A 93233-nucleotide genomic window follows, 5' to 3' on the forward strand; every position below is an offset into this window, starting at 1 on the left:
CCTGTGCTTGTAGTCGTCCGGGACCTCGTGCAGCAGGAAGAAGCAGCACACGCCGTCGTGCTGGCGGCCGAAAGGACGTGAGGCATCGGCGTGGACGACGGTGGCGTTGGCGTGGCCGGCGAGCTTGGTTCGGGCGCGAGCGACCTGGATAGGCGTGACGTCGCGGACCTCCAGGTGCCCTTCCGGTCCGACCCGTTCGGCGAGCTGGGCGCAGAGACGCCCGTAGACATGGGCCGGCTGCAGCAGGTTCTGTCCGGGCGAAAATTCCTCGACGGCGGTGTTCACCAGCCTGTTGGCATTGCCCCAGAGAATCGTCTGGACGACGATCTGGCGGTCGAGCAGGGGCACGAGGCGGGGATTGATGTAGGCCCAGTCGTAGATTTCCCGCATGTATTCGGGCACTGGCGGCGAGGAAATCGATGGCCCGGCGGCAGTTTCCTGGCCAATCGGGCAGGAGGCATCTTCGAGTATGTCAGACATTCGGAACAATCCTCTGGCAGGGCGTCCGGCGCGGTGAGGGGGCATGAGGTGCCACGGCATTGCGGCAGTGCCACGACAATGCGACCGGCTTGGTTCCTCCCAGAACCTCACACCCACCGCAGCAACCTTCAGGTGCAGCGAAGCGGATGCGGTTTGCAATCCGTGCATGCGCGGACGATGATTTTCCCCGACCGGGCCGGAGCGGACCAGAGATATATTGTCTCGTGCGCCAACACGTCCGGGTCTCGGGCCGGGAATGGCGGAACAAGCCGGCCGAGATCCCGACCGGGAGGTGGGCTATGCCGGGGAAAAGAGATCAGATCGCCGCGACGCGGTCCGGATCTGTCTCCTTGGCCGTGCCGGAAGCGATTTGCCGGAAGACATGCTTCAGGATTTCGTCGACGTCCCGCGCGGGGAGCGGGCGGCTGAAGAGATAGCCCTGCACCTGGGTGCAGCCCTCGCTGCGCAGGTGTTCCAGCTGCTCTTCGGTCTCCACCCCTTCCGCCGTGGTGTCGATCGACAGGCTGCGACCGAGGCCGGTCAGGGCCCGCACGATCGCGCCAGCCTCGGGGCGCTCGGACAGCGTGCGGACGAAGGACTGGTCGATCTTGATCTTGTCGAAGGGGAATTTCTGCAGGTAGCTGAGGGATGAGTAGCCCGTGCCGAAATCATCCATCGCGATCTGGATGCCCAGGGCCTTCAGGTCTCTGAGGGCCTCCATATTGGCCTCGCTGTCCTGCAGCAGCACCGATTCGGTGATCTCCAGTTCCACCCGTTGCGGAGCGATGCCGGAGACCTGCAGCGCATGCGCGACGGCGCCGACCACTCGGTTGTTTCGGAACTGGACGGGCGAGAGGTTGATCGCGATCTTGACCTCCTCGGGCCAGTGGACCGCCTCGCGGCAGGCCTCCTCCAGAACCCACGCGCCGATGTCGACGATGAGGCCGATCTCCTCCGACAGCGGGATGAACTCCGCGGGCGAAACCAGCCCGCGCGTGGGGTGATGCCAGCGCAGCAGGGCTTCGAAAGCGCAGACCTTGCCGCTTTCGAGGTTCACGAGCGGCTGATAGTGGAGCTCGAATTCCCGTGCCTTCAGTGCGTGGCGCAGGTCCAGTTCCATCGTCCGGCGCGCCTGCAGGCGGGCATCCATGTCCGGCTCGAAGAAGCGGAAGATGCTGCGGCCGTCGTTCTTGGAGCGGTAGAGCGCCATGTCGGCGTTCTTGAGAAGATGGTCAGGCTCCACGCCGTCGGCCGGCGCAAGCGCGATGCCGATGCTGGTACCGATGACGACGTGATGGCCGTCGATCTGATAGGGCTGGCCGATATGGTCGATCAGCCTCGCCGCCAGGGCGCTCGCCTCGATCGGACTGCCCATGTCGGTCTGGATGATCGCGAACTCGTCGCCGCCAAGACGCGCCACGAAATCCGTCTCGCGCAAGGTGCTCTTGAAACGGGAGGCGACCGCCTGCAAGAGCTTGTCGCCGACGGGATGGCCGAGCGTGTCGTTGACCTCCTTGAAATGGTCGAGGTCGAGGCAGAGCACGGCCACGAGACGGTCGTTTCGCTGGGCCCGCCGCAGCGCTTCCTGCAACCGCTCGCGGAAAAGCACGCGGTTGGGCAGGTCCGTCAGCGCGTCGTGATGGGCCATGTGCGCGACGCGGGCTTCCGCCTTGCGCCGCTCCGTCACGTCGACGACGGAGATCACGAAATTCTGGCGTCCGTCCATGTCCATCCGGCGAACGTAAGGGTAGACCTCCATCTCGCTGCCGTCGGCGCGCACATGGTGCCAGACGTCCTGTCCCTGATAGGGATGGTCCAACTCATGCAGGAAGTTGGCGAAATCCAGCCGGTTCGTCGCACTGAGGATTTCCAGAACCGTCATCCGCAGGAAAGCCTCACGGCTGTGTCCATAGTGACGCACGGCGGCATCGTTGACGTGCAGGATCCTGAGCGTGTCGCTCGCCACGAGCCAGGTCGGGATGGGGTTGCCCTCGAAAAGCAGACGGAAGGACCGCTCGCGCTCCTTGATCTCGGCAATGTCGGTGAGGGTGACCGAGATAAGCTCACCCATCGGCGAGGCGGATACCTTGAAGTGCCGAAGACCGTGCTTGCCGGGGTAAGAGACCTCGAAACTGACGCGTCGCTTCTGTTCCACCCCACGCGCCAGGTTTTCCACGATCTCTGCCTCTTCCAGACGCAGGCCGAGTTCGGAAAGGCGGGACCATTGCAGACGCTCGGCCGGCATGTCGAGCAGCCGCGATGCGCCCGCATTGAAGGCGACGAACTGGAAATCCACCACCTTGTCGCTGGCATTCTTGATCGCCGTCAGTGCGATCATCCCCTCGTCTGTGGCGCCGAACATGGTGTCGAGCACGTCGTACTGCGTGTCGCGCCGGTCAAGCACGATGATGAACACCGGCGGACCCCAGAGGCTGGAGAGCGGCAGGGCCCACAGGTCGTAGGTCTCGAACTTGCCGTCCTCGACCTGATGCGTTGTCACGCGGGCCGGTTCGCAGGTCTGCCGGCTGAATTCGATCGCATCGCGCAGGCTATGAGCGCGGTCGGTCCTCAGGCTCGAGAAGGCGGCTCCGTCGCGCGAAACACCGCCCCACGCGCAAAATGTCGCACCGACCCGGGCGAGGTTGAGTTCGCCCGACTTGTCCTGGACGACGAGCGCCATGCTGTCGGCGAAATGGCCGAGATTGCCGAGGGCGACATTCTCGTAAGGCGGAAGTTCCGGAGGCTCCGTGCGTTCGGAGCGCCAGCGCAAAAGCACGAAATCAATGGCGCGGCGCGGGTTGGAGGAGCCCGGGGCGCAGGGAGACGGGAGCGGCTGAGAACTCACGATTTCTGCCTCTGACCGACAAAATACAAGGAACGGCGGCGCTGTGGCCGACGGCCCGTATTTATACGCACAACAGACCTTACGATAATATAAATTACAATGTTAAATAGCTTAAGTTATCCGAGGCTGAAGGGAGCGGTTTTCCTCTCTCGGATGCCCGTTTTGTTAGCCGGCCAATTACTCGCAATAGTTGTTGTTCTGAGAATGCGCGCGAAAAGGTCGATGTGCGGTGCGCGCTGTTTTTTGCCCAATGGAGGCAGGCGACGGGCCGCGTGGAGCGGCCCGTGCGCAAGTCTTGCTCAGAACCAGAAGGGGTTCGTCCAGGCGCGCCGGCCTGTCTCGTCCACCACGATAACGCGAATCCAGGGGCTGCCTTCCAGTTTCTCGAGCGGCAGGGTGGCGTGGCTGATTCCGGTGCCGCCGATGAAGCTGTTCTGGTAGCCGCGTCCGTTAACGAGGATGCGCACGGCCGGGCTGCATTCAACGCGCAGGCCGTCGTCGGCGATCTCGACGGCGTGAATCTCCGGGCCTTGCGAGGAATAGTAGGTGCCGGCCTTCAATGAGGCGAGCAGCGCTTCGGGCGTGTTGGCCTCGGCTTTGACCATGACCCAGCCTCCGCCGAAATCGGGCGCCTTGAAGTGGGCGTCGTCGCAGGCATAGGTGTTGATGCGGTGGCCGCGATCGGCGAGCCCGTCGAGCAGATAGGCGCCGTCGCCACGGTCGTGCATGACCTGGCAGCCGTGGTTGTAGACCTCCACCGCGTGGGTGTGCTCGACCAGCGTTTCCGCATCGTCCAGCGACAACTGATACCAGGCCGGATGGGCGATGCCGACGAAGGCGCCGGCCTCGTGGGCGCGGCGGGCGAGTTCGGGGCCGGTTTCCTCCGGTGACGGTGGTGTGAAGTCGAGCGGCAGGCCGGCCGCCACCAGATGCCAGAGTTCGCTCATCTGGGTGCGCGGGGCATGGATCTCCGCGCCGATGATGGTGGTGAAGCCGTCGCTCCTGAGATCGCGCGTGTCGGTGATGGGAAAGCCGAAACGCTCCATGAAATGATCGGTCAGCGACAGGAAGTCGTAGCCGGCGGAGCGGTAGCGGCGGATGACTTCCTCCGGCGGCAGGGCACCATCGGAGCGGGTGGAATGGGTATGGATGTTGCCTTTGTAGAAGCGGCCGCCCTCGGCGAAGGCGGGGAGCACAGTGGTCATTTGCGGTGTCCTGAATTGGGCGCGAAGCCGTTGGACGGCAAGGGAAGGTCGCGGCGCGTTGGCGGTGCCGCGACCTCGATCGTTTGCGGCCTTACTTGCCGATCAGGTCGTTTGTCTCTTCGACCATCTGCTTCAGACCTTCATCGACGGAGATGTCGCCGGCCATGACCTCGGAGATGATCGAACGCTGGGTGCGCCAGATCTCCACGGCGTTGGTGCCGGGATAGCTTTCCCAGGGGGCCGCGCGATCGATCTGGTCGAGCGAGGTACGCCAGTTCGGGTGCTCCTTGTAGAAGTCGCCGAGAAGACCCGGCGCCATGGCGCGCTTGTTGGTCGGCATGTAACCGGAGCCAAGCACCGCGATTTTCTGCGCTTCGGGCGAGGAGGCGAACTTGATGTACTCCCAGGCGGCCTTCTGCTTTGCCGCGCCTTGAGCGGTGATCACCGCGCCGTTGCCGCCAGTCGGCACCTTGCCTGCTTCGGTGTTGGAGACCGGGAAGACCGTGGAGCCGAGGCGGAACTTGCCCTCAGCGAGCTCGCCGAAGGAGCGGGCGGAGTTGACCGACTGGATCGTGATGCCGGTCAGGCCCGCCGTGAACTGCTGCTTGACCTGGGCGAATTCCATCTGGTGCATGCCGCCTTCGGTGACAAAGCGGCGGGCGAGTTCGAGCGCGTTGCGGCCGACCTCGTTGTCCCAGGCGACCGTCTTGCCGTCGGCATTCATGAAGGGCTTGCCCTGCTGGGAGATCAGCGCGCGCCACAGCCAGTCGTCCGGCCAGGCATCGACCGCGTAGGAGATGCCGGTGATGTTGTCACCAAGCGCATCGATCTTGTGGCCGAGCGCGATCCAGCCGTCCCAGTCGGTCGGCAGATGGTTGAGGTCGCCGCCCGCCTTCTCGATCAGGTCGGCGTTGTAGAAGATGATCGGCGTGGAGGCGTTGAAGGGCAGGCCGTAGACCTTGCCGTCGACCGTCGTCAGGTTGATGATCGAGGGTTCGAAGTTTTCGTCGATCCAGGCCTGGCCACCGGCTTCATCGATGAATTTCGTCAGGTCGACGATCTTGCCCTGTCGCGACAGCTTGTGCACCAGCTCCGGCAGCAGGTGGAAGCCGGAGTGATAGACATCGGGCAGGTTGCCGGTCAGCGCATCGCGCACGACCTGCTGGTGGGCGAAGTCGTAGCTCTCGCCGGAGGCGAGGAACTCGATCTTGATGTCGGGGTGCTGTTCCATGAAGGCGTCGGCGACCGCCTCGTGGAAATGGTTGTGGCCGGCCCATGCGTGGTAGACCTTGAGCGTCATCTGTTCGGCGTGAGCCGACAGCGACGTCGCGGCCAGCATCGCACCGAGGGCGATGGATTTCAGAAACTTATTCATCGTCCGTTCCTCTTGGTTCCCCGCCGTCGGTGTTGGAGGAGCGGGGATGCGAGAGACCGCGGGATGCGGTCGGTGTCGGGGCGGGCGCGGGCCCGCTCCAGAAATTGCCGGCGCGGTTACTTGACCGCCGTCATTGTGATGCCGCGGATGAACTGGCGCTGGGCGATGAGGAAGGCGACCATCAGCGGCAGGGTGAGGATGGTGGCCACCGCCATAAGCGCGCCGTAGTTTTCGCCGGTCTCCGAATCCGCGAAGTAGGAAAGGCCCAGCGGCGGGGTCATCAGCTCGTTGGAGCGGATGACGACCAGCGGCCAGTAGAGGTCGTTCCAGTGGGTTGTCAGCGAGAAGATCGCGAAGGCGGAGATCGCCGGGATCGCGCCGGGCACGACGATGCGCCACAGGATCGACCATTCCGACAAGCCGTCGAGGCGGGCGGCGTGGATAATCTCGTCCGGATAGGACTTGAACGTCTGGCGCAGCAGGAAGATCGCGAAGACCGACAGGAACGACGGCAGCATGGCCGCGAAGTAGGTGTCGAGCAGGCCGAAGGCGTTGAGCCCGAGAAAGAGCGGCAGCGCGGGGGCCTGAATCGGGATCGTCAGCGCGAATATGACCACGGCGAAGATCAGGTCGCGGCCGCGAAACTCCATCTTGGCGAGCGCATAGGCGCAGGGGATCGCGGTCAGGAGCTGCACGGCGAGGATGCCGAGCGAGATGATCGCGCCGTTCTTCATGAAGGTGAGAACCGGCGAGGTGGTGAGCGCCTCCACGTAGTAGTCGAGCCCGGTGAACTGCTGGGGGAGCCAGTGGAACACTGGCGTGAACAGCTCCTGTGGCGCCCGGAAGGAGGTCACCAGCATCACGTAGAAGGGAAAGAGGAACAGGAAGGCCAGGAACAGCAACACCGTGTGGGCGGCGAGCTGGCGCAGGAACGGGCGGAGCCGAGTGGGGCGGGTTGGAGCGCGCATCAGTAGTGCACCTTCCTGTCGAGGACGCGCGCCTGGATCAGCGAGAAGATCAGGATCACCGCGAGGAAGACCACGGTCATTGCCGCGGCCGAGCCCATGCGGAAGTAGGAGAAGCCTTCCAGATAGGTTGTGTAGAGCAGCACGTCGGAGGAGCCGCGCGGGCCCCCGCGGGTCAGCACGGCGACGGTGTCGAAGACCTTGAAGGCGGTGATGGTGGAGGTGACGATGACGAACATTGTCGTCGGCCCCAGCAGCGGCAGGGTGACGTGAAAGAAGCGGTCAAGCGGGTGGTCGAGCCCGTCGACGGAAGCCGCGTCGTGCAGTTCCTGCGGTACGGAGGTGAGGCCGGCGGAAAACAGCACCATGTTGAAGCCTGCGAGGCTCCAGATGTTGATGATGGCAAGGCCCGCGAGAACGAGGTCGGGGTTGGAGAAGAAATCGATCGTCGGCAGGCCGAGGGCGCGCAGCAGCAGGTTGAACGGCCCGATATTGGGGTGCAGCAGGTACTTCCACACGAGCGCCATGGCGACGACGGTCGCCGTGACCGGAAGGAAGAAGACGAGCCGGTAAAAAGCCTTGCCGTGGTCGAGGCCGTCGATGATGACGGCAAGGAGAAGACCGAGGAGAACGGCCCCCGGCACCACCATCGCTACGTAGACGAGCGTGTTCGTCAGGGCCCGCCAGAAGGTGCGGTCGCCTGCGAGCTTCGTATAATTCTCCACGCCGGCGAAAGTCACGCCGAGGTCGCCGAGCCGGTAATCGGTGAAGCTCATGGCGATAACGGCTGCGATCGGCAGCAGCATCACCACCGCGAGAAGAATGAGCGAGGGCGCTGCAAAGGCATAGGCGAGGCGGGCGGAGAGCGTGGCGCCGAGTTTGCGCGGGCGGAGGTGCGGCGTCCCGGATGCCGCGCCGATGACGACGTCAGCCGACATGGGCCATCTCCCTGACGGAACGTTCTGCGGGAGCGGCATGCAATGCGGTGCGGCGGCCGGACCGATCGAAGGCGAGCAGGGCGTTCGGCGACAGGTGCATCGCGATGCGGCCCTCGCAGGGGACGAGGCGGCCGAATTCTTCTGCCGTCATGCGAGCCGTCAGCCGACCGTTCCAGCCTGCGATGCGCAGGAACAGAAGGACGTCGTAGCCTAGACGTTCGGTCTGTTCCAGCCGGCAGTCAAACAGCGGTGCCTCTCCGGCCGGGCGAAGCGCTTCGGGGCGGAAGGCAATGTCGAGATCGGCCGCCTGCGGGCCGATATGACGGGCCATTTCCGTGCAGGCGCGGAAGAGTTCGTCGGCCGGAACGACGTTGATCTCGGGCGAGCCGATGAACCGGGCGACGCGGATGTCGGCGGGGGCGTCATAGAGCTCCTGCGGGCTCGCGCATTGCACGATCTCGCCTTCCATCATTACCGCGACCCGGTCGGACATCGTCATCGCCTCGACCTGGTCGTGGGTGACATAGAGAAAGGTCGCGCCAAGCCGCTTGTGGAGCGCGGTGATCTCGGTGCGCATGGTGACGCGCAGGCGGGCATCGAGATTGGAGAGGGGCTCGTCCATCAGGAAAACCTTGGGCTGACGGACGATGGCACGGGCGAGCGCGACGCGCTGACGCTGGCCGCCGGAAAGCGCGGCCGGCTTGCGCTGAAGCAGGCTCTCGATCTCAACGAGCCTGGCAACGGTCTCCACATCTTCGCGAATCCGGGCGCGCGCGACGTTCTGGAAGGGGGCGAGGCGGCCGATCAGCGGCAGCCGCGCGAAGCGGGAAAGCCGCCGCGCGTTCAGCGGTGTGGCGATATTTTCCGCAACCGTCATATGCGGGTAGAGCGCGTATGATTGAAACACCATCGCCACGTCGCGCGCCTTGGGCGGCAGGTGGTCGATCGGGGCGCCCGAAATCCGGATCTCGCCGCCAGATTGCGGCATGAGGCCGGCGATGATGCGCAGGAGGGTCGACTTTCCGCAGCCCGACGGGCCGACCAGCGTCATGAACTCGCCGGCGCGGATATCGAGCGACACGCCTTTCAGCGAGCGGGTCGGTCCGTAGGACTTGCGAATGTCATCGATTTCGACTGATGCGGCCATCTTGCCAGATCCTTTCCGGTTCCGGCATTGACCTAATGGAGTTTTATTTCACTATTTTAACAATCGACGAAAATAAGCTTCACCTGACGTCGTTTCGCTGCTATCTCCCTCCCGTGGCACCTCTCCGGCCCGCTTTTTGGCGCGAATGGCAGGGGCGCGGACCTTCCACCCTCTCCCTCCGGATTTCGGTTTCTGACAGAAGGCAGCCAACTTCATGCTCAACGCCCCGCTTAGGTCCGTCGATCTCGTCATTTTCGACTGCGACGGCGTGCTGATCGACAGCGAGCCTGTCTCCGCGCGCACGCTGGCGCAGACGCTGACCGAGGCCGGGCTGGCGATGGATCCGCTAAACGTGCAGCGCGAGTTCACCGGCATGACGGAAAAGGAGATGCTGGCCGATCTCAAGCGGCGCGGGATCGAGGATGAAGCCGCCTTCATGGCGAACTGGCGCGAGGCGCTCTACGAGGGGTTCCGGCAGGAGCTTCGAGAGATCGAGGGGATTGGCCGTTTGGTGCGCGGGCTCGATGCACACAAGTGCGTCGCCTCCAACTCAACGCTCGACCGGCTGGAGAACAGTCTCGGCATTCTCGATCTGTGGGACGCATTCGCGCCGCATGTTTTCAGCGCGGAGATGGTCGCGCGCCCGAAGCCGGCGCCGGATCTGGCCGAACATTGCCTGAAGACGTTCTCGGTCGCGCCGGATCGCGCCGTCTTCATCGACGACAGTACGCAAGGGGTGAATTCGGCCAAGGCGGCCGGGATTTTCGCGATCGGCTTCATCGGTGAAAGCGAGGCGCGGGTCGATCAGCGCGGCGCGTTGTTGGCCGCCGGTGCGGATGCGGTCGTCACAGGGGTGGCGGAGCTGGAACGCCTGCTTGCGGCCAGCATGGCGACAGTCGGATAGAGCGACTGTTGCATCCAGAGAGTTGGATGGTTTGGCCGAAGCGGAAAGCCCGGCGGAGTGTCTCCATCCCGCCGGGTGTATTTCTTATCGCATCTGGGTGACGAAACGCGTGTCGAGATAGGCGTCGAGCGCCTCGGAACCGCCCTCGGTGCCGTAGCCGGAATCCTTGATGCCGCCGAAGGGGACTTCCGGCAGGGCAAGGCCGAGGTGGTTGATGGTCAGCATGCCGGCTTCCACCTTCGCGCCTAGCATCTGCGCCGTCTCGGTCGAGCCCGTGTAGGCGTAGGCCGCAAGGCCGAACGGCAGGCGGTTGGCCTCCGCGATCGCCTCCTCGGCGTCGGAGAAGCGGTTGATGACCGCCACTGGGCCAAACGGCTCCTCGTTCATGATGCGCGCCGAGGTCGGCACGTTGGTCAGCACCGTCGGCTCGAAGAAGTAGCCCTGATTGCCGATGCGCTTGCCGCCGGTCGCCAGCGTGCCGCCGGCGTCCACCGCGTCGTTGATCAGGCCTTCCAGCGCCGGGATGCGACGCTCGTTGGCGAGCGGGCCCATATCCACGCCGTCTTCCAGGCCATTGCCGACCTTCGTCGCCTTGGAAGCCGCGATGAAGCCTTCCATGAACTGGTCGGCGATCTTGTCCTGGACGAGGAAACGGGTCGGGGAGACGCAGACCTGGCCGGCGTTACGGTACTTGTGCACAGAGATCTGCTTGACCGCGGTCTCAACATCGGCGTCGTCGAAGACGAGGACCGGTGCATGGCCGCCGAGTTCCATCGTGGCGCGCTTCATGTGCTGGCCGGCGAGCGCTGCGAGCTGCTTGCCGACGGGCGTGGAGCCGGTGAAGGAGATCTTGCGGATCACCGGATGCGGGATCAGGTATTCGGAGATCTCGGCCGGCACGCCGTAGACGAGGTTGACCACGCCCTGCGGAATACCCGCATCGACGAAGCAGCGGATGAGCTCGGCCGGCGAGGCCGGGGTTTCTTCCGGCGCCTTGACGATGATCGAGCAGCCGGTGGCGATCGCCGCCGACAGCTTGCGCACGATCTGGTTGATCGGGAAGTTCCAAGGCGTGAAGGCGGCGACCGGGCCCACGGGCACCTTGATCGTCATCTGCACGACGCCGGGCGCACGCGCCGGGATGACCTGGCCATAGGTGCGGCGGCCTTCCTCGGCGAACCAGTCGATCGTGTCGGCACCGGCCAGAACCTCGCCCTTGGACTGGGCAAGCGGCTTGCCCTGCTCCTTCGTCATCATCCAGGCGATGTCGCTGGCGCGTTGGCGCAGCAGGTCGGCGGCCTTGCGCATCAGTTTGTAACGGGTGAAGGCAGGCGTCTCGCTCCACACCTTGAACCCACGCTCCACGGCGGCGAGCGCGCGATCCAGATCCGCCTTGCCGGCATGAGCGAGGCGGCCGATTTCCTGGCCGGTCGCCGGGTCGACGATTTCAAGCGTGCGTCCGTCGGCGGCGTCGCACCAGTCTCCGTCGATGAAGAGCTGGACGTCTGGATAGGTCGTCATTGTTATCTCCGATTGGTGATTACTCCGCCGCCCCGGATGGTGTTCCGGGCGGCGGTTTGGCGTCGGTGCTGGAAATAGGGAGTTTGGCCAAAGGCTCAAGCTCCCCGGGTGTGGTTCCAGCGGTTCCTCCGGAATGGTAGGGCGGCGAAGGACGGGGCGGACGAGGTCCGCGCGACCGGACATTGCCGCGAGCGGGATTGCGGCCCGGGGGCGCCGGTCTCTCGCAACAATGGCGGGGCCGGCGCGCAGGGCGCGATCTTCGTAGCATGCCTTGTGAAAAGTTCGAAGCCGATCCTCTCGGCTTCGCTCTTTTCTTCTCGTGCGCGCGGTTCGATGAACCGACGGGTTGTTTGGCGCCGCCCTATACGCGCAGAAACGGCCGACCGGCACATCTCAGAGATACCGATATGCCGTAGCGTTCTTGTGAGCAGATTGTTGATGCGCGGAATGTACGATCGCGTTAGCGTTGGCAATCGGGCAACGTCCTGTGTTTGAGAGCAGGTTTCGCGGATGCCGGGTTGGAGGAAAGTCTGGACGGGTGTGTCGGTGCTTCCCGATGTTCGGGAGACGGGCAAAGCGCGCACGGTTTCCAATGCCCCGGGCGAAGCCAGCAGGGCGGTGGCGGACGCGCCTTGACCGCAAATGCGGAAACGCGACCGGAGGGGGGCTGCCCGACCGGCCGCGATCCGCTTCAGGGGACGACCTTGGAACCATCTGCGGATAAGCCGGAAACGATCGGTTTCCTTCTCATACCCCGGTTTTCGATGATCGCCTTCGCGTCGGCGATCGAGCCTTTGCGTCTGGCGAACCTCCTGAGCGGAAAACAGCTCTACGACTGGGCATTGCTGTCGCGCGACGGCGGCAGCGAGCGGGCGAGCAACGGCATCCCGATCGGTGTTTCCCATGCAATCGCCGACGCGCCTGCCGTCTCCTCGCTCATCGTGTGCGCCGGGATCGATGGTCACTGGTACGACGACCGTCAGGTGCTTGCCTGGCTGAGGCGCATGGCGAGCCGGGGCGTGGCGCTGGGAGCTGTCTGCACGGCGAGCCATATCCTTGCACGCGCGGGTCTTCTCGACGGCTACCGCTGTACCGTCCACTGGGACAGCCTCGCGAGCTTTGCAGAGAACTTCCCCGGCATCGTGGTGACCGGCGAGATCTTTGCCGTCGATCGCAACCGGTTCACCTGCGCCGGGGGCACCGCCGCCGCCGACATGATGCTGCACCGGATCGCCGCTCGCCACGGAGAGGATCTGGCAGCGCGCATTTCCGAACAGATGCTGCACGACAAGATCCGTCCCGCCGCTATGCAGCAGAACGCAGTGATCCAGCAGCCTCTAGGCATCGAGCGGCAGGACCTGCAGGCCGCGATCCAACTGATGCTGACGACGATCGAGCAGCCGCTGGACCTGCTGACGCTGGCCAAGCGGCTCGGCCAGTCGCGGCGCAATGTGGAGCGGCTTTTCCGTACCTACATGAACTGTTCGCCGGGCAAGTATTATCTGGGCCTCAGGCTCATCCGGGCGCGTCAACTTCTGCACCAGACATCGAAATCCGTGCAGCAGGTGGCGGTGTGCTGCGGGTTCTCGTCTGCCGCGCATTTCAGCCGTTGCTACCGCGACCACTACGGCGTGCCGCCGCGCTCCGACCAGATTTCCAGCCGCTACCGCATGAGCGCGTTCGCCGAGAGCATGACGGGGGAGGCGATGCCGTCGGCCGCGGTGGTCGCGCAGGTGGCCGAGGACGAGAACGAGGGGCGCGAGGGATGGTAGCCCGCGCAAACGGAAGCGACGAAAAACCCGCGCTGACGGTCGGTTTCCTGCTCACCAACAATTTCACGCTGACCGCGCTTTCAAGCTTCATCGACGCCCTGCGTCTCGCCGCCGACGAGGGCGACGGCAGCCGGCCGATCCGCTGCCGCTGGCACATCCTGGGTCGCAAGGATGAGCCGGGTGTGTCCAGCTGCGGCATCGCGGTCGCGCCGGACAGGGATTACGACCTCGCCGGTCTCGACTATCTCGTGGTTGTCGGTGGGCTTCTCCATCGCGGGCCGCAACTGGGCGCACAAGCCATCGCCTGCGTGCACCGGGCCGCGCGGGCCGGAATTCCGCTCATAGGCGTGTGCACGGGCAGTTTCGTGCTGGCGCGCTCAGGGCTTATGCAGGACCGCGCATGCTGCGTGAGCTGGTATCATTTCCGCGATTTCGTCGAGGAGTTTCCCGATCTCGTGCCGGTGGCGGAGCAGCTTTTCATCGAGGACCGCGACCGCATCACCTGTTCCGGTGGGGCGGGCGTGGTCGATCTTGCCGCCTTCCTCATCGAGAGACATCTGGGGCGCGCCGCCGCGCAGAAGGCGATGCACATTCTGCAGGTCGATCCCGGTCGGGCATCCGGTCAGTCGCAGCCGCCGCCGCCCGTCGGCGGGCCGGTGCTGGATGCGCGGGTGCGCCGGGCGATGCTGATGATGGAGCAGCATCTGAGCGATCCGCTCGCCATGGAGGAAATCGCGGGCAAGCTGGCGATCAGCACGCGCCAGTTCGAGCGCCTGTTCCAGGCAACCACCGGCATGAGCCCCAACCGGTTCTACCGGCTCATGCGGCTGCGCTACGGGCTCTGGATGCTCAAGACCTCGCGCCGCTCCGTGACCGATGTGGCGCTGGAGGCCGGCTTTGCCGATTGCGCCCATTTCTCGCGCCATTTCCGCGACTTCTTCGGCATTAATCCGTCGCAAGTGCGCAAGGAGAGCGAGGCGACGGAGCCGAGTCTGATGATCCCGACGCAGCGGCCGAACGGGCGGGATAGGCCGCAGGAGCGCCGGTTCTACGAGTAGGTCGGCCTCCTGTTCAGCGCGTATCCGCGGGTGCCGCACTTCCTGTCGGCCTTTTCCTTTTCATGTCGGTTTTATTCAAGCGCGGTGGCCCTGCCGTTCTAGCGTCGCCTTCGCCTTCCGGATCATGCTTTCTCCTGACGCCAAATGAGGCCTTTGGGGGAGAATGTCGGGCATGGGCTCCTATTCGGTTTTCGCGCTCGTGAAGAATGCGTTTTCCCACCATGCCGGCTGGGAGCGGGCCTGGCGCGATGCGGCGCCCAAGGCGGAATACGATGTCGTCATCATCGGTGCCGGCGGGCATGGGCTGGCGACCGCCTACTATCTGGCCAAGGAACACGGCATCACCAATGTCGCGGTGATCGAGAAGGGCTGGCTCGGCGGCGGCAACACGGGCCGCAACACCACCATCATCCGCTCCAACTACCTGTGGGACGAGAGCGCGGCGCTTTATGAAAAGTCGTTGCAGCTCTACGAGGGGCTGAGCCAGGATCTCAACTACAACATCATGTTCTCGCAGCGGGGCGTGCTCAACCTCGCGCACAATCTCGCCGACGTGCGCGAAGCGCAGCGGCGCACCAATGCGCTCCGGCTCAACGGTATCGACAGCGAGTGGCTCGATGCCGAGGGCGTGAAGGAATTCTGCCCGATCCTCGATATCTCCAGGTCCGCGCGATATCCGGTCCTTGGCGGCACGTTGCAGCGCCGGGGCGGAACGGCGCGGCATGACGCGGTCGCCTGGGGCTTGGCGCGTGCGGCGAGTTCGCGCGGCGTCGATATCATCCAGAATTGCGAGGTGACCGGCATCCGCCGCGAGGGCGGGAGGGTCACGGGCGTTGAGACGGCGAAGGGCTTCATCGGGGCGAGGAAGGTCGGCATCGTCACGGCCGGGCATTCCTCGGTGCTGGCGCAGATGGCGGGCTTCCGGCTGCCGATCGAGAGCCATCCGTTGCAGGCGCTCGTTTCGGAACCGGTCAAGCCGGTTATCGACTGTGTCGTGATGTCGAACGCGGTGCACGTCTATGTCAGCCAGTCCGACAAGGGCGAACTGGTGATCGGCGCCGGCATCGACGCGTTCACCGGCTACGGCCAGCGTGGCAGCTTCCACATGATCGAGCACCAGATGGGCGCTCTGCTGGAGCTGTTCCCGATCTTCTCCAGGCTGCGCATGCTGCGGCAATGGGGCGGCATCGTCGATGTGTGTCCCGACGCGAGCCCGATCATCTCCAAGACGCCGGTCGACAACCTTTTCATCAATTGCGGCTGGGGCACGGGCGGCTTCAAGGCGACGCCGGGTTCGGGCTTCGTCTTCGCGCACACGATCGCGACCGGCGAGCCGCACCCGCTCAACGCGCCCTTTGCGCTCGATCGGTTCACGACCGGTCACCTGATCGACGAACACGGCGCGGCGGCTGTCGCGCACTGAGGGGGATGGGATGGTTCGTTCTTTGTCCTCCTTTCCGCTCTCTCTATCGTCATCCCCCGGCGAAGTCCGGGGGATCCATCGCGCCCTCCGGATGCGCGGATGCCGGCAATGGATTGCCCGGACTGCGCCGGGCAATGACGGCGGAGGGAGCAGAGCGTGTTCTTCCGCCGATCAAAACGCTCTGAAAGGGGCTCGGCCATGCTGCTGATCGAATGCCCCTGGTGCGGGCCGCGTGACGAGATCGAGTTCGCCTATGGCGGCGAGGCGCATATCGCGCGGCCTGAGGATCCGTCGAAACTCACCGATGCCGAATGGGCGGAGTTCCTGTTCATGCGCTCCAATCCGAAGGGGGCGCACAGGGAGCGCTGGGTGCATGCCGCCGGCTGCCGGCGCTGGTTCAACGTGGAGCGCGATACGGTGAGCTACCGGATCGCCCGCGTCTACACGGGCGCGTGCGAGCCTGTTGGGGAGGGGCAGTGATGGCTGAGTTTCGCAAGTCCTCCGGCGGGCGCATCGACCGGGCGCGGCCGATGACCTTCCGCTTCAACGGCAAGCGTTATCAGGGATTTTCCGGCGATACGCTCGCCTCGGCACTGCTGGCGAACGGGGTGCATCTCGTCGGGCGCAGCTTCAAGTATCACCGCCCGCGCGGCATCGTCACGGCAGGCGCCGAAGAGCCGAGCGCACTCGTGCAGCTTGAGACAGGAGGCTACTTCGAGCCGAACCTCAGGGCGACGCAGGTGGAGCTTTACGACGGGCTGATCGCGTCGAGCCAGAACGCCTGGCCGAGCGTCGATTTCGATATCGGCGCGATCAACGGGTTCTTTTCCAAGCTCTTTGTCGCGGGCTTCTACTACAAGACCTTCATGCATCCGAAGAGCTTCTGGATGCGGGTCTACGAGCCGATCATCCGCCGGGCGGCGGCCGGCGCGCGGGCGCCGACACAAGCCGATCCCGACACCTACGACAAGATGCATGCCCATTGCGACTTGCTGATCGCCGGTGCCGGACCTGCCGGGCTGATGGCGGCGCTTGAGGCGGCAAAAGCCGGCGCGCGGGTGATCCTCGCCGACGAGCAGGCCGAATTCGGCGGTTCGCTGCTGGGTGATGCGCCGGAGATCGATGGCGCACCGGCTTCGGCGTGGGTGGAGAAGATACGGGCAGAGCTGACCGCCTTTCCCGAGGTGCGCCTGCTGCCGCGCACGACCGTGACCGGCTATTACGACCACAATTACCTGATTATGGCCGAACGTCGGACCGACCATCTGGGACGCGGCACGGGCGGCGTGCGCCAGCGGCTGTGGAAGGTCAGGGCGAAGCGCGTGGTGCTGGCGACCGGTGCGCACGAGCGCCCGCTTGTCTTTGCCGACAACGACCGGCCGGGCATCATGATGGCGGGCGCGGTGCGCGCCTATGTGAACCGTTACGGCGTCAAGCCGGGACACACGGGCGTCGTCTTCACCAACAACGACAGCGCCTATGAGACGGCAATCGATCTGGCGAAGGCCGGGTGCCGGATCGAGGCCATCGTCGATGTGCGGCCACAAGGCGCGGGCGCTGTGGCGGAGAAGGCGCGGGCGGCAGGCCTGCGCATCATCTGCGGCTCGGCGATTGCGGGTGTTGAGGGTGGAAAGCGCGTGAGAGCGGTCGAGATCGCGCCGCTTTCATCCGATGGCGACACGGTCGGCGAGCCCGTCAAGCGGATCGCCTGCGACTTCGTCGCCGTTTCCGGCGGCTGGACGCCGGCGGTACACCTTCTCTCGCAGTCGGGCGGCAAGCTCAGGTACGACGAGGCGAAGGCCTGCTTCGTGCCAAATGTCTCGGTTCAGGCGGAAGCGTCCGCCGGTGCGTGTAACGGCACGTTTTCGCTGGCGGGTGCGTTGGAGGAAGGTGCGAAGGCGGGGCGCGCGGCGGTCGAAGCCGTGGGGCTGACGCCTGCGAAGGAAAGCGCCCTGCCGAAGGTCGAGACGCTGGAGGCCGCGCCGATCCACGCGCTGTGGATCGTGCCGGGCAAGAACCCGGTCGGATACGGCAAGGCCAAGCACTTCGTCGATGCGCAGAACGACGTTACGGCGGCCGACATAATGCTCGCCTCGCGCGAGGGCTATCGCTCGGTGGAGCACCTGAAGCGCTATACCACCACCGGCATGGGCACCGATCAAGGCAAGACATCGAACGTCAACGCGCTGGCGATCCTGTCGCGCACGCTGTCGAGCCCTATCCCGTCCGTCGGCACGACGACGTTCCGCCCGCCCTATACGCCGGTGACCTACGGCACGCTGGCCGGGCGCGACGTGGGCGAATTGTCGGACGTCGCCCGTGTCACGCCGATGCACGGCTGGCACGTGGCAAACGGCGCGGTGTTCGAGGATGTCGGGCAGTGGAAGCGGCCCTGGTTCTATCCGAAGGCGGGCGAGACGATGCGCGAGGCGGTCGACCGCGAGTGCCTGGCGGTGAGGAACGGCGTCGGCATTCTCGATGCCTCGACGCTCGGCAAGATCGATATCCAGGGGTCGGATGCGGCGGAATTCCTGAACCGAGTCTACACCAACGCCTGGTCGAAGCTCGGCATCGGGCGGTGCCGGTACGGGATCATGTGCAAGGAAGACGGCATGGTCTTCGATGACGGCGTGACCACGCGGATTGGCGAAAACCACTTCCTGATGACGACGACGACGGGCAATGCCGCCGCCGTGCTCGACCGGCTGGAGGACTATCTCCAGACCGAATGGCCGGACCTGAAGGTGTATCTCACCTCGGTGACCGAACACTGGGCGACCGCCTCGATCGCTGGGCCGAAGGCGCGGGAACTGGTGGGCAAACTCGCACCCGATCTCGATCTCTCCAACGAGGCCTTCCCGTTCATGTCGATGAAGGAGGCTGTCGTCGCCGGGCTCGCGGCGCGCATTTACCGGATCAGCTTCACGGGTGAGCTTTCCTACGAGATCAACGTGCCTGCCTATCAGGGCATGGCCCTGTGGGAGGCGATTTTTGCTGCGGGCGAAAAGCACGGTCTGACGCCCTACGGCACGGAAACCATGCATGTTCTGCGCGCTGAAAAGGGCTTCATCATCGTCGGTCAGGAGACCGACGGCACGGTGACGCCGTTCGATCTCGGCATGGACTGGATCGTCTCGAAGAAGAAGCCTGACTTTATCGGCAAGCGCTCGTTCTCGCGGCCCGACACGGCGCGTACCGACCGCAAGCAGCTCGTCGGGCTTCTGACCGAGGACCCGGAAGAGGTGTTGCCCGAAGGCGCGCAGATCACGGTGGAAGCGGACGGCACGCCGCCGGTGCCGATGCTGGGCCACGTGACGTCGAGCTACTGGAGCGCGACGCTCGGCCGCTCCATCGCGATGGCACTGATCGCAGACGGCGCGAGCCGGCAGGACACGACGGTTCACGCGCCGCTCGGCGACAAGACGCTGGCCTGCAAGGTGGTGAAGCCGGTGTTTTTCGACAGCGAGGGAGCGCGTCTCAATGGCTGATGCGATGATGACGGCGGATGCGGGCGTGCGGGCCGGCGCGCTCTCGCGGCTCTTTCAGGGACGGGAAGCCGAGGCGAAGGCTGGACCGCTCAGCCTCCGCGAAATGCCCGTGCCCGGGCAGATCAACTTGCGCGGAAAGGCTTCCGATCCGGCCTTTGCCGGCGCGGCCGCCAAGGTCCTCGGCTGCGGGTTGCCGGTGGCCGCGAACACGGTTGCGACGGGTGGGGATATCTCCGTCCTCTGGCTTGGGCCCGACGAATGGCTGGTGCTGAGCGCGCCGGGCGCGGAGGGGGGACTTTCCGTCAGCCTCATCGAGGCACTTGCCGGCCAGCATTGCGCGGTGACGGACGTGACCGGCAACCGGGCGCTGTTCCGGCTTTCCGGGGCGCCGGCGCGGGACGTTCTCGCCAAGGGCTGCTCGCTCGATCTTCATCCCTCGAAATTCGCGCCCGGGCAATGCGCGCAGACCTTGCTGGCGCGTTCGGGCATCATCCTTTCCCAGATCGACGATGCGCCAAGCTTCGACATTCTGCCCCGGCGCTCCTTTGCCGAATACACGTGGCTCTGGCTTGAGGACGCGATGGCCGAGTGGGGCTGAAAATGCGACGTCCTGTCGCAATTCGCGTGAGACTTGTCGCAAAGGGATGTGAAGCCGCCCGGCCGCGATTTCAAACTCGGATCGTGAAAGGAAGCCGCCGATGTCCGCTCCCCACGATGCCCTGCTGCGCCCGTTGACGATCAAGGGGCTCACGATCCGCAACCGGATCATGAGTACCAGCCACGCGCCCTCTTACGGCAAGGACGGGAAGCCGCAGGAGCGCTACCAGCTCTATCACGAGGAAAAGGCGAAGGGCGGCATCGGGCTGACCATGTTCGGCGGCTCGTCGTCGGTCTCGCCCGACAGCCCGGCGACGCCGTGGAATCAGGTGTCGGTCGCCGACGACGGGGTTGTGCCGTTCTTCCAGGAATTCTCCGACCGCATCCATTCCTACGGCGCGGCGCTGATGGTGCAGCTCACCCACATGGGGCGGCGAACGCGCTGGGACACGGAGAACTGGCTCGCGACCGTCTCGCCCTCGCGCGAACGGGAACCGGCAAGCCGGTCCATTCCGAAGGAGATGGAGGACACCGACATCGCCCGGGTGATCGCCGATTTCGCCGCCGCCGTTCGCCGTTGCCAGGAGGGCGGGCTCGACGGTTGCGAGCTGTCGGCCGCCCACGGCCACCTGATCGACCAGTTCTGGAGCCCGGCCACCAACAAGCGGACGGACAAGTACGGCGGAAGCCTGGAAAACCGCATGCGCTTTTCCATTGAGGTGCTGGAGGCGGCACGGACCGCGGTGGGCGACGACTACATCATCGGCATCCGCATGTCGGGCGACGAGTTGATCGACGACGGGCTCTCCCATGAGGATTGCCTGACGATCGCGCGCACCCTCACCGAGCGGGGGTTGGTCGACTTCGTCAATCTCATCGGCGGGCAGGCGCGCGACCACATCGCCCATGCGATCTCGCTGCCTAACATGTCGTTTCCGGTCGCGCCCTTCCTTGCGCTTGCCAGTGCCATCAAGCGCGAAGTGGGCGTGCCCGTCTTCCATGCCCAGCGTATCACCGATCTCGCGACCGCCGCCCGCGCGATCGAGGAAGGCCATATCGACATGGTGGCGATGACGCGGGCCCATATCGCCGATCCCCACCTCGTGAAGAAGCTGATGGAGGGGCGGGCCGACGATATCCGGCAATGCGTCGGCGCGGGTTACTGCATCGACCGGATCTATGCCGGCAATGACGCGCTGTGCATCCAGAACGCGGCGACGGGGCGGGAAGCCTTCATGCCGCATGTGATCGCGAAAGCGGAGAAGGTGCGCCGTGTGGTGGTTGTGGGCGGCGGACCGGCGGGGCTCGAAGCCGCGCGAGTGTCGGCGGAGCGCGGGCATCATGTGGTGCTTTTCGAGAAAAACGCTGCGCCGGGCGGGCAGGTGTCGATTGCGGCGAAGGCGACGTGGCGCGAGGCGCTGACGGGCATCACGCGCTGGCTCGCCCAACAGGCGGAGAAGAAGGGCGTCGATATCCGTCTTGGCTTTGAGGCGACGGCAGATGCCATATCCGCCGAGACGCCGGACGTGGTGCTGATCGCGGCCGGCGGGACGGCGAACCGAGGCTCGATCCCGGGTGCGGAGCTTGCCCACACCACCTGGGAAATGCTGACAGGCGCGGTGGAGCCGGCGGAGAGCATCCTCGTCTATGACGGCACGGGCCAGCATCATGCGCCTTCGTGTGCGGAGGTGCTCGCGAAAAAGGGTGCGCTCGTGGAGATCGCGACGCTGGACCGGATGGTGGGAGAGGAGATTGGCGGCACGAACCAGCCGATCCACCTGCGCGAGCTTTACAGGCTGGGCGTGATCCTGTCGCCGAACCTCCAGCTCATCGAAATCTATCCTGAAGGCAACAAGCGCGTTGCGGTGCTGCGCAATGAATACACGCTGGAGGAGGAGGAGCGGCTGGTCGATCAGGTGGTGGTGGAATACGGCACGCTGCCGGTCGACGGGCTCTACTACGACCTGAAGGAGACGTCCGTCAATCGCGGAGAGGTGGATCTGGATGCGTTGCTCGCCGGCAGGCCGCAGCCCTCGGTCGCGAGCCTGAACGGGGCGGGCGGTTTCGCGCTGTTCCGGCTCGGCGATGCGGTCGCGGGTCGCAACATTCACGCCGCGATCTATGACGCGGCCCGGCTCTGCAAGGATCTTTGAGGCCATGGCCGGGGTTCTTGCCGGGTGGTTGACGGTGGCGCTGCTGGTGGCGGCCTTGGCGGTCGCGGTACGCCATTCGCGCCGGTGGCTTGCCGGCGCAGGGGCGGAGGTTGATCTCTTCGCCGGGCTCAAGGCGCTGCCGAGGCGCTATCTGGTTGATGTGCATGACGTGGTCGGGCGCCGGCCATTCAATGCGCGGTTCCACGCGCTGACGGCAGGCGGCTTCCTTGCCTCGCTGGCGCTGCTCGTCCTCGCCATTGTGCCATGGTTTCGCGGGCCGGTCCTGTGGGGCATTGCGGCGGTCGCGCTCGGCCTCATGCTGGCCGGTGCGCTGATGGTCGGCTGGCGGCGGCTTGTCGTGAGGCCGCGGGAGCTGTCTGGGGGCAATTTCGCGCGGCTGCCGATTTCGCTCATCGCCTATGCGGCAGGGCTTCTGGTCGTGGCGCTTGATCGCGTGGCGGGCGGTGCGCTGCCGCATGGCGTGACGGTGGTGCTAGCTGGTGTCGGACTGCTTGGCGGCGCGGATCTGCTGCTCGGTGTCGGGAGAGGGCCTTTGAAGCACGCGCTTCACGGCGCTTTGCATCTTGTCGCCCATCCCCGGCCTGGACGGTTTTCCGATGGGTTTCGCAAGCGCGACAGCGCGCTCGCTCCGCTCAATCTCAACGAACCGAAACTCGGCGTAGAGGTGCCGCTCGACTTCGCCTGGAACCGGCTTCTCGGTTTCGAGGCCTGCGTGCAATGTGGGCGTTGCGAAAGCCTGTGCCCGGCCTATGCCGCCGGATTGCCGCTCAATCCCAAGGCGCTGATACAGGATCTCGTCGGGGCGCTGGAAGCGGGGGCGGCGGATTATGCTGGGCATGGCCATCCGGGGCGCGGGGCCGGGGGAGTGAGCGGCCCGCATCTGCCCGTGGTTGGCGAGGACGCCGCGATCCATCCCGACACGCTTTGGGCCTGCACCACCTGCCGGGCCTGTGTCGAGGCCTGTCCAATGATGATCGAGCATGTGGATGCGATTGTCGATCTGCGGCGGTTCGAAATCCTGGAAAAGGGCGCCGCCCCTGGCAAGGCACCAGCCGTTCTGGAGGAACTGCGCATCGCGGACAATCCCGGCGGTCTTCCTGCTGTGCGCCGCATCGACTGGGCGTCGGACCTCGCCCTGCCGCTGGCGCGCGAGCGCGACAACTTCGACGTTCTGCTCTGGCTCGGCGATGCGGCCTTTGACCTGCGCGGGCAGCGCTCGCTCAGGGCGCTCATCCGGCTCCTGCGGAAGGCTGGCATCGATTTCGCCGTGCTGGGCGCGGACGAACTCGATTGCGGCGATCTCGCCCGGCGGCTCGGCGACGAAGCGACGTTCCAGGATCTTGCCCGCCGCAACATCGCTATGCTTGGGGCGGTCCGCTTCCGTCGTATCGCGACGATGGATCCGCATGCGCTGCATGTGTTCAGAAACGAATACTCGGCCTTCGGCGGTGCGTTTGAGGTTGTCCATCACACGGCGTTGCTGCTGGAATTGGTGGAAAGCGGGGCGTTCGATCTGAAGCCGCTTTCTGAAACGCTCACCTATCACGATCCCTGCTATCTCGGGCGCTACAACGGCGAGATCCACGCTCCGCGACGGCTGCTCGATGCGCTTGGCGTGGAGCTGCGGGAAATGGAGCATTCGGGGCTCTTTTCGCGCTGCTGCGGGGGCGGAGGCGGCGCGCCCGTTGCCGATGTGGTGGGCGAGCGCCGGATCCCGGATGTGCGGATGGACGAGGCGCGGCAGACCGGGGCAGCCTGTGTCGCTGTCGCCTGTCCCAACTGCACCGTGATGCTGGAAGGTGTCGTCGGGGCGCGCCCGCAGGTGAAGGAAATATCGGAACTGGTGCTGGAGGCGGTGCGATGAGAGTGCGCCGCGATCCGAGGGGGGAGCGCGAGGCATGCAGGCTGGCGGGGCACGGGCGACTTCGTTTTGTGCTCTCCATCGCCAAGTCAAAGGGCGCGCGTCCGCGTCGCGCGCCAAGGGCGTTGCGGCTTGCCGCAACCGTCACGACCGCGCCGCGCCTCAGGATCGCGTGGAAGGGCGGTATCACGCCTCACGCGGGCCGGACGGATATGGCCGCGTGTGCGCCCGCTGAGACGGTCAGCATTGTCGCCGAACCCGCCTTTTATGTGCTTGTCGTTCCGGAAGCGGGAAGCGATGGCGAATTGGGAGAGACCGGGCGGCAACTGCTCGCGGCGGCGCGGCTGCTTGCCGATAGGGGCAACGGCGCTGTCTGCGTGCTGGGCGACGGCGACGGCGATTACGGGCCGGCAGGGGCCGACAGGGTGCTCACGCTCGCGACAAGCGATCCGGGCGGTTATGATCCTGAACACCGGGTCGCAGGGATAATCGACGCGATTTCCGTGATTTCACCACGCCACGTGCTGTTTTCCGAGACGCCGGAGGGCGGCGATATCGCGCGTCGGGTGGGAGCTCGGCTCGGCGAGCGGCTTTTCCCGGGCGTCGAGGCGCTGGAGCCCTGCGCCGAGGGGGGGATGCGGGTGCTGCGGCGGATGGCGGGAAACGGGCCGGCGCAATTGGCAAGCCCGCCGCGCCTCATCTCGATCATGCCCGACGCCTTTGCCCCCCATGTCGGGCCGCCGCACGAGGGGCGGCCGCTCGATGCTCTTGCTCCTGTCGTTCCGGAACGCCGGATTGTCTCCGCCCTGCCTTTGCCCGTCGATCCGGATGCGATCCCATTGGCGGAAGCTGATTTCCTGCTGAGCGGCGGCAACGGGGTCACCGACTGGCAGGCGTTTGCGGAGCTTGCCGCCGCGCTCGGGGCAACGCGGGCGGGCAGCCGGGTCGTCTGCGATCAGGGCCATCTGCCGCGCGAACGCCAGGTTGGCGCTTCGGGAACGCTGGTGACAGCGGGCTGCTATTTCGCACTCGGTATCTCCGGTGCGGCGCAACATCTTCAGGGGATTGCGCGCGTTGCCCATGTGGTCGCGGTCAACACAGACCTTCATGCGGAAATGATCAAGCGGGCCGATCTCGCCATCATCGCGGATGCGCAGAAGGTAATGCCGGCGCTCGTTCGCCTCCTGGCGGAGCGGAGAGGACGGGTGCGATGACCAGGGTCGCGGTGCTTCTCTCGCTCGGAAAGCATCCTGCGAGCGGGCGCTCGCGGAGGGCAGGCCTCGACGCGCGGGCTCTCGAACTGGCGCTGGATCTGGCGCGGGGGATGCCGGACGCTGAGGTCAGAGCCGTCCATGCCGGTGACCCGGCAAACGAAGCCTTGCGCGACTATCTCGGCATGGGAATCGAAACGCTGGATGTTCTCGATGTGGCGCCGGGGCACGATCCTGTATCGGCGCTGGCCGGGTTCCTGCGCGCTGGGCGGTTCGATCTCGTGTTGTGCGGCATGCGGGCCGAAGCGGGTGAGGGCAGCGGCATGGTGCCCTATCTGATCGCGGAGACACTGGAATATGCGGTCGTCTGCGATGCCGCCGCAATTGCGTGCGCGGAAGTCGGGGCGAGGGTGGTGCAGGCCCTGCCGCGCGGGCGCCGACGAGAGGTTACGGTCGTCCTGCCAGCGGTTGTCGCCGTCAACGCCGCAGCATACCCAGCGCGGGCGCCGGCCTTTGCCAGATCCCGGCGCGGCCGGATCGCCGTGCACCCGGCGAAGGTTTGCGAAGATGCGTATCTCGCGGCCTGCGAGACGCGGCCATGGCGGGCGCTGCCGAAGCGGATGGCGTTGGCTTCAGGCGTCTCGGCGGCGGAACGGATGAAGGCGTTGACGGAGGTGAAAGCGGGTGAGGGACACCTGCTCGTGCACCCTTCGCCCGAGGATGCGGCCAAGGCCATCTACGACTATCTGATCGAAAAGCGCATCTTGCAGGCTCGCGGCAGCAAGGAGGAAGGCGGCTGAGCGTTGCGCCGCCGGGCTTTGCGTCGTGATCTCCGCGCCGCAAATGGGCACAGGGCGCGCCAGCGCCATTGCCGCGTGCGAACGGTGATCGCCACGGGTATCGGCATCGAAACTTGTCGGTTCCAGAAAATTCTCTGTCGCAAATGAATAACCGGTGCCGATCGACGAGGATGACAATCGGTCGCAGTTCGGATTCCCGGGCGTCAGGGAGCGTTCAACATGGCGATCCATCCAATGGTCGAGGAATTGCTGCAAAGGCGCAGGCCGGGCTACAGCCTGGAAGCGCCGCTTTACACGCGGACCGATGTCTTCGATCTGGACGTGGATCTGATCTTCCATCGCCATTGGATCTTTGTCGGGGTGGAGCCGGACGTGCCGGAACCGGGCGACTGCATGACTGTGGACGTGGGCGCCAGCTCCGTGCTCATCCTGCGCGGTGAAGACATGGAAATCCGGGCCTTTCACAATGTCTGTCGCCATCGCGGGGCGCGGCTCGTCACCAGTGACAAGGCGACCATCGGCAATATCGTCTGCCGGTACCATGGATGGACCTATTCGGAGACCGGCGCGCTGCTTTTCGCCGAGCACATGGGCGGCGATTTCGACGCCTCGTGCCATGGGTTGAAGTCCATCCCCCTGCGCAGCCTCGCGGGGCTCATCTTCATCTGTCTTGCGGACGATGTGCCCGGCGACTTCGACCACATGGCCGAGGTGATGACGCCCTATCTCGCCCCGCACGACATCGCCAATTCCAAGGTCGCCTATACCTACGAGCTCATCGAGGAGGGCAACTGGAAGCTGACGATGGAGAACAACCGCGAATGCTATCACTGCGCGGGCAACCATCCCGAACTGACCATCCCGCTGCAGGCATACGGCTTCGGCTTCGCGCCCGATGAACTCGACGCGTTCCACCGGGCCGACGCGAAGGCCTATGAGGGCGTGCAGACGGCGGCCTGCGCGCGCTGGACGGGAATGGGGCTGCCTTCCGTCGAGCGTGAGGAACTGCTGAACGCGACGGGCTTTCGAGCAGAGCGGCTGGCGCTGACGGGGGCGGGCGAGTCCCACACCCTCGATACCCGCCGGGCATGCGGCAAGCTGATGGCCGACTTCACGCAGGCCGACCTCGGCGCGCTGTCCTTCTGGACGCAGCCCAACTCCTGGCATCACTTCATGGCCGATCACGCGGTGACCTTCATGGTGATGCCGCTTGCGCCCGACCGCACGCTGGTGCGCACGAAATGGCTGGTTCACAAGGACGCAGCCGAAGGGCGCGATTATGATCTGGAAAATCTCATCCGGGTCTGGACCGCGACCAACCAGCAGGATGCCGATCTGGTGGCGCTGACGCACAAGGGCGTCACGGAACCGGCCTACGAACCCGGCCCCTACTCGCCCTTTACCGAGGGGTTGGTGGAGAAATTCTGCAAATGGTACGTCGACAGGATGTCGGTGCACCTCGAGGCAACTCAGCAGCCGCTGGCCGGAGCCGCTGCGGCAGAGTGATGATGAGCGCATTGGCTTCGCAACAGAAGCCGGAAAAGCGCCCCAGGTCGCAGACAGAAGGATCGGGCAACCATGCTTTTGCAGTCTCCGCCGTTGCAGACAATGGAATTCGACACCGTCCTGCCGGAATGGAACCCGGATTTCGACGACGTCCTCATCTGCCGGCACGTCCGAGAGGAGACGCACGACGTCAAGACCTTGGTCTTTTCCGCTCGCTATCCATGCCAATTCCGGTTCCGGCCCGGCCAGTTTCTGACGTTCGACCTGCCGCTGGAGGGCGGAACGATCCAGCGCTGCTACACGATTTCGGCCTCCGCCGCGCGGCCCTTCCGCGTGGCGATAACGGTGAAGCGGGTGCCGGGCGGGCCGGGGTCGAACTGGTTGCACGACAATCTCAAACCCGGCACGGAAATCCGCGCGACCGGGCCGATGGGCGAATTCGTGCCGGACCTTTCGCCTCACCGGAAATGGCTGCTGCTCTCAGCCGGCAGCGGTATCACGCCGCTGATGTCGATGGCGCGCACGACGGCGGATCTCGGCGACGATCGGGACGTTATTTTCGTGCATGCGGCCAGAAGTCCGCGCGACATCATCTTCCGGCAGGAGCTCGACATGATGGCGCGCCAGCAGGAGGGACTGCGGCTCGCACTCATCTGCGAGAGCCTGTCTGAGGAAAAGAGCTGGCCCGGGCTGACCGGCAGATTGTCGAGCGTCATGCTGCAGCTCATTGCCCCCGATCTCGATGAGCGCGAAGTCTATTGCTGCGGGCCGGAACCGTTCATGGAAGCGGTCAGGACCATGCTCGTCGAGCTCGGCTACGACATGGAGCGCTATCATCAGGAGAGCTTCGACTTCGCTGTCCTGGAGGAGGACGAGCCGTTCGCGATTCCGGTGATGGACGCCGCCGCCGCGCCCGCTGTCTTTCGGGTGGAACTCGCCCGGAGCGGGCATGTGTTGGAATGCAGCCCCGACATGACGATCCTGAATGCGGCGCGGGCGGCCGGCCTCAGACTGCCGTCGTCATGTGCCCGCGGGCTTTGCGGAAGCTGCAAGAGCCACATGGTCTCCGGTTCCGTCGACATGACGCACGGCGGCGGCATCCGCCAGCGGGAGATCGATCAAGGCCAGATCCTGTTGTGTTGCTCCAAGCCGACCTCCGATGTTGTGATCGACCGGTAGATGACGGCTTGATGTCGCGCAGCGGCCACCTTCATCAACCCGCGAAACAAAAAGACCGGGCGCCTGTTGGCGCCCGGTCCTGACTTTTCCAGAATGGGTCTCGGTCCGTGACTTACTTCGCCGCCGCGCGGGCGTCCTTGAGCCAGCCGTCGACCTCGTCCTTGTGCTTCTCGATCCAGGCAGCGGCCTGGGCCTTGACGTCGTCGTCGCCCTTGTTCATGGCCGAATTCTGCGCATAGATGTCCGGCAGCGGGATGGAGACTTCCTCAAGCAGCTTGCGCACGGCCGGGTTCTTGTCGAGGAACGCGGTGTTGGCGACCGGCACGATGTCGTTGGCCTGGAAGCCCATCGTGCAGGGGTCGGCGACGCAGGTCTTCAGGCCCGTGGCCGGCTTCGGCATCTTGATGTCCTTGTTCGTGGTCGCTTCGATCCACATGACATCCTTGCCCGGCTTCAGCTCGTTCACCGTCCAGTTCGGCGTCCAGGTGTAGAACAGGACGTGCTCGCCGCTCTGGTAGGCCGCGATGGCATCGGCCATGGACGCCGAGTAGCCGGCCTTGATCGGGTTGATGGAGTCGCCAAGCTTCAACTCCTTCATGATATCCGCAATGCGGACCTCGCAGCCCCAGCCCGGGGGGCAGGCGACCAGATCGGCCTTGCCGTCGCCGTTGCGGTCGAACGCCTTCTTCACCTCGTCGCGCTTGAAGTCTTCCAGCGACTTGATGCCGAACTCGTCGATCGCCGCCTTGTCGACCAGGAAGCCCTGCAAGGCGCCGCCCTTGGCCACGGCGCCGACGATCTCGGCACCTTGGTCGATGGTGGACTTGTAGGTGTTATGCAGCGGGAACCAGCCGTTGACCCAGAGGTCCATGTCGCCCTGGGCGACGGACTGGTAGAAGGCAGGCGCGTCGAGTGTCGTCGGGCCCTGAACCTTGTAGCCGAGCTTCTGGAGGAGCTGGCTGTAGATCTCGGAATGGAACCAGCCGGTATCCCAGGTGGCCTGTGCCATTTTCACGGTGACACCTTCGCCGGGCTGCTCCTGGGCCGAACCGGCCATCGGCGAGAGCGCGACGGCGAATACGGCTGCGGCTGTCAGGGAACGCAATAGATGAGGCATATGTCTCTCCGTCTTTGGAACGATGTGAGAGGCCGGTTACCCTGGCAGGCCGGCCTCCTTTGCGAAGCCGGGCCGCGTGCGGCCCGGCACGACAGACGGCCGGTCAGGCCGCCTTGTTCGTGGCGGCCGTTTCGGCTTTCGCCGTGTCCTGGCCGCGGAAGAAGGTCAGCAGAGCCTCGCGCAGGGACATGCCCGTGCGCGGTTCCGCCAGCCCTTGCGTGAGCCGATCGAGGACGATCGCCAGAATGACGATGCCGACGCCGCCGGCCGTCGCGCCGCCGACGTCCAGCCGTCCAAGGCCGGTATTGACGACAAGGCCAAGCCCGCCCGCGCCGATGAGCGCAGCGATGACGACCATGGAAAGCGCCAGCATCAGGGTCTGGTTCAGACCCGCCATGATGGTGCGCATGGCCAGCGGGATCTGCACTTCCCACAGCATCTGCCATGGCGTGGAGCCGAAGGCTTCGGCCGCCTCGATCAGGTCGCCGCGCACATTGCGGATGCCGAGGTTGGTCATGCGGATGATCGGCGGCAGAGCGAAGATGATCGTTGCGATGATGCCCGGCGCCATGCCGACACCGAACAGCATTACGATCGGCACCAGGTAAACGAAGCTCGGCACCGTCTGCATGATGTCGAGGATCGGCCGGATGACCTTCCATGCAATGTCGTTGCGGGCGACGAGAATGCCCGTCGGCACGCCGATGATCGTGCAGAACAGCACCGACGTAATGATCATCGACAGCGTGGTCATGGTTTCCGGCCACAGTTCGATGAAGTCGATGAAGACGAAGCCGACGATGGTCAGGATCGCCATGCCGCGACCGACAATGCGCCACGACATGAGTGCGAAGACCAGGGTCGTCACCAGCATGGGCACCCAGGCGAAGAACGCGTCGAGGGCATTCAGCACCTCGTTGACCGGCACCTGAAGCGCGCGGAAGAACGGGCGGAAGTTGGGGACGAGAAAACCGCGGACGAAGGTGTTCACCCAGTCGTCGAACGGAATGACAAGCAGGTCATGCGGAGCGATCATTGCGGCCTCCCTTCTTCTTGTTGTTCTTCGTCGTTCGCCGCGTTTTCGGAGGCTTCGGGATCCTCGTCGCCGACAAGATGCTCGAAGATGCTCTCCTGTGTGACGACGCCGACGAGCTTGCCCTCCTCGTCGGTGACGGCAACCGGCACGCCGCTCTGGGCGGGGCCATAGAGCTCGTTGAGGTAGGCATCGCCGCTGACCGATGGCGGCTCCGGTTTCATCAGCTTGGAGACAAGCGTGCCCGGAGGCGCATCGTTGGCATCCTGACGGGTGATGTAGCCCGCCGCGGCGCCGTCCTTGACCACGTGGATGGTGTCGACGTCGTTGATGAGCATCACCTTCAGAGCGTCGGCGACGGTGGCCTTCGGCGAGATCTTGTGCGCCTCCAGGGCAATGTCGGAGGCGGTATAGACCCGGCTCCTGTCGATGTCGGCGACGAAGGCGCGCACGTAGTCGTCCGCCGGCTGCGAGACGATGTCCTGAGCAGTGCCGACCTGCACGAAGGAGCCGTCCTTCATGATGGCAATACGGTCGCCGAGCAGCAGCGCCTCGTTGAGATCGTGAGTGATGAAGATGATGGTCTTCTTCAGTTCCTTCTGAAGAACGATCAGCTCTTCCTGCATCTCGCGCCGGATCAACGGGTCGAGAGCTCCGAACGGTTCGTCCATGAGAAGGATCTGCGGGTCGGTCGCAAGGCCGCGGGCAAGTCCCACGCGCTGCTGCATGCCACCGGAAAGTTCGCTGGGCAGGCTGTCGGCATGATCCTGCAGACCCACCTTCGACAAGGCTTCGATCGCCGCCTCGCGGCGTTCCTGCTTGCCGGCACCCTTCATCTTAAGGCCGTAGGCAACGTTCTCGCCGACGGTCTTGTGCGGGAAGAGGGCGAAATGCTGGAAGACCATCGTGATCTTTTTGCGCCGGACTTCGCGTAGGCGGGCCATGCCGCAGGACGCGACATCGTCCTTGTCGATCCAGATCTCACCTGATGTCGGCGGAATCAGGCCGTTGAGCATGCGCACCAAGGTGGACTTGCCCGAACCTGACAGGCCCATGATGACGAAGATCTCGCCTTCCTGAACCTCGAAGCTGACATCGTTTACGCCTACGACAACGCCCGTTTCCCGAAAGATTTGCTCTTTCGTTTCACCGCGTTTGAGACGTTGCAACCCCTCGCCCTTCTCATCATTGAAGAGCTTGGAGAGTTTCTTGACGATCAGTTTTGCTGTCATATCCTCTCAGTAGCGTGCTTGGACTGAAAATGGAACCGCCAATGCTCATGCATCAGCGGCGGTTGAGTTCTTATTTGGATGTGGCTTCATGCCTAGATTCACGTCATCGATCAACGGAATTTCCGCCGCATCTCTGAATACTGGAGCGAAAGATATCCATTTTTCGCTCCCCACATTGCCGCGCGTACGGATGGGTCTTATCGATTCCGTCCGGCATGGTAGACATGGCATGTAGGCGGAGGGGACTGACGGAAATCAATCTAACGTAGCGAAATAATTACGATCGAATTTCAGCTATATTGTCGATCGAAGTCATTTCGTCCCGATAATCTCTCTCGCAAGGCTGCACGATCCATCTGCCCCGGGCGGTCGCGAAAACCGCCCCAAGGTTCGGACGGATGTACAATCGGTCGGCACCCCCAACCTCAGTCACACACGCATACAACGCATATCCATCGCTGGATGGAACGCGCTACCACACGGTTTGGTTCCGTATTTTTTGAAAAGGCGCGTGCGAAGGACGGGGACTGGTCGCGCGGGAGGTTCAGGCGGCGTTTTCGGGGAAATGGATGTCTTTTGCCGCTTCGACGACAAGAGGTTTCAGACCGCTATCCTCCTGCCGGAGGATTTCCGCGAGCTGGCGCCGCATCCGGGGATCCCAGAACTTGTTGATGTGCGTGGCGACGCCGGAAGCGGCCTCGTCGGGAGACTGTGACTGGAAAAAAGTCGCGATCTGGTTTGCCTTGTAGACGAGCTTTGCAGCCGACATGGACGGATTCCCTCAATGATGACCGATGGACCGTTTGGCCCCGACGACGGTTCGTGTCTCACCGCAAAACCTGTCCGGGCGCGCGGTCGCGGAGGCAGCTTTTCCGGCCGGACGGAGCCGCCCGGCCGGAAAGATCGATAGCGAAGTGCTATTCGGCAGCGTCGACGCTCGTCACAATCCTGCGCGCCTGGCGTGCCTGGTCTTCGTATTCGAGCTGCCATTCGGTCGGGCCGTTCGACGGTGAGATCTGCACTGCGGTGACCTTGTATTCCGGGCAACTCGTCGCCCAGTCGGAATAGTCGGTGGTGACGACGTTCGCCTGCGTAGCGGGGTGGTGGAACGTGGTGTAGACGACGCCCGGCGCCACCCGGTCGGTGATCAGCGCGCGCAGGCTGGTTTCGCCGGCGCGGCTGGCGATGCGGACCCAGTCGCCATCCTTCACGCCGCGCACCTCCGCGTCGATCGGATTGATTTCCAGCCGGTCTTCCTCGTGCCAGACGGAATTGGCGGTGCGCCGCGTCTGGGCGCCGACATTGTATTGCGAGAGGATGCGGCCGGTCGTCAGCAGCAGCGGGAAACGCGGGCCGGTGCGCTCGTCGGTTGCCACATATTCGGTGCGGATGAACTTGCCCTTGCCGCGCACGAACCCGCCCACATGCATGATCGGCGTGCCTTCCGGCGCCTTGTGGTTGCATGGCCACTGGATGGAACCTTTTTCATCCAGAAGCTCATAGGTCACGTTCGCAAAGCTCGGCGTGGTCTGGGCGATCTCCGCCATGATCTGGCTTGGGTCGGTGTAGGACCAGCCGGCCCCCATGGCATTCGCGATTGCCTGCGTCACCTCCCAGTCGGCATAGCCGGCCTTCGGCGCCATGACCTTGCGCACGCGGTTGATGCGGCGCTCGGCGTTGGTGAATGTACCGTCCTTTTCGAGGAAGGTGGAGCCGGGCAGGAAGACGTGGGCGTAGTTGGCGGTCTCGTTCAGGAACAGGTCATGCACGACGACGCATTCCATCGCCGCGAGCCCGGCCGCGACATGATGCGTGTCGGGATCGGACTGGAGAATGTCCTCGCCCTGGATGTAGATCCCCTTGAAGGAGCCGTCGACGGCCGCATCCAGCATGTTGTTGATGCGCAGGCCCGGCTCGTCGCTAAGAGGGACGCCCCAGATCTTCTCGAAACTGTCGCGCACGTTGTCGGTGGAAACGTGACGATAGCCCGGGAACTCGTGCGGGAAAGAGCCCATGTCGCAGGACCCTTGCACGTTGTTCTGGCCGCGCAGCGGGTTCACGCCGACGCCGGGACGGCCGAGATTCCCGGTCGCCATGGCGAGGTTCGCAATCGCCATGACGGTGGTGGAGCCCTGGCTGTGCTCCGTGACGCCGAGGCCGTAGTAGATCGCAGCATTGCCGCCGGTGGCATAAAGCCGGGCGGCGCCCCGGATCTCGTCCGGATCGACACCCGAAAGCGCTCCGACTTGTTCGGGGCTGTTCTGAGGCTGCGAAACGAATTCGGCCCAGTCCTGAAACTCGTCCCAGTCGCAGCGCTCGCGGATGAAGGCTTCGTCGTAGAGCTTTTCGGTCACGATCACATGGGCAAGCGACGTCAGCACGGCGACGTTGGTGCCGGGCCTCAGCGGCAGGTGGTGGGCCGCCTCCACGTGGGGCGTGCGCACCAGATCGATGCGGCGCGGGTCGATGACGATGAGCTTCGCACCCTGCCGGATGCGCTTCTTGAGCCGGGAGCCGAACACCGGGTGTCCATCGGTCGGGTTGGCGCCGATCACCAGGATCACGTCGGATTGCTCGACGCTATCGAAGTCCTGTGTGCCGGCCGAGGTTCCGAAGGTCTGGCCAAGGCCGTAGCCGGTGGGCGAATGGCAGACGCGGGCGCAGGTGTCGGTGTTGTTGTTGCCGAAGACGGCGCGGGCGAGTTTCTGGACGAGGAAGGTCTCCTCGTTGGTGCAGCGCGAGGACGTGATCACTCCGATGCTCTCGCGGCCGTGCTGATGCTGCAGGCGGCGGAACTCGCTCGCCACATGGGCAAGTGCCTCTTCCCAAGTGACCTCGCGCCAGGGATCGGAGGTCTTCTCGCGGATCATCGGGTTGAGGATGCGGTCGCCGTGGTTGGCGTAGCCGTAGGCGAAGCGCCCCTTGACGCAGGAATGGCCGTGATTGGCCTTGCCGTCCTTGAAAGGAACCATGCGGACCAACTCATCGCCGCGCATCTCCGCCTTGAAGGAGCAGCCGACGCCGCAATAGGCGCAGGTGGTGACGACGGAATGTTCCGGCTGGCCGATCTCGATGATCGACTTTTCCTGAAGCGTTCCCGTCGGGCAGGCCTGGACGCAGGCGCCGCACGACACGCATTCGGACCCGAGGAAGCTCTCATGCGCGCCTGGCGAAACGCGGGAGTCAAAGCCCCGGCCTTCGATGGTCAGCGCGAAGGTGCCCTGCACCTCCTCGCAGGCGCGCACGCAACGCGAGCAGACGATGCACTTCGACGGGTCGTAGGTGAAGTACGGGTTGGTCTCGTCCTTCGCCATCCAGCGGAAATTGTCGGTGCCGTCGGAAGCTTTGGGTTTGACGTGGTTCTCCCCGTCATAGCCGTAGCGCACGTCGCGCAGGCCCACGGCGCCCGCCATGTCCTGCAACTCGCAATCGCCGTTGGCCGCACAGGTCAGGCAATCGAGCGGGTGGTCGGAGATATAGAGCTCCATCACGCCGCGGCGCAGTTTCTTCAGTCTGTCCGTTTGGGTGTGAACGACCAGACCGTCGGCCGCCGGCGTGGTGCAGGAGGACGGCGTGCCGCGCCGGCCGTCGATCTCGACAAGGCAAAGCCGGCAGGAGCCGAAGGATTTCACCAGATCAGTGGCGCAAAGCTTCGGGATCGCGATGCCGGCCTCCGCCGCCGCACGCATGATGGACGTGCCCTCGGGCACGGTGACCGCGAAGCCGTCGATCGTCAGCGTGACGGTTTTTTCGGCTTTGACGGCCGGGGTTCCGAAATCGGGTTCCTGAATGAGTTTCATGGGCTGTTACTCCGCCGCCTGCTTGAGGGTGCGGGGACGGAAGTCCTCCGGGAAATGGGTCAGCGCGCTCACCACCGGAAACGGGGTGAAACCTCCCAGTGCGCAGAGCGATCCGAATTTCATGGTCTCGCAAAGGTCGGTGACCAGTTCGATCTGGGCATCGACATTCTCGCCATCGACCTTGCCGGCGGCGATGCGGTCGATCACCTCCACGCCGCGCACCGCGCCGATGCGGCAGGGGGTGCACTTGCCGCAGGATTCCAGCGCGCAGAACTCGAAGGCGAAGCGGGCCTGCTTCAGCATGTCGACCGTGTCATCGAAGACGACGATACCTGCATGGCCGATCAGGCCGTCCGCGTCGGTGAAGGACTCGTAGTCGAAGATGGTGTCGAATTTCGAGGGCGGGAAGTAGGCGCCGAGCGGACCTCCCACCTGGACGGCGCGGATGGGACGACCGGTCAGCGTACCGCCGCCGATCTCCTCCACGATCTCGCCGAGCGGCAAGCCAAAGGCCGTCTCGAACAGGCCGCCGTGACGGACGTTGCCAGCGATCTGGATGGGGATGGTGCCGTGCGACTTGCCGACGCCGTAATCGCGGTAGAATTCCGCGCCCCTGTCGAGAATGATCGGGACGCTCGCCAGCGACATGACGTTGTTCACAACGGTCGGGCGGCCGAGGAAGCCCTCCAGCGCGGGCAGGGGCGGCTTGGCGCGCACCACGCCGCGTTTGCCTTCAAGCGAGTTCAGCAGCGAGGTTTCCTCCCCGCAGACATAGGCGCCGGCCCCCATGCGCACTTCCATGTCGAAGGCGCGGCCCGAACCCAGCACGTCCGGCCCGAGAACGCCGGCCTTGCGGGCGATGACGATTGCCTGTTCGACCGCCGCGATGGCGTCCGGGTATTCGGAACGCGTGTAGAGGTAACCCTTCGTGGCACCGGTCGCGATGCCGGCGATCGCCATGCCCTCGATGAGGACGAAGGGATCGCCCTCCATGATCATGCGGTCGGCGAAGGTACCGCTGTCGCCTTCGTCGGCGTTGCAGACGATGTATTTCTGATCGGCCGCGGCCTGAAGCACCGTGTTCCACTTGATGCCGGTGGGAAAGCCTGCGCCGCCGCGGCCGCGCAGACCGGACCGGGTGACCGTCTCCACGATCTCCTCCGGCGTCATTTTCACCGCGTTGCGCAGGCCGCGCAGTCCGCCGAATTCCTCGTAGCTTTGAAGCGAGTGCGGATCGGTGAGGCCGCAGCGGGCAAATGTCAGCCGCGTCTGCTTCTTGAGGAAGGGGATTTCCTCTGTCAGACCTTGCGAAAGCGCATGGTCGGCCCCGCTCTGAAATCCCGCATCGAACAGACCCGGCACGTCGGAGGGAGCAACGGGGCCATAGGCGATACGGCCCTTGAGCGTTTCGACCTCGACCATCGGCTCCAGCCAGTAGAGGCCGCGCGAACCGTTGCGCACGATCTCGACAGCCACGCCGCGCTGCGCCGCCTCGGCCGTGATCGCGGCGGCGATCTCATCGGCGCCAAGCGCCACGGATGCGGAATCGAGGGGGACAAATATCCGGGTCGTCATGCGCTCACCTCCTGGATCGCGGCATCCAGGCGGTCTTCGTCGAGGCGCGCGACGAGCTTGCCGTCCACGGTTGCCGCGGGTGCGGAGGCGCAAAGCCCGAGGCAGAAGACGGGTTCGAGCGTGACCGCACCGTTGGCTGACGTCTCGTGCCAGTCGAGGCCCAGGCATTGGCGGGCATGGTCGGCGAGCTTCTCTGCGCCAAGCGACTGGCAGGCCTCGGCCCGGCAAAGCCGGATGACATGGCGGCCGGCCGGCTTCTCGCGGTAGTCGTGGTAGAAGCTCATCACGCCATGAACTTCGGCGCGGCTGAGGTTCAGTTTTTTGGCAATGACGGGCAGCGCTTCGGCGGGCACGTAGCCATAAGCCTCCTGAACATCATGCAGGATGAGCAGGAGGGGCCCCTCCCGCTCCGCATATGCGTCGACCATTTCCGTCACACGTATTGCGACGTCCTCGGCGGAGGGCGGGTGAGTCATTGAGCGTCTCCCGTGCGCAGCTAATGTAGAATTCTTCTTAGCTAGTATGCGGCGCCAGCGAGCGCGGGTTCAATAAAGGTCTGCCGTTTCGCGATTGCACAATTCTATCGTTGCGCTGCGGGGAACTCGGAAACGGTCTTGGCCTGCTGCAGCAACGCGGCAATGACCGGCGTGTAGGGCTCCCGATAATTGGCAATGATTCCAACAGTATGTTCCGCATCCGGCGCCGTGATCGGCAGCGATCGGAGGGAGGGGAAAGAGGCGAAGGTCTCCACCAGTTTGGAGGGCATGATGCCGGACCATTTGCCGGTATGGATATGGCTGAACAGGGCAATGACCGAGTCCGACTCAAGCGTCGGTGCCGCGGTCACTCCGGCCTCCTCCAGGTGCCGGTCGACGATGCGCCGGTTCTGCATGTCTTCGGTCAAGAGGCACAATGGAAGGCTTGCTACCTCCGACCATGTGACGCTTTCGCGGTCGGCAAAGGGGCCGCTGTCGGTGGTCACGAAGCGGTAGTGTTCCTTGTAGAGGGGCACGGTCGTCACCTTTCCCAGCGGTTCGTTGTCGAGATAGGTGATGCCGGCATCGACCTCGAGGTTGATGACGAGCGACAGGATCTCGACCGAAGAGCGAGAGAGGATGGTGAAGCGAATGTCGGGGTGGCGTTCGCAGAAGGGCGCGGTGAGGTTCTTGACCATGGAAAGCGCGGTCGGGATGACGGCGATCCGCACATCGCCGGTAAGGCCGTGGCGCGCGGCATGCATCTCGTGCTGCATGGCGCGGGCATCGGAGACGATGCGCCGGGCCCAGTCGAGCACCCGCATGCCTTCCGGCGTCAGCCCCTGAAACCGCGAGCCGCGTCTGACGAGCTTGACGCCGAGCAGGTCCTCCAGATGCTTGATGCCGGCCGACAGAGTGGGCTGGGTGACGCGGCATTCCTCCGCCGCGTGGCCGAAATGCTTCTGCTTCGCCAGGGCGATGAACATTTCCAGCTTGTCTATCATGGCGATGAACGCTCCAGACTGGCTCAGGGCCGCGCGAAGATCGGAGCACACCCTAGATCATATCTTTGTCGGATTGAATCGATCGGGTTGCCACGGTGTTCAGGGCGTCAGGCCCCGTAGGCGGGGGAAATGGGCCCGGGCCGTCCGCGGGTAAGATGGTGCCTCAGCGCCAGCCGATCGCGCGGGCGGCCTCCATGGCAAGCGGTGCAAAGCGTGCGCTGAAGGTATCCGGCGACCATTCGGCGAGGGAGCCTGCCACGTGGATGGCCGCCTGCGGCCGACCATCGGAGTTCAGGATCGCGACGCCGATGGCGATCTCTCCCGCCTGGATCTGCTCGATTGCCAGAGCATAGCCGTTCCCGCGGGCTTCATCGACCGCGGCGCGAATGGCCTGCGGGGTGACGTCCGTTTTCGGCGTATAGGGGCGGCGGTCGGAGCGCTCGATGATGTCGTCCACCTCGTCGTCGCCCATCGCAGCCATGATCGCGCGCCCGCCGGAGGTGCAAAAGACCGGCACGCTGTGTCCCACAAGGGTGGCGTAGAAGGTCTCGCGCTTTGATTGCAGCCGGGAGGCATAGACGAGGCGCAGATCGTCCAGCAGGCTGAGGTCGACCCGTTCGCGAACGTTGCGCCGCAGTTCCAGCAGCACGGGCGAGGCGCGTTCGACGAGCGGATTGAGGCGCAGGTGATCGAGCGCGTGGTCGAGGACGCGCAGGCCGGGCACATATCCGCGGTCGGCCGGGTCGCGCTCGATATAGCCCAGTTCCCGAAGCGTGAAGACGACGCGCTGCACCGCGCTTTTTCCCAGCCCGCAGGCCTGCGCGATCTCGGCGAGCGTCAGCGGCTTGTCGGCCTGGTGGAAGCTGGAAAGGACCCGGATGGCCCTCTCAATGGATTGAACAAAAAGGGGATCGGAAGAATTGGCGGTATCATTTGCGCGCAATCCGCGGTCCGGTTGCACATTATTGCTTCCCACTTCGCCTCCAAAACGGTCACTCGGTCCATTGACCCCGACGTAAAAACACCCTTACCGTAATAATCAATACGGTCGTATCGGCATGCAATACATCCTCGTGGCGCATCCGGCAACTCCGCAAGAATCCCAAATCAGGAATCCCACACCGGGGGCTTTCTCATCGATCTGTGCGTCTTTCTCCATCCCTGCCGCTCTTCTGGGCTCCTGTCTGCGTATCCGGGGATACGGCATCGGGAGCATCGGTGATCCGCTACCGAACGCGGATGCCGACGCGGTCCTCATGTCCGTGAAATTCAGGTAACACCATGGCCAAACGCGTCGCCATTGCCGGGTTTCTGCACGAAACCAATACGTTCGCCCCCTCGCGGGCGACACTGGCCGATTTCGTTCAGGGTGGCGGGCATTTGCCCATGTGCCGGGGGACGGAAATCCTGGCGCGGGCGCGCGGCGTGAATGTCGGCATCGCCGGCGCCATCGAGGTGGCGGAGCGCAAGGGATGGTCGGTGGAGCCGCTGCTTTGGGCCGGCGCCATCCCGTCCGCCCATGTCGAGGTGGCGGCCTTTGAGGGGATCGCCGGCGAAATGCTTGATCGCCTCGCAAGTGCGGGGCCGGTCGACGGCGTTTATCTCGATCTGCACGGCGCCATGGTGTGCGAGCATCTGGACGATGGCGAAGGTGCGCTCATCGAGCGTGTGCGGAAACTCGTCGGGCCCGACGTGCCGATCACGGTCAGTCTCGATCTGCACGGCAACGTGACGGCGCGGATGGTGGAAAATGCCGACGTGCTGGTGGCTTATTGCACTTATCCGCACGTGGACATGGCGGAGACCGGCCGGCGGGCGGCGGAACAGCTCGACACCCTGATGGCGCGGGCGCGTCCCTTTGCCAAGGCTTTCCGCCAGTTGCCCTATCTGATCCCGATCCCGTGGCAGTACACCGGGCAGGAGCCGGCCAAAGGGATCTATCAGGCCGTCCGGGACGCGGAAGATGGGGCAGTCGTCAGTGCGTCCTATCTGATGGGCTTTCCGGCGGCGGATTTCGAAGATTGTGCGCAGAGCGTGCTCGCCTACGCGTGGACGCAGGAGGAAGCGGATCGCGCCGCAGATGCGCTTTGCGGCCGGATTCTCGCCAGCGAGGCGGATTTCGCCGGGCGCGCTTACGATGCGGACGAAGGAGTGCTCGAGGCGATGCGGATCGCGCAAGGCGCAAGCCGGCCCGTCGTCATCGCGGATACGCAGGACAATCCCGGCGCGGGCGGCAATTCCGACACGACGGGAATGTTGCGGGCGCTGGTGCGCAACAAGGTGGAACGTGCCGCCATCGGCCTGATCGTCGATCCGGAGGCTGCGAAATTCGCGCATGAGGCGGGCGAGGGCGCATGGGTGAGCCTGGCGCTCGGCGGCAAATCTGGCATTGCGGGCGATGAGCCGTTCGAGGCGGGGTTCCGGGTGGAAGCTCTGTCCAACGGCCGGGTTCGGGCGAACGGGCCCTATTATGGCGGCACAACGCTGGAGCTTGGACCTTCCGCCTGCCTGTCGATCGGCGGGGTACGGGTTGTTGTCGCCAGCCGCAAAGCGCAACTTGCCGATCAGGCGATGTACAGGTTTGTCGGCATCGAGCCGCGCGATCAGGCTATCCTGGTGAACAAGAGCTCGGTCCATTTCAGGGCCGATTTCGAGCCGATTGCGGAGACCATACTGGTCTGCACCGCGCCCGGGCCGATGGCACTCGATCCCGCCGATCTGCCGTGGACCCGGCTGAAACCCGGGATTCGGCTGTCGCCGAAGGGGGCCGCCTTCAAGGCGGACATGAGAAAGGAAGAGCCTGCCTGAGCCCGTTTCGACACGGGTGACGGCATGAAGACAGAGGGGCGAACGTCCACTTTTTACCGGCAGTGACAAGGCCGGTGATAAATAACAACACCGCGAGATTCACCTTTAACCGGATGAGGGAAGACGATGTTGAGTGAGACGGACAGGATCCAGGGGGATGACCGACGCGCGTCTTCGCGGCGATGGAAGATGGCGGCACGTCATGTCGCCGTCGGTCTAATGGCTGGCGTTATGCTGGCGGGAGCGGGGCTCGGCACGGCCGCCCAGGCTGCGGAGAAGACCATCACGGCGGTCATGCATTCCGGCCTTCGGGTGCTCGACCCGATCATCACCACCGCCCATATCGTGCGCGATCATGGCTACATGATCTACGACGTGCTGGTGGCGCAGGACCATACGTTCACGCCGAAGCCGCAGATGGCCGACTGGACGATCTCGGATGACAAGACCGTCTACACCTTCACGCTGCGCGACGGGCTGAAGTTCCATGACGGCAAGCCGGTGACGGCGGCCGATGCTGTCGCCTCGCTGAAGCGCTGGGGACAGCGCGATTCCGGCGGCCAGCTCATCTTCGACGTTACCGACAGCCTTGAGGCCAAGGACGACAAGACCATCGTGTGGACCCTGAAGGAGCCCTATCCGCCACTTCTCGACACGATCTCCAAGCAGTCGGCCATCCCGCCCTTCATCATGCCGGCAAGTGTCGCGGCGACGCCGCCGGACCAGGCCATCACCAACTACATCGGCTCCGGCCCGTTCCGCTTCGTGGAGAGCGAGTACCAGCCCGGCGTCTCGGTCACCTACGAGAAATTCGCGGACTATGTGCCGCGCGACGAGCCGTCCGACTGGATGGCAGGCGGCAAGGTGGTGAATGTCGACAAGGTGAAGTGGGTGACGATGCCCGACGCCCAGACCACCATCAATGCGCTGCTGTCCGGCGAGATCGACTATCAGGAACAGGTGCCGGTCGACCTGCTGCCGATCCTGCAGGCGAGCGAGGACGTGACGGTGGAGGTGCGCGATCCGCTGGGCTTCCAGTCCATCGGACGGATGAACTTCCTCTATCCGCCCTTCGACAACGTGAAGATCCGCAAGGCGGCGATGATGGCGCTGAGCCAGCAGGACATCATGGGCACGCTGGTCGGAAATCCCGACTACTACAAGATTTGCGGCGCGATGTTCGGCTGCGGGACGCCGCTCGAGGACGAGACGGGCGCCGATACGCTGATCAATGGCGGCGACATCGAGGGAGCGAAGAAGCTTCTCAAGGAGGCCGGCTATGACGGAACGCCCGTCGTGCTGATGCAGCCGACGGACGTGCCGACGATCTCCGCCCAGCCGATCGTCGCGGCGCAGGCGCTGCGCAATGCCGGCTTCACCGTCGACATGCAGCCGATGGACTGGCAGACACTGGTCACCCGTCGTGCCAGTCAGGCGAAGCCCTCGGAAGGCGGCTGGAACCTGTTCTTCACCAACTGGGCGGTGCCGGAGATCAACTCGCCGCTGATCAGTCCGATGCTGAACGGACGCGGCAACGATGCGTGGTTCGGCTGGCCGACCGACGAGAAGCTGGAAAGCTTGCGCAAGGAGTTCATCGCGGCGCAGACGCCGGAAGAGCGCAAGGCGGTCGCCCACAAGATCCAGGCGCATGCGATGGATGTCGTCAACTACATCCCACTCGGCCAGTTCCTGTCGCCGCAGGCGCGTTCCAACAAGCTGACCGACATGATCCAGTCGCCGGTGCCGGTGTTCTGGGGCATCAAGAAGGCCGACTGAGCGCGGGCGTTCCGCCGCATTCCGCGGATCGCCGAAATATCGTCAGTATCCGCAATGAGTTGGCGGCGGGCTGCCTCGCGCCCGCCGCCCCTCCCGATCTTCTTTCCCGCTTCGTTGCCAAGGATCCTGCGGCCGATGATTGGCTACATTTTCAGACGAGTCCTGGCGGTCATTCCGGTCATGCTGATCGTCGCCGTTTTCGTCTTTCTTCTCCTGAGACTGACACCGGGCGATCCGGCGGCGATCCTCGCCGGCGATGCCGCGACGCCGGCGCAGCTTGAACGCATCCGCACGTCGCTCGGGCTCAATGAACCCATCTACGTCCAGTTCACGACATGGGTTGACCAGCTTCTGCACGGCAATCTGGGGATCTCGCTCATTTCCAACACGCCTGTTTCTCAGATGATCGGGCAGCGGATCTGGCCGACGATCAACATCGCCATCCTGACGATCATTCTGTCGGTCGTGATCGCCGTGCCGATGGGCGTGGTCGCGGCCTGGCGGCACCGTACATGGGTTGACTATGCGGTGATGAGCTTCTCGGTGCTGGGCTTTTCCGTGCCGGTCTTCGTCATCGGCTACGTGCTGATCAAGTTCTTTTCCATCGACTTGCGCTGGCTGCCGGTGCAGGGCTACACGCCGCCATCACAGGATTTCGGCAAGTTTCTCTCTCGCGCCATCCTGCCGTGCCTGACGCTTGCGACCATCTACGTCGCGCTGATTGCGCGCATGACGCGGGCGAGCCTGCTGGAGGTGCTCGGCGAGGATTACATCCGCACCGCGCGGGCCAAGGGTGTGAAAGAGCGGGTCGTGCTCTTCCGGCATGCGCTTTCGAATGCGGCGGTGCCTATCCTCACCATCATCGGCACGGGTTTCGCGCTGCTCATAGGTGGCGTGGTGGTGACCGAGAGCGTCTTCAATATCCCCGGCGTCGGGCGCCTTACCGTCGATGCGATCCTGGCGCGTGACTATCCGGTCATCCAGGGCATCATCCTGCTGATGAGCGGCACTTATGTGTTCATCAATCTGCTGATCGATCTTTCCTACAGCTTCTTCGACCCGAGGATCCGCTACTGATGCCAGCCGCTCCTCAACACGCTCCTCAACCCGTTTCCGGCATGCAGACCGTGCTTGGCGTGCTGTCGCTGCCGAAGGGCCTGCGGTTGGGCGCCGGACCGGCGATCGCCGCACTCGTGCTCGCGATCATCGTCATCGCGTCCATCGCGGCGCCGCTCTACATCCCCCACGATCCACTCGCCATCGATGCGCTTCACCGGCTCAAGGGCTCCAGCGAGGCCTATCTCCTGGGCACGGACGCCTACGGCCGGGATGTGTTCTCGCGGGTGATGATGGGCGGGCGCGTCTCGCTCTTCATTGGCGTCGGTGCGGCGGTGGTCAGCGTCGCGCTGGGGCTTTTCATCGGCCTCGTCTCGGGCTTCTTCCGCGCCGCCGATGCGGTGATCATGCGGATCATGGATAGCCTGATGGCGATCCCCTCGATCCTGCTGGCGATCGCGCTCGTCGCGCTCAACGGGCCGAGCCTGTGGTCGGTCATCAGCGCCATCACCATCCCGGAAATCCCGCGCGTCGTAAGGCTCGTGCGCTCCGTCGTGCTGTCGGTGCGCGAGGAGCCCTATGTCGAGGCCGCGATCGCGCTGGGGTCCTCCATGCCGAAGATCCTGTGGCAGCACCTGATGCCCAACACGCTGGCGCCGCTCATCGTGCAGGGCACCTATATCTGCGCCTCCGCCATTCTCGTTGAGGCGATCCTCTCGTTCCTGGGCGCGGGGGTGAGCACCGAGATCCCGACCTGGGGCAACATCATGGCCGAGGGCCGGCTCTACTTCCAGATCAAGCCGATGCTGATCTTCTGGCCGGGGCTGATGCTGTCGCTGTGCATCCTGTCGATCAATCTCCTTGGCGATACCGCGCGCGATCTCCTCGATCCGCGCCTGAAGAAGCGGGAGGCGTGAGCGATGGAGTTCAAGTCCCGCAATTTCGATGAAGCGCCGACGGTCCTCCGGATCGAGAACCTTACGGTTCGGCTCGCCGGCAATGCCGATGCCCGGCCGATCCTCGATCGCATCTCGCTGACGATTCGCGCGGGAGAGACGGCCTGTCTCGTCGGAGAAAGCGGATCTGGCAAGTCGGTGACCTCGCTTGCGACAATGGGGCTGCTGCCGAAGGGCGTGCTGGAGGTTGACGGCGGACGGATCGTGCTGGGAGACAAGAACCTGCTCGATCTTTCTGCGCAGTCGATGCGCGACGAACGCGCAAGCCACCTCTCCATGGTTTTCCAGGAGCCGATGACGGCGCTCAATCCTGTGATCCGGGTCGGCGCGCAGATCGAGGAGGTGCTCGACGCCCACGTCCGGCTGCCCAAGCGCGAGAAGAAACGCCGGGTGCTCGACATTCTCGAACAGGTTCATCTGCCGGATGTGGAGCGGATCTATGCGTCGTTCCCGCACCAGCTTTCCGGCGGCCAGCGCCAACGCATCATGATCGCGATGGCGCTGATCCTGGAGCCGCAGCTTCTCATCGCCGACGAGCCGACGACTGCGCTCGATGTCACAACCCAGAAGCAGATCCTTAGTCTGATCGCTGAGTTACAGGAGAAGCATGGCACGGCGGTGTTGTTCATCACCCACGACATGGGCGTCGTCGCCGAGATCGCCGATACCGTGCATGTGATGAAGCACGGGCGGATCGTGGAGCAGGCGCCGGCGGGAGTTCTTCTTCGCGCGCCGAAGGAAGATTATACCCGCGACCTGCTGCGCGCGGTGCCGAGCCTCGTGCCGCGACCGCCGCGGGTGGATGCGGGCGGAGATCCGGTTCTGCGCGTCGCCGGACTGATGAAATATTACGCGCGCGGCGGCTGGTTCGTGAGCCGCGAGCCGACGAAGGCGGCGCGCGATGTATCTTTCACCATTTCGCGCGGGCGCACGCTCGGCATCGTCGGCGAGAGCGGGTCGGGCAAGTCCACCGTCGCGCGCTGCATCATGCGGCTGATCGATCCGACGGACGGGTCCATCAAGGTGGCCGACAGGGAGATTGCGAGGCTTACCCGCCAGCAGCTCAGGCCGCATCGCCGCCATATCCAGATCGTCTTCCAGGATCCCTTCCGCTCGCTCAATCCGCGCTGGACCATCGGGCAAAGCCTCGTCGAGGGCCCGCTCAACTGCGGTCAGGACCGGGCTGTCGCGATGGCGCGGGCGCGGGAACTGCTGGCGCTCGTCGGCTTGCCGGAAGATGCGATCGAGCGCTACCCGCACCAGTTTTCCGGCGGCCAGCGCCAGCGCATCGCCATTGCGCGCGCCATCGCCATGGAGCCGGACGTACTGGTGGCCGATGAGGCCGTCTCCGCGCTCGATGTCTCGGTGCAGGCGCAGGTGCTCGATCTGCTTGACGAATTGCAAAGGAAACTCGGGATCGCGATCCTGTTCATCACCCACGATCTGCGGGTCGCGGCACAGATCTGTGACGAAGTCGTCGTGATGCAGAAAGGGCGGATCGTCGAGCACGATACGGCGGCCAATGTGCTCGCCAATCCGCGCCATTCCTATACGCGTGCGCTCATCGAGGCGGCGCCCGGCCGCGGCTGGGACTTCGCCAACTTCCGGCCGCTGCCTTCCAAATCAAGCGAAATGCCAGCTATCCAGTCCCATACGGAGTGACCTTCATGACGATCCTGCCGAAAATCGCGAGCTTTGCGGAAGAGTTGACGGCTGTCCGGCGCGATATCCATGCGCATCCCGAAATCGGTTTCGAGGAGGAACGGACCTCGGGGATCGTTGCCGAATTGCTGGCCTCCTGGGGTATCGAGGTTCATCGCGGGATCGGCAAGACCGGCGTTGTCGGCGTCCTGCAGGGCAAGGGACCGGGAGGCCGCACCATCGGGCTGCGTGCCGACATGGATGCGCTGCCGATGGACGAACAGACCAATCTGCCCTTCGCCTCGCAGAACCCGGGTCGCTTCCATGGTTGCGGGCACGACGCGCACACCACCATGCTGCTGGGTGCCGCACGTTACTTGAGCGAGACGCGCGATTTCGACGGTCGCGTGGTCTTCATCTTCCAGCCCGCCGAGGAGGGGTTGGGCGGCGCGCGTGCCATGGTCGAGGACGGGCTTTTCAAGAAGTTCCCATGCGATGAAATCTACGGCATGCACAACGATCCCGGGGCGGATGAGAACACCTTCTCCATCAAGCCGGGTGTGGCGATGGCAGGTGCCAGCCTCTTCGACATCACGATCAACGGTGTCGGCAGTCACGCCGCGCATCCGCACCAGTCGCGCGATCCGATCGTCGTGGTGACGCAGCTGGTGCAGGCGTTGCAGTCCATAGTCAGCCGAAATGTGGACCCCAAGGAGCCGGCGGTTCTCTCCGTTACTCAGGTTCACTCCGGTTCCGCCTACAACGTGGTACCAGACAAGGCCACGATCGCCGGCACGATCCGCTATTTCTCCGACGATGTGCGCGATCTCATGCACGCGCGCGTGGAGCAGGTTTGCGCAGGCCTTGCGCAGAGTTTCGAGGTCGAGATCGAGGCGAAGGTCTGGCAGATGTTCACGGTTCTGAAGAACGATGCGGATCTTTCCGAGGCCTATCTGAAGGCGGCACAGGATGTCGTGGGGCAGGGGAATGCGCGCGTCGAGACCGCGCTCGTGACCGGCAGTGAGGATTTCGCCGACATGCTGGCTGTGGTGCCGGGCGCCTATTGCCGGATCGGCCACAAGGGATCGGTTCCGCTCCACAATCCCGGCTTCGTGGTCGATGACGACATGTTGCCGGTCGGGGCCTCGATCATGGCGCGCCTCATCGAAACGCGTCTGCCGCTCTAGTTTTTCCAGCATGTTCTGCCGAGGTGATTGCCATGGACTACAAGGCCCTGCCTTTCGATACCGACGAGATGATCGCCGGCCTGAGACCCTGGATCGAGTGCGAGAGCCCGACCCACGATGCGGCGGCCGTCGACCGGATGATGGATCTGGCGGCCTATGATTTTGCGGCTGCGGGTGCCGAGATCGAGCGCATTCCCGGGCGCATGGGCTTCGGTGGGTCGCTGCGCGCGAAGTTTCCCCACAAGGACATCGGCAAGCCCGGCATCCTGATCAGCGGGCATCTCGATACCGTCCACCCCATGGGCACGCTCGATGTGCTGCCTTTCAAGGTGGAAGACGGATGCTGCTATGGGCCGGGAATCCAGGACATGAAGGCCGGCAACTTCGTTTCGCTGGAAGCGCTGCGCCAGCTTGTGAAGGCGGGCGTCGAGACGCCGCTTCCCGTGACGGTGCTGCTGACGCCCGACGAGGAGGTCGGAACGCCGTCGACCCGCAATCTCATCGAACAGGAAGCGGCCAAGAGCAGGTACGTCATCGTGCCGGAGCCGGCGCACCATGACGGTTCCGCGGTGACCGGGCGCTATGCCATCGCGCGGTTCAACATCAAGACGACCGGGCGTCCGAGCCATGCCGGGTGGTCGCTCAAGGAGGGACGCTCTGCGATCGCGGCCATGGCGCGCAAGATCCTCGAGATCGAGGCGATGACGACGGACGACTGCACTTTTTCCGTCGGCGTCATCCATGCCGGGCAGTGGGTCAACTGCGTTTCGTCCTCCTGCGAGGCGCAGGTGCTTTCGATGGCCAAGCGCCAGCATGATCTCGACGAGGGCGTGAAGCGCATGCTGGCCTTTTCCGGCGAGGAAAACGATGTGATCATCGAGGTCACGCGGGGAGTGACGCGGCCGGTGTGGGAGCCGGATGAGGGCACGATGGCGCTTTACGAAGTGACCAAGGAGATCGCCTCGGAAATCGGCTTCGATCTGCCCCATTGCAGCGCGGGCGGCGGATCCGACGGCAATTTCACCGGCGCGATGGGCATTCCGACCATCGATTCCGTCGGCGTGCGCGGCAAGGGGCTGCATACGCTCAACGAGCACATCTATGTCGACAGTCTCGTGGAGCGGGCGCAACTGATCGCCGGGCTCGTGCTCCGGCTGAGGTGAGTGGATTGAGCCACAAGGGTGCGCTCGCCGCGGCCGGGTTAAGGTCCGGTGTGTGGATCTGACAGGGGAGGACTGTCCTATGCGTGCGGTATCGATGCTGTTGAGCTGGTTCGTGTTGCTTTTGCCGCTGGCAGCGCCTGCGAGTGCGGCCGGAGTGGACGAGAAAGCCCTTTACAGCGCCGTCACCTTTGTCACTGGACAGCGCGAGGAGACGAGGCGGCCCGGCATCGAGGAAACGTTCCGGCAGGTGCTCGTGAAGGTCACGGGCACCTCGCATATTTTACAGGACGAAAGGCTTGGGGCCGAGATCGGTCGCGCCGGCGATTATGTGGCGAGCTATAGCTATCGCGACCGCATGGAAGGGATCCCTCACCACGACGAACAGGGATCGCGGGACCGCCCCTATGATCTGACGGTCCATTTCGAACCGGAGAAGATCGATACGCTGATCACTGATCTCGGCTTCGAGAAGTGGCCGCTGCCCCGGCCGGTGATCACGCCTCTGGTGAAGGTCGAGTTTCAGGGCAACGGTTTCTTTCTGACAAACGATGGGGCTGAGGGAAACGGGCAGCGCGACGCGCTTCTTGCGGAAGCCGACAAGCGGGGTCTGACCATCGCGCTGCCGGATGTTGCGACGCTTGCGGCGGTCGATGTCGGCTCGATGGATGCGGACAATCCGCCCGCCTCGACGCTCGCCGATCTGGCGAGACGTTCCGGCGGCGACGTCATCCTGAACGGCATTCTGACGTGGGATGCGGAGAAGCTTCTTTGGAAGGCGCGCTGGAGCATCGCCTACGACGGATCCGCAAAGCTTTGGGACGAGGCGTCCACGACCTTCGACGCGGCCTTTCGCGACGGGTTGGGAGGTGCGAGCGAATTGTTGCGTCAGGCGCGATAGGGCGCGTTTGGGTCAAAGCCGTGACGCGGTCCGCCCGGAGCAGCCGAAGCGGGCAGCGCTTTCATGCCGAAGGCCCGGCCTTGCTGCCACGGCGCTCCTCACGCAGCAGGTAGACGCCGGCGGCAAGCGACATCAGCGCCAGGGCAAACCACGTGAGCGCGTAGGAAAGGTGGTGGTTGTAGAAGCTGACCTTGGTCAGTCCGCCCACCGGATAGACGCCCGGATTGGGCGCCGCGTCGGCGTCGATGAAGTAGGGGGCGACGTCCGTCAGACCTTGCGCTTTCGCGATCGCCCGCACATCGCGGGAATACCAGCGTCCCTTTGCCGGTTCGTTGGAGCGCAGGAAACCGCCCTTCGGCTCGCTGATGCGCAGCAATCCCTGAACGGCGACTGTACCGTCGATCTTCCGGCCTTCGTTCCGGCTTGCAGGATCCTTGCGGTCGGGTGGAATGAAGCCGCGGTTTACGAGCACGGTGAAGCCGCGCTCGCTCTTGAAGGGCGTCATGACCCAATAGCCGCTGCCAAGGTCGGTCGTGGCGCGCACGAGCGTTTCGTGGTCGTCGAGAAAGCGGCCTGTCACCCGGACGTGGCGGTATTCGTCGCCGTCGCGGGAAATCGTCGGCCAGGCGTCCGGGCCGGGAGCGGGGGCGGCGGGCTGGTGGACGCGGGTTTCGACCCGGTCGATCAGATCGAGTTTCCAGGCTCTGCGCTGGATCTGCCAGACGCCGAGTGCGGTGCCGCCGATCAGCCCGGCAAGGATGAGGACGCCCAGCAGTATGAGCGTCCCCCTGTTTCGATGACGGCGCGGGGCCGGCGCGTCGCCGCCACCGGATCCCGCGCCGTCATGGGTGTTCTTCACGGCAACTGGCTCATGTCGTGTTGGGGCATCATGTTGACGTTCAGGTGGTACATGACCCACAGCGAGCCGGCCAGCGTGATCGCCACGACGATGATCGTGAAAATCAGCGAAAGCAGGTTCCAGCCGCCTTCCGACCTGGCGTCCATGTGCAGGAAGTAGATCATGTGGACCACGATCTGGACGACCGCCATGGCCATGACGATGCCGACGGTGGTGTGATTGTCCAGCGTCCCGGTCATGACGAGGTAGAAGGGGATCGCCGTCAGGATGACGGAGAGGATGAACCCCTTCATGTAGCCGCCGAGCGTCGCGTGCGCGGGGGCGGTGTCGTGGTGGTCGCCGTGGGGATCCCCATGGCTGTCCCCATGGCTGTCCCTGGGGGCGTCCATGACGTGCTCTTCAGCGCTCATCGCAGCATTCCCATCAGATAGACAAAGGTGAAGACGCCGATCCAGACGACGTCCAGGAAGTGCCAGAACATGCTGAGGCACATCAGCCGGCGGCGGTTGGCTTCCACAAGACCATGCTTGGCGATCTGGGTCACCAGCGTGAAGATCCAGACGATGCCGAAGGTCACGTGCAGGCCGTGGGTGCCGACCAGCGTGAAGAACGACGACAGGAAGGCGCTGCGCTGTGGCGTGGCGCCTTCGTGGATCAGCTCCGAGAACTCGAAGAGCTCGATGGAGATGAAGGCGAGGCCGAACAGCGCGGTGATCAGCAGCCAGGTCTGGGTGCTCTTCCGGTTGCGGTTCTGCATCGCGATGACGGCAAAACCGTAGGTGATGGAGGAGAGCAGCAGCATGGAGGTGTTGAGAGCGACCAGCGGCAGCTCAAACAGATCCTTCGGCGCCGGCCCGGCAGCATAGTTGCCGCCGAGAACGCCATAGGTCGCGAAAAGGACTGCGAAGATCAGGCAGTCGCTCATCAGGTAGATCCAGAACCCCAGCAGCGTGCTGGAGCCTTCCGGATGGGTGTGCTCGGTTTCGTGGTGGTAGATGCGCGTTGCGGTGTCCTGCGCGGCGCTTGCAGTTGCTGTCATGTGATCAACCCTGTGCGGCGAGGATGCGCGTGCGCTCGTTTTCCGTCTTCTCCACCTCTTCGGCGGGAATGTGGAAGTCGCGCTTGTAGTTGAAGGTGTGACCGATGGCGACGGCGAGGAGGCTGATGAAGCCCAGCGCCGCAAGCCACCAGATGTACCAGATGAGCGCGAAGCCGGTGACCAGGCTCAGGCCGGCCAGGATGATGCCGGCGCCCGTGTTCTTGGGCATGTGGATCGGCTTGTAGCCCGTCAACGGCCGCTTGTAGCCGTGCTGCTTCATGTCCCACCAGGCGTCGAGGTCATGCACGACGGGCGTGAACGCGAAGTTGTAGTCCGGCGGGGGCGAGGAGGTCGCCCATTCCAGCGTACGCGCATCCCAGGGGTCGCCCGTGGTGTCGCGCAGCTGCTCGCGCTTCATATAGCTGACGACGAGCTGGACGAGGAAGGCACCGATGCCGACGGCAATGACTGCCGCGCCGATCCCGGCGATCACGAACCAGATCTGCAGCGAAGGATCATCGAAGACGCGCATGCGGCGGGTGACGCCCATCAGGCCGAGCACATAAAGCGGCATGAAGGCGAGGTAGAAGCCGATAACCCAGCACCAGAACGAGATCTTGCCCCAGAACGGATCGAGCTTGTAGCCGAAGGCCTTCGGATACCAGAAGTTGATGGCCGCGAAGAGGCCGAACAGCACGCCGCCGATGATCACATTGTGGAAGTGCGCGATCAGGAACAGCGAGTTGTGGAGCGAGAAGTCGGCCGGCGGAACCGCCAGCATCACGCCCGACATGCCGCCGATGACGAAGGTCAGCATGAAGGCCACGGTCCACATCATCGGCAGATCGTAGCGGATGCGGCCCTTGTACATCGTGAACAGCCAGTTGAACATCTTCGCCCCGGTCGGGATCGAGATGATCATCGTGGTGATGCCGAAGAACGAGTTCACGCTCGCGCCCGAGCCCATCGTGAAGAAGTGATGGAGCCAGACGAGGTAGGACAGGATGGTGATGACGATGGTGGCGTAGACCATCGAGGTGTAGCCGAACAGGCGCTTGCCGCAGAAGGTCGAGGTGACTTCCGAGAAGACGCCGAACATCGGCAGGATGAGGATGTAGACCTCCGGATGGCCCCAGATCCAGATGAGGTTGACATACATCATCGGGTTGCCGCCGAAGTCGTTCGTGAAGAAGTTCGTTCCCACGTAACGGTCGAGCGACAGCAGCACCATGACGGCGGTGAGCACCGGGAAGGCGGCGACGATCAGCACGTTCGTGCAAAGCGCCGTCCAGGTGAAGACCGGCATCTGCATCATCTTCATGCCGGGCGCGCGCATCTTGATGATCGTGCAGATCAGGTTGACGCCGGATAGCAACGTGCCGACGCCTGCGATCTGCAAGGCCCAGATATAATAGTCGACGCCGACGTCCGGACTGTAGGCGATGTTGGACAGCGGCGGATAGGCGAGCCAGCCGGTGCGGGCGAACTCGCCGATGAACAGCGACATCATCACCAGAACGGCGCCGGCGGTCGTCATCCAGAAGCTGAAATTGTTGAGGAACGGGAAGGACACGTCGCGGGCGCCGATCTGAAGCGGCACGACGTAGTTCATCAGCCCTGTCACCACCGGCATCGCCACGAAGAAGATCATGATCACGCCATGGGCGGTGAAGACCTGATCATAGTGGTGGGCGGGCAGGTAACCGTCCGATCCGCCGAACGCAATCGCCTGCTGCAGGCGCATCATGATGGCGTCGGCGAAGCCGCGCAGCAGCATGATGATGCCCAGGATCATGTACATGATGCCGATGCGCTTGTGGTCCACGGTGGTGAACCATTCCCGCCAGAGGTAGCCCCAGAGGCGGAAATAGGTGATGGCGCCGAAAACGGCGATGCCGCCGAGCGCGACCACCGAGAAGGTGGCGACGAGGATCGGTTCGTGCAGGGGCAGCGAGTCGAGGCCCAGCCGACCCAGCAGGAACGATGTCTGTTGATGGTTCATCATGGTTCGCGAGGATCTCAGATGTTGTCGGGCCGAGGGGCGTTTCGGGGCTGTGCCGGCAGGGAAATCGGCGTTGCCGCGGGCGAAGGCGCGGTTCCCGCACCTGCCTGTCGCGGCTCCTGCTCGGTTTTGCCCGCCGCACCCGCTCCGCGTGTGCCGAACGGGTCGGTATCGGTGCAAAGGCTTGCGACGTAACTCGGCTGCGGGCCGAAGATGGCGCCTCGGCGCTGATGCTTGTCGTATTCGAGTTCCTTGGGCAGGACATTGTGGATGCCCTCAACGCCCAGGCCGCCCTTGCCGTCGATGGCCATCATCTCGCCCATGCACATCTTCGCCGGGTCGACGCACATGTTCAGGATGCGCTGGTAGAGATCGTCCTGATAACCGGCGTAGTAGGCGGGCGGAACGTTCTCGCTCGGGCGCTCCAAGGCAAGGTAGGTCTGCCGGTCGAGCGTCTGATCGGCTCCACGGACCTTCGCGACCCAATCTGCGAAGTCATCGTTCGACATGCCGTGGAACTTGAAGCGCATGCCGGAGAAGCCGGCGCCGGAGTAGTTGGCGGAGAAGCCGTCATAGACGCCCGGCTTGTTGATGACCGCGTGGAGCTTCGTCTCCATTCCCGGCATCGCGTAGATCTGGCCGGCGAGGGCGGGGATGAAGAAGGAGTTCATCACCGAGGAGGCCGTGATCTTGAACGTGATCGGGCGATCAATGGGGGCTGCGAGCTCGTTGACAGTGGCCACCCCGTATTCGGGGTAGAAGAACAGCCACTTCCAGTCGAGCGCGACGACCTCGACCTCGAGCGGCTTGACGTCTTGGGGCACGGGCCTGCCTTCCGCGATCCGGTCGAGCGGGCGGTAGGGGTCCAGCATGTGGGTGGTCACCCACGTCACCGAGCCGAGGCAGATGATGATCAGCAGGGGGGCGGCCCAGATGATCAGCTCCAGCTTCAGCGAATGGTCCCAGTCCGGCTTGTAGTCTGCGTCATTCCCCTTGCGGTAGCGCCAGGCGAAAAAGACGGTCAGAGCCATGACCGGCAGCACGACGATGAGCATCAGCACGGTGGCGACCACGATGAGGTCACGTTGCTGGATTGCCATGTCGCCTGCGGGATTCAGGACGACGAGGTTGCATCCCCCCAGCAGGGTGAGGAGGGGGAGGACGAAGAGAGCGCGGATCCGACTCAAGACGTTACCCGTGTTTCGGTTTGAGGTTCGCCACAGCTGCGACCGCCGGCAAGGTGCCCCGCAGTCATTGAGAATTCGCAACAGTGACGGTTTGTCGCGCCGTTATAGAGGGGGTTTTGGGGGAAAGAGAAGTGAGGGCTCCTACAGTTGCATAAGCTGCCCCTGCGTCCGATACTCGTTCGGGCCTGTGGGGTGCGGTATGCCCGCACCGGGAGGAAATAGGGGCCAAAAATGGAAGTTACGTCGGGAACAGTAGGGGTTAGCCCTGATATCAGGTCAGGGGGCGATCATGCCGTGCGCCCTGGCGATATCGCCATAGGTGTGATCATTGGTCGCACTTCAGAATTTTTCGATTTCTTTGTTTTCGCTATCGCGTCGGTTGTGGTGTTTCCGCGACTCGTCTTCCCCTTCGTCGACGCGTTGACCGGCACGCTCTACTCGTTCGCGATTTTCGCGCTCGCCTTCATCGCGCGCCCCATAGGCTCGACCGTGTTCATGGCGCTCGATCGTGCACACGGGCGCGGGGTCAAGCTGACGGTGGCCTTGCTGTTGCTGGGAACCTCCACGGTTTGCATCGCCTTCCTGCCCGGATACGGTCAGATCGGAGCCGCATCGATCGTAATCCTCGCGATCCTCCGGATCGGGCAGGGCGTCGCACTGGGTGGGACCTGGGACGGTTTGGCCTCGTTGCTTTCCCTGAGCGCGCCGGAGGGCAAGCGGGGCTGGTATGCGATGGTGCCGCAGATGGGCGCGCCGCTCGGTCTGATGGTGGCAAGCGGGCTCTTCGCCTATCTCGTCAGCCAGCTTTCCGCGGACGACTTCTTCTCGTGGGGCTGGCGCTATCCGTTCTTCGTGGCCTTCGCGCTCAACGTGGTGGCCCTGTTCGCCCGGCTGCGGATCGTCGATACGGACGAGTTCCGCCGGCTCTTTGCGAGCCGGGATCTCCAGCCGACTCCGGTGATCTCGACCGTGCGCGCGCAGGGGCGTGCCATCGTCATCGGCGCCTTCGCGCCGTTGGCGAGCTTCGCCCTCTTCCACATGGTGACCGTCTACCCGTTGTCGTGGGTGTTTCTGGTCAGCGGTCACGAGACGGCGGAGTTCCTGATGATCGAGGTGGCGGCTGCGTTCGTCGGGCTCGGCACCATCGTATTGTCGGGGTGGATCGCGGACCGGATCGGCCGGCGACGGCTGCTCGCCTGGTGCGCGGTCGCAATCGCACTGTTCAGCGGGCTCGCTCCCGTGCTCCTCGATCAGGTGGGCACGGGCGATGTGGTCTTCATGGTGGTGGGCTTTGCGCTTCTCGGGCTGTCCTTCGGGCAGTGCTCGGGAGCCGTGGCGTCGAGCTTCTCCAACGAATACCGTTATACGGGGTCGGCGCTGACATCCGATCTGGCATGGATGTTCGGCGCCGGGTTCGCGCCCTTTGCCGCGCTCTATCTGTCGAGCACGTACGGCATCGCGATGGCGGGCCTCTATCTGCTCTCGGGCGCCGTGTGCACGCTGATCGCGCTTGCGCTGAACCGCAGGCTTGCGGATTCCTGATCCGCTTGTGATGCGCGCGGGATGAGCGCTCTGGCGCGTAAAGAGGGCCTAAAACGATTGCGGCGGCCGTTCATCACGAACGGTCGCCGCAGTGTTTTCAAGCAACCCGAGCGCGGGGCGCGTCAAGCCAAGGCCAGAGTGCCTCAGCGGCGGATCTTGCCGAACTTCTCGATCTGTTCACGGATGGCGACTTCGGTCGGCAGACGCTCCATGGAGCTGGCGCCGTAGAAGCCGTCGATGCCGGGCACGTTCTTGATGATGTAGGCGGCATCGTCCGGCATCGAGATCGGCCCGCCATGGCAGAGCACGAGGACGTCGTCGCGCACGGAACGCGCAGCCTCGGCCCAGGTCGCGATCTTCTCCACGCAGTCGTCGAGCGTGACAGCGGTTTCAGCGCCGATGGCGCCGCCGGTCGTCAGGCCCATGTGGCAGACGATGATGTCGGCGCCGGCCTCCGTCATCGCTCTCGCGTCCTCGCTTGAGAAGACATAGGGCGTCGTCAGCATGTCCTTCCTGCGGGCGGCCGCAATGATGTCGACCTCCAGCGCGTAGCCCATGCCGGTCTCTTCCAGGTTTGCGCGGAAGGTGCCGTCGATCAGACCGACGGTCGGGAAGTTCTGGATGCCGGCGAAGCCCAGTTCCTTCAGCTCGTCGAGGAAGTGGTCGGTGATCATGAAGGGATCGGTGCCGTTGACGCCGGCAAGCACTGGCGTGTGCTTGACGACCGGGAGCACTTCCCGCGCCATTTCCTTGACGATCTCGTTGGCATTGCCGTAGGCGAGCAGGCCGGCGAGCGAGCCGCGTCCGGCCATGCGATAGCGGCCGGAATTGTAGATGACGATCAGGTCGATGCCGCCGGCTTCCTCGCATTTGGCGGAAAGACCCGTGCCGGCGCCGCCGCCGATGATCGGTAGTCCGTCGGCGATCTTCTTGCGCAGCTTGGCGAGAATGGCGGTTCTGGACATGTCTGTCATGGCTTGATCCTACCTGATCAGTTCGAGGAACGTTTCGGCGATCGCATCGGAGAACGCCTGGTCGTTGATGTTGTTGTCGAGTTCGATCAGCTTGCGGTTGGGCGCATCGATCCATTCGGCGCGGATCGTCTCGAACAGGGCCGCATCCGCTTCGGGATCGTGGAACGGCATGCCGGGCGCGTCGATGATCGAGACGCCCTTGAGCGGCAGGAAGAAGCGGACCGGTCCTTCCATGCGGTTGACCCGTTCCACGATGAACTTGCCGATCGCCCGGTTCTCTTCCGGCGTCGTGCGCATCAGGGTGACCTGGGCGTTGTGGACGTGGAGGTTGCGGTTGCGGAACTCCTTCGGCACGGTTTCCATCGCGCCGAAATTGACCATGTCGACCGCGCCGACCGAGCCCACATAGGGTAGCCTGGTGCGGATGGCGGCGCCGAAGCGGTCGTCGGTGCAGGGGAAGACGCCGCCGACGAGATGATCGGCCACTTCCGTTGTCGTCACGTCGAGCATGCCGCGCAGAAAGCCGCTCTCGGCGAGCTTTTCCATCGACTGCCCGCCGATGCCCGTTGCGTGGAACACGGCGACGTCGAAACGGTCCTCCAGTTTCTTGCGGGCCTGCGTCACGCATTGGGTCGTGACGCCGAACATCGTCATGCCGATGGCCGGCTTGTCGCCTTCGTGACTGGGGATCTTGCCCTGGACCATGCCGGCCGCCGCATAGGCCGCATTTGCGATGATCCGTCGGGAAATCGCGTTCAGGCCGGCAATGTCGACGACGGAATACATCATCGCGATGTCGTTGGGGCCGACGTAGGGCGCGGTGTTGCCGGATGCGACAGTCGACAGCATCAGTTTGGGCGTTCCCACTGGAAGCGTGCGCATGGCTTCCGTCACCAGCACCGTGTTGCCGCTTCCGCCAAGGCCGAGAACACCGCCAATGTCGTCCCGGGTGCGGAAAAACGCCGAAAGGGCTTCCGCCATGGCCGTGACCGCCTCGCCGCGGTCGGTTCGCTCAAGAACGGCCGATGCGCCATCGGGATGAAAGGAGGCGACTGTCGCCGGATCGAAATCGGCTCCGCCGGGCGAGCCCTGTGTGCTCACGTCAACGAGCAGAACCTCCGCGCCCGTGCTTCTCGCGGCTTCGGCCGCAAACCGCAGCTCGGGCTCCTTGGTATCGAAGGTCCCCACAACATAGAGTTTTCCCACGTTTCGTCTCCCTTGGTCCGGCCGACGCCGATTTCGTCGACCGTATTTGCTGAGGAACTGGATGCGTAGAGGGGCATGAGGTCGCATTGGCGGGCATGCCCGGGGCGGCCTGGGGAACCGCCTCTGCAGCATCGAGTCGGCCCAAGGGAAACAGCAAAGGATGGCGTCGGCAATACATGGACGACAGCCGGAGGCCGATTGTGCGGGAGGATCGCTTGGGTCGGATGTTCATGAGCCCCGGTTTTCCCTATGATGTCGAGCACCGGCCGCGGATCTTCGATTTTCGCAGGTTGGTGCCGGGCGAGGGGGGCATGGTGTCGGCGGAAATTTGTTTGGCATGACCCTGTGCCGAAGGGAGGGCACGTATTGTCCTTGCGGCACTTGCATGTGCGGCGCCGGTTTTGGAAAATTATTCCAATCGGGGCAGGGAGTGCGCCACTGGCAGCCTGGAATTTGCAAGTGAATTGAACCGATTATGCCGCAACTCAAGGGCGGCGGCCAGGACCTGCATTCCTGCGGCAGGGGTATCCAGGCCGCGAACCCGGTTTCTGCGGTGCTCTCTTCCGGTGGGGGCTCTGCAGGCGACATGCGAAAGAAGAACGCGTGAACCAGAAACAGATCAACGCCTTCCGGATGGTCATGCGGCACGGTTCGATCACGGCTGCCGCCAATGCGCTGAATGTCTCGCAGCCTGCCGTCAGCCGGCTCATCGCCGACCTTGAGAGAGCGGTCGGCTTTCCGCTGCTGCTGAGACTGGGTGGCAAGGCGCAGCCAACGCCCGAAGCGCACGAGTTCTTTCAGGAAGTCGAGCGGATGTTCTACGGCTTCGACCGGTTGGCGCAGGTTGCGGCACAGATCAAGGATCTGCGTCGCGCGACCTTCCGTGTCGCCTCGATGCCGATGGTGAGCTTCGAGATCTTGCCGCGTGCGATGAAGCGGCTGGCGGATCTGTCGCCGGGCATCAGCATCACCCACAACGTTCACACTTCGCCGCGGATTATTGATCTTCTGGCCTCCCACCAGGTCGATCTCGGCATCGGTCAGTCCTTTGCGGGTTCGTCCGACAATCTGGAGGTTCTGGCCGCCTACCGGACCGATTGCGTCTGCATCATGCTGGCCGACAACCCGCTCGCCTCGCGTCCATCCCTGACGCCCTTGGATCTGAAGGACGAGCCGTTGATCTCGCTGACTTATCGGACTGTGACCGGGAGTGTCATCGCCCAGCGCTTTGCGGAGGCCGGCATTGCGCCCCGGATCGTTGCGGAAACGCAGCCTTCCTATTCGGCCTGCGGGCTTGCCGCCCTCGGTCTCGGCGTCGCCATCGTCGATCCCATATCGCCGGGGATCTTCGGAAATTCGCTGCGCACAGTGCCGTTCGAGCCGAAAATCCCGTTCAATTTCCAGGTTCTGAAGCCTGCCGACGCCCCGTTGTCACGTGCGGGAAGGCGGTTTTTGGATGAATTCGTGGCAACCATTGAGGAGCGACCGGACTATGGACAGACAATCCATAACATTTACGCATAGACCCCTCGGTTTTTTATATTTGATTTTATCGAGGGGCGCCCGGATTATCTTTTCCCAAAAAAGAGAACCAACCAGAGATACCAGAATGAAAATCGCTCGTCGCACGTTACTGACCCTGTCGGCCACACTTATCGGCTTCGCTGCAGCAAATGTTTCAGCGTATGCCGCCGACTTCACTCTACGGCTTCATACGCTCGTAAAGTCGCCCCATCCCTATAATGACATGGCTGCGGTCATGAAAAAGGAAATCGAAGACAAGAGCGGCGGGAAAATCGCCGTCAAGATCTTCGATTCCGGTCAGCTCGGCCAGGACCCCGCCGTGATCGGCGAAATGGGTTTCGGCACCATCGATCTGATGATCTCCACGGTATCGAATGCTGCTCAGCAGATCCCGGAATTCTCCATCTTCACAATGCCCTACCTCTTCAATGGCATGGACGATGCCCTGGCCAAGGTCGGCCCCGGCACCAAGGTCCAGGCCCATTTCGAGAAGGTCTATGAAGAACATGCCGTCGGCATGAAGCTGCTGGCGCTCGGTGCGTCCGGCACGCGCAACATGTCGACCGCATCCACGGTCGTGAACGGTCCGGACGATCTCAAGGGTCTCAAGATGCGCACGCCGCCCTCGCCGATGGATGCCAAGACCTGGGCCGCCTTCGGCATGCTCCCGGTAACCGTCGCCTGGGGTGAGCTTTATGCCGCGATGCAGACCGGCGTTGCCGATGCGATGGAAAGCTCGCTGCCGGGATACACCGGTTCCAAGCTCTACGAGGTCGCCCCGAACCTGGCTCTCACCGAGCACACGATCCAGATCAACCACATCTCGATCTCCCAGCGTACCTGGGACAAGCTGCCCGCCGACCTGCAGAAGGTTGTCCAGCAGGCCGCGGTCGACGCGAACGCCTATGGTGTGGAGAAGGCCAAGGAATACGACGCCAACCTCGTGAAGACGCTGCAGAGCGAACACGGCGTCAAGGTCACGCATCCGGACAAGGCCGCCTTCATCGAGAAGGTCGCGCCGCTTCAGGTGGAACTGGCCAAGGAACTCGACCTGAGCGCCGAGTACCAACTCCTCAAGAACTGATGCCTCCGAGGGCTCGCCCGTTTCAGGGCGAGCCCCAACGGAAAGTTCCCATGCTACACCGTCTCTGTGACTGGGTGGCCGCAATCCTGCGTGTCCTGTCGTGGATCGCGTTTGCCGCGCTCATCATCACCGTCGCCCTTCAGGTGCTTGCCCGGGATATCCTGCAGGCGCCGATGATCTGGACCGGCGATGTCGCCCAACTCCTTTTCACCTGGCTGATCTTCCTCGGCGCGGCCGCGGGGTTGCGGCTCGGCTCGCACTACACGGTCGATCTGCTGCCGATGCATCGCCGGTTTGTCAGACTCTCGACCGACTGGATCGGTCTCGTGGCCGGCGTGCTGATCGCGTTGCTGCTGCTGATCTGCGGCTGGGAGCTGACCGTCATCCGCTCGACCGCGGTCATTCAGTCGCTCGGGATCTCCAGGTTCTGGATGTTCCTCCCCATCCCGGTTTCCGGAGCGCTCATGATCCTGTTTCTTGCGGAAATGCTGCAGGGCCTGCTGACGCGGAGGGTCGCATGAACCCTCTCGTCATTCTGCTTATCGCGTTCTTCGTGCTGATCGCGCTCCGGGTGAACATCGGCTTTTCGCTGATCCTGGCCTCCGCGTTCGTGATCGTCGAACAGGGCCTGCCGCTCGTCTCCGTCGTCAACCAGATGTACGCCGGCATCGACAGCTTCACGCTGCTCGCCGTTCCGTTCTTCATGCTGCTCGGCCGTATCCTCAATGCGGGCTCGATCACAACCCGACTTCTGGAGGTTGCGGACACGACAGTCGGCCACATCCGAGGCGGTCTGGGGCACGTGAACGTCTTTGTCTCGATGGTGTTTGCCAGCCTGTCGGGCTCTGCGGCGGCCGATACGGCGAGCGTCGGCTCGATCCTCATCCCGGCCATGAAGGAAGCGGGCTACCCCGCGCCCTTTGCGGTGGCGCTCACGGCCGCGTCTTCGACACTCGGCGTGATCATCCCGCCCTCGATCATCCTCATCGTCTACGGCGCCTTCGGCAACGTCTCCATCGGGGCGCTCTTCGTCGGCGGCGTGGTGCCGGGTGTGCTCGTCGGCCTGTTCATGATGGCTTACACCTATGTGCTGGCCATCCGGCACGGGTTTCCGGCCAATCCCTTTCCCGGCATTCCGGCGGTGGGCCGCGTGCTCGTGCGCGGTGCGCCGCCGCTGATGATCCCGGTGATCGTGCTGGGCGGCATCGTCTCGGGTTTCTTCACGCCGACCGAGGGCGCCATCGGCGCCGTTCTGTGGGCGCTGTTCCTGTCGATCGTGGTCTACCGCGACATCAAGCTGCGCGATGTGCCGAAGCTCCTGTCCGATGCGGTAATCGACTTCTCGATCCCGATGTTCACGGTGGCCGGCGCCGGTATCTTCGGCTGGCTGATCGCTTATCTCGGCGCCTCCGATATCGTGGTGAACTTCATCCTCGGCGTCACCTCGAACGGCTTCCTTATCATGCTCATGCTGATCGGCTTTCTGTTGCTCGTCGGCATGGTGCTCAATCCGATCTCCGCGACGCTGATCTTCCTGCCGATCATCCAGGCGCTCGGAGATACCGCCGGGATCAACCCCATTCACATGGGCGTCCTGAGCACTATCGTTCTCTCCGTGGGGCTGGTGACGCCGCCTTACGGGATCTGCCTTCTCGTCGCCAATCAGATCGGCGGCGCGTCACTGGGAAAATCGATGCTGGCAGCCGCGCCGATCTGCGGCCTGACCATTCTGGTCGCCATCCTGTCGATCTGGTTCCCCGATATCGTTCTGGGCCTGCCAAAGCTCTTGGTGCCCGATCTCATCAAATCCGGAGGCTAACGCCATGGCACACGTCAAACCCAAGGGATCTTTCGTAGCGCTCGTCACACCCATGAACGCGGACGGAAGCATCGATTTCGAAGGCTTCCGCACATTGCTCAACTGGCACGCGGAGAATGGCACGGAAGCCGTCCTGATCATGGGCTCGACCGGCGAGGTTTCCATGCTCTCGGCCGACGAGCGCAAGCGGATCATCTCCGAGACCGTGAAGATGAAGCCCGGCAAGATGCTGATGTATTACGGCGTCACGGGCAACAACACCGACACGACCATCGAGTATGCGCGCTATGCCAAGGGCGAGGGCGCGGACGGCGCGATCATCGCGGCGCCGGCCTATATCTGCGCCGACAACGAGGCCATCACCGACTACGCGAAGGAAGTGCTCGACAGCACCGACCTCGCGATGGGCTTCTACAATAACCCGCCGCGGGTGAAGACCGATCTGCACTGGACCAACCTGCTGGAGCTCGCCAAGCATCCGAACATGGTGGTCCTCAAGGAATCCACCACGCGGGTCGGTCAGGTGGCGCAGGTATGCGCGGCCAAGCCCGACATGTCGATCATGTGCTGCTGCTCGCCCAATCTCGGCCTCGTCATTCCGACCATGGCGCTCGGCGGTCACGGTACGGCGAACATGACCGGCAACATCATTCCGCGCGAGATGGCCGTCATCTCCAAGCCGTGGGAAACGGGCGAGGACGCCTTCAACTGCCGCGAGGCATGGCTTGAGAACCTGCCTATGCTGCACTTCGCCTATTCCACGATCAATCCGGTGTCGATGAAGACCCTGATGCAGGCCGTGGGCCTTCCCTCCGGCCCGCTGCGCAAGCCGCTGCAGCCGGCCGCGCCCGCGATCCTCGAAGCGGGTCTCAAGGCCTTCGCCGATCTGGGGCTTGCCGAAAAATACGGCCTCAAGGTGCGGCCGGCAGCGGTCGCGGCCTGATCGTCATGGGCACATCCGCCCGCACCAGCCTGACCCATTGGGGCGCCTTCTCCGCAACGGTCGTCGACGGCCGGCTGGAGAAGGCCGAGCCGCTTGCCGGCAGCGGCGCCGATCCCGACATGATCGGCGCCCTGCCGGCGCTCGTCCATTCCCCACAGCGCATCGACCGTCCCCATGTCCGCCGCAGCTATCTGGACGCCGGCCGGCATGCCGGCGGCGCCGGGCGCGGACGCGAGGAAATGGTTCCGGTCGACTGGGACCAGGCGCTTGACATCGTTGCCTCGGAACTCATCCGGGTTCATGTCGACCATGGGCCGAAGTCTGTCTTCGGCGGCTCCTACGGCTGGTCGAGTGCCGGCCGCTTTCACCACGCGCGCACCCAGGTGCGCCGGTTTCTTGCCGCGGCGGGCGGGTTCACCGATCAGGTGAGCAACTACAGCTGGGGCGCAGCCCACGCCATCCTGCCGCACGTGCTGGGATCGGCCGATGCGGTCTCGCGCGCGGCGACCGCGTGGGAGACGATCGCTTCCGACAGCGATGCGGTGGTCGCCTTCGGCGGCCTCAATCCGAAGAACTGGCGGGTGACCTCGGGCGGTGCCGGGCATCACCACATGCCCGAATTCGTCGCGAAGGCCGCGGCGCGGGGCGTGAAGTTCGTCATCGTCTCACCTCTTGCCGACGACGTGCCGCCTGGGCTTGAGGCCACGCTGATCCGGCCGAGGCCGAATTCCGATACGGCGATCATGCTGGCGCTTGCCCACGAAGCGATCGTTTCAGGCCGCGCCGACAGGGCTTTTCTCGATCGCTACACGACCGGGTTCGAAGCGCTTGCCGACTATCTGACGGGAAAGAGCGACGGCACGCCCAAGACGCTCGACTGGGCGGCGGATATCTCCGGCGTCGAAGTAACGGAGCTGCGCAGGCTTTGGGAAACGATCCGCCAGGGCCGGGTAATGCTCTCTGCAGCCTGGGCGTTGCAGCGTGCCGATCATGGTGAGCAGTCGTTCTGGGCGCTGATCGCGCTTGCCTCGGTGCTCGGGCAGATCGGCCTGCCCGGTGGCGGGTTCTGCTTCGGATACGGTTCGATGAACGCTGTCGGTGCTTCCGCGCGCGGCGGATACGTGCCGGCTATGAGGGGCCTTCCCAATTCGCGCGGCATGGGCATCCCGGTTGCGGCCTTTGCGGACGCCTTTCTCAGTCCGGGCAAGGAAATCGCCTTCAACGGCCGGACGGTTCGCTATCCCGACGTGCGGCTCGTCTACTGGGCCGGCGGCAATCCGTTCCATCACGCGCAGGATCTTCGCAAGGTCGAGGAGGCGTGGCGGCGTCCGGAAACCATTATCGTGCATGAACCCTGGTGGACGCCGACCGCGCGGCGCGCCGATATCGTGCTGCCGGCAACGACCACACTGGAGCGCAATGATATCGGCGGAACGTCGCGCGATCCGCATGTCTTTGCCATGCCGCGTCTGATCGATCCTGTCGGTGAGGCGCGGGATGACTTCGCGATCTTCCGGGACCTTTCGGAGCGCCTTGGCTGTCGGCAGACCTTCGATGAGGGGATGGACGAAGCGGCGTGGCTCCGCCGGCTCTGGACGCAGACCGAAGCACGCGGAGCGGAAGAGGGGATCAACGTCCCTGATTTCGAGACGTTCTGGCGGGACGGCGTATGGAACGTGCCGGGGCCTGATGAACCGGAAGTGATTCTCTCCGACTTTCGGGCCGATCCGGAAAACAATGCGCTTGCCACGCCATCCGGTCTGATCGAGCTACATTCTCCGACGATTGCAGGCTTCGGTTACGACGACTGCCCGCCGCATCCCAGCTGGATCGAGCCGGAGGAATGGCTGGGACGGGCGGACGCGGACGAGCTTCATCTCGTCACCAACCAGCCAGCCAAGCAACTGCATAGCCAACTCTATCAGGCTCAGCCGCATTCCGGACCCACCGAAGTTCGGATCTCGCCTGCGGACGCGGAGGCACGCGGGATATCGAATGGCGATCGCGTGCGGTTGTGGAATGTGCGCGGTGCCTGTCTGGCAACGGCGCAGATCGACGAAACCTTGCGCGCGGGCGTGCTCGTCATGCCGACAGGAGCGTGGTTCGAGCCGGGGCCCGACGGGACCGAGTGGAACGGCAATCCCAACGTGCTGACATCCAGCAGGCGGACCTCGCGACTGGGACAGGCCTGCGCGGCGTTGAGTGCGTTAGTTCGGATCGAAAGGTTCCGGGCGTCGGACGAAGAGGAACACTGATGGATCTTGGTATTCGCGGGCGCACGGCGCTTCTCACCGGTTCCAGTAAGGGCATGGGGCGCGCCTGCGCTTTCGCGGTCGCGCGCGAGGGCGTGGACGTGACGCTGGTGGCTCGCACCGAGAAGACGCTGCTTGAAACCGCTGACGCAATCCGGGCGGAAACCGGCGTGACGGTCACCACCGTCATTGCCGATATCACGACCGATGCCGGCCGGCGCGCGGCGCTCTATGCCTGTCCGGAACCGGATATCGTTTTGAACAATGCGGGTGGCAAGCTTCCCGGCGATTTTCGCGAATGGGGTCGTGAGGATTGGATATCCGCCATCAATCTGATGATGCTGCCGCCGATCATGATGATGCGCGATGTGGTCGACGGCATGATGGAACGCGGCTTTGGCCGTATCGTCAACATCGTTTCGCGTAGCGTGAAGATCCCGCAAGCCGAACTCGGCCTTTCCAACGGTGCGCGCTCCGGTCTGGTTGGGTTCACGGCCGGGCTTGCGCGCCAGACAGTTCGCCACAACGTCACCATCAACAACCTGCTTCCCGGCATCGTCGACAGCGACGCCCAGCGCGAGCACATTGAGGGCATGCTGAAGGATGGCGGACCCTCGTTTGACGAAGTCTGGGCCGAGCGGGCCGCCGGCAACCCGGCGGGGCGTTATGGCAGGCCGGAGGAGATCGGGGCGTATTTCGCGTTCCTGTGCGGGGCGGATGCCGGCTTCATCACAGGCCAGAACCTGCTGATCGACGGTGGGAGTTACCCGGGAACCTTCTGAGCCCGCCAATCGTCGCGGCCAACCTATTCTTCGAGGATGTCATGCGTATCATTGTCATTGGTGCCGGTGTCATAGGCGTCGCGAGCGCCTGGTATCTGACAAGGGACGGTCATGAGGTGACCGTGTTGGAAGCGCGGGAAGGGGCGGGACTGGAGACGAGCTTCGGCAACGCCGGCGGCGTTTGTCCCGGGTTTGCCGGACCATGGGCCGCTCCCGGCATGCCGCTCAAGGGGCTGAAGTGGATGTTCCAGCCGACGGCGCCGCTGAAGATCCGGCCGCGGTTCGATCCTGCCCAATGGTCCTGGCTGTTGCGGTTCGTCGCCAATTGTACGGCCGGGCGCTTTGCCGCCAACAAGACGCGGATGCAGCGCATCGCCCATTTTTCGAAGGCGTGTCTGGTGCAGCTGCGCGAGGAAACCGGCATCCAGTACGATCATGGCACCGGCGGTGTTCTGCAGATCTTCGCAACCCGCGAAGAGGCGGAAGGTGGGCGCCGCGCAGCCGACGTTCTCGCGCGGCTCGATGTCGCGCATCGTGTGCTCTCGCCAGACGAGGTCTGCACGATCGAGCCGGCGCTTGCCCACACCCGTGCGCCGATTTCCGGAGGGCTGCAACTGCCGAGTGACGAGGTCGGCGATTGCCATCTCTTCACGCAGTCCCTGGCGCGCCTTGCCGCCGAGAGAGGGTGCCGTTTCGTTTTCAATGCACCTGTCCTTTCGATCGGCGCAAGCGGTGAGCGCATCGATACGGTCAAGACGGCGCAAGAAAGCTTTCAGGCAGATGCGGTCGTCGTTGCCACCGGGCCATGGGCGGTGAAATTGCTGAAGCCTCTCGGCATCAATCTGCCGATCTATCCGGTGAAGGGCTATTCGCTGACCTGCGACATCGAAGATCCCGATGCCGCACCGCGCTCCTCCGTGATGGACGAGCATTCCAAGGTCATGATCTGCCGTCTCGGCTCGCGTTTGCGCGCTGCCGGTGTCGCGGAACTTGCGGGCTTCGATCCCGCCATGCCTGAACACGCGCTGCAGGGTTTGCGGGACAGGGTCGCCGAGCTCTTTCCAGGCGCGGCCGATTATGGCGAGGCGGTCTACTGGCACGGGTTCCGACCCATGACGCCCGGCGGGCCCGCCCATGTCGGGCGGACACGTTATGCCAACCTCTTTCTCAACGTCGGGCACGGTTCCAACGGCTGGACGCAGGCTTGCGGTGCAGCCCGTGTATTGACAGAAAAGATCGCGGGTCGGCCCGACCCGCTGGCGCGACATGCTGCGTAAGCTTCAAGCGGCTGCCGACGGCCGGCAGTTTCTTCCCGGGGCGACGCTCTTATCCTGTCGTTCCCCGGGCCGCAGATCCTGGGAAAGAGAATCGGCCGGGGCCCGGCGGTAATCGCCTAGCCCCGGTCGTCTTCTTCATTCAGGCAGCATTCCGCATCGTCAGAAGATCGACCGTGTGACGGGCGATCATGAGTTCCTCGTTGGTGGGAATGACGTGAACGGGCAGGGAGGCGGGGGAGGAGATCCGCTCCGCGTTGTCCTCGTTGAGGTCCTTGTTCAGTTCGATGCCGACCCACTTCAGGTGGCTGCAGATGCGTGCCCGGATTTCGGCCGAGTGTTCGCCGATCCCGGCCGTGAAGACCAGGGCATCGATGCCGCCCATGCTGCAGGCAAGTGAGCAGATTTCCTTGGCGGTGCGAATGCAGAACAGGTCGACCGCTTCGCGCGAAGCCTCGTCATCCCGGCTCAGCAGAACCCGCATGTCGTTGGATACGCCGGAAACGCCGAGCAGTCCGGACTGGTGGTAGAGCAGGTGCTCAAGAGCATCGGCATCCATCTCGAACTTGCGCATCAGATAAAGGAGAATGCCCGGATCGAGATTGCCGGTACGGGTCCCCATGGGCACGCCTTCCAGAACCGAGAAGCCCATGGACGTATCCGTGCTGGCGCCGCGGTTCAGGGCACACAGGCTGGAGCCGTTGCCGAGATGGGCGACGACCACGCGTCCGCTGGCAAGCTGCGGCAGATGTTCCTCCAGATGCCGGGCGATGTATTCATAGGACAGCCCGTGGAAGCCGTAGCGGCGGATGCCCGCGTCGGTGAGATGCCGAGGGAGGGCGTAGGTGGTCGCCGTCCGCGGCTGCGTATGGTGGAAGGCCGTGTCGAAACAGGCGACCTGGGGCAGGTCCGAACGGCTGTCCGCCAGAACCTTGATGGCGGCAAGGTTCTGCGGCTGGTGCAGGGGAGCAAGCGGGATCAGGGTTTCCAGTTCACCGAGCAGGTGTTCGGTAATCATTGCCGGATGGCGCAGGTCCGCACCGCCGTGAACAACCCGGTGCCCCGCGGCCAGCAGGGGCAGGTCGGCGGGCAGATGCGCCTCGACCCAGGCCAGCAGGTCCGGCAGAAGTGCTGGCACGCTACCTGTGTCGCGTTCGGCCCAGGATTCATTGGCCATGCGCTCGCCCGTCGCCGCTTTGACCGAAAGCTGGGCATCCGTGCCGATGCCTGTCAACTGACCGGAAAAGAGCGGTGCGATCTGCTCGCCGCGTGGCTCAACCCGGAAGACCGTGAGTTTGACGGAGGAAGAGCCGCTGTTGAGGATCAGCAGGGCCCCTCGCTGCGTCGAAGAGGATAAAGTCATATTCGTACTCCTCTTTTAGCCGTTGCGGCCGCCGGCCTTCGCATTGGCGAGCAGCACGGCGAGCGCGCACGAGGCCAGCCTGGAGGGCAGGCTGTCGGCCCGGCTTGTCAGCATGACGGGGACGGATGCCCCGAGCACGATGCCGGCGGCATCGGCGTGGGCGAGAAAGGACAGTTGTTTGACCAGCATGTTGCCGGAGGCGATTTCCGGGGCAAGCAGGATGTCCGGCTGGCCGGCGACCTCGGAGCGGATGCCCTTCGTGCGCGCAGCTTCGGCGGAGATGGCGTTGTCGAAAGCCAGCGGCCCGTCGACGATGGCGCCCCGGATCTGTCCGCGATCGGCCATCTTGCACAGCGACGCCGCATCGACAGTGGACTGGATCTTCGGATTGACCGTTTCGACCGCGGACAGGATGGCGACGCGCGGCGTCTCCACGCCCAGGACGTTGGCGAGGCCGACGGCGTTCTGGATGATATGCGCCTTGTCGTCGGCATTGGGAGCGATGTTGACGACCGCATCGGTGATCAGCAGCGGCTTGGGGTAGGTTGGCACCGACATGACGAAGACGTGGCTGATGCGCTGGGAGGTCCTGAGGCCCTTGTCGCGCCGCACGACCGCGCTCATCAGTTCGTCCGTATGAAGAGCCCCTTTCATGACCGCGCCGACGTCGCCATTCCGGGCAAGGTCGACGCCCTTGGACGCCGCATCCACCGCGTCGTCCGCGTCGACGATGCGGTAAGCGGAAATGTCGAGGGAGAGTTCGCTGGCGAGCGCGCGGATCTGGTCTTCGGGACCGACCAGAACGGGCTCGATCAGGCCCATGGAGGCGCCCGAGCAGGCACCGCGCAGGGAGGTCTCGTCGCACGGATAGACGATTGCCGTGGGCAGGGGCGGCAGGTCCTTGCACTTGGCGGTCAGCTGGTCGAGCTGATCGTGCGCGACGATCTGCAGATCGGGAAGGCCGGCGCCGGCCTGGCTGATGTGCCGTGCGGGCGGAATGACCACGGCGGTTCCCGTCAGCACGCGCTCGCCCTTCTGGTTGTCGCAAAGACAATCGAGCGTGACGCGCTCATGGCCGTTGGCGTCGCGATGCTTGTCGGCGACGCGGACGGTCGCGGTGACGGTGTCGCCAAGATGAACGGGGGCGACGAAACTGAGGGTCTGTTCCAGGTAGATGGTTCCGGGGCCGGGCAGCGTGGTTCCGAGCAGACCGGAGAAAAGCGAACCGGCCCACATGCCGTGACCGACGGGCTGGCGGAACCGGGAGGAGACGCCGCCGGAGAAATGCAGCGGGTCGACGTTGCCGGAAATGGTGGCGAAGAGGTTGATGTCGGTGGAGGTCAGGTCGCGCGAGATGCTCGCGGCCTGGCCGATTTCCAGTTCGTCGAACGTCAGGCTGGTCAGTTCGACATCGGCGCCGGCGGAGGGTAGCAGGGCGTTCATTGAACAGTGCGTTCCCATTGACTCAAAAGCGTTCTCCGTCGTTGCGGATCTCGCTTCGGGAAGTGGACGGACTGGCGTTTCCTGATTGTTTTGTGAAAGGCGGACGCAGCCTTGCGGGCCGCGTCCTCCGTTGTCGTCAGCGAAGGCTTGCTCAGGGGCGTTCCACGGCGAGCGCAATGCCCATTCCGCCACCGATACACAGGGTCGCGAGACCCTTCTTGGCGTCTCGGCGTTCCATTTCGTGGAGCAGCGTCACAAGAATACGGGCGCCCGATGCGCCGATCGGATGACCGATCGCGATGGCGCCGCCGTTGACGTTGACCTTCTCGGGATCCCAGGCCATTTCCTTGAGGACGCAGGCCGCCTGCGCGGCAAAGGCCTCGTTCGCCTCGATCAGGTCGAGGTCCTTGGACGTCCAGCCGATCTTGTCGAGCAGCTTGCGCGAGGCAGCGATCGGGCCGGTACCCATGATCTTCGGGTCCACGCCCGCGGTCGCCCATCCGACGATCCGCGCGAGCGGCGTCAGGCCGCGTTTTCCGGCTTCCTCGGCGGACATCATGACCACGGCGGCCGCGCCATCGTTGATGCCGGACGCATTGCCGGCGGTCACGGAGCCCTCCTTGGTGAAGGCGGGGCGCAGGCCGGCGAGCTTCTCGGCCGTGGTGCCTGGACGGATGAACTCATCCTGATCGAAGACCGTTTCCGCCTTGCGGCTACGGACCGTCACAGGGACGATTTCCTTTGCGAAACGGCCCTCCTTCTGAGCCGACGCAGCGCGCTCCTGGGAGGCGGCGGCAAGCTGGTCCTGGGCTTCGCGGGTGATCCCGGCCATGTTGGCGACGTTTTCGGCCGTCATGCCCATGTGGTAGTCGTTAAACGCGTCCCACAGACCGTCCTTGATCATGGTGTCGACCATGGTCGCAGGGCCCATCTTGACGCCGGAGCGCATGTGGATGGCATGCGGAGCCAGGCTCATGTTCTCCTGACCGCCGGCGATCACCACGGATGCGTCGCCGCAGAACAGCGACTGCCAGCCCATGCCGACCGCGCGCAGGCCGGAGCCGCAGACCTGATTGATCGTGATGGCGGTCGCGGTATCGGGAAGCCCGGCGTTGATGGCTGCCTGTCGGGCGGGGTTCTGCCCCAGTCCGGCGGTCAGGACATTGCCGAGGATGACGTCATCCACATCGTTCGCCGAGAGCTTGCTACGCTGCAACAGCTCACGAATGACGGTTGCACCCAGTTCGGCTGCGGGAACCGTCGACAGGCCGCCGTTGAAGCTTCCGATAGCCGTTCGTGCGGCCGCGGTAATCACGATTTCAGTCATTTACGCTTGTCCTCATCGATTGAGAGGTTTGAAGCCCACCCTGGCGGGCTTCGACAGAGACCAATTTTCCGCGTGCGCCTCGGCGCACGCGAGAGATCTCGTTGAAGGCTGCGATCTTTTCCCAGGTCATGTCGGTGATGCTGGCGACGGCGCGCTGGGCAAGCTCATCGATCTCGACACTGGATAGCGGGTCCGTGCCCCGCGGCGCCTCGAACGAGATGTCGAGGGTAAGGGTCACGGAAGCCGTGCTGGTCGGGGTTTTCGGTTGGGTAAGCATGATGTTGATCCGGTTGACTCACGCCTCGACAGGCATCTGCTTGACGTTGTCGGGGACGATGAGCTTGGCTTCGGTTGCCTCCAGCACCTGTTCTACGGTGACTTCCGGGGCAACTTCGCGCAGCACGAGGCCGTCGTCAGTCGGCTCGATGACCGCCATCTCGGTGACGATCAGGTCGACGCGGCGTACTGCGGTGAGGGGAAGGTTGCATTCCTTGACGATCTTCGGTGTGCCCTTGGCAGTGTGGGTCATGGCGACGATGACCCGCTTGGCGCCGGCCACGAGGTCCATCGCGCCACCCATGCCGGGGACCATCTTGCCCGGAACCATCCAGTTGGCCAGTAGGCCGCGTTCGTCCACCTGAAGGCCGCCGAGGACGGTCACGTCGAGATGGCCACCGCGGATCAGGCCGAAGGAGAAGCTGGAATCAAAGGCACAGGCGCCGGGCACGGACCCGATCGGGTTGCCGCCGGCATCTGTCAGGTCGTCGTCGAGGAGGCCGGGATGCGGCAACATGCTCATGCCGATAATGCCGTTCTCCGACTGGAAAGAGACTTCGACGCCCTTCGGCAGATAGGACGCGACGAGGGTCGGCAGGCCGATTCCGAGATTGACCAGGTCGCCGGACTTCATTTCCTGCGCGACCCGGCTGGCGATGAGGGTCTTGCTATCCATTGTTCCGCTCCTTGGCGACGAGGTAGTCGACCACGACGTGGGGGGTGACGATCATGTCCGGGGCGATAACGCCGACGGGGACGATTGATTCCGCCTCCGCTATGACCGTATCTGCGGCCATGGCCATGAGCGGATTGAAGTTGCGGGCAGTGAGCGCGTACATCAGGTTGCCTTGGTAGTCAGAGACCTTGGCGTTGACGAGCGCGAAGTCCGCCTTCAGTGGCAGCTCGATGAGATATGTCTTGCCCTGCAGCTCGATGGTTTGACGGCCTTCGGCGGCGATTGTGCCGACGCCCGTCGGCGTGATCACGCCGCCAAGGCCGAACCCGCCGGCACGAACGCGCTCGGCCAGGGTGCCCTGGGGAACGAGCTCAACTTCGATGTCGCCATCGATCATCTGCTTCTGGGTCATCGGATTGGTGCCGATGTGACTGGTGATGAGCTTGCTCACCTGCCGGGCTTCCACCAGCTTGCCGATGCCGACGCCCGGGCGGGCGGTGTCGTTGGAGATGATGGTCAGGTTCTTCTTCTCCTGACGCACCAGTTCGTTGATCAGGCGGGGCGGGGTGCCCGCTCCCATGAAGCCGCCGATCATCAGGACGGCGCCGTCCGGGATGGTCGCGACGACGTCTGCGGCGGAGATGATTTCAGACATGGAACTATCCTTGGAAAGGGGAGCGGGACAGACGGACCGGGCAGTGGCCCGCCTGTCCCAGGGCCGAGGTATCAGGCGGCCCTGTCAGGGATTTCCATCGCCATCAGCGCGGAGGCCAGGCACTTTCCGTGCGGGTCCAGAGCAAGGGACCGGGTCACGCCGCCGCCCAGAGCGCTCTGCATGACGAAATTCAGCGCGCCGATGCTCTGGATTTCGTAGCGAACCACGTCCCCCTTAACGATTCCCTCGAAGTGAGCACGCACCTTTTCGGCCGTGACGTGGCGGACAAGGTGCTCGAAGTCCTTGGGATCATAGGCGATGACCGAAATGTTGGAGATGTCGCCCTTGTCACCGGTGCGCGAATGGGCACATTCAAAGAGTTTCATGATTTTCAGGCCTCGATGAACTGGATGGCAGGGATGGCGTCTTCCCGGGGCAACAGGGCGGAGAGCATGGCCACGACCTGCTTTGCCGACTTCGTGGCTCCGCCGCCTCCGGCCGGGCCGTTGGTGTAGAGGGTTTCGACCTCGTTGCCGATCTTGACGGCCTCGGCCATCGTCGCGGTTCTGCCGGCGACGCGGACGCGGACTTCAGTCGGTTCCGGCTGGGGGGCCAGCACGTCGCCGTGGATTGCATTGACGCCAATGAGGTCGAACTTCAGTTCGCTTGTTTCCACACCACAAATTTCTAGACGTTCGCGTACGACGTCCAGTGCCAGGTTGCCGCGGGCAAGGGCGCCCGGGCCGGCATAGGAAATCTGGCCTTCACCGATGTAGCCATCGACGTAACCGACCGACGCCTTGAGCGTGTCGGGGCGCTTGTGTCCTGTGACGTTGCTCACGCGGACGCGATTCTCGCCCTCCTGGGTGAAGGTGATCTGCGAGAAGTCGGCCGTCACGTCGGGCGTCAGGTAGTGGGCCGGATCGTGCACCTCGTAGAGGATCTGTTCCTTGCAGGTGTCGACCGTGACCATGCCACCGGCATCGGCGACCTTGGTGATGAAGAAAGTACCGTCCTCGGAGACTTCCGCGATCGGGAAGCCCAGCCGGCCGAGGCCCGGCACGTCCTTGCGGCCCGGTTCGGCGTAGTAGCCGCCGGTGATCTGTCCGCCGCATTCGAGCAGATGGCCGACGGCCGTGCCCTTGCCGAGCTTGTCCCAGTCGTCGAAAGCCCAGCCGAACTCGTGGATCTGCGGCGCAAGGAACAGGGAGGGATCGGCCACGCGGCCGGTGATGACCACATCGGCGCCCTCAGCCAGGGCCTTAACCATCGGTTCCGCACCGATATAGGCATTGGCGGAGACGATGACGTTGGACATCGTGGTCGCAGGCGCGCCCGTTTCGGTGATCTTGATGTCCTTGTCGAGAAGCACCTGAAGGACATCGTCACCGGAGACCACTGCCACCTTGAGCGAGCCGATACCGAGTTCCGCAGCGATCTGAGCGGTCTTTCTGGCAGCCGATAGCGGGTTGGCCGCACCCATGTTGGTGATGATCTTCACGCCGTTTTTCCGGCATGCCGGAAGGACCGCGCGCATGCGGGCTTCCAGAAGCGGGTCGTAACCCGCCTCCGGATTCTTGAGCTTGGCATTCTGCGCGATGGCGATCGTGCGTTCCGCCAGGCATTCGAAGACGAGGTAGTCGATGGAGCCTTTTTCGGCCACTTCAACGGCGGGCTCGATACGATCGCCCGAGTAGCCTGCACCGGAACCTATGCGGATGGTTTTCATGTCTTTGGTTTCCGCTTTTTGTTTTGGTACGGAGGGAGAGGAGTGCCCCTAGAGGGGGAGCACTCCGAAGATCACGGCTGCGATGGTCATGATGATGGACACCGCGAAGACCAGGGGAATGGTGAAGCGCTGGTGTTCGCCGAGGGAGATCCCCGACAGACCAATGAGCAGGAAGGTCGACGCGGTCAGCGGGCTCACGGGGAAGCCGGTGGTCATCTGACCGATGATCGAAGCCTGACCGATCGCGATCGGGTTGCCGCCGAAGGTCTGGTAGACCTCTGCGATGACGGGCATCACGCCGAAGTAGTAGCTGTCAGGATCGAACAGCAGGCTGAGGGGCATGGAGAGCACACCCACCATGACCGGCATGTGCGTGGCGAAGTCCTCGGACACAAAGCCCGCGGCCGCCTGGGCCATGGCAGTCAACATCCCCGATTCCCGCATGATGCCGGTGAAGGCGCCGGCGGCGAAGAGGATGGTAGCCATCATCAGCGCGGCCTTGGCATGGGCATCGATACGGGTCTTCTGGTCGCCCGGCTTGGGGTAGTTCACGAGCAGGGCGATGACGGTGCCGAGCATGAAGGACACGGCCGCAGGCAGCAGGCCCGAGATCATCGCGCCGAGAACCGCAAGGGTCAGAGCCACGTTGATCAGGAACAGCTTGGGACGACGCAGCGCCTGCTCTTCGTCGGTGAGTTCGCGGGTATGGACTTCGTTGTGATCGACACCGTCCATGTCGCCGCTTGCGCCGAGGCGCTTCTCTTCACGCAGGCCGAGCACATAGGCGATGGCGAAGACCGCGATCAGGCCGACGATCTGAACCATGATCATCGGATTGAAGACATCGGTGACGTTGACATGCAGGGACGCGGCAGCACGCAGCGTCGGGCCGCCCCAGGGCAGCATGTTCGCGGTGCCAGCGGCCATGGCGGCGATGGCGGCAAGGACGACACGCCGCATCTTCAACCGGTCGTAGAGCGGCAGCATGGCGGGGATGGTGACGAGGAAGGTGACCGCGCCCGAGCCATCGAGATGGACGATGGTCGCAAGAAGCGCGGTGCCGACGGTGATGCGCGAAGGGCGCATGCCGACAACCTTGAGGATTCGATCGATGATCGGATCCATCATGCCTGCATCGGAAAGGATCCCGAAGAAGACGATGGCGAAGACGAACATGGTCGCGACAGGAGCGATGCTCTTGATGCCCTTGACCATGAAGCCTGCACTTTCCAGCCCGAAGCCGCCGACCAGGGCGGCGATGAGCGGAATAGTGATGAGCGCGACCAACGGCGAGAGCTTGTTGGTCATGATGGAGACGAGTAGCAGTACTATCGTCGCCAATCCGAGGAGAGCCAGCATTCCAGACCTCAACTATGCATTCCACCCGCTCCGATCTGATCGGTTGCTGGTGTGGTTTGTGTATTGTTGATCCTAAATGCAGGATAAGAAGATGGGGTTGCTCTTAGATTGTCTCTATTTTGCTCGCTTCATTGCACTTCTTATCTGCGGGCGTAGCATTTTTATTAGCTACGGCGACTATGCTCTCCGAAAAAGAACGATTAAGGAAATGAATTTTATGGATCGGAATTATAAAGATAGGTTATAATGAGGGCGAAAAACACCTGTGTTTTCGGTCTCTTAGGAGAATCCACAAATCCATCTGGAAATGCCATTCAACGCCCTGCGCTAAAACGTCACCACAATCTGACCATCTTTTGGCCACGCCTGCCTATCCCTTAGCCATTCGAAACCGCGGCGTTTCTGCCGTGCGCAACCAGAAGACCGATTCCATGGTACCGAGTTTCCGCCAGATCCAAGCCTTCCTAGCGGTCGCGACTCATCTGAAATTCACTCGTGCGGCCGAGGAGTTACACATTTCCCAGCCCGCCCTGACGGTGCAGATCAATCAGCTCGAATTGGCCCTGTCGATCAAGCTTTTCAACCGCACGAAGCGGCGCGTCTCGTTGACGGCCGCCGGTCAGGATCTGCTGCCGCTTTTCGAGCGAATCTCCGCCGATATGGACAACGTGATGACGGCGTCGAGCGATATCTCCCAGGCGCGGCGCGGCGTCGTGCGCATCGCAACGCTGCCTTCTGTCGCTTCGCGCATTCTTCCCATCACACTTGCCAAATTCAGCGAAACGCACCCGAACATCCGCGTGCGCATCCGCGACGTGGTGGCGGAAGAAATCATCGAGATGGTGAAGAGCGAAGTGGTGGATTTCGGCATAGGAACGCGCCTCACTCCCGACAAGGAGATCAAGGTCGAGAACTTCCTCACCGACTATATCTGCGCCTTCTATCAGCGCGGGCATCCGATCGAGGCGGCGCCCAAGGTGCTGAAGATGACCGACTGCGTGCCTTATCCGCTCATTCTCACGCAGCAGAACAGCTCGGTGCGCGTGCTTTTCGAACGTGCCATGGCGCGCGAGGGGGCGGAAGTGGAGATCGCCGCGGAGGCGAATTACATGTCGACTGCGCTCGGTATGGTTCGCGCCGGCCTCGGCGTCGCCATCCTGCCGATGTCGGCGATTGATGCCGGCAATGCCCTGGGACTGGGCTACCGGCAGATCGACGCGCCCTGGCTGAACCGGCGCGTCGGTCTGGTCCGCAAGGCCTCGCGAACCTTGTCGCCCGTGGCGGAACACTTCATCAAGGCCCTGCACGAAGTGGCCGGCAGCCTGCCCAACACGACATTCCGGACCACAAAGCGAAGCGAGCCGTCAGTGTGACGAGGTCTGGTCGCGCCGGGTGTGCCGTTAGGGGCGCCGTTGACTTGTGTTCTTTCACTCAGGGCGTCTTGAGCACGACCTGCTGAACCTCGTGATTTGCGCCCTTGCGCACAACCAGATCGGCCAGCGGCAAGGTCGGCAGGATGTTCAAGGAGAGGTTCGGCGCGTTCACATCGCGCCAGATGGTTGCGGCGATCTCACTCACCTCGCGCTCCGAACGGCAGGTTCCCCACTCGACGGCGGATGCCGGCGTCGGTCGAGTGCGTCGACGCAACTGCATGAAGCGCTGGATATACCAGCGGCGAATATGGTCGACTTCGGCATCGATGTAGATCGAATAGTCGATGAAGTCGGAAATGGTCGGCCCCTTCGGGCGCCATGCGGCACCGCCGCAGGCCTGTAGCACATTGAGACCTTCGAAAATCAGGATATCCGGCTGCTCGATACGAATCCGGCCGTCGGGAACGATGTCATGCAGTTCGTGTGAATAGACCGGCGCTTCCACGACGCGCACCCCGGACTTGAGGGCGGACAGGAACCGGATGATGGCATCGGTGTCGTAACTTTCCGGAAAGCCTTTCCTCTGCTCCAGGCCATTGGCTTCGAGAGTGGCCTGCGGCAGCAGGAACCCGTCGCTTGCCACACTGTCCACCTTGGGCGATGTCGGCCAGTGGGACAGGAGCTTTCGCAGCAGCTTCGCCGTCGTCGACTTTCCCACCGCAACCGATCCGGTTATGCCGATGACGAGCGGTGTGTCGTCCGTATCCCGTTCCAGGGCGTGGCGTGGCTGGAACAATCCATTTATCGTCTGCAGGTGTTCAAAAAGCACATGTGAAAGCGCGCAGTAGCTGCGCGCGGTCTCGTCCAGCTCGGCGCAATCGCAAAGCGGGTGCACCCAGTGCCCGCTCTCTCCTGCGTGCGCGGATGGCGGTAAGGATTGTCGATCCAGCAATCGTTCCCAGTCGAGGACTTCCCAGGCCAACGTCACCTCCTGCTCTTGCGACGCTCGTCATGCGATCCGCCTGGCCTGCGATCCGAGGACTTGTCTCTCGGCAGTGCAGGCCAGGGATCGGCGCGGGACGTGTTCCGGCACTGGAAAGTGCCGGGATCCGTCTCCGCGTCCGGCTCTCAAGCCATGATGTTGTATCCGCCGTCCACGTAGAAGAGATCGCCGGTGGTAGAGGGGGCAATCTGGCTCATCAGGAATGCGGAAAGGGAACCGACTTCGTCGATCGTGGTGAGGCGGCCGGTGGGCGCTCGCTTGGCGGCCTTTTCGAGCAACTGGTCGAAACAACCGATGCCGCTTGCAGCGCGTGTTGCAAGGGGGCCCGGGGAGATTGCGTTGACCGTGATGCGCTTCGACCCGAGTTCCGCGGCCAGGTACCGTGCAACGCTTTCCAGTGCGGCCTTCGCGGCACCCATCAGGTTGTAGTTGTCGACGACACGATCTGCGCCGAGATAGCTGAGGGTCTGGATGGACCCGCCATCCGACATCAAGCCTTCGGCCAGTTTCGCTGCGCGGATGAACGAATGGCAGGATACGTCCATGGCCTGCAGGAACCCCTCGCGCGAGCAATCGATGACGCGGCCGTGCAGATCTGCGCCGGGGGCAAAGGCAATGGAATGGAGAAGCCCATCCAGACGGCCCCACCTCTTCTGGATTTCGTCGAAGGTCGCCTCCAGCTCACCTTCTCTGGTGACATTCATCTGCGTGATGATCCCTGCGTCGAGCCTCTCGGCGAGCGGGCGCACATAGGGCTCCGCCTTCGCATTGAGATAAGTGATCGCCAGTTCCGCACCCAGTGCGCGGTAGGCCTTGGCGCATCCCCAGGCTATCGACTTGTCATTCGCGATGCCGATCACCAGGATCTTCTTCCCGTGCAGGGAATAGGCCGGCATGTTGCGTTCGGGGGTAGTGTCCATTCTTCGGTGTCTCATTTCATGAGTTGTTCGGGGTTCGGGGAAGGGGGCAAGCCGCGTTGGCGCCCTCGTTGTTCTGGACATTCAAACGTTGAGGCAGCTGCGGAATTTGGCGGCGGAGGAAGTGGCGGATAACGAGGGCTATCTGTCACTCCTCTCCGCGAGTGTCCGAGCGGGGGCGCCTACCGAATTCGCCCCGCCCGGACTGGCCTGTTGTTCGCGGATCGGGTTCCCCCCTCCGCCGCCGGTCGCCGCGGCTTGCTACGCCCTCTCGTAGGCGTAGAAGCCGCGACCACTTTTCACGCCGAGACGCCCGGCCTGGACGTACTGGCGCAGAAGCGGGCAGGGGCGGTACTTGCTGTCCTTGAAGCCGTCATAGAGCACTTCCATGATCGACAGGCAGGTATCGAGGCCGATCAGATCGGCGAGCGCGAGCGGGCCCATCGGGTGGTTCATGCCGAGTTTCATGACCGTATCGATCGCTTCGGGATCGCCGATGCCTTCATAGAGGCAGTAGACGGCTTCGTTGAGCATCGGCAGAAGAATGCGGTTGGATACGAAGCCCGGCGAATCCTTGACCTCTACGGGTATCTTGCCGAGACGGGTCGTGACGTCCGCAATCACCTCGCGGACCTCCTCGCAGGTTTCCAGGCCGCGAATGATCTCCACCAGCTTCATGACGGGGACCGGGTTCATGAAGTGCATGCCGATCACCTTTGAGGGGCGGGTGGTGCAGGCGGCGAGTTCGGTGATCGGAACGGAAGAGGTGTTGGTGGCGAAGATGGCGTGGTCGGGCGCGGCCTTGTCCAGCGTCTTGAAGATCTCGCGCTTGAGCGCCACGTTTTCCGTCGCCGCCTCTATAACGAGATCGCAGTCCTTTGCGTCGTCCAGCGTAACACTTTGCGCGATCCTGGAAAGCGCCGCTTCCCTTTCCTCCGCCGTGCAACGTTCCTTGGCAACGCTGCGCGCGAGATTGGCGGCGATGCCGTCATATCCACGCCGCGCCGCTTCGGCGCTGATGTCATTGAGGGTGACCTTGTAGCCGGCGACGGCGGACACCTGGGCAATGCCTGCCCCCATTTGGCCAGCCCCCACCACCATGATCGCCTTGATGTCGTTATTTGCCATTCTTCTCGTCTCTCTTCGTTTTGTCGGAGCCGTTCGCATTCGTGGCGTTTCTGACTGCCTGTCGCGTCCTCTTCAAAAGGTCCCTTGGCGCCGGCCGCAGGTTTTGCCGCTCTGCGCAAGAGCGGAGGGAGCTGCCGGGGGAGGCCCGTTTTCCCCTCCCGGCAGCTTAGTGGCTAGAAGAGCAGCATCGCCGGGATTGCGATGATGTTGCCGACGATGAACAGCAGGACCGAGAAGCCGATCAGATCGCGCAGTCCGACCTTGGCGATCGCGAGGACGGGCAGGGCCCAGAAGGGACAGACGATGTTCCAGATGCTCTCACCCCAGGCCACGCCCATCGCGACGCGCCACGGCTCGACACCGAGTTCATGGGCGGCGGGGATCATGAACGGCGCCTGCACCACCCAGTGGCCGCCAGCCGACGGCACGAAGATGCTGATGACCAGAGAGGACAGGTAGCAGGCGAGCTGGAAGGTGTGTGCATTCGACATGCTGAGGAGCCAGTTGGAGACGTCCTGAACAAGTCCGCTGCCTTCCATGATGCCCATGATACCGGCATAGAACGGGAACTGCAGGATGATGCCGCCGCAGGTCGCCGCCCCCTGGCCGATCGCCTTGCCGTACGAATAAAGGTTGCCGTGGGCAAAGATGCCCAGGATCAGGAACAGGAAGATAAGGATATTGAGGTTGAAGATGCCGTTGCCGAGCTTCATCACGAGGTAGGTCGCGCCGATCAGGGCGAGCGTGAACTTCATGATGACAGAGCGGTCGATCCGGTCCGCAAGCATCATCTTGGATTTGTCGAGAGCGGGTTCCGGTTCGTCGTCCTCGAAAAGCGCGGGGTCGACCAGAACCGTGTTCTCCTTCTTGGGGAAGAGGAACGTGCAGGCGATCGGGATACAGATCGCGAGCAGGACGGTGATAGTCAGCGACTGGGCGCCGAAGATCGTCTGAGAAAGCGGTATGATGCCGATGTCGCTCTGGAGGAAGTGTCCTTCGGTGGAGACGAGCAGCGGCACGGACGCGGACAGGCCGCCGTGGGTGATGATGATGCCGCAGAAGGCCGCGGTCACCAGCAGCCGAAAGTCGACGTCCGGGTGCTGCTTGCCGGCTTCCTTGGCGAGCAGCGCGCCGGCGATGAGGCCGAGGCCCCAGTTGAGGAAATACAGCACCATGGAGGTGAAGGCGACGAAGAGGACCGTCTGGACAGGGCTCTTCGGAATGGAAACGATCTTTCTCAGCAGGATCTTGAAGATGTCGGAGACCGCCAGCGCATAGCCCGTGACGACGACCAGCGTCATCTGCATGGCGAACTTGAGGATGCCGAAGAAGCCGTCGCCCCAGTAAGTGACGATATCAAGGGGGGCGGTATCGGTGATACCCAGCGCCATGGCGCAGACGACAAGCGTAATCCCCCAAGCGATGATGAACGGATCAGGCAGATATTTCTGCATGAGGTTCACAAAGAACATCAGAAGCTTGTTTATCATGTTGCCTAGACTTTTCAGATGCGGACGCCGGGTGGCGACGTCGTATGAAAGCAGACGGAGCGTCGCGGGCGGGCGTCATGGCAAGAAAGTTCGGAATGACGAGTTTTCGTAGATCTGGTGTTCGGCCGGACATGAGATCTCATGCCCGGCCAAAACGAGTGCTCCGTCATATGTATTCGCGGGATGCCTTGAGCTGGTGGATCAGCCTGTGCGTGAACTTCTGGCGGATCGCGGCGATCTTTTCGGGTGGATACTGGAAGAAGCCCTCGCCGCTTTTCAGGCCGAGCTTTCCCTCGCTGACTTTCTTGCGCAGCATCGGATTGGCTTGCGTGGAATTGTCCATGGCCTGCAGGAGGTTGTCGCCGACGACGCACCAGATATCGAGGCCGCCGAAATCGGCCACCTCGAGCTGGCCCGTGGTCGCGTACCGGAACGCCGGGCCAAACTTGAGAGCGATGTCGATGTCGGCGGGCTCCGCCACGCCCTTCTCGATCAACGAGAAGGCTTCGCGGGCGACCCCTTGCTGAATGCGGTTGGCGATCAGACCGGGGACATCCTTGAGAACCTTTGCGGTCTGCTTCTCGACGGAGGCGTAAAGCGCGGCCACCTCCTCATAGATCTCCGCCGGCATGTTGCCGAAGAAGGAGAGCTCGACCAGCGGCATCAGATGGGCCGGGTTGTACCAGTGGTTGACCATCGTGCGCTTCTTGCGATCCTCGCTCAGAAGCGCGCACATCTCGGCGAATGACAGGCTTGAGGTGTTGGTGGCCAGGATCGCGTGTTTCGGAGCGAGCTCGTCAAGCGATTTGAGGAGTTGCTGCTTCAGCTCCATCTTTTCCGGGGCCGCCTCGATGACGAAGTCCCTGTCTGCGACGGCCTTTGCCATGTCCGTGACGGTTTCGATCCGGGCGAGCGCGGCATCGGCGTCGGCCACGGAGGTGTAGTCCTCCGCAACCAGGCCCGAAAGTTCCTCGCGGATCTGTTGTTTCGCCTTTTCCAGCACTTCGGCGTTCACATCGAACAGATTGACCGAATAACCATAAAGGGTGAACGTCTCGGCGATGCCGTGACCCATGGTCCCGGCGCCGATGACGGCGATCTTCTTGATCATTGGCCCAACTCCCGAAGGCCGAGAATGGTGCGGGCTTCGGCCGGCGTTGCGACTTCGCGATCGGCTTCGGCGATCAGGCGCGCGGCGCGTTCCACGAATTCGGGGTTGGATTTCGCCAGCTGTCCCTTCTTGTAGTAGACGTTGTCCTCCAGCCCGACGCGGATATGGCCGCCCAGTGCGATGGTGGCAAAGAGGATGGGCAGATGGCCGGCCCCAATGCCGAAAGCCGACCATTGTGCGTCCGCCGGCAGCAGGCTTTTCAGGTAGACGAGGTTTTCGACCGTCGCGGCGATGCCGCCGGGCGCACCCATGCAGAACTGGTAGTAGCCGGGGGCCTTGAGCACGCCTTTCTTCATGTAATAGGCGGTATTGTAGAACATGCCGGGATCGAAGATTTCCATCTCCGGCTTCACGCCGACTTCCTGCATCTTGAGACCGAGCTTTTCCAGGAACTCGGGGTGGTTGATGAACAGGGTCTTGTGCATCCAGTTCATCGTGCCCGCGTCGTAGGAGGCGAGTTCCGGCTTCAGCTCGATGAAATGGGCCATGCGGGTTTCATCGGTGGCGTTGAGATCGCCGGACGTCGTGAGATTGATGACGACGTCGCACTTTTCGCGGATCAGATGAAACGTCTCGCGGAAGCGGTTGATGTCCATCGTGCCCAGGCCGTTCTCGTCGCGCATGTGCAGGTGAACGACCGCCGCGCCCGCCTGCCAGCAGGCATAGGCATCTTCAGCGATTTCCTTGGGAGTAAGCGGAACCGCGGGGTTGTGCTCCTTGGAGGTGAAAGCACCTGTCAGCGCCGCATTGATGATCGTTTTGGCCATTCTTCTTGGTCTCCACTTGTTACCGGAAACCAAGCAGCAAGCGCTGTGCCACGGAGATAATATAATAAAAGCAATAACTTGATATTTTGCCCCGATGACGAAATTCATCGGGGTGCGGGGCTATCCCGGCTCGGAGAGGAGATGTGCCGCCGAAAACCGGGGTTTTGGAAAAACGGCATCGGGTGATGATGTTTTTCATCACTCCCTTGACGCAAGGGGAATGCCGAGCCGCTTGGCCTTCTTGACGATCGTGGACTGGTCGACCTTCAGCAGATCCGCAGCCTTGCGGGTGCTGCCCGCATCCGCGATGGCCGACGTGATGATACGTCGTTCCACATCCGCCACCATGGCCTTTAGGCCCTTGTTGGCATCGCGCATTGCCGTGATGCGGCCTGAAGAATACAGCGGCGAGAACGTGTTCTCGTCCAGAACGGCATCTGGCGGCGAGATGAGGACCAGACGCTCGATGATGTTCTGCAGCTCCCGTCCATTGCCGGGCCAGCCATAGGAACGCATGACGGCGTAACCGTCATCGCCGACGGATACGCTCTTTCCGTATTTGATGTTGTAGCGCTTCAGGAAATGCTCCGTCAGGGCGAGAAGATCGGAGGGGCGCTCGCGCAAGGGTGGGATGCGGATCGGGAATATGCTGATCCGATAAAAGAGGTCCTGTCGGAACCGTTCGGCGCCGACAAGGGTCTCCAGATCGCGGTGCGTGGCCGCGATGATGCGCACGTCGAGCGATATCGGCTTCGTGCCGCCGATCCGCATGATCTCCTTTTCCTGCAGGACGCGAAGGAGTTTGCTCTGCAGCTCAAGCGGCATGTCGCCGATCTCGTCGAGCAGAACGGTGCCCTTGTCGGCCAGTTCGAAGAGCCCGATCTTGCCGGTCGACGATGCGCCTGTGAACGCGCCCTTCTCGTAGCCGAACAGTTCGGCCTCAAGCAGGGAGGCCGGGATGGCCGTGCAGTTCAACTTGACGAAGGGATTATCCCGCCGCGGGCTTTTCATGTGGAGCTGGTTGGCCACAACCTCCTTGCCCACACCGGTCTCGCCCTGGATCAGAACCGTGGTATCGAAGCCGGCGACCTGATCGATCGCGTCCACCACCACCTGCATTTCCCGGCTCGTGTAAACGAGCGGTTTGGATATGGCTTCCTCGCGTAGGTGCTCGACTTCTCTCTTGCCCTTGATCTGACCGAGCTCCACGGTCTTCATCTTTCGCTGGATGGCCTCCAGCTCCATCTTCATCGTCAGGAAATCGGTGATTTCGCGCTCGACCACGACAACCAGCTTGATCTGGCCGTCGGCATCGAAGACCGGATTGCCCGTGATCAGCATCTTGGCGTGGTTGCAGAGGCTTTCGCCGATCGAATGGACCGGTCGGCGCTGACGCAGCACCTCTGGGGTAACGGCGTTGAGGTAAACGCCTTGCGCTTCCAGATCCTGGACGCGATGGCCGATCAGGATTTCGCGGGTCAGTCCCGTGATGCGCAGGAAGCTGTCATTGACGTAGAGCGTCTTGCCCGTCCCGTCCGCGATGTAAATCCCGTCATAGATGAAGTCGCCGATTTCGTAGAAATCCAGGCGCTCATCCACATCCTCCGCCTCGATGTGTTCCAGGATATCTTCCATGGCACATGGGCCGTGGCGGTCCATGTTCTGTTCAACGAGATAATCGAGGAACTCGCGCGTTGGAGTGTCATTCGAGGGATGTAATCCCGGCATGGGCATTCACCTCTTGTATCGTTGGGGCTCCGCTTGTCGCTCCAGACGTTCTGACTGGGCCGCGACAGGGGCGGACAGGCCCGCGTGTTCCGGTATTCCCCTCCAGTGCCGATCAAATTCCCTTTCGCTCCGTCCTGAGGTGGCTGTGCCCGATCGTTGGCGACGTTCGCACCAACGGATACCGATTGCAATTTGCGCACCCCCCGTGGCACAGGGGTAGAGGGTGCGCGAGTGTCTCGAAAGAAAATACTAATCAATTGATAGATAATACATATTCAGAGCGGGCGAACGGGCGCCGAACCTCGGGGCAGCGGCTAAGCGCCGCGCGTTCGGGGGAGCAGGCCTCCGGGCCCCGACTTCGGCTTCCTGCAAGGGGGCTGCGGTGCGAGCAGAGGCCTCGGCACAAAAGAAAACTCCCCGCCCGGCCGTGCGAGGAGTTCTCAACGGTTGCAGTGACCGATGGGCCGGGCGGCAACGGCCCCGCCATCGTTTCAAGGGGAGGTGCTCACCAGGTGGGCGTGATCGCGCCCTTGAACTGCTTTTCGATGAAGGCCTTCACCTCGGGGCTGTGGTAGCTCTCCACGAAGGTCTTGACCCAGTCAGCGTCCTTGTCTTCGGAACGCACGGCGATGATGCCGACATAGGGCGCCTTGGTGCTTTCGCGGAAGAGGGAATCCTTGACCGGGTTCAAGCCGGCGTCGAGAGCGTAATTGGTGTTGATGAGGGCGATGTCCACGTCATTGAGGGAGCGCGGCAACTGGGCTGCGTCGAGCTCGACGAACTGGAAGTCGTGCGGGTTCTCAATGACGTCTGCGACGGTGGCCTTAACGCCGATATCTTTGGTGAGCTTGATCAGGCCCTGGTCCTCAAGCATTAGCAGGGCGCGGCCGCCGTTGCTCGGATCGTTCGGCAGCGCAATCGTGGCGCCATCGGGGATCTCGTCCTTGCTCTTCACCTTGTTGGAATAGCCGGCCATCGGGAAGTTGACCGATTTGGCGACGCTCACCAGGTCGAAGCCGCGATCCGCCACCTGATTGTCCAGATAGGGCTGGTGCTGGAAGGAGTTGATGTCGAGATCGCCATCGGCCAGCGCCTGGTTCGGCATCACGTAGTCGGAGAACTCGATGACTTCCAGATCGAGACCCTTGTTGGCTGCGACGTCCTTGACCTTCTCCACGATCTGGGCGTGGGGCCCCGGGGTGACGCCAACCTTTTTTGTTTCGGCCTGCGCGTAGCTTGCGCCCAGAAGTGCGGCGGCAACGGCGGCCGCTGCGATAAGGCTCTTCATGACTTGCTCCTCTGATGGGTGGGGATCAGGACTTGCGGTTGCGCTTGTCGAACCGGCGCGCAAGAGCATCGCCGGCGCTTTGCACCGCCTGAACGAGAATGATGAGAACGACGACCACAGCCAGCATGACTTCAGGCATGAAACGCTGATAGCCGTAGCGGATGCCGAGATCGCCAAGGCCGCCGCCGCCGACCGCACCGACCATTGCGGAATAGCCGATCAGGCTGACGATCGTGAGGGTGATGCCAAGCGCGATCGAGGGCATCGCTTCCGCGAGCAGGACCTTGGTCACGATCTGCAGCGGGGTCGCGCCCATGGCGCGTGCGGCCTCCACCAGGCCCTTGTCAACCTCGCGGATGGCGCCTTCTATCAAGCGGGCGACGAAGGGGATGGTGGCGATGGTCAGCGGCACGATCGCCGCGCGCGTGCCGATCGAGGTGCCCGCGATCATCCGCGTGAAGGGGATGATCGCCACCACCAGGATGATGAAGGGTGTGGAGCGGGTGGCGTTCACGACAAGCCCGATGATCCGGTTCCAGACCGGGGCGGGAAACAGCTCGCCCTTGCCGCTGGTTGCCAGAAACACGCCAATCGGCAGGCCGATCGCCGTTCCGATCAGTCCGGAGACAAAGACCATGTAAACGGTTTGCCAGAGGCCCTTGGCCAGCAGGCTCATGAGCATGTCAGCTGACATAACCAACCTCCTCGGCAAGCAGTCCGGTTTTCTCGAAAAAGGTTCTTGCGCGCGTCATGACGTCCGGATCGGCCGAATAGGCGATAACCAGGTTTCCGAACGGATCCCCGGCGATCTCGTCCACGGTGCCGCACATGATGCGCACGTCGACATCGAGTTCCTTTGTCAGTCTGGCGACCAGGGGCTGGTCCGCCGTCTCGCCGAGGAAAGTGAGACGTATCAGGACATCGTCACCCGCCGAGGGAGTGTCCTTGACCCTGCGCCCGATCCAGTCCGGAAGACCCGCTCCCGGCATGGAGGCGAGCAATGTCTGCGTGGTGGCGTGCTGCGGTCGCAGGAAGACGTCGAATGTGCTGCCGCTTTCCACGATCTCGCCGCGATCCATGACAGCGACGCGGGAGGTCGCGGCCTTCACCACTTCCATCTCGTGGGTGATCAGCAGCACCGTCAGGCCGAGATCCCGATTGATCGTTTTCAAAAGCTCCAGGATCTGCTGCGTGGTTTCCGGATCGAGGGCGGAAGTTGCCTCGTCGGAGAGAAGCAGTTTCGGGTTCGTGGCGAGCGCGCGGGCGATGCCGACGCGCTGCTTCTGTCCGCCGGAAAGCTCGGCCGGATACCGGTTGAGCTTGTCGCCGAGCCCGACCATGTCGATCAGCGGTCCGATCTTCGCCCTGATGTCCGGTTTTGACATTCCCGCGATTTCGAGCGGCATGGCGACGTTGTCGAACACGGTGCGCGAAGACAGCAGATTGAAGTGCTGGAAGATCATGCCGACCGAGCGACGCAGTTGCCGAAGATCTGCGCCCTTCAGCCGCGTGACATCGATCCCGTCGACGAGGACGCGGCCGCTTGTCGGTCTCTCTAGTCCGTTGACAAGGCGCACGAGCGTGGATTTGCCAGCACCCGAGCGGCCGATGATGCCCGTTATGGTGCCGCGCGGTACCGAGTAGTCGACCCCGTTCAGCGCCTTGAAGCCACTTTCGCCTTGAGCCGAGGCGCGAAATTCCTTGGTGATGCCTTCAAACACGACCATCGGGTCGCTTGCGTTTGGCGCGCTTTCGTCTGCCATCAAGATCTCTTCAATAGCGTCCCGCGAGAGCCCGCCGGACGTGAAAGGGTGGGCGACGATCCCTTGCGGCAAGACACGTCCGACATGCGGATATGGTCCGGTGTCGAGGCTGAAAGCGGGATGTTGGTCCTGCTCCTGCAGCGTCGCCGCCGTTCACTGACACAAGGGGTTCGCGGGCACAAGAGGGCAGGGAACACAAGGAGGTTCGGGGAGAGCCGGACTGTCGTGATGGCGATGGAAACGCCGTCCCGGCGCCGCTATGGAGCGGATGCCGGATCCGGACGCAAAGGCATCGCCAAGACAGCCCATGATCTTGTGCTGCGAATCCAGATCGTCTCAAGAGGCGTCCCGCAGGTGGGAGGAAGCGGAAACACTCTCAAGAACTGTATAATAAGTGCATAGGCGATCTGCAATCACCAATCAAGACGGGAATGGTTTCCCATTCGCAGCCCGAAATCTAGAAAAAATATGCCACTATTATCGTTCTTTCGTCACGTGCGTCGGTCTTTGTCAGTGCGTGGCTGAAAGCGCGGTAGGCGGCGGGGGTTCTAGATTCCTTATGTTCCAATACAATCGGGAAACGATATTGCCGGAATGGAAGGATCGATTTTTCTTATTGAGCAGCAGAGGGGCGAGAATGATCTCTTCGTGGAGACGGAGCGCCGCCGGGCTTCAAGCTATTACTAGCGGACCGGAGCGCAAAGAGGCGCTCCGGTTGTGTCGTGAGCCTTGGCCGAGGGACGCTCAGTCGAGGCCCATGCAGGACGCGTAGTAGCTCACCGTCGCAGGCCAGTCGGAGAATACGCCGACGACGCCGACATCCTGTGCCAGGGTGTCGAGAAGCTCATAGACCTGGCCATCGCTGTGGATGATGCCGTTGAGGGGCTGGTAGTACCAACCGCCGCCGCCGGCCGCGGCCAGCGGGCCGGAGCGTTCCAGCGACCACGTGATCAGTTTCAGGCCGGCTGCCTTGGCCGCCTTGGCGTAGTTGCTGGCGACGATGCGGCCGTCCTTGGCGGTGACCAGCATGTTCATCGACGGTGCGAGATAGTTCACGCCCTGGGCCTTGAGGCCGGCGAAGTCTTCCTTCCAGGTTTCCGGATCCTGTTCGTTGAACTCGTCATGCAGTTCGACCAGGTAGACCGCGTTGGCGCCGAATTCCGGCTCCGCCTTGATCCAGTAGAGGATGTCGGAAAGGTTGAACGACTGGGCGAAGACGTCACTGGCCGGGATGCCCGCGGCCTTATACTCGTCGATCAGCTTCTGGGCATAATCTTCCTGGGTGAAGCCGTCGAAAGGCATTTCGACCGAAGGACTCTTCAGCTCCGGCGTGAACTTTGCGCCGAGGCTCTTGAAGAGCTTGATCGATTCGGCGTGGCTCATCAGCGTGGTGGGTTCGATCGCATAGAGATCGGTGCGCCAGCCGGCCGTGGCATTCATGTAGTTCTCAACGGTGGTCGCCGAGGCGTTCTTGGCATCCATCTTCGGCGTCAACGACTTGAACTCGGCGAGCGTCAGTTCCGACGTCCGGCATTCGGCCGTGGCCGGCTTGTCGCCGGAGGCTGCCGTGAACGGGGTAACGCAGGTCTTGGCCAGGGGTGTGGTCAGGATGTTGGTGGTCGTGTGCAGGTCGTTCTGGGCGTGACGGCAGACCAGTTCCTTGTCCTTGGTGAAGGTTACATCGCATTCCAGGATGCCGGCGCCCTGACGCGCGGCGGCGACGTTGGCTTCCACAGAATGTTCGGGAAATTGCATTTGGGCGCCGCGATGGCCGATGGAAAAGTTGGTTCTCTTGACCGGCTGACCGGCACAGGCGGCGAGCTTGTCCTTAAGCGGGCCGTCTTCCATCCGGTCGATCAGGTAGAGGGGGCGTACGCCGACCTCGATGGCGTCGGACATGCCGGCCAGGGCGCCGGTGGCGGCGAGTACGCAGGGAACCGCCAGCGCGAAGGCGATAGTCTTCATCGGAAATCTCCCGGGTAAATGTCGTTCTGACGCAGCACCCGTACTCTGCATATTTTACAGTATGGTGATGATATTATGACAGTTGGAATACGAAGTACGCCGATTTCCGTTGGTGCACATTGGTCTGAAAACGCGAAATCATATATCGACGGAAGAGGAACGCAACGTCAAGACACGTGTAAATCTGCGCGGCGCTGCTGCGAGGGATGGCTGCCCGCTTTCTATGCTGCGACGAGCCCGCGGGCGCGGAAAACGTCGCGGACCGCCTCGGTGGCCTCGATCGAGGGGGGCGGTGTGTCGGCGAGTTCGTAGGTCATGTTCAGCTCCGCCCATTTGGCTGCGCCCATCTGGTGGAACGGCAGGACCTCGACCCGCTCGACGATCCGGCCGAGACCGGCGACGTAATCCGCCATTTTCGCCACGTCGTCCGTATCGTCGGTGAGGCCGGGCACGAGGACGTAACGGACCCACGTGGGCTTTTCGAGGCGGACAAGGCGCTGTGCGAAGTCGAGTGTCGGCTGCAGCGGCTGCGCCGTCAGGCGGCGGTAGCGCTCCGGGTCGATATGCTTGATGTCGAGCATGACGAGATCGACCGGATCGAACCAGGCATCCTCCAGACTGCCATGTAGGAAGCCTTGGGTGTCGAGCGCGAGGTGCAGGCCGAACTCTTCCTTGATCCGGCTCATGACCTGGCCGACGAAAGGGGCCTGCATCAACGGTTCTCCGCCGGAGAAGGTGACGCCACCGGCGAATTTCAGAAACCCTGCATAGGGCTTCACCTCGGCCATCAGATCCTCGACATCGACGCGGCGTCCGTTGTGCAGCTTCCAGGTATCAGGGTTGTGGCAGTAGAGGCAGCGGAACAGGCAGCCGGCCATGAAATACACGAACCGCACGCCTGGGCCGTCGACGGCCCCGCCGGTTTCCACCGAATGAAGGAAGCCATGGTCAGCAGCCTGATGCGTCCCAGCAACGGGATGTGGCGCGTGAATGCCCATTTTCATAATCTCTCTCGCACGGCAAAGGCAGCCTGGCCGAACGCGGCTCGCCGGTGAGGTTTGCGAGGCCGCGTTGCCTTCAGATTTCTCGCCGCTTCCGTAATCGTCGTGGGCGGCGGTACGGGGCCGGGTTTATCCGGCCCCGTTTATGCCGGC

Annotated in this window: 76 protein-coding genes (1 of these 76 only partly in view); 31 read left to right on the forward strand and 45 right to left on the reverse strand. The window is 63.6% G+C overall.

Annotated features, from left to right (window positions below):
* The 7 genes from rquA to V2L18_RS08215 all read right to left on the reverse strand — a co-directional run.
* Nucleotides 1–480, reverse strand: partial view of a rhodoquinone biosynthesis methyltransferase RquA gene (gene rquA / locus V2L18_RS08185; protein WP_336177608.1) — the 5' portion only. The gene continues 249 nt to the left of window position 1, outside the view; the window shows 480 of its 729 coding nt (coding positions 1–480); it begins with the start codon at nucleotides 478–480; its stop codon lies beyond the left edge, outside the window.
* Between the two features lie 316 nt (nucleotides 481–796).
* Entirely contained in the window at nucleotides 797–3325 is a 2529-nt protein-coding gene (locus V2L18_RS08190; RefSeq protein ID WP_336177610.1) for an EAL domain-containing protein, read from the reverse strand.
* Nucleotides 3326–3624: 299 nt separating this feature from the next.
* Nucleotides 3625–4530: a CehA/McbA family metallohydrolase gene (locus V2L18_RS08195; RefSeq protein WP_336177611.1), complete on the reverse strand. Its 906-nt coding sequence runs from the start codon at nucleotides 4528–4530 to the stop codon at nucleotides 3625–3627.
* Nucleotides 4531–4621: 91 nt separating this feature from the next.
* Nucleotides 4622–5905 (reverse strand): ABC transporter substrate-binding protein, encoded by a 1284-nt coding sequence (locus V2L18_RS08200; protein WP_336177612.1) that lies wholly within the window; start codon nucleotides 5903–5905, stop codon nucleotides 4622–4624.
* 116 nt (nucleotides 5906–6021) lie between these two features.
* Nucleotides 6022–6873 (reverse strand): carbohydrate ABC transporter permease, encoded by an 852-nt coding sequence (locus V2L18_RS08205; RefSeq protein WP_336177613.1) that lies wholly within the window; start codon nucleotides 6871–6873, stop codon nucleotides 6022–6024.
* Complete coding sequence (locus V2L18_RS08210) at nucleotides 6873–7808, reverse strand: sugar ABC transporter permease (RefSeq protein ID WP_336177614.1); 936 nt, start codon at nucleotides 7806–7808, stop codon at nucleotides 6873–6875. The genes V2L18_RS08205 and V2L18_RS08210 overlap by 1 nt, the downstream gene beginning before the upstream one ends.
* Nucleotides 7798–8955: an ABC transporter ATP-binding protein gene (locus V2L18_RS08215; protein ID WP_336177615.1), complete on the reverse strand. Its 1158-nt coding sequence runs from the start codon at nucleotides 8953–8955 to the stop codon at nucleotides 7798–7800. The genes V2L18_RS08210 and V2L18_RS08215 overlap by 11 nt, the downstream gene beginning before the upstream one ends.
* Before the next feature lie 214 nt (nucleotides 8956–9169).
* Between V2L18_RS08215 and V2L18_RS08220 the strand changes: the two genes are divergently transcribed.
* Nucleotides 9170–9859 carry an HAD-IA family hydrolase gene (locus tag V2L18_RS08220; RefSeq protein ID WP_336177617.1) on the forward strand — a complete coding sequence of 230 codons (690 nt, stop codon included), beginning with the start codon at nucleotides 9170–9172 and terminating at the stop codon, nucleotides 9857–9859.
* 84 nt (nucleotides 9860–9943) lie between these two features.
* Here V2L18_RS08220 and V2L18_RS08225 read toward each other — a convergent pair whose 3' ends face one another.
* A complete protein-coding gene (locus tag V2L18_RS08225; RefSeq protein WP_336177618.1) occupies nucleotides 9944–11380 on the reverse strand; it encodes an NAD-dependent succinate-semialdehyde dehydrogenase in 1437 nt (478 codons plus the stop codon).
* A 704-nt stretch (nucleotides 11381–12084) separates the two neighbouring features.
* On the opposite strand from V2L18_RS08225, the gene V2L18_RS08230 reads away from it, so the two are divergent.
* The 12 genes from V2L18_RS08230 to V2L18_RS08285 all read left to right on the forward strand — a co-directional run bounded on the left by V2L18_RS08230 (nucleotide 12085) and on the right by V2L18_RS08285 (nucleotide 28449).
* Nucleotides 12085–13152, forward strand: a complete 1068-nt coding sequence (locus V2L18_RS08230) for a GlxA family transcriptional regulator (RefSeq protein ID WP_336177620.1) — start codon at nucleotides 12085–12087, stop codon at nucleotides 13150–13152.
* Nucleotides 13146–14210: a GlxA family transcriptional regulator gene (locus tag V2L18_RS08235; RefSeq protein ID WP_336177622.1), complete on the forward strand. Its 1065-nt coding sequence runs from the start codon at nucleotides 13146–13148 to the stop codon at nucleotides 14208–14210. Before V2L18_RS08230 ends, V2L18_RS08235 begins: the two co-directional genes overlap by 7 nt.
* Nucleotides 14211–14382: 172 nt before the next feature.
* Entirely contained in the window at nucleotides 14383–15633 is a 1251-nt protein-coding gene (locus V2L18_RS08240) for a sarcosine oxidase subunit beta family protein (protein ID WP_336177624.1), read from the forward strand.
* A gap of 198 nt (nucleotides 15634–15831) precedes the next feature.
* Nucleotides 15832–16113 (forward strand): sarcosine oxidase subunit delta, encoded by a 282-nt coding sequence (locus tag V2L18_RS08245; RefSeq protein WP_336177626.1) that lies wholly within the window; start codon nucleotides 15832–15834, stop codon nucleotides 16111–16113.
* A complete protein-coding gene (locus tag V2L18_RS08250; RefSeq protein ID WP_336177628.1) occupies nucleotides 16113–19121 on the forward strand; it encodes a sarcosine oxidase subunit alpha in 3009 nt (1002 codons plus the stop codon). Before V2L18_RS08245 ends, V2L18_RS08250 begins: the two co-directional genes overlap by 1 nt.
* A complete protein-coding gene (locus V2L18_RS08255; protein ID WP_336177630.1) occupies nucleotides 19114–19719 on the forward strand; it encodes a sarcosine oxidase subunit gamma family protein in 606 nt (201 codons plus the stop codon). The genes V2L18_RS08250 and V2L18_RS08255 overlap by 8 nt, the downstream gene beginning before the upstream one ends.
* Nucleotides 19720–19819: 100 nt before the next feature.
* Nucleotides 19820–21871 carry an NADH:flavin oxidoreductase gene (locus V2L18_RS08260; protein ID WP_336177632.1) on the forward strand — a complete coding sequence of 684 codons (2052 nt, stop codon included), beginning with the start codon at nucleotides 19820–19822 and terminating at the stop codon, nucleotides 21869–21871.
* A 4-nt stretch (nucleotides 21872–21875) separates the two neighbouring features.
* Entirely contained in the window at nucleotides 21876–23756 is a 1881-nt protein-coding gene (locus V2L18_RS08265) for a DUF3483 domain-containing protein (RefSeq protein ID WP_336177634.1), read from the forward strand.
* Nucleotides 23753–24967: an electron transfer flavoprotein subunit alpha/FixB family protein gene (locus V2L18_RS08270; protein WP_336177636.1), complete on the forward strand. Its 1215-nt coding sequence runs from the start codon at nucleotides 23753–23755 to the stop codon at nucleotides 24965–24967. The genes V2L18_RS08265 and V2L18_RS08270 overlap by 4 nt, the downstream gene beginning before the upstream one ends.
* On the forward strand, nucleotides 24964–25764 hold the full coding sequence (locus V2L18_RS08275) for an electron transfer flavoprotein subunit beta (RefSeq protein ID WP_336177637.1): 801 nt from the start codon (nucleotides 24964–24966) through the stop codon (nucleotides 25762–25764). Before V2L18_RS08270 ends, V2L18_RS08275 begins: the two co-directional genes overlap by 4 nt.
* Nucleotides 25765–25983: 219 nt before the next feature.
* Nucleotides 25984–27270: an aromatic ring-hydroxylating dioxygenase subunit alpha gene (locus V2L18_RS08280; protein ID WP_336177639.1), complete on the forward strand. Its 1287-nt coding sequence runs from the start codon at nucleotides 25984–25986 to the stop codon at nucleotides 27268–27270.
* Nucleotides 27271–27342: 72 nt separating this feature from the next.
* The gene (locus tag V2L18_RS08285) at nucleotides 27343–28449 is read left to right on the forward strand and encodes a 2Fe-2S iron-sulfur cluster-binding protein (protein WP_336177640.1); all 1107 of its coding nucleotides are present in this window, start codon (nucleotides 27343–27345) and stop codon (nucleotides 28447–28449) included.
* Between the two features lie 112 nt (nucleotides 28450–28561).
* On the opposite strand, the gene proX is transcribed toward V2L18_RS08285, so the two are convergent.
* From proX to V2L18_RS08330, 9 genes are all read right to left on the reverse strand, one after another.
* A complete protein-coding gene (gene proX / locus V2L18_RS08290; protein WP_336177642.1) occupies nucleotides 28562–29566 on the reverse strand; it encodes a glycine betaine/L-proline ABC transporter substrate-binding protein ProX in 1005 nt (334 codons plus the stop codon).
* A gap of 103 nt (nucleotides 29567–29669) precedes the next feature.
* Nucleotides 29670–30602, reverse strand: a complete 933-nt coding sequence (locus V2L18_RS08295) for a proline/glycine betaine ABC transporter permease (protein ID WP_336177644.1) — start codon at nucleotides 30600–30602, stop codon at nucleotides 29670–29672.
* Entirely contained in the window at nucleotides 30599–31831 is a 1233-nt protein-coding gene (locus V2L18_RS08300) for a glycine betaine/L-proline ABC transporter ATP-binding protein (RefSeq protein WP_336177645.1), read from the reverse strand. Before V2L18_RS08300 ends, V2L18_RS08295 begins: the two co-directional genes overlap by 4 nt.
* 544 nt (nucleotides 31832–32375) lie before the next feature.
* The gene (locus V2L18_RS08305) at nucleotides 32376–32600 is read right to left on the reverse strand and encodes a formate dehydrogenase subunit delta (RefSeq protein WP_336177646.1); all 225 of its coding nucleotides are present in this window, start codon (nucleotides 32598–32600) and stop codon (nucleotides 32376–32378) included.
* A gap of 148 nt (nucleotides 32601–32748) precedes the next feature.
* On the reverse strand, nucleotides 32749–35631 hold the full coding sequence (gene fdhF / locus V2L18_RS08310; RefSeq protein ID WP_336177647.1) for a formate dehydrogenase subunit alpha: 2883 nt from the start codon (nucleotides 35629–35631) through the stop codon (nucleotides 32749–32751).
* A gap of 6 nt (nucleotides 35632–35637) precedes the next feature.
* Nucleotides 35638–37206, reverse strand: coding sequence for an NADH-quinone oxidoreductase subunit NuoF (locus V2L18_RS08315; RefSeq protein WP_336177648.1), 1569 nt, complete (start codon nucleotides 37204–37206; stop codon nucleotides 35638–35640).
* Nucleotides 37203–37634 (reverse strand): formate dehydrogenase subunit gamma, encoded by a 432-nt coding sequence (locus V2L18_RS08320; protein ID WP_336177740.1) that lies wholly within the window; start codon nucleotides 37632–37634, stop codon nucleotides 37203–37205. Before V2L18_RS08320 ends, V2L18_RS08315 begins: the two co-directional genes overlap by 4 nt.
* Nucleotides 37635–37786: 152 nt before the next feature.
* Nucleotides 37787–38686 carry a LysR family transcriptional regulator gene (locus V2L18_RS08325; protein WP_336177649.1) on the reverse strand — a complete coding sequence of 300 codons (900 nt, stop codon included), beginning with the start codon at nucleotides 38684–38686 and terminating at the stop codon, nucleotides 37787–37789.
* Between the two features lie 163 nt (nucleotides 38687–38849).
* On the reverse strand, nucleotides 38850–39629 hold the full coding sequence (locus V2L18_RS08330) for an IclR family transcriptional regulator (protein ID WP_336177650.1): 780 nt from the start codon (nucleotides 39627–39629) through the stop codon (nucleotides 38850–38852).
* Nucleotides 39630–39967: 338 nt separating this feature from the next.
* On the opposite strand from V2L18_RS08330, the gene V2L18_RS08335 reads away from it, so the two are divergent.
* The 8 genes from V2L18_RS08335 to V2L18_RS08370 all read left to right on the forward strand — a co-directional run bounded on the left by V2L18_RS08335 (nucleotide 39968) and on the right by V2L18_RS08370 (nucleotide 50171).
* Nucleotides 39968–41494, forward strand: a complete 1527-nt coding sequence (locus V2L18_RS08335; RefSeq protein WP_336177652.1) for a M81 family metallopeptidase — start codon at nucleotides 39968–39970, stop codon at nucleotides 41492–41494.
* Between the two features lie 189 nt (nucleotides 41495–41683).
* Nucleotides 41684–43270: an ABC transporter substrate-binding protein gene (locus V2L18_RS08340; RefSeq protein WP_336177654.1), complete on the forward strand. Its 1587-nt coding sequence runs from the start codon at nucleotides 41684–41686 to the stop codon at nucleotides 43268–43270.
* 135 nt (nucleotides 43271–43405) lie between these two features.
* Nucleotides 43406–44347 carry an ABC transporter permease gene (locus tag V2L18_RS08345; protein ID WP_336177656.1) on the forward strand — a complete coding sequence of 314 codons (942 nt, stop codon included), beginning with the start codon at nucleotides 43406–43408 and terminating at the stop codon, nucleotides 44345–44347.
* Nucleotides 44348–44388: 41 nt separating this feature from the next.
* On the forward strand, nucleotides 44389–45243 hold the full coding sequence (locus V2L18_RS08350; RefSeq protein ID WP_336177741.1) for an ABC transporter permease: 855 nt from the start codon (nucleotides 44389–44391) through the stop codon (nucleotides 45241–45243).
* Nucleotides 45244–45246: 3 nt separating this feature from the next.
* Complete coding sequence (locus V2L18_RS08355; protein WP_336177657.1) at nucleotides 45247–46944, forward strand: ABC transporter ATP-binding protein; 1698 nt, start codon at nucleotides 45247–45249, stop codon at nucleotides 46942–46944.
* 5 nt (nucleotides 46945–46949) lie between these two features.
* On the forward strand, nucleotides 46950–48110 hold the full coding sequence (locus V2L18_RS08360) for a M20 aminoacylase family protein (RefSeq protein ID WP_336177658.1): 1161 nt from the start codon (nucleotides 46950–46952) through the stop codon (nucleotides 48108–48110).
* A 32-nt stretch (nucleotides 48111–48142) separates the two neighbouring features.
* Complete coding sequence (locus tag V2L18_RS08365) at nucleotides 48143–49273, forward strand: M20/M25/M40 family metallo-hydrolase (protein WP_336177660.1); 1131 nt, start codon at nucleotides 48143–48145, stop codon at nucleotides 49271–49273.
* A 79-nt stretch (nucleotides 49274–49352) separates the two neighbouring features.
* The gene (locus V2L18_RS08370; protein ID WP_336177662.1) at nucleotides 49353–50171 is read left to right on the forward strand and encodes a DUF2066 domain-containing protein; all 819 of its coding nucleotides are present in this window, start codon (nucleotides 49353–49355) and stop codon (nucleotides 50169–50171) included.
* Nucleotides 50172–50232: 61 nt separating this feature from the next.
* Here V2L18_RS08370 and V2L18_RS08375 read toward each other — a convergent pair whose 3' ends face one another.
* The 5 genes from V2L18_RS08375 to cyoA all read right to left on the reverse strand — a co-directional run bounded on the left by V2L18_RS08375 (nucleotide 50233) and on the right by cyoA (nucleotide 55258).
* On the reverse strand, nucleotides 50233–50949 hold the full coding sequence (locus tag V2L18_RS08375) for an SURF1 family protein (RefSeq protein ID WP_336177743.1): 717 nt from the start codon (nucleotides 50947–50949) through the stop codon (nucleotides 50233–50235).
* A gap of 77 nt (nucleotides 50950–51026) precedes the next feature.
* On the reverse strand, nucleotides 51027–51440 hold the full coding sequence (cyoD, locus tag V2L18_RS08380; RefSeq protein ID WP_336177663.1) for a cytochrome o ubiquinol oxidase subunit IV: 414 nt from the start codon (nucleotides 51438–51440) through the stop codon (nucleotides 51027–51029).
* Complete coding sequence (gene cyoC / locus V2L18_RS08385) at nucleotides 51437–52069, reverse strand: cytochrome o ubiquinol oxidase subunit III (RefSeq protein ID WP_336177664.1); 633 nt, start codon at nucleotides 52067–52069, stop codon at nucleotides 51437–51439. The genes cyoD and cyoC overlap by 4 nt, the downstream gene beginning before the upstream one ends.
* Nucleotides 52070–52073: 4 nt before the next feature.
* Nucleotides 52074–54071, reverse strand: a complete 1998-nt coding sequence (cyoB, locus tag V2L18_RS08390; RefSeq protein WP_336177745.1) for a cytochrome o ubiquinol oxidase subunit I — start codon at nucleotides 54069–54071, stop codon at nucleotides 52074–52076.
* 17 nt (nucleotides 54072–54088) lie between these two features.
* Entirely contained in the window at nucleotides 54089–55258 is a 1170-nt protein-coding gene (gene cyoA / locus V2L18_RS08395; protein WP_336177665.1) for a ubiquinol oxidase subunit II, read from the reverse strand.
* 270 nt (nucleotides 55259–55528) lie between these two features.
* On the opposite strand from cyoA, the gene V2L18_RS08400 reads away from it, so the two are divergent.
* On the forward strand, nucleotides 55529–56800 hold the full coding sequence (locus V2L18_RS08400; RefSeq protein ID WP_336177746.1) for an MFS transporter: 1272 nt from the start codon (nucleotides 55529–55531) through the stop codon (nucleotides 56798–56800).
* A 143-nt stretch (nucleotides 56801–56943) separates the two neighbouring features.
* On the opposite strand, the gene V2L18_RS08405 is transcribed toward V2L18_RS08400, so the two are convergent.
* Nucleotides 56944–57774 carry a phosphoenolpyruvate hydrolase family protein gene (locus V2L18_RS08405; RefSeq protein WP_336177667.1) on the reverse strand — a complete coding sequence of 277 codons (831 nt, stop codon included), beginning with the start codon at nucleotides 57772–57774 and terminating at the stop codon, nucleotides 56944–56946.
* Nucleotides 57775–57783: 9 nt separating this feature from the next.
* The gene (locus V2L18_RS08410) at nucleotides 57784–58980 is read right to left on the reverse strand and encodes a Tm-1-like ATP-binding domain-containing protein (RefSeq protein ID WP_336177668.1); all 1197 of its coding nucleotides are present in this window, start codon (nucleotides 58978–58980) and stop codon (nucleotides 57784–57786) included.
* Nucleotides 58981–59583: 603 nt separating this feature from the next.
* Here V2L18_RS08410 and V2L18_RS08415 point away from each other — a divergent pair.
* The 8 genes from V2L18_RS08415 to V2L18_RS08450 all read left to right on the forward strand — a co-directional run bounded on the left by V2L18_RS08415 (nucleotide 59584) and on the right by V2L18_RS08450 (nucleotide 68661).
* Nucleotides 59584–60504 (forward strand): LysR substrate-binding domain-containing protein, encoded by a 921-nt coding sequence (locus V2L18_RS08415; RefSeq protein WP_336177670.1) that lies wholly within the window; start codon nucleotides 59584–59586, stop codon nucleotides 60502–60504.
* An 85-nt stretch (nucleotides 60505–60589) separates the two neighbouring features.
* Nucleotides 60590–61588, forward strand: a complete 999-nt coding sequence (locus tag V2L18_RS08420; RefSeq protein ID WP_336177672.1) for a TRAP transporter substrate-binding protein — start codon at nucleotides 60590–60592, stop codon at nucleotides 61586–61588.
* Nucleotides 61589–61638: 50 nt separating this feature from the next.
* The gene (locus V2L18_RS08425) at nucleotides 61639–62109 is read left to right on the forward strand and encodes a TRAP transporter small permease (protein ID WP_336177673.1); all 471 of its coding nucleotides are present in this window, start codon (nucleotides 61639–61641) and stop codon (nucleotides 62107–62109) included.
* Nucleotides 62106–63407, forward strand: a complete 1302-nt coding sequence (locus tag V2L18_RS08430; protein ID WP_336177674.1) for a TRAP transporter large permease — start codon at nucleotides 62106–62108, stop codon at nucleotides 63405–63407. Before V2L18_RS08425 ends, V2L18_RS08430 begins: the two co-directional genes overlap by 4 nt.
* A 4-nt stretch (nucleotides 63408–63411) precedes the next feature.
* Entirely contained in the window at nucleotides 63412–64350 is a 939-nt protein-coding gene (locus V2L18_RS08435; protein WP_336177675.1) for a dihydrodipicolinate synthase family protein, read from the forward strand.
* 5 nt (nucleotides 64351–64355) lie between these two features.
* Nucleotides 64356–66605, forward strand: coding sequence for a molybdopterin-dependent oxidoreductase (locus V2L18_RS08440; RefSeq protein ID WP_336177676.1), 2250 nt, complete (start codon nucleotides 64356–64358; stop codon nucleotides 66603–66605).
* Nucleotides 66605–67384 (forward strand): SDR family oxidoreductase, encoded by a 780-nt coding sequence (locus tag V2L18_RS08445; RefSeq protein WP_336177677.1) that lies wholly within the window; start codon nucleotides 66605–66607, stop codon nucleotides 67382–67384. The genes V2L18_RS08440 and V2L18_RS08445 overlap by 1 nt, the downstream gene beginning before the upstream one ends.
* Before the next feature lie 41 nt (nucleotides 67385–67425).
* Nucleotides 67426–68661 (forward strand): D-amino acid dehydrogenase, encoded by a 1236-nt coding sequence (locus V2L18_RS08450; RefSeq protein WP_336177678.1) that lies wholly within the window; start codon nucleotides 67426–67428, stop codon nucleotides 68659–68661.
* Nucleotides 68662–68800: 139 nt separating this feature from the next.
* Here V2L18_RS08450 and V2L18_RS08455 read toward each other — a convergent pair whose 3' ends face one another.
* The 9 genes from V2L18_RS08455 to V2L18_RS08495 form a co-directional block, all read right to left on the reverse strand.
* On the reverse strand, nucleotides 68801–70021 hold the full coding sequence (locus V2L18_RS08455; RefSeq protein WP_336177679.1) for an acetate/propionate family kinase: 1221 nt from the start codon (nucleotides 70019–70021) through the stop codon (nucleotides 68801–68803).
* Nucleotides 70022–70036: 15 nt separating this feature from the next.
* Nucleotides 70037–71464 (reverse strand): bifunctional enoyl-CoA hydratase/phosphate acetyltransferase, encoded by a 1428-nt coding sequence (locus V2L18_RS08460; protein ID WP_336177680.1) that lies wholly within the window; start codon nucleotides 71462–71464, stop codon nucleotides 70037–70039.
* Nucleotides 71465–71615: 151 nt separating this feature from the next.
* A complete protein-coding gene (locus V2L18_RS08465; RefSeq protein WP_336177682.1) occupies nucleotides 71616–72791 on the reverse strand; it encodes an acetyl-CoA C-acetyltransferase in 1176 nt (391 codons plus the stop codon).
* Nucleotides 72784–73068, reverse strand: a complete 285-nt coding sequence (locus V2L18_RS08470) for a hypothetical protein (protein WP_336177683.1) — start codon at nucleotides 73066–73068, stop codon at nucleotides 72784–72786. The genes V2L18_RS08465 and V2L18_RS08470 overlap by 8 nt, the downstream gene beginning before the upstream one ends.
* An 18-nt stretch (nucleotides 73069–73086) precedes the next feature.
* Entirely contained in the window at nucleotides 73087–73743 is a 657-nt protein-coding gene (locus V2L18_RS08475) for a 3-oxoacid CoA-transferase subunit B (protein WP_336177685.1), read from the reverse strand.
* Nucleotides 73736–74398: a 3-oxoacid CoA-transferase subunit A gene (locus tag V2L18_RS08480; protein ID WP_336177687.1), complete on the reverse strand. Its 663-nt coding sequence runs from the start codon at nucleotides 74396–74398 to the stop codon at nucleotides 73736–73738. Before V2L18_RS08480 ends, V2L18_RS08475 begins: the two co-directional genes overlap by 8 nt.
* A gap of 71 nt (nucleotides 74399–74469) precedes the next feature.
* The gene (locus V2L18_RS08485) at nucleotides 74470–74784 is read right to left on the reverse strand and encodes a hypothetical protein (RefSeq protein WP_336177689.1); all 315 of its coding nucleotides are present in this window, start codon (nucleotides 74782–74784) and stop codon (nucleotides 74470–74472) included.
* A gap of 5 nt (nucleotides 74785–74789) precedes the next feature.
* Complete coding sequence (locus V2L18_RS08490) at nucleotides 74790–76127, reverse strand: acyclic terpene utilization AtuA family protein (protein WP_336177691.1); 1338 nt, start codon at nucleotides 76125–76127, stop codon at nucleotides 74790–74792.
* Between the two features lie 48 nt (nucleotides 76128–76175).
* Entirely contained in the window at nucleotides 76176–77486 is a 1311-nt protein-coding gene (locus V2L18_RS08495; protein ID WP_336177693.1) for a citrate:proton symporter, read from the reverse strand.
* A gap of 431 nt (nucleotides 77487–77917) precedes the next feature.
* Between V2L18_RS08495 and V2L18_RS08500 the strand changes: the two genes are divergently transcribed.
* Entirely contained in the window at nucleotides 77918–78859 is a 942-nt protein-coding gene (locus V2L18_RS08500) for a LysR substrate-binding domain-containing protein (RefSeq protein ID WP_336177694.1), read from the forward strand.
* A gap of 58 nt (nucleotides 78860–78917) precedes the next feature.
* Here the strand turns inward: V2L18_RS08500 and coaA are convergent, their stop codons facing one another.
* The 12 genes from coaA to pflA form a co-directional block, all read right to left on the reverse strand.
* Nucleotides 78918–79841: a type I pantothenate kinase gene (coaA, locus tag V2L18_RS08505; RefSeq protein WP_336177696.1), complete on the reverse strand. Its 924-nt coding sequence runs from the start codon at nucleotides 79839–79841 to the stop codon at nucleotides 78918–78920.
* A gap of 146 nt (nucleotides 79842–79987) precedes the next feature.
* Nucleotides 79988–80782 (reverse strand): enoyl-ACP reductase FabI, encoded by a 795-nt coding sequence (fabI, locus tag V2L18_RS08510; RefSeq protein ID WP_336177698.1) that lies wholly within the window; start codon nucleotides 80780–80782, stop codon nucleotides 79988–79990.
* 258 nt (nucleotides 80783–81040) lie between these two features.
* Nucleotides 81041–81907 (reverse strand): 3-hydroxybutyryl-CoA dehydrogenase, encoded by an 867-nt coding sequence (locus V2L18_RS08515; RefSeq protein ID WP_336177700.1) that lies wholly within the window; start codon nucleotides 81905–81907, stop codon nucleotides 81041–81043.
* 173 nt (nucleotides 81908–82080) lie between these two features.
* Nucleotides 82081–83397: a TIGR00366 family protein gene (locus V2L18_RS08520; protein WP_336177701.1), complete on the reverse strand. Its 1317-nt coding sequence runs from the start codon at nucleotides 83395–83397 to the stop codon at nucleotides 82081–82083.
* 166 nt (nucleotides 83398–83563) lie between these two features.
* On the reverse strand, nucleotides 83564–84508 hold the full coding sequence (locus tag V2L18_RS08525) for a 3-hydroxyacyl-CoA dehydrogenase family protein (protein ID WP_336177702.1): 945 nt from the start codon (nucleotides 84506–84508) through the stop codon (nucleotides 83564–83566).
* Nucleotides 84505–85335, reverse strand: a complete 831-nt coding sequence (locus V2L18_RS08530; RefSeq protein WP_336177703.1) for a 3-keto-5-aminohexanoate cleavage protein — start codon at nucleotides 85333–85335, stop codon at nucleotides 84505–84507. Before V2L18_RS08530 ends, V2L18_RS08525 begins: the two co-directional genes overlap by 4 nt.
* A gap of 198 nt (nucleotides 85336–85533) precedes the next feature.
* Entirely contained in the window at nucleotides 85534–87063 is a 1530-nt protein-coding gene (locus V2L18_RS08535) for a sigma 54-interacting transcriptional regulator (RefSeq protein WP_336177704.1), read from the reverse strand.
* A 505-nt stretch (nucleotides 87064–87568) separates the two neighbouring features.
* Nucleotides 87569–88351 (reverse strand): MetQ/NlpA family ABC transporter substrate-binding protein, encoded by a 783-nt coding sequence (locus V2L18_RS08540; protein WP_336177705.1) that lies wholly within the window; start codon nucleotides 88349–88351, stop codon nucleotides 87569–87571.
* A 25-nt stretch (nucleotides 88352–88376) separates the two neighbouring features.
* Nucleotides 88377–89045, reverse strand: a complete 669-nt coding sequence (locus V2L18_RS08545; RefSeq protein ID WP_336177706.1) for a methionine ABC transporter permease — start codon at nucleotides 89043–89045, stop codon at nucleotides 88377–88379.
* Nucleotides 89035–90078, reverse strand: coding sequence for a methionine ABC transporter ATP-binding protein (locus tag V2L18_RS08550; protein ID WP_336177748.1), 1044 nt, complete (start codon nucleotides 90076–90078; stop codon nucleotides 89035–89037). Before V2L18_RS08550 ends, V2L18_RS08545 begins: the two co-directional genes overlap by 11 nt.
* 780 nt (nucleotides 90079–90858) lie before the next feature.
* Complete coding sequence (locus V2L18_RS08555; protein ID WP_336177750.1) at nucleotides 90859–92013, reverse strand: glycerophosphodiester phosphodiesterase family protein; 1155 nt, start codon at nucleotides 92011–92013, stop codon at nucleotides 90859–90861.
* Between the two features lie 287 nt (nucleotides 92014–92300).
* Nucleotides 92301–93083 carry a pyruvate formate-lyase-activating protein gene (gene pflA / locus V2L18_RS08560; protein ID WP_336177708.1) on the reverse strand — a complete coding sequence of 261 codons (783 nt, stop codon included), beginning with the start codon at nucleotides 93081–93083 and terminating at the stop codon, nucleotides 92301–92303.
* Nucleotides 93084–93233 lie beyond the last annotated feature (150 nt).

The sequence above is a fragment of the Breoghania sp. JC706 genome (assembly GCF_037026715.1).
Classification (GTDB): Bacteria; Pseudomonadota; Alphaproteobacteria; order Rhizobiales; family Stappiaceae; genus Breoghania.

Excerpts from the sequence above, each read along its gene's own strand:
- V2L18_RS08195 (WP_336177611.1), bottom strand. The coding sequence starts at position 4,530 with ATGACCACTGTGCTCCCCGCCTTCGCCGAGGGCGGCCGCTTCTACAAA.
- V2L18_RS08200 (WP_336177612.1), bottom strand. The coding sequence starts at position 5,905 with ATGAATAAGTTTCTGAAATCCATCGCCCTCGGTGCGATGCTGGCCGCG.
- V2L18_RS08205 (WP_336177613.1), bottom strand. The coding sequence starts at position 6,873 with ATGCGCGCTCCAACCCGCCCCACTCGGCTCCGCCCGTTCCTGCGCCAG.
- V2L18_RS08210 (WP_336177614.1), bottom strand. The coding sequence starts at position 7,808 with ATGTCGGCTGACGTCGTCATCGGCGCGGCATCCGGGACGCCGCACCTC.
- V2L18_RS08215 (WP_336177615.1), bottom strand. The coding sequence starts at position 8,955 with ATGGCCGCATCAGTCGAAATCGATGACATTCGCAAGTCCTACGGACCG.
- V2L18_RS08220 (WP_336177617.1), top strand. The coding sequence starts at position 9,170 with ATGCTCAACGCCCCGCTTAGGTCCGTCGATCTCGTCATTTTCGACTGC.
- V2L18_RS08225 (WP_336177618.1), bottom strand. The coding sequence starts at position 11,380 with ATGACGACCTATCCAGACGTCCAGCTCTTCATCGACGGAGACTGGTGC.
- V2L18_RS08235 (WP_336177622.1), top strand. The coding sequence starts at position 13,146 with ATGGTAGCCCGCGCAAACGGAAGCGACGAAAAACCCGCGCTGACGGTC.
- V2L18_RS08240 (WP_336177624.1), top strand. The coding sequence starts at position 14,383 with ATGGGCTCCTATTCGGTTTTCGCGCTCGTGAAGAATGCGTTTTCCCAC.
- V2L18_RS08245 (WP_336177626.1), top strand. The coding sequence starts at position 15,832 with ATGCTGCTGATCGAATGCCCCTGGTGCGGGCCGCGTGACGAGATCGAG.
- V2L18_RS08250 (WP_336177628.1), top strand. The coding sequence starts at position 16,113 with ATGGCTGAGTTTCGCAAGTCCTCCGGCGGGCGCATCGACCGGGCGCGG.
- V2L18_RS08255 (WP_336177630.1), top strand. The coding sequence starts at position 19,114 with ATGGCTGATGCGATGATGACGGCGGATGCGGGCGTGCGGGCCGGCGCG.
- V2L18_RS08260 (WP_336177632.1), top strand. The coding sequence starts at position 19,820 with ATGTCCGCTCCCCACGATGCCCTGCTGCGCCCGTTGACGATCAAGGGG.
- V2L18_RS08265 (WP_336177634.1), top strand. The coding sequence starts at position 21,876 with ATGGCCGGGGTTCTTGCCGGGTGGTTGACGGTGGCGCTGCTGGTGGCG.
- V2L18_RS08270 (WP_336177636.1), top strand. The coding sequence starts at position 23,753 with ATGAGAGTGCGCCGCGATCCGAGGGGGGAGCGCGAGGCATGCAGGCTG.
- V2L18_RS08275 (WP_336177637.1), top strand. The coding sequence starts at position 24,964 with ATGACCAGGGTCGCGGTGCTTCTCTCGCTCGGAAAGCATCCTGCGAGC.
- V2L18_RS08280 (WP_336177639.1), top strand. The coding sequence starts at position 25,984 with ATGGCGATCCATCCAATGGTCGAGGAATTGCTGCAAAGGCGCAGGCCG.
- V2L18_RS08285 (WP_336177640.1), top strand. The coding sequence starts at position 27,343 with ATGCTTTTGCAGTCTCCGCCGTTGCAGACAATGGAATTCGACACCGTC.
- proX (WP_336177642.1), bottom strand. The coding sequence starts at position 29,566 with ATGCCTCATCTATTGCGTTCCCTGACAGCCGCAGCCGTATTCGCCGTC.
- V2L18_RS08295 (WP_336177644.1), bottom strand. The coding sequence starts at position 30,602 with ATGATCGCTCCGCATGACCTGCTTGTCATTCCGTTCGACGACTGGGTG.
- V2L18_RS08300 (WP_336177645.1), bottom strand. The coding sequence starts at position 31,831 with ATGACAGCAAAACTGATCGTCAAGAAACTCTCCAAGCTCTTCAATGAT.
- V2L18_RS08305 (WP_336177646.1), bottom strand. The coding sequence starts at position 32,600 with ATGTCGGCTGCAAAGCTCGTCTACAAGGCAAACCAGATCGCGACTTTT.
- fdhF (WP_336177647.1), bottom strand. The coding sequence starts at position 35,631 with ATGAAACTCATTCAGGAACCCGATTTCGGAACCCCGGCCGTCAAAGCC.
- V2L18_RS08315 (WP_336177648.1), bottom strand. The coding sequence starts at position 37,206 with ATGACGACCCGGATATTTGTCCCCCTCGATTCCGCATCCGTGGCGCTT.
- V2L18_RS08320 (WP_336177740.1), bottom strand. The coding sequence starts at position 37,634 with ATGGTCGACGCATATGCGGAGCGGGAGGGGCCCCTCCTGCTCATCCTG.
- V2L18_RS08325 (WP_336177649.1), bottom strand. The coding sequence starts at position 38,686 with ATGATAGACAAGCTGGAAATGTTCATCGCCCTGGCGAAGCAGAAGCAT.
- V2L18_RS08335 (WP_336177652.1), top strand. The coding sequence starts at position 39,968 with ATGGCCAAACGCGTCGCCATTGCCGGGTTTCTGCACGAAACCAATACG.
- V2L18_RS08340 (WP_336177654.1), top strand. The coding sequence starts at position 41,684 with ATGGCGGCACGTCATGTCGCCGTCGGTCTAATGGCTGGCGTTATGCTG.
- V2L18_RS08345 (WP_336177656.1), top strand. The coding sequence starts at position 43,406 with ATGATTGGCTACATTTTCAGACGAGTCCTGGCGGTCATTCCGGTCATG.
- V2L18_RS08350 (WP_336177741.1), top strand. The coding sequence starts at position 44,389 with ATGCAGACCGTGCTTGGCGTGCTGTCGCTGCCGAAGGGCCTGCGGTTG.
- V2L18_RS08355 (WP_336177657.1), top strand. The coding sequence starts at position 45,247 with ATGGAGTTCAAGTCCCGCAATTTCGATGAAGCGCCGACGGTCCTCCGG.
- V2L18_RS08360 (WP_336177658.1), top strand. The coding sequence starts at position 46,950 with ATGACGATCCTGCCGAAAATCGCGAGCTTTGCGGAAGAGTTGACGGCT.
- V2L18_RS08365 (WP_336177660.1), top strand. The coding sequence starts at position 48,143 with ATGGACTACAAGGCCCTGCCTTTCGATACCGACGAGATGATCGCCGGC.
- V2L18_RS08370 (WP_336177662.1), top strand. The coding sequence starts at position 49,353 with ATGCGTGCGGTATCGATGCTGTTGAGCTGGTTCGTGTTGCTTTTGCCG.
- cyoD (WP_336177663.1), bottom strand. The coding sequence starts at position 51,440 with ATGAGCGCTGAAGAGCACGTCATGGACGCCCCCAGGGACAGCCATGGG.
- cyoC (WP_336177664.1), bottom strand. The coding sequence starts at position 52,069 with ATGACAGCAACTGCAAGCGCCGCGCAGGACACCGCAACGCGCATCTAC.
- cyoB (WP_336177745.1), bottom strand. The coding sequence starts at position 54,071 with ATGAACCATCAACAGACATCGTTCCTGCTGGGTCGGCTGGGCCTCGAC.
- V2L18_RS08405 (WP_336177667.1), bottom strand. The coding sequence starts at position 57,774 with ATGACAGACATGTCCAGAACCGCCATTCTCGCCAAGCTGCGCAAGAAG.
- V2L18_RS08420 (WP_336177672.1), top strand. The coding sequence starts at position 60,590 with ATGAAAATCGCTCGTCGCACGTTACTGACCCTGTCGGCCACACTTATC.
- V2L18_RS08425 (WP_336177673.1), top strand. The coding sequence starts at position 61,639 with ATGCTACACCGTCTCTGTGACTGGGTGGCCGCAATCCTGCGTGTCCTG.
- V2L18_RS08430 (WP_336177674.1), top strand. The coding sequence starts at position 62,106 with ATGAACCCTCTCGTCATTCTGCTTATCGCGTTCTTCGTGCTGATCGCG.
- V2L18_RS08435 (WP_336177675.1), top strand. The coding sequence starts at position 63,412 with ATGGCACACGTCAAACCCAAGGGATCTTTCGTAGCGCTCGTCACACCC.
- V2L18_RS08440 (WP_336177676.1), top strand. The coding sequence starts at position 64,356 with ATGGGCACATCCGCCCGCACCAGCCTGACCCATTGGGGCGCCTTCTCC.
- V2L18_RS08445 (WP_336177677.1), top strand. The coding sequence starts at position 66,605 with ATGGATCTTGGTATTCGCGGGCGCACGGCGCTTCTCACCGGTTCCAGT.
- V2L18_RS08450 (WP_336177678.1), top strand. The coding sequence starts at position 67,426 with ATGCGTATCATTGTCATTGGTGCCGGTGTCATAGGCGTCGCGAGCGCC.
- V2L18_RS08455 (WP_336177679.1), bottom strand. The coding sequence starts at position 70,021 with ATGACTTTATCCTCTTCGACGCAGCGAGGGGCCCTGCTGATCCTCAAC.
- V2L18_RS08460 (WP_336177680.1), bottom strand. The coding sequence starts at position 71,464 with ATGAACGCCCTGCTACCCTCCGCCGGCGCCGATGTCGAACTGACCAGC.
- V2L18_RS08465 (WP_336177682.1), bottom strand. The coding sequence starts at position 72,791 with ATGACTGAAATCGTGATTACCGCGGCCGCACGAACGGCTATCGGAAGC.
- V2L18_RS08470 (WP_336177683.1), bottom strand. The coding sequence starts at position 73,068 with ATGCTTACCCAACCGAAAACCCCGACCAGCACGGCTTCCGTGACCCTT.
- V2L18_RS08475 (WP_336177685.1), bottom strand. The coding sequence starts at position 73,743 with ATGGATAGCAAGACCCTCATCGCCAGCCGGGTCGCGCAGGAAATGAAG.
- V2L18_RS08480 (WP_336177687.1), bottom strand. The coding sequence starts at position 74,398 with ATGTCTGAAATCATCTCCGCCGCAGACGTCGTCGCGACCATCCCGGAC.
- V2L18_RS08485 (WP_336177689.1), bottom strand. The coding sequence starts at position 74,784 with ATGAAACTCTTTGAATGTGCCCATTCGCGCACCGGTGACAAGGGCGAC.
- V2L18_RS08490 (WP_336177691.1), bottom strand. The coding sequence starts at position 76,127 with ATGAAAACCATCCGCATAGGTTCCGGTGCAGGCTACTCGGGCGATCGT.
- V2L18_RS08495 (WP_336177693.1), bottom strand. The coding sequence starts at position 77,486 with ATGCTGGCTCTCCTCGGATTGGCGACGATAGTACTGCTACTCGTCTCC.
- V2L18_RS08500 (WP_336177694.1), top strand. The coding sequence starts at position 77,918 with ATGGTACCGAGTTTCCGCCAGATCCAAGCCTTCCTAGCGGTCGCGACT.
- fabI (WP_336177698.1), bottom strand. The coding sequence starts at position 80,782 with ATGGACACTACCCCCGAACGCAACATGCCGGCCTATTCCCTGCACGGG.
- V2L18_RS08515 (WP_336177700.1), bottom strand. The coding sequence starts at position 81,907 with ATGGCAAATAACGACATCAAGGCGATCATGGTGGTGGGGGCTGGCCAA.
- V2L18_RS08520 (WP_336177701.1), bottom strand. The coding sequence starts at position 83,397 with ATGATAAACAAGCTTCTGATGTTCTTTGTGAACCTCATGCAGAAATAT.
- V2L18_RS08525 (WP_336177702.1), bottom strand. The coding sequence starts at position 84,508 with ATGATCAAGAAGATCGCCGTCATCGGCGCCGGGACCATGGGTCACGGC.
- V2L18_RS08530 (WP_336177703.1), bottom strand. The coding sequence starts at position 85,335 with ATGGCCAAAACGATCATCAATGCGGCGCTGACAGGTGCTTTCACCTCC.
- V2L18_RS08535 (WP_336177704.1), bottom strand. The coding sequence starts at position 87,063 with ATGCCGGGATTACATCCCTCGAATGACACTCCAACGCGCGAGTTCCTC.
- V2L18_RS08540 (WP_336177705.1), bottom strand. The coding sequence starts at position 88,351 with ATGAAGAGCCTTATCGCAGCGGCCGCCGTTGCCGCCGCACTTCTGGGC.
- V2L18_RS08545 (WP_336177706.1), bottom strand. The coding sequence starts at position 89,045 with ATGTCAGCTGACATGCTCATGAGCCTGCTGGCCAAGGGCCTCTGGCAA.
- V2L18_RS08550 (WP_336177748.1), bottom strand. The coding sequence starts at position 90,078 with ATGGTCGTGTTTGAAGGCATCACCAAGGAATTTCGCGCCTCGGCTCAA.
- V2L18_RS08555 (WP_336177750.1), bottom strand. The coding sequence starts at position 92,013 with ATGTCCGACGCCATCGAGGTCGGCGTACGCCCCCTCTACCTGATCGAC.
- pflA (WP_336177708.1), bottom strand. The coding sequence starts at position 93,083 with ATGAAAATGGGCATTCACGCGCCACATCCCGTTGCTGGGACGCATCAG.